Consider the following 113,452-nt stretch of genomic DNA (forward strand, 5'->3'; position numbering starts at 1 on the left):
CCAGAAGAACGCGGTCCACACCATTGGCCGCGTCACCAACCTGCCGGTCGATCGCCTGCGCAAGGCGCTGGACCGCGCAGCGAGGCCGCGCGTCGATATCGTCGAACCGGTCGCGCCGGACAACGCCGATGGCGGCCCGCCGCTGCTGCGCGTCAAGGGGCGCAACCTCGTGCGCAAGGAAGGCTTCCCGCAGGTCCGCATCCGCAATCGCCCGGTCTCGATCCTAAAATCATCGGCCGGCGAATTGCTGCTCGCACCCTCGGACGATCAATGGTCGGGCGAGATCACGATCGAGCCAGCCCCGCAAGTGGCGACCAGCATGGCGTTCGATCTATCCGAATGCGCGCCGGGTCCGGATTTGCAGCTGGCTCGGGAAGGGGGGGCATCGTGACCGGTATCAGCCTCGCCGCCGCCTGGAATTCCCCGGAAGACAAGCAGTATTCGCTGCCCGGCGCAGTCATGCTCAAGATGGCGCTGGGCGAGGCGCCGCAGGATATACCCGCCCTGCGCGAAGTCTCGCGCAAGAAACTCTCGGCGGCGACCTCGATCGATGGCGGCCCGATCGACCGGATTACCAGCGAACTCGCCGGAGGGTTCCGCGCCTGCCGCTTGCATTCGGCAGCGGCCAGCCTCGGTGCGGGAAACGGGGATCGCGAACAGTTCGATCCGATCGAGGAAGCCACCGGTCTTGCCCGGACCTTCGTGATGCGAGTCCCTTCGGATGCGCATGTCGGCAGGCTATGCGAGACGCTGCGCCAGATCCCGACCGTCGAATCCGCCAGCCCTAATTACGTCACCGCGCTGCCATTCGATATGCAGGCCCCCCTGACCCCGGAAGATAATGACGATATCCGAGCGCTTCACGCGATGGTGCATGCGGGCGAGGCGCTTAAATACGAGCCCGGCGATCGCAGCGTACGGATCGGCCTGATCGACAGCGGGATCAGCGAAAACCATGCCGAATTGCAGGACGTCTTCAGCGCCGGCTACGACACCGTCCAGCTCGACGATCGCGACGTAGCCGCCGGCGTACACTTACTGGGCGACCATCGGCGCAAGGACAGCAATCCGACCGACGATTATGTCGGCCACGGTATGGGATGCGCGGGCATCATCGCTGCGCACGGCCTGCGGATACCCCCCGGCATCGGCGGCCAATGCAGTATCCTTCCGCTGCGCGCGCTCGCGGCGGCCCGGCTCCCCGGCAAGGACAAGGCCGTCGGCCTCGGCGCGATCAGCGATCTCGACATGGCGCTCAAGCTCGCGGTCGACCTTGGCGCGAAGGTCATCAATATGAGCTTCGGCACGGACGATTCCGCGATCTCGCCTTCCAGCCCGCGCCCGCACGCCGACACGATAGAATACGCGGTGACGCGCGGCTGTATCCTCGTCGCGGCGAGCGGGAACAACGGCCAGGAAACACGCTACTGGCCCGCCGCTTACCCCGAAGTGATCGCGGTCGGCGCGGTGGACCGCAACGGCCGCCCGGCGGGTTTTTCGACCCGCGGCGAACATGTCGCGCTCTGTGCTCCCGGCGAGAAAGTCCTGACCACGTCGCTGCGCGGATACCAGCATGCGACGGGCACGAGCTTTGCCGCGCCTTTCGTCTCGGGCGCAGCTGCATTGCTCGTCGCGCATGCGCATCGCCGCGCGTTCCCGGTCGACCACCGGATCATCAAGCGGGTCCTGATGACGTCTGCGCGTCCGTTCGGGCTCGATTCACCGACCGGCTGCGGCACCGGCATCCTCGACGCCAAGGCCGCGCTCCAGGCTCTCGACCGCGAGATCGACGCGGTCCTCGACGAAAGACCCGAAGACGACGGAGGCGCCGATGATGGATGATCGATCGGTCCCCTGACCCAACCACGAAGTCTCATGTTCACACAATTTTCCAAGGAGTAAGACAATGGCCCGTATCGACAGAAAAACGCGGTTCCGCGATCTCGAATGGCGCGAACGCAAGGCCCACCAGAGGCTCACTTACGAGAAGAACTCGCTCGAAAAGCTCCGTGATGACGGCAAGGCACTGAGCAAGACGCAGCTCGATGAACTCGCCCGCCTCACTGAAATCTATGACGAGTGGACCAAGAGCCAGAACAACCCGTCGAAAGCTAAAGAGCGTGTCGATCCGCTGTTCGTTACGGCCCGGACTCTGCTTAACGAGAATTCGCTGATCGATCCGGAGATCCGGTCCCACGATGAGGGGCGGTTTGTCCTCGACGGGGACGATCTCGATGATGACACAGGCGAGATCACGAACTCCAAGCCCACCGACGATGTGATGACCAAAATCTCCCTGGTCATGGGCATTCTCGCTCTGGACGAAGTGGAGCCGCCGCAGCTGACGGTCGTTCCTCAGGCGCGCGGTGTAACCGGCAAGAAGGCTACGGGAACGGGCCACGGGAGAACCATCTATCCGGACGAAAGCGACCGGCGCTACGGGTCGTTCAACGCCGCTGTGTTCCGTGCGATCGGCGAAGCGGCGAGCTATGGCGATCTCGCCAAAAACGTCCTCGCCTTGCTCGCTCAGGAAGGTGACCAGGACGGTAGCGCTGGCGCCGAGTTCGACCCGAGCGTCGACGTGGTCGAATTCGCCCGCGTCGTGCGCGGCCTCGATGAACGCGGTGTCCATGCCCAGGAACCCCAACTGCGTCGGCGCATCAACGAGGTTCTCGACAAGGTCCAGAACGTGCGCGGTTTCGATGAAGTCGCGACCGGCGGGATCGACCTGCCCGATCTCGAAAGCATCGCCGACACCAACATCGTCAGGGAGAACATCCGGGTGATGGGCCCTATGATCGTCTCGGCCATGTTCGAGGAGCTCAAGGTCTACCAGGTGGTCGACCGGATCGTCGAACAGTTCCAGCGCGGAATGCTGCCGATCGGTTCGGGCAGGGCGGGCGAACTGCTCTACAAGTACTGGCGCGAGGCCCCCAACCGGATGTCCGAACAGGAACGCCGCGATTTTCAGACGATCACGCTCGGCGTGCCGGGCGGCAATCCCAATGCGCTGGTCAATCGCGACTTCAACGACCTGTGGATCCGGTTCGTCTCTTCGGTGTCGTCCTTCGTTCGCCAGAACGAGGTCGATACGCTGCTACGCTCGGCCACGCCGGGTGCGATCAGCCAGCAACAGGTCCGTAAGGCCGCGCGCGATCTCGCCGCGAACCTCACGCTGCACGGCTATGGCATGGCCCATTACGCCGCGCGGGAACTGCAGTCGCAGATCAAGTTCATGATCGACCTGCTCGAGGATCGCGAGATCAAGGCGTCCTATGGCGCGCGTGACATGTGGCAGGTGATCGACCAGGTCGCGACCTATGACCTGGGCGGTGCCAAGACGAGCTCGCGTTACCGCACGCTGGCGACCTGCGGCACTATCATCGCCGAATGGCTTGCCAAGAAGGCCGAGCTCATCAGCCGTCCTACGGGTCCGCTGATCGACCTTGCCGAAGTGCGCAATCCTGGCCTGTTCCACGGGCCTTCGCACAGAGCCACCCGCGACCCCAGCGACTACGATCTCGTCAATGCCTGCGAACTCTGGCTCGCCGATACCGCGACCAGCGACCGCCAGGTCGAGGAGCTCTCGCAGCCGAAGGAATCGCCGCTGATGACCTCGAAACCGATCCCGATCCCGGCGATGGCGCGCGATATGCTCGACGACATCGGCATCGGGTTGGGACAGCACAACACGCGGCACTGAACTGCCCCGTTTGATAGAAAAGGAGAACGGCGATGAGTTACTTCTCAACTCCATCCCAGCCGTTGATGCACAAGGTCGAGCGCCGTTTGCGAAGCGCGGCGCAGCGGCTCGGCACAACCGATCCTGTGCCATCGGTGCACGACCTGCTCAGGCGTACCTTCTTCTACCCGGAAGGTGACGAGCGCTATGGGCACAACGCTCTGACGCCGATGGCGGCCCCGTTCGAACCGAGCTTCTCGGAAATGCAGCCGAGTATCCTGCGCTTCACGATCGAACCGTTGCCGCCCCAGGCATCGAGCATCGACCGGCGCAATGAATCGACCCGCGAGATGCGGCGGCTGCTGGACCAGAATATCGGTACCGACGCGGTCTACTGGTTCGACCGCGCGAGCGAGCCCTATCGCGGAATCGGCAATGGCAGCCTGCTCGATTACGGGGCCTTCTTCGGATCGTCCTACGATCGCAACGGCCTCTATTCGTCCAAGGTCTATTACGAGACCAATGGCAATGGCGGGGTGATCGAGGGTCTGCCTGTCGCGCTGTTCCGCACTGTGCAGGTCGCGACGCAAATGATCCCCGGGCTCAAGCCATTGTTCACTACCATTGCCGCCGAACGGGAGAGCGGCTCGCAGCGTCTGACCTTCGCCTGCACCCAGCCGATCCGGCTGGCGGATCTCCAGCCGGCGCTCGACCAACTGGGGCTTGGGCACCGCCTGCCCGGGCTGATGCAGACCATTGGGCTCGTGCTGGGCGGTCGGTTTGACATCCCGGCGCATGCGGCGCTGATGGCTTTCGGAGAAGGTCCCAACGGTCCCGATTTCGAGATCTATCTGCTGCTCGCTCACATCCCAGACGTGCCCCCGAGCTTCCTCAGCTTGCTGACGATGGGGCTGGCCGAACGACCGCGCAGCCTTGCCGCGCTGGAACGCTGGATCGGCGCCTTCACCCCGGAAGACGAGCACTGGCCGGGCCGGTTCTCGATCGTGAGCCTGCGGACCGACCGCACCTCGCCGCCGCGCGTCAGCCTGTACCTGCGACCGGTCGAATTCGAACTGCAACAAGAAGCCGTATCGCAGGCCGCCTAGGGGCAACTGCCAAACAAGAAAGGCCTGTCATGACCAGCATGTCAGCTCAAACAGCCAGCAGCCACCAAGCGGGCCAGGATCACGATCCGCAGCCCGCGCCGGAGGTCCGTTCAGAAGTTGCGCGGGTCCTGCAGAAGTCGCCTGCCTTCCGGCAAATGAGTCCGGAGGACCAGAAGGCCATCGCGAAAGCGACCGCGCAGGTCGCCGGCTACCTTGCTCAGCCGGAAGGGATGGATGGCCGCGCCGTCGGTGGGGTCGTGCCCGAAGGCATGGCGACCAGTCCTGCAGCGCCAGCGGAAGGAATGTTCTTCTCCAGGAACGACAATGTCCCGCAAGAGGCAAGCTGGGCCGATCGCCGGGCTGCGGTCGATGCAATCGGTGAGGGCGAATTCAGAGCCGATGCGGCCCGCGAGGGGGCGGCGGTTGCAGGCGAGCTGCTGCGCGAAGTCAAATTTCCGGCATTCGTCTCGGGCCTGATCGAGGGTGTCTTCTCGTCGATCACCCAAAGCTCGATCGAACAGATGGAGGCGTATCAGAACATGATCGCCAATGTAGCGAAATCGCTTTCGCAATACATGGACGATCACGTCACCGAGAACCAGGGGCGCGACAACCTGGTCGATCAGTTCCCCGACCTGTTCGAGATCGGCTCCGGAGACGCGGGCGGGTTCGGCGATTTCGGCGATTTCGGCGATGGCGGTGATGATGTCTTCGGCCAGACTCAGTCTTCCGGTCCGAGGCTGAAACTGCGCGATGGCGTCGGCGAGAGCGAGGCTTTGCGCAAGGTCAACAACAAGCTCACTTTCGAAGAGGGCAATCTCAAGAGCCTCGACCTAAGCGACGAGAACGTCGAACGCGCTCTGGTGGAGAACAGCCGGATGCAGCTTGCTCGCCAGCGCCAACAGCTGATGGCGAGCATAGTGTTGATGGGCATCAACCGCATCGTTGTCACCGACGGGCGGATATCGGCCAAGGTCAAGTATGATGTCCGCACGTCGGACCGGCTTTCGAAACGCCGTTCAGCCGCTGCGATGGACTATGCCCGCAACCGCTGGGGCGGTGTCGAGAAAACCCGCGATTCCGAACGCGAATGGGATTCAGGCGGTAGTCGCGAAGGCGAATACAACACCGAAGAATACAGCGCCGACTGGTTCTCCAAAGGCAACTACAAGTACGAAGAAAAGCCGATCATCACCGCCAGCACAATGGCGGCGGAATCGCAGGATGCAGCGATGATGGCCAAGATCGAGCTGCAGGGTGCGGTCGATGTGAACTTCAAGTCCGATTACCTGCCGCTCAATCAGATGGCGACGCCGGGCATGATCGCCGCAATCCAGGGCAATGCGCGCCCGGTCGATCCCAATGTCGTGCCTTCGCCTCGCGGGGCACCGCCGCCCCCCACGACCGGGAACACCGGAGGCAACCAGTCTACGGGCGGCACCATCGCCCCGCCGCCGGCCTAGGAAGGAGAACCCTATGGCCACGCCCGTCACACTACCCGGCACATCCACCGGAACGCCGCCTCGGTCGAGGCATGTGCAAATGGCCCCCACGAGCCAGGAAGCCATCGCCGAAGTCCGTCCGCAAATCCGCGATGGGCTCATGTCCGCCCCGTCCTTCAAGGCGCTTGGCGATGACGAGCGGGCGCAGATCGCGAAGGATACCGTGCGGGTCTTCAGCTACATGCGCGATCCGGACGGAATCCTGTCCGAGCTGGGGGAAACTACCGGCCCTGAACCTTCGAGGGCTGCGCAAGCGGCGGCTGCCGCGGCGCGTTCACCCGAGGAACCGGTTTCAAAGGCGCAATCCAGCCCGCCAACCGCAGAGGCGATGAAGGAAAGCGCCGTCGATGCCACCAAGCGACGCCTGTCGGGCAAACAGGGCTTTGCCGGGGAGGATTTCAAGGCGGGTGCGGTCGAGCAGGGGGTCGAGCAATTCGGTCAGCTGGTCCAAAAAGTCGACTTTCCCGCCTTCGTCGGCGGGCTGATCAAGAACGTATTCCAGGCCATCGTCGAAAGCTCGATCGAACAGATGCGCGCCTATGGCGACCTTATCGCCAATGTCGCGAAAACGACCGATCAGTTCATGGCCGACAACATCACCGAGGCGAGCGGGCGCGATTACCTTGCGGACAAATATCCGGATGTGATGTCGGTCGGTTTCGAGGACGACGGCTGGGGTTCCGGGTTCGCCGACGAGGATATTTCCGGCGAGCAGGTCTCGCCGCCGCGCTTGCAGGCGCAGGGCGATGACGCTTCAGTGCGGCTGGCCGAGATCAGCAAGGAAATGAACGTCAATCCGCCGGTCACCGATCTTTCCGATGCCAATGCGGAATTGCGGCTCGTAACCGCCGCTCGGCTGGAGATGGCCAAGAGCCGCCAGCAGCTGTTGTCCTCGATGGTGATGCTCGGCATCAACCGGATCGTGGTCACCGACGGTTCGATCAACGCCAAGGTGGTGTTCGATATGCGCGCCTCCGACGTCGCGCGGCGTACCGCCACCGCGAGCATGCATGACCGCGAGGCGCAGAAGTACACCCAGTCCGTCAAAGCCCGCTACGGAGGCTGGTACTCGCCTTACAGTGCCAAGGCTTCCTTCACGGGGCAGCAGGAACACGTCGCAACGGTCGGTTCTGCCGTGGATGAGACCAGCGAGTCCAAAGCGGAAGTGAAGGCGCGGCTCTCGGGCGACGTCAGGGTCAATTTCAAGAGCGACTTCCTGCCGATGGAAAAGATGGCGACGCCGGGAATGATGTCGGTGATCCAGGGCAACTCGATGCCGTTCAACCCCAATGAGGAGAAGGAGCCGGCCACGCAATGACGGCGCTGCTCCCTCCCGTTGCCGATGCCGAGATCGACTTCGCTCTGCAGAAGAGCGAAGCGCTTGTGGCGCAGGCAACGGCGAAGGGACTTGCCTTCGCATTCGACGAGCTCGGCTATCTCGACATTCCCGAGCAAAGCACGCCGCCGATCGACAAAGCACAGCTGCGCGCGCTCGCCTCGCTATACCTCGCCGCAGAACTCGAACCGGCAGGCGTCATCCCGGCAGCGGAAAAGCTGGCCGGGCTATCGAGCTCGGTGCTGCAAGTCGATCTCGGCCCCGCGAGGCCGCTCGTCGGCAAGTTCTGGCAGGGTCGTGGCGACCGTCCCGACGCCTCCGAGCGCAATGCCTTTTACGCGCGCTTGTTCGGCACCTCGTCTGGGCCGATCACTGCGGGTGTGGAACGCAACGCGCTGTTCGAAGATCGCATGCTGACCCTGTGCGAAGCGCTGCTCAAGGTCGCTCCGGGCCAGGGCTCGGACAATTTCGCGGTCCAGCACCAGGTGCGGCTTGCCGGTCGCAAGCTGATGGAGAACCTGTTGCAGGCGAGCACCGGCATCACCGCATTCTTCGCGGGCGAGATCATCGCTACCCTGAAGCAAGCCGTCGCGATCCTCGGTCACCCGCATCTGCGGGCGCGCTTCGGCGCGCGCAACATCTGGGATGTCATTGCGGCGATCGGACGCCTGTCTGCGCAAGAGGTCCGCCCCCCTTCGCCCTACATTCGCCGCGGCAAGTCCGGCATGACCATCCTCGCCTGGCTCGCGGATCGATCCGACGACATGGTCGGCAATTCCGCGATCATCCGCCCTGGCGACGCAGTGATCGGCGCAGCGGTGGAATGGATTGAGGCGGTCCTCGAAATCGGTGAAAGCAGCGCAGGCTATCAACCCGGCCAGGGTCGAGGCTCCGGCTCGGCCTGGGCCCAGCTCGGGTCCTGAACCATGGAGATGGCCGCGCCACCGGGTCAGCGGGCACGCGATGACGTTCGCAACGGCTTGCGATCGGTCCTGTCGTCAGCAGATGCATTCAACCGGCTCGATCGCGACACCCGCAAGGACATTGCCAAGTCGCTTGTCAAAATCGGGTCGACTGCACTCGATCTCGCCGAAGAGGAAGAACGCAGCCTCGCGCTATCCTCTCCCGAAATTGCGCCTTCGAGTTCCCGTCCGATTGCGCAGGCCCAGTCGCAACCGGCCTTCGGCGAGGCGGCGCGGCGGCTGGCGAGCACCACCCGCGACACGCTCGAGGCTGTATCCTTTCCGCGCTTCGTGAGCGAGCTGATCACCGGCGTGTTCAAGGCGATGAACGACTCCAACCAGCAGCAGCTCACCGCCTTTGTCGAACTGATCCGCAATGTCGCCGCATCGACCGACGGGTTCGCCGATGCGAATGTGGGGCTGGCCGGGGCCCGCGCATGGCTCGCGGAGCGCTTCCCGGGGTCTTTCCGTGTTACGGGGGCGGAGGATGATGGTTTCGACGATCCGGCCGAAATGTCGCCCGAGGAACGCGCGGAGTGGCAGCGCGAGCGCGACGCTGAGCAGCGGTTGGAACTCTTGCCGGGAGGCTCGTTTCCGGAGGAAAACGCCCTGCGGATCGCGCTCGGGGTCCCTCAGGGGCAGACGATACCGACCGGCAACCCGGAGAGCCTCGTCCCGCTCGCTCGCGCAGCGCTGGCCCGTAACAAGCAGCAGATGCTCGCAACCATGGTGCAGATGGGGCTCCAGCGGATCGTGATCGAAAGCGGGCGGCTGAATGCTTCGATGAAGTTTCACGTCGACACGTCGAGCGCGACCGCCGAGGATCGCGGCTCGCAATTCGACATGCGCAACACTGTGGAGGCTCGCGGTGGAGCGCGTTTCGGCCCTTGGGGTGCGGAAGCGAAAGTCCAGAACACGATCGGCTATGTCACCACCGAGCGCTCGCAGACCAGCGAGGAGATCAACACCGAACTCGATCTCGACAGCGGCGTCGAGCTGATCTTCCGCACCGACTATGTCCCGCTGGACCGGCTGGCCGGTTCGAGCGACCGCGAGCGCATTCGCGTCAACGCGCTGAACCCTGAGGCCGAAGCGCAGCGGATACAGGCCGCGCGGACAGCCCGCGAAGGGCGGCGCCAGGCCGAAAGGACCGCACGGCGCAGCGGTCTCGACAGCTCGCTGCGCACTCCGACGGCGCCGCCGCCGCCCAGTCCCTTGAGTCCGCCTTCACCGACCGGTGCAGCGCGCACCCAGCAGCCTGCGGCTCGCAGCGGCGGCGGCAGCAACGCCGGCGGTGGGAGCGGAGGATCCGCCAGCAGTGGAGGCGGCGCCGCGAGCGGGGGAGCTCGGCCTTCGGATGGAGGGAGCAGCGCCGGTGGAGGAGGGGGAAGCAGCGCCTCGCAGCCGGCAAGCGGAAGCGGAGGCCCTAGTGGAGGAGCCCGGCCCTCTGGCGGCGGCGCCAGTGGAGGTGGAAGCAGCACAAGCGGTGGCTCGCGTCCGGCAGGTGTCGGCGGCAGCGCTGGTGCAGGAGGAGGAGGAGGAGGAGGCAGCTCGGCCAGGGGCGGTTCGGCCAGCGGAGGTGGCGGAAGCCCAAGCGGCGGGGCACAGTCTTCTGCTGGAGGCGGTGCGAGCGGAGGATCGAGTCCCGCGAGCGGCGGAGGTGCAGCCAGCGGTGGAGGAGGCTAGGTCTTGGGCGAAGCTACCCGCGCTGCTCGATCGGTTGGCAGCGATCGAGACGCCGGTGGATCGCCAGCTCAGCTAGCCTCAGTCTGACGCGATGAGCGTGAGCTCGGTCTGGCGACCATCGAGAAAGCGCACACTCTCGCCGTCGAACCATGCGTCCTCTTCCGAACGGAAATCGACCCGCTGACCGCCCCATTCGGGGACTTCGAGATAGGAGGTGAGCTCGATCGACCACATGGTTCCGGCATGCACCGGATAGGCCCCGCGCGGGTCGTCTTTCTGGTTGTCCCAGAAACCGATTGCCGTGCCTGCACCGTGGCCGTGCAGGCCGATCGGATGCGAATAGATCGAGGGATCGAGCCCTTCGGCCAGTGCAGCCGCGCGTGCCCGGGCGAGGACCGCATTGCCGGGAAGGCCGGCTTCGAAGCTTTCGATCAGGATATCCTGTACGCGGTTGGTGTTCTTCAATCCCTGGACAAGCCCTGCGGGGGCATCTGTTTCGCCGGGCTTCAGGACATAAGCGAGATGCTGCGTATCGGTGTTGAGCCGCAGATAGGTGATGCCGAAATCGGTCCAGATCAGATCGCCTGGCTCGATCACCGTATCGCCGCGCAACATGCCCTCCGCACCCTGTCGCTGCACGCCGACCCCTGGGTGGAACCACGGCTTCAGTCCAAGCCGGGCCAGCTCTTCGCGGTACCACCATTGCACGTCGGCAACGGTGGTTTCGCCCGGCGTAATGACTTCGCGCGAGAATGCACGTGCGATCAGCGAATGCGCAACCCGCACAATACCGGGGTAGATCTCGAGTTCGGCCGGAACACGTTCCTCGAGCCAGCGCACCGATAGCCTTTCTCCGCTGACAATCCGTTCGCGATAGCTTTCGGGCAGGGCGTCGACCATGCCGCGATACTGGCTCAATGTCATCCCGTCGCCGAACGCTGTGATGTCTGAAGTGTTGACTGCGATCGTAGACGGATCGCGCTCGGCGATAATGTCCGCGAGCGCAGCCCACTGATCGGGCTCCTCCTCCGGGTCCCACGCGGGTTCGAACAGGCCTGCCAACCCATATCGGCTCACTGTCAGCCGCTCGACCGGCTGGCCGTCGCCGGGGTCGAAGAACACCAGCAGGGTGCGACGGCGGGCGTGAAAGTTCCGGGCGTCGAGCATCGAGGCGACGACCGGTTCTTCGAAATATTCGCGCGCGACCAGCACCCACATCTGCACGTTCTGCTCGCGCATGATCCGGGGGATGATCTGGTCGAGACGTTCTTGGAGAATGCGATCGATCACTGCCGCCCGCTCTCGCATCGAAAGGAGCTGGGGCCTGGCCGGATCGGCCTGCTCGGTCTCGCTCATCGGGATGACCGGTGGCATCGGCTCGCTTGCATCAGCCTGCGCTGCGCATGCCATCGATCCTGCTGCGAGCAGGCAATTGAACCTAGTTATCATCGAGCGCCCCTTCATGTGTGCCGCCAATCTATGCGGGTCAGGCCAAACGTGAGTCAATCGGATCCAGCGGGCGATCCTCCGGAGCCGAAAGATCGGTATTTCTCATACTCGTCCTCGCCGGTCACTACCCGATCGCCGACCTTGAGCCAGGCGTGCAGAGCGATGTTTCCGGCAGGGTCTGCACGCCTCGATCCGAGTATGATTTGCGAAGGAATGCCGCGCCGCTTGAGCACCCAGCGTCCGGCTATCGCTTGCGGGAAACACACCGCCTCGAACTTCTGCTTTCGCGCGAGCCGTTTGATGATCCGGCCGATGTCTCCCGCTTGCTTCAGTTGCTGCGGCGAGAGGGGCATGGGCGCTTGCTCGCTACCGTCGATCGGGCCGAGCGAGCGGCGCCACCAGCGGAACGGGACGAGCTTGATGAGCAACCTTGCATAAGCAAGGCCGAGCACGATTTCCGCGTGCAACACCGCTTTCTTGAAAGATCGAACGAGGCCCATGACGTTTCGCGCGCCTCTTGCACATGTCACGCGAGGAAATCCAAGCCCTTTTTCAAGTGATCGTGCGGAGTCCGGCAGGGCTAGGCGGCTGCATAGGTTGCGTCGTGGTCATTCACGAACGCCGCCAACTCTGCCCAGGACATCGGCTTGCCTATCTGCCACCCCTGCGCATAGTCGCAGCCGAGCTCGCGCAGGATATCGAGTGTGGACCGGTCCTCCACACCCTCGGCCACGACGGCGAAACCGAGCGCATGGGCGAGCTCGATCGTCGATTGCACCATGATCTGGTCCTTGCGGTTCTGGCGAAGCCCCCGGACGAAGCTCTGGTCGAGCTTGAGTTCCTGAACCGGAAAATCCTGCAGGTAGTGGAGCGTCGCCTGCCCGGTGCCGTAATCGTCGATCGAAATGCGGGCGCCCGACGCCCTCAGGCGCATGATGGCCGAGCGGGCCCTGACCGAATCTGCAAGCGGGGCGCTTTCGGTTATCTCAAGTGTGATCCCACCGTCGCCAGAGCGTTCGACAGCACCGATTGCTTCCATAGCATATGTGACGAAGGCTTCGTCGCCGAGCAATTGCGCCGATATGTTGACGGCGATGTTGAGTTCCCTCCCCGCTTCTACTGCCAAGCGATAGTCGTCGATTGCCTGCCGCAAAACGAACCGGGTGAGTTCGTCGATCCGGTCCTTGCTCTCGAGAATGGGAATGAATTCGGACGGGGAGATATGCCCGAATTCCCGGCTGTTCCAGCGGACGAGGCATTCCGCCCCCGCAATGGCACCGTCTGCAAACCGCAGTTTTGGCTGGTAAACAACCGAAATCGCTCCGTTCGAGAGGGCCTCGTCAAGCTCGCTGAGAAGATGCTGTCGGAAGTGCGCGCCTTCGTGGATATTTTCGGCGTTCGAGGACCAGACGAGGCCGCGTTTGCGAGCGTCGGCGGATGCGTAGGTCGCGCCTTCGATCGAACCAGCCACGAATCCGAAATTCAGAGAGAGACGGAAGCGCTCGCCGTCCACGTCGAACGGCGCGTTGAACAATGCGCGAGCGCTTGCAAACAATTCGTCCGGGTTGTCTTCACCGTTTTCGGAAACGAGCCAGCCAAAAAGCCCGGAATCGATCCGATAAACGTCCTCGATCCCGGAAAGTAGCGCGAGGCGTCGCACGATCTCACCGTCGAGCATTGCGAGGCGGCTTGAGCCTAGTACCGTTGCGACGTCGCCAAAATCGGCAACTCGGGCGACCGCGACGCGCATTTGCGGTCGATGTGTCAGAACCCGTGCCATTGCGGCCCCGTTGGCGATGCCCGACGCGGTGTCGGTCATCCGTTCGGCTTCGAGGCTCGCTGCCGCACCTATGGCGCGATGCAGGCCAACAAAGAGCACGACGAAAAGCAGCGGGCCGGCAAGCGGGATATAGGGCAATGCCAGCTGATCGAGCGCGAGCGCGAGGACCACGAAGAAAGCGCCGGTTCCTATCGCCAAGGCGCTTGGTCCCAATCGCCTGTCGGCGGATCGCCGTTGCACTACCAGCGCGAGCGCGATCGAAGCCATGAGAAGTCCCAGCGTGAACCAGGCGGGCAAATCGCTGCGAGCACGGTCCTGCAACAGTGTCTCGGCGGCTTGAGCCTGGATGACGACGCCGGGCTGGACGCCGTACAGCGCCGTCGAATAACGGTCCCCGAGCTCGATCGCGGTCGCACCGATAACCACCCGCTTTCCGGCAACATCTTCTCGAGCGACCTTGCCTTCCACAAGGTCGATGAAAGACAGCCTTGGGATTGTGTTGGGGGCGATCGCCTGATCGACCCTGAAAAACAAGTCCACTTCTCCGCCCTTCTTGGCGAGCATGTTCGCGAGCGAGGGGCGAGCGGTGCCGTTGGTGGTCGTTCCGTTGGGATAGTGCGTAATCCTACCATCAGCTCCCGGAAACACGTTGACTGAGGCGAGGAACGAGTTTTCGCGCAGGCCGGGGATCGGGATCGCTTCAGAAATCGTCTGGCCCGTGCCAGCGCGGCTGAGCTGGCGAAACGTCGGCAGGATGACGGGCTGGCCGATCGTGTCGATCGCTTTTGCCAAACGCGCGTCTTCAGCGATCTCGGAACGCGAAGAGAAATCGATATCGAACGCGATCTGCTCGGCGCCGAGCCGATCGAGCTCCTCGATCGCAGTGGCATAATGTCGTCGCGGCCAGGGCCATTCATCGATTTCGGAGAGCGAGCGCCCGTCGATCTCAACGATCACGATCTCGCCGCTCGCCGGAGTGATGCGCAATGTGTCGCGGCTGTCGCGGAGCGCGTTTTCCGCGCCCGATCCGATGCCGGAGGAAACGAACAGCACCGCCACCAGCGCTGCGACTATGAACGCAGCACCGTGGATCTGCGCATTTCTGGCCGTGCGCAAGGCACGCATTACCCACACTTCGTGTCTCCCCTAGAGCGCAGAGCGCCAGACGAAGTGCCTCCTATGCCGGAAAAGGGTTACTGCCGCGTTTGCACCAATACCGGATTGGGCGTGCAAACCTGGAAAAAAGCTGGAAAATGATCGTCAAATTTGGCCGGACGACCGGTTGGTCACCTGCGAACCAACTTCAGGGCTTGAAACCCTTGTTACCGCCGCCGCCACGAATTCCGTTTCCGTTGCCGGTTGGGTCCTGTTCGTCCCGATTGCCGTTCTCGTCGTCGCCGAACGGAACTCCGCCCTGACCGTTCAGGCCGAGTTCGTCACCGAGATCGAAGCCCCCTTGGTCATCGCCGTTGTCGCTACCATTGCCCTGATCGGAATTGCCCTGGCCCTGGTTCTTGCCGTTGCCTCGGCTGTTGCCATCACCGTCGTTCTGGCCCTTGTTGCCCTCGCCGGAGCCGACGCCAGTGCCGAGGCCCAGATCGAGGCCGAGATCGATCTCCGCCCCGCCTTTGTCCTGGTCTTTACCGCCACCTTTGCCCTTGCCGTTTCCACCAGCGTTACCTTTGCCGTTGCCACCAGCGTTGCCATTGCCATTGCCGATGCCGATTTCGGCCGCAAGATCGACAGTTCCGATGCCATTCTCGCCACCGTTGCCGTTTGCTTTGGGCTTTCCTGCACTCTTGTCGTTTGTGTTCGAAGGACCGGTGGTCGGATCGACGGAACTTTCATCTTCGACTTCACCGTTGCGGCCGCTGTTGCTACGCGGCGCCTCGCTGCGTGCCAGTGCCACTTCGACTTCGATCTCGTCGCCGCGTTGCCCAATCGCAGCGTCCAAACCGGTGTCGCCACCTGCAACCTGGTCGTCCAGCGAACTCAGCAGAGCGAGCCGGGAATTGGGCGATGCGACGTTGCGTGCGGTGTCGTTGGCTGGCTCTTTTGGCGGCTCAGCCAGGATTTCTGGTGCTCCGCGCACCACAATGCCTGCGGTGTCTCCGGATGCCCGGTTGCCCGCTATAACCACCAGATTCTCTAGATTGCCCGCATCGACTAGTCCGACCATGCCCGGCGTCAGTAAAGCCGCTTCCAGATCGTTGCCGGTGGCGACTTCGACCGCACCCTCGGTCACCTGGACACTCGATTTCGAAGTGGTGACCGATACGTTGAACGTCGTGCCCTTTACGACCGCTGCAAGATAGGGTGTCTTCACGCCGAAATGCTGGGTCGTTTTCTTCTCGATCCGGAACAGCGCATTTCCGATGTTTTGGAAGAACTGGATGATCGGACCGCTCTTTTCCGGTTCTGCAAGCTGGAGTTCGGCACGGGGCGAGACGACGACGAATTCCTTGCCCCGCACGAGGACCGCGCGGCCCTTCGCACCGGTCCGGATAACGTCCCCGGGTTCGAGCGAACTGTTCGCTCGCGCGCTGCGCACTTCACCGTCGCGCACGATCGACACGCTGCCGCTCGCTTCCGACACCTTCCATTCGGGTGCGGAGGCTAGCGCGCTCGTGCTGGCCATCAGTGCGGCCAATGCGATCGTGCGTCTGGCGAAAGAGATCATTTCCTCAACTCAAATCTTCTTCTTGCTGGCCTCCGCTTTTGGACCCTACGTTTCAATGAGTGGTGAAAAGCGCTCCTTTCCAGAAAGTTAACAACAACAAAGGTGTAAGGATTCCTTAGGTGTAAATGCCTATCGCGCGGAGGGTAATGGAGACCACCGATGCCGCCGGCTAAAGCGCTGATCTTGGGGACGATGCTGTGCACACCGTGTGCATCCGCATACGCACAATCAGCTGAAAACACGCCAAAAATCGGTTATGCGGACGTTCTGGCGATTGCCGAACAGGGGCGCGATGCGGGTTCCGCCGGATCGAATCAAATCGGCGCGGTCGTCATTACCGGCAACGAGGCGGTCGACGACGTTAAGTACCAGGCGGTGGTCGAAGCCTATTTCGGCGAACCCTTAACCGACGAAATGCTCGAGCGACTTAACGACGAGCTTGTTACGCTCGCAAAGGAAGAGGGTTATCCCTATGCGCGCGCATCGATCGACGAAGATGCCGCAGCGCTCGGTATCGTCCAGATCGAAATGGACGAGGGCCGGATCGAAGATGTCGCGATATCCGGATACCAGAATGCCATGGCGCGGCAGACACTGGGTGCTCTCATCGGACGGCCGGCAAATCGCGACGAGTTGGAACGGACTCTTTTGCTGGTTTCCGATATTCCCTCAGTGCAACTGGCCGGAGCAAAGCTGCGCCGGATCAATGGACGAAACGTACTCGAGGTCGCGCTTAAAGAGCGGACGTCCGAGTGGCGCATCGATGTCGACAATTACGGCACCGAGAGCTTCGGCCCGATACGCACGAGTGCGACCGCGCGAGTTGCCGAAGTCCTGTCATCGGCCGATGAGGTTCGCGGTACGCTGAGGCTTAATCCGCTCGAACCCGATGAACTGTTGTTCGCATCGGCTTCCTATCAAACGCAGCTAACGCAAAGCGGTGTGACGCTCAGGGTCGCTGGCGGGATCGGCAGCACCGATCCCGGCGGCGCGCTCGACGGGTCCGACATCAACGGCGACACGCTGAGTGCCAACGTGCAGGTCTCGGCCCCGATCCGGCGAACGAAGGACGCGAGCGCATGGATCGAGGGCGAGATGGCCTACATCTCGATCGAACAGGACGATCTCGGTGCGATGCTTCGCGATGATACGCTTGTGACGGCCGCAGTTGGGCTCAGGACACGGTTTGCCTTTGCCGGAGGTTTCGCTCGCACCAGCGTCCGGATCGAACGCGGGCTCGGCATACTCGGTGCGACGCGACTGGGCGATCCTTTCGCCTCTCGCTTCGATGGCGACGGGGTCTACACCAAGGTAAGGTTCAATGCTGACGCAAGGGTACCGCTGGTCAAGCGGCTCGACCTGTATTTCGCCGCGGGCGGGCAGGTTGCCGATCGTCCGCTGCTCGCGAGCGAGGAAATCGGGTTGGGCGGAGCCTATCGCACGCGCGGCTACGATTTTGCCGAGGTGTTGGGCGATGAGGGCATCTATGGCCTGCTGGAGCTGCGCTACAATTTCGACGCGCGCGACCTGCCGTTCGACTTTCTTCAACTCTACGCTTTCGTCGATGGCGGAACGGTGTCGGATATCGACCAGACCGGTAGCGAGGGATCGCTGTTCTCGGCCGGACCGGGCGTGCGGGCACGGCTCGGCATTCTCGATTTCGAAGTCGAGAGCGCATTTCCGCTTGGCGGGAGCGGAGAACGCCAGCCGAGCGACGATCCCGAGTTCAATATTCGCGCCGGGGTCAACTTCTAAACGCGGTCGAGCGATTGCCCGTCCATGACGTCGATGCTAGTCGCCAGAGCATGGTATCGGATCAGCACTATCGCGTCGGCGACGAAAGCGAGGACACCTGGTTTCGCTCGAAACCGGGGTGGATCCTTCTCGCCGCGGCATTTCTGATGGCGACCGCGTCCTACATCGTCGGGACCATGGATCGCGGTGAGAGCGAGGCACCTCAGGCTCTTGGGCAACAGGCTCCCGCCGATCAGCGCGCAATGGTCGAAGGTATGGTCACCCGGCTCGAAACACGCTTGCAGTCCGAGCCGCAGGATATCGAGGGATGGGTGATGCTGATGCGCAGCCGCATGACGCTGGGTCAGCCGGACAGGGCGACCGCTGCGCTCAATGCCGCCATCGCCGCCAATCCAGACCAGGCCGACCAGCTAAGGCAACAGGCGCAGCAGCTGGGGGTTCGTTAGGGAATCAAACCACGCCGAAGGCCAGCATGGCGTCGGCGACCTTCTTGAACCCCGCGATATTCGCGCCTTTGACGTAGTCGATGTAGCCGTCGCCATCGTCGCCATAGGTGACGCATTTCTCGTGAATGTCTTTCATCAGCTCGGTCAGCATGTCTCCAAGGCGCTCCTGGTTCCAGCTGATCCTCTCGGCATTCTGGCTCATTTCCAGCCCCGAGACTGCAACCCCACCTGCATTGGCCGCCTTGCCGGGCGCATACATGATCCGGGCGTCCTTGAAGACCTTCACCCCTTTCAGGGTTGTCGGCATATTCGCGCCTTCGGCGACTGCGATGCAGCCGTTGTCGACGAGCGCCTTGGCGTCGTCCTCTTCGAGCTCGTTCTGGGTCGCGCACGGCAGAGCGAGGTCGGCTGCGACGTGCCAGGGGCGCTTGCCCTCATGGTATTCTGCCCCACTGAACTCCTCGACATATTCGCTGATCCGGCCGCGGCGTTCGTTCTTGAGGCGTTTGACCCATTCGATCTTGTCCCGGCCGATGCCATCGGGATCGTGCACGAAGCCGTCTGAATCGGACAAAGTCAGCACTTTACCGCCGAGGTCGCACAGTTTTTCTGCCGCGTGGAGGGCGACGTTGCCTGCGCCGGAAATGATCGCGGTCTTTCCGTCAATCTCGCTGCCCGAATGACGAAGCATATTGCACAAGAACTGCACCGCGCCATAGCCGGTCGCTTCCGGCCGCATTTTCGAGCCGCCATACTCGGTCGCCTTGCCGGTGAGAACGCCTTCCCAGCGATTGGTGATGCGTTTGTACTGTCCGAACATATAGCCGATCTCGCGCGAGCCCACGCCGATATCGCCGGCGGGGACATCGGTGTCGGGCCCGACATGCCGATAGAGTTCGGTCATGAAGCTCTGGCAGAATCGCATGATTTCGCTGTCGGACTTGTCGTGCGGGTCGAAATTCGATCCGCCTTTGGCACCTCCCATCGGCAGACCGGTGAGAGAGTTCTTGAAGGTCTGCTCGAACGCGAGAAATTTGAGCACGCTTTCGTTGACGCTCGGATGGAAGCGGATGCCGCCCTTGTAAGGGCCGATGGCATTGTTGTTCTGCACACGCCAGCCACGCTGGACCCTGATCCGGTGGCTGTCGTCTTCCCAGCACACCCGGAACGAAACCACCCGGTCCGGCTCCACCATCCGGCGCAGAATCTGGGCTTCGTGATATTCCTGCTTGTCCTCGATGAAATCGAAAATGTCCTGAGCGACCTCCTGGACCGCCTGGATGAATTCGGTCTGCCCCGGATTGCGCTGCTTCACGCCTTCCATGAATTGCTCGAGGTTGGCGTGATCCGATGCTGGCATATTCTGTTCTCCTTTATGAATGAACACCATAGCGGTCGGTCGCGTTCCAAGATGGCGCTACGGGGATCGGAGGAACGCCTAATTGCCGCCACGCCCTTCCCTTGCGACAGCCTCTTCGATAGATTGCGAACTGCAACCGAGAGCAGCGCGGGGAATTTTTCGATATGGCGAGTTTCACCCTCAATGGTCAGCCGGTAACGGTCGACGCAGATCCGGCAATGCCGATCCTGTGGGTCGTGCGCGAGAAGCTGGGAATGAACGGGACCAAGTTTGGTTGCGGGATCGCGCAATGCGGTGCCTGCACCGTGCATCTCGATGGCGAACCGGTGCGTTCCTGCTCGACCCCCGTGGCACAGGCCGAAGGCCGCGAAGTCACAACGATCGAAGGCGTTGTCGGCCCTGACGGCGAGCTCAGCAAGATCCAGCAGGCATGGATTTCGGAGCAGGTGCCGCAATGCGGATACTGCCAGTCCGGCCAGATCATGGCCGCTACGGCGTTGCTGCGTGACAATCCCAACCCGAGCGATGCCGATATCGATGCCGCGATGTCGGGCAATATCTGCCGTTGCGGGACCTACACCCGAATCCGCCGCGCGATCAAAGTCGCTGCCGGGCAGATCGAACCCCGGCCAGAAGATGAAAGCGTGGAGGCCTGATCGATGAACGACATGACCCCCGACAAGAAGGAACGTTCCGGCCTCGCCAAGTGGAGCCGCCGCGGATTTATCGGCGCAGGCGTGCTCGCAGGCGGCGGATTGTTGATCGGCATCGGTGTGCGACCAGGCAATCCGGTCGGCAAGCTTGCGCCAAAGGTTGCTCCGGGCGCGGGTGAGCAGCTGGTCAATTCCTGGGTCAAGATCGACGCTAACAATATCGTCACCGCGATCGTGCCGCATTGCGAGATGGGGCAGGGTGCCCACTCGGTGCTCGGCCAGATGCTCGCCGACGAACTCGATGCCAAATGGGAAGACGTCCGCGTGATGCAGGCGCCTGCCGACGGCAGCTATGTTGTGACCGACACCGCGCGCATGTTCGTCGCGCCGTTCACCTTGAACGCCGCCGACTGGATCGAGCCGACCTGGAACGGCCTGTTCACGCAGGTCGCGCGCTTTGCCGATGCGATGATCACCGGCGGCTCGTCCTCGATCCGGACCACCGGGCAGCATTCGATGCGCGTTGCGGGCGCAGCCGCACGCAAGATGCTGATCGGTGCCGCAGCGGACGCATGGGGCGTCCCGGCGAACGAGATATCGACGAAGGACAGCACGCTGTTTCATGAAAAGTCCGGCAATTCGGCTCCCTATTCGGAGTTTGCCAGCGCTGCCGCCGAGCAGCCGATGGACCAGACCCCCGAACTCAAGAAACCCGCCGAATACCGGTTGATGGGCAAGAGCAAGCCTCGCACCGACATTCCGTCGAAGGTGAACGGCACAGCCGAGTTCGGGATCGACGCCACTCCGGAAGGACTGGATCTCAGCTATGCAGCGGTCGTGCGTCCGCCGGTTCCGGGAACCAGCGTCGAGACCATGGATGCCTCCCGCGCGAAAGACATGGCGGGCGTGCTGCAGATACTCAACATGGGCAGTTTCGTTGCCGTGGTGGCGGACAGCTACTGGCAAGCGCAGCAGGCGGTGAATACGATCGATATCGGCTGGAGCAAATCGCCGAGCCCGGTCAAGACGATGGACGATCAGTACGCGGTCTTTGCCAAGGCGCTCGATGCGGCGGGTGAAACCGGCGGCGAGACTGCGGCGGCAAAGGGCGACGCGAATGACGCACTCGGCAGCGCTCAGAGCAGGATCGAGGCCGAATACAAGGTTCCCTACCTAGCCCACGCCCCGATGGAGCCGATGAACTGCACGGCCTCCTTCAAGGATGGCAAATGCGACATCTGGACGAGCACGCAGGTGCCGCTGATGGCGCGCAGCGAAGTCGCCAAGACCATCGGCGTCTCGGCGGACGACATCACGATCCATCACCCTTACCTTGGCGGCGCGTTCGGGCGGCGTCTTGGAGCGGAATATGTCTCGATGGCGGCCCGCGTGGCCAAGGCGACCGGCTATCCGGTCAAGATGATCTGGAGCCGCGAGGAAGACACCCAGAAGGCGCTTTACCGCAACGCGGACACTTGCCGGATGCGCGGCGGGCTCAACGGTGACGGCAAACTCGTCGCCTATGACAGCCTCTTTACCCAGCGCCACGATCCGGCGGAAGCCTGTGTCCCCGCGATGTACGATATACCCAACACTGCCGTGCGCGTGGCGGAGGCCGAACTGCACCTGCCGTTCCAGGCATGGCGGTCTGTCGATCACTCGGTGCAGGGCTTCTTCATCGAAAGCTTCATCGACGAAGCCGCGCATGAAGCTGGCAAGGATCCGGTCGAATTCCGGCTCGCCATGCTCGGCAACGCGCCGCGCCACAAGGCGGTGCTCGAAAAGGTCGCCGAAATCAGCGGCTGGGGTGAGCCGGGCAAGGAAGGCACAGCCAAGGGTGTCGCGATTGTCGAGAGTTTCGGCAGCATCGTAAGCGAAGTGGTCGAGGTCGATATGTCAACGGGCAGGCCGAGGCTCAACAAGGTCTGGGCGGTGTGCGATGCCGGTTACGTGATGAACCCGGACGGCTTCCGCAACCAGATCGAAGGCGGCATCGTGTTCGGCTTGACGGCTGCGCTGTATGGCGAGCTCGAGCTCGAAGACGGCGCGATCAAGCAGAGCAATTTCCACGATTACAAGATGTTGCGGATGGACGAGACGCCCGAGATCGAGATTGAGATCATCAATTCGGGCGATGTTCCGGTTGGCGGCGCGGGCGAGCCGGGACTGCCCCCGGTGGCACCGGCGCTGACCAATGCGATCTTCGCTGCGACCGGCGAGCGCCTGCGCGAGCTGCCGATCGCCAAGCGGTTTGCCTGAGCGGGGTCATCAGGGGGAATGAGAATGCGCAATCGGGCGATATGGGCCACGAGCCTTTTTTCCTTGGCGCTCGCGGCCTGCGGCAGCGACCCGGCACCCGAGCCGGTCGAGCAGATCGTAGTTCGCGAACCAGGTGCAGCGCCCGCGCCGGTCGAGGCTGCGGGCGATATCGTCGCCGCGGGCCGGAAGGCTTTCGCCATGTGCACGGGATGTCATGTCGCAAAAGCGGGCGAACCGTCTGCGGCGGGCCCCAACCTGTACGGCGTGGTCGGCCGCGCGGCGGGCTCGCTCGACGATTTCGCCTATTCCGAGGAATTGGCCGGCTCGGGCATCACCTGGGATGCGGCCTCGCTCGATCGCTACCTCGCCGATCCCCAAGCGGCTGTGCCCGGAACCAGCATGTCGGCGGGGGCGGTTCCTGACGATGACCGGCGCGCGGCGATCATCGCCTATCTCGAAACGCTGCGCGAGTAAGCGCACGGGCGAGTGGCGCGGTGAATTTCCACGACGTATTCCTGTTCCTGGACGAGCACCGGCTCAAAGGCCTGGCAACGGTGCTCGTCACCGTCTGTGCGGTCGAGGGATCGTCGATGCGCAATCCGGGATCGGTGATGGGCGTGGCTGCGGATGGCAGCTTCGCCGGATCGCTTTCGGGCGGCTGCATCGAAAATGCGGTCGTTTCCGAGGCGCTCGACGTTTTAAAATCGGGCGATGCGCGGGTCGTGCGGTTTGGCGCGGGCTCGCCCTATCTCGATATCAAGCTGCCTTGCGGCGGCGGGCTGGACCTGCATTTCCAGCCACTCGGCGAAAGCGATCTTGCCGCCCAATGCCTCGCCTCGATCGAGCGGCGTTCGGCCTATTCCATCGCTCTTTCGGAAACCGGTGCCGAGCACCGGAGCGATTGGCACCCTCCGAGCTTCGATCCCGAAAGCGCGACCGGTGTCTTCGGTCACTGGCCGGCGCCGAAGTTTGAAATCGTCGGCCATGGCGCAGGGGTGGAGGCCTTGTGCGATCTCGCGCAGACGCTTGGCTGCGAGACGAGGGTGCTGACCCCCGACGAACGCCTCGCCGCCTCGCTCGACAGGCGCATGATGGATGTTGCGCGGCTCAAGCGCACTTCGCAGACCGATCTCATCCAAAGCGATCCGTGGACCGCCTTCGTCTTCCTGTTCCACGATCACGACTGGGAAATCGAATTGATGACGCGGGCGTTCGAACTGCCGCATTTCTATATCGGGGCGATGGGCGGGCGGAAAGCGCATGCCAACCGCCGCAGGGCGCTGCGCATGCGAGGCATCACCGAGGAACAACTGTTCACGATGAAGGCTCCGATCGGCGTGTTCCATTCCTCGCGCGATCCGCAAACGCTGGCGCTGTCCACGCTGGCCGAAGTAATTCGCACCTATCAGGAAACCGATTTCGAGGCGGTGCTTGGCGCGTAGTGCGCGCCTCGCAGTAGCTGTCCTCGCCGCCGGGTCGTCGCGGCGGTTCGGGGTCGAAGACAAGCTGGCTGCCCAGTTTCGTGGCAAGATGCTTGGCCTGCACGCCACCGACGCTATCCCGTGCGATCTCTTTAGGCATCGCTGGGTGATTGTGGCCACGGAAGATCATCCGTGCGCAAAGGGCTGGCGCGCAGCAGGCTTCGAAATCGAACCGAACTCGCGCGCTGAAGAGGGCATGGGCACCTCGGTCGCGCTCGCGGCATCGCTGGCGATAGGGGCCGGTGCCGATGCGCTGTTGATCGCGCTCGCGGACATGCCGCTCGTTCCGCAGAGCCATTTCACTGCGCTTGCAAACAGATCCACCCCGGGCGGCGTAGCGGTTTCGTCGGACGGTTCCGCGCGAATGCCGCCCGCGATCTTCGGTGCGAAGCATTTGCCGCACCTCGCACGGCTCGGAGGGGATATCGGCGCGCGGGCGATCCTTTCCGAAGGCGAGGCCATCGAGTGCCCGCCCGAATGGCTCGTCGATATCGACACGCCTGAAGCGCTCGCGGCGCTCGCCTAGCGCTCAAGGGCAGGGCTGCTTGGTCCACTGGCCCGCGTTTTCACCGCGCGCGCACATTTGCTGGCGCCAGAACCCGTCGAGCATCCATTGCCCTTTCTCGTCGATCCTCACTTCGGCGAAGTAGCGTGCGGCGGAGACGCTGTCGTCGAGATATCCGTCCTGGGTAAACGAGACCGCGTAGAACGGCTCGCGCCAGTTGGGCTTATCGAGCATCTTGAACTCGCGCCGCCATTTGACCTTGCGCACCTTGACCCAGGCTTCGCCCTTGCCTTCCATGCTTTCCGGATGGCTGTTCAGCACCGGGCCAAGCAGGTCGAACACGCCGGTCCCGCGCCATTCGCGCCAGCCGTCCTTCGGATTGCTGTCCCAGTCGCGGAACTGGCTGTGGCGGACAAGCTCGAAATCGCCCTGGACGCTCTTGGCCATCTTCGTGCCAAGGCACTGATCCGGTTTGACATTCTCAAGGAAATTCGCCTCGCCGATTGCCTGACCCTCATAGAACACCGTGTATCTCCGGATATCGATGTCCTGCGCGGTCAGGGTGAAGGACTCCGCGCCCATGCAATCGGCCGTGACGATCCGACCACCTCCGCCATACTCGATATCTCCGGTTATGTAGATCGCGGCCATGGATTGGTCGACTTCCAGCGCAAGGTCGTTGCCCTGGTACTTCATCGAAGTGCTGACGCAGCCGCTGGCGACGCGGACCTTCAAATCGCTGCCCTGCAGTTCGGGGCAGACATAGGTGACCCGGGCCTGTGCCTGCGATGCGAGCCCCAGCGCGAGCGCGCCGATCAGGAAGTGTTTGCCGTTCATGGATGCCTCCGTGGTTTCGATGACCACAATCTGTCCGCGATTGGGCGGAGCCGCCATGGGGCCGATCCCCCATCCGGTTGCGCGCTTCGGCCTTGATGGAATGGGCATTTATGGGCAGGGTTTGCGCCGTGCGGGCATTTCTCGGGGGGAGCATGGCCGAAAACAGCGAACGGTTCACGGCGGTCATCGCCGACGATCACGCGATCGTGCGGCGTTCGCTTGCTGCCATCCTTGCCGAAATCGGAACGGTCGATCTGGTCGCGGAGGCAGAAAACGGTCTCGAAACCATTGCCCTCGTGAAGGAACACCGGCCCGACCTCTTGCTGCTCGATGCCGCGATGCCTCTGGCACGCGGAGTCCAAGTCTATGGCGAAGCGCGTCGATGGTCGCCCGATACCAAGGTCGCGGTCGTGACCGGCTTCACGTCCACAGGCGTGCTGGCCGACTGGCTTGCCGCCGATGTCGACGGGTTGTTCCTCAAAAGTGCCGACCCTGCCGAAATGAAGCAGGGCTTCACCGAAATCCTCGCGGGGGGAAAATTCGTAGCGCAAGAAGTCGCTGACAAGCTCGCTGCCGAACCCGAACGCGAGGAACTGACAGCGCGCGAACGCGAGGTTCTGGCGCTTATCGCTGCGGGACACCAAAACGTCGCGATCGGCGACAAGCTGTTCATCAGCCCCAAAACGGTCGAGAAGCACCGCGCCAGTCTGATGGCGAAGCTGGGGGTCAATTCGGTCTCGGCGCTGCTGGTCCATGCCCTCAAGGAAGGGCTGCTCGATGAACACACACAGCTCTGAGACCCAGACCGGAAAGCTTTCTCGCCGATGAATGGGGGATTGGCCCCATATGGCGGTGCAGAGCCGGAACCTATTGGTTCGACATGACCAGAGAACTCTACCTTTCGAGACGCCTGATCGCCTGTCTGTGCGGCCTTGCGGCGCTCCTGCTTGCGTGCCTTCCGGCGACCGCGCGGGTGGGACCAACGTCTGCCCTTGAAGCGGTCGAACTGCCGGTCGGAAATGCGCATGTGCAGCCTTTCGACCGGATGCGCTTCTGGATTGGCGAGAGCGACACGTTCGATCCCGAAAAGGCGCTGTCGCATCGCGCTGCCTTCGAGCCGGTAACGACGCCATGGATCGATTTCGGCGACCAAGGGCGACCGGTGTGGTTGCTGGTGCAGGTCCACAATCCGAGCGAGCGCGCGGGCGAGTGGGTCATCGACATCCAGCGGCCCTTTGCGGAGGAATTGCTGGTCGCCAAGGTGGAAAGCAACTCGGTGCGCGACGCGCTGCTCGATGTCGACAGCAGGACCCCCTTTTCTGCGCGTCCGATAGAAAGCCAGTACCTGGTTGCACCGCTGGCGATGGACGCTGAGGAGACGAGCGATATCCTTATCGGCATGCGCTCTTCGACCGGCAGCTGGATGCCGGTGACCTTTGCGACGCTCGAGAGAATGCGAACTGCGCATATGCAAGAGGCGCGGTTCAACTGGACTATCAACGGCGCCATTCTCGCGCTTGTCATCGCGGCACTTTTCATGGGGCGATTGGTCGGCTGGCCGCTCGCGCTTGGCTTCGCCGGATATGCCGGGCTGAGCGCGCTGTTTGTCGCCAACAACGAAGGATATCTCCACCGTTTCGTCTTCACCGAGGCAATGTGGGTCTATGAGCCGCTCAACCTGATCCTGCTGTCGGGGATGATGCTGGCCCTGCTGCAATTCGCGCGGAGCTTTGCCAGTCTCGAACAGGGCGCGCCCCGCTTCGCGCAGTGGGTGAAGGGCATGCAGATCGGACTTGCCGGCCTTCTCGCGCTGAGCGCTCTCGCATGGCAGGTCGATGCGGTGCGCTTGCTCGTTTTTGCGCTCGTGCCGGTGGTGGCGCTGACCTATCTTGCCATCGCCGCGCACGCGTGGCGGGCAAAGGTGCTCGGTGCAGTGCCCTTCCTTGCGGGTTCTGCGGCCATCGCCCTCACCGTCACGGTGATGATCGGTGTGCTGCTTGCGCCGGGGCAGGTCCCGATGACGATCGCGCTCGACTATTTCCACGCGACGCTGCTGTTCGAGAGCATCGCCTTCTTCATCGCTATCGTCGTGCGGATGCTCGCCATGCAGCAGGACCTCAATCGCTCGCTCCAGGCCGAGGTAGCGGTAACCCGCGAAAAGCTCGAATTGGCTCAAGCGCTTCAGGAAAGCCGCGACCGCTACGATAAGGCCCGAGGTGCGGCAGCGGCGATGCGTGCGCGGCTGCAATCGACCTCGCACGATCTCCAGCAGCCGTTGATCGCGCTGCGGCAGAACCTGCAGCGGCTCGCCGATCGCGACAAGGAAGCCGCGGGCAAGCTCGAAAGCGCGCTGGATTATCTCGAGGCGGTAACCGTGAGCGGGCTTGCGGACGAGCCACTAGGCGAGGATCAGCAAGCGGGAGAGAAGCCCGACGAAGGCGCCGAGAGCTTCCCTGTTTCAGTGGTTCTGCTCAATTGCGCGAGGATGTTCCATGGCGAGGCCGAACGCGCCGAAGTCGAAATCCGTCTGCGTACCAGCGATGCTGCGGTCCACACCGATCCGGTCGCGTTGATGCGCGCGGTGAGCAATCTCGTATCCAATGCACTCAAGCATGCTGGCGCCACGACAATCCTCCTTGCCGCGCAGGAGCGAGGGGACCACATCGCGATCCACGTCATCGACAACGGCAGGGGCATGAGCGAGACCGAGATCGCGCAATTCGGCGAGATTGCTGCGAAGGGCGAGGACAGCGACGGGCACGGTCTTGGCCTCGCCCTTGTGCGCGAATTCGTCAATACCCCTGGTCATGACCTCTCGATCCGGTCTCGGCCGGGCAGAGGCAGCTGCTTCACGCTTCGTGTACCGAGAGGCCGCTGAGCGGATGGGGTGTCGACCCCATGGCGGCCCGCCGGATGGCTGCGCTAGTCCGGATGACACACAAGGAGACACGCCATGACGAAGCCGTTCAAATCCGCCGCAATCGCCGCCATCGCCTTTCTCGCTTCGGCATGTTCGGCGACCTCCGAACAGACCCTTGCCATCGCACTTTCACCACCCGAACCCAAAGCTTCGATTGCCCTGTGCCAGAGTGAAGAGCGGCAGCTTTTCCTCGGCCAGTCTACCACCGACGAGTTCGGCTATGCCATCGCCGTGTGTGTCCTGAAAGGGGAGGGTCAAAACGACGATCGTGTCAGCGTTGTGCTTGCGGGCGAGGGCGGCAACCTGCGCACATCGTGCCTTGCCAGCGCGTGCGAGGGGGTGATCGAATACAGTCGTTACACACGCTACCGCTTCACCGAGCTAAGGCTCAAATGGTCCACCGATTCCGGTGAGCACCAGCTTGTCGAAGGTTTCGATGCACAGGATATGGGCGCCGAAACCGATACAGCGGTGCTTCACTACTGGCCCGGTTCCGACGATGCCGAGCAACTGGCTTCCGGCTATGCCCCGCTTGCGTTGATGGAACTTGGCAAGAGCCTGCCGGACAATTGAGCCGGACTATTCCAGCCCGAGTGCATCGAGATCCATGGTGGCGGCGGAATAGCTCGCCGCCGCGAGCCTGCCGTTGAGATCGGCACGGATCGCGCGGATCTGTGCGTCGGCTGCGCTTTCCTCGCGCAAATTGACGAGGAAGAAGTCCCCAGCGCCGAGATCGAACCGCTTGCGCTCGGCAGCGACCATCGCATTGGCCTGGTCGACCTCCTGCTCCGAAAGTTCGGCCAGTTCGAGCGCGGTCCCCAGCGTGGTCACGATATTGCCGAGTTCGACTTCGATCCGGTCGGCCACCCGCCGCTCGCGCAGTTCGATTTCGCGTAGTTCGGCCTCGGCCCGTTGCAGGCGACCGCGAGCCTCGCGGCGCTGGATCGGAACGGTGAACTTCACTCCGACCACCGTGTCGGTAGAGTCGAAACTGGAGCCGCCATCGCCCACCGCGCCGAAATCGCGCGACAGCTCGACGTTGAAATCGAGCTTGGGCTGGAGGTCGTTGCGGCGCAATTCGATCGTGTTGGTCGCCCGCTCGACTGCAAGGCGGAAATTCTGCAATTCGGGGCGGTTGTCGAGAACCTCATTCGATTGCGATGCCAAGAGACGATCCAACTCGGGCAAGCCGGCGAGCAGATCGGTATCAGGCAACTGCTCGCGCGTCGGGGTGATCAGCCGTCCCGATGCATCGCGAATGTAGTAGGACAGGCCGTTCGACGCGGTGCGGAAATTGCGTTGCGCTTCGGCAAGCAGGGTCTTGCGACGGATCACGTTCTGCTCGTTTTCGGTAAGTGCGATCTGCGGGATCGCCCCCGCGCGAACCTGCCGACTGAGGCCGATGGTGCGTGCCTGCGCGATCTCCAGCAATTCCTCGTATACCTCGATCTCGCGCCCCGCCGCGACCCAGCGCCAGTAGGCCTTCAGCGCCTCGTGCTGGACGTTGAGCTGGACCAGCATGACATCGAGGCTGGCCTGGCTCGCAGCGAGGCGGGCATCCTCGATGGCAAAGCGGCGCTTATCGATCCGCCGGTCGCGCAGCAGCGAGAACAGCGCACCGATCTTGAACTCGCCGGCCTGGTTGGTGTTGTAGTAATTCTCGTAGATCGGGAAGGTCCCGTCCGACAGGCGATAGCTGCCGTAGACCTCGGCACCAAACGGTCGCAGCGGCTGGATCGCGCCGACCTCGGCGAATCCGCCCGAGTAAAAACCCGTCACCCGGTCATAGGCCTCCGCCTCGAGCATCAGGTCGAACGCGCCGTCGGCGGAAAGCTGGTCGCTGCGCGCGGCGGCCTCGCGCTCGAAGCTCTCGAGGATGCTGGGGAAGGTCAGCACCGAGCTGCGCAACACTTCTTCAGGGAGGAGCGGCCCTTCTGTCAGCGCCTGTTCGAGCGGATCGTCGAGCGGTTCGATGTTCTGCGCTGCCAGCGGTTCGCCAAACGCATCGAGCGCGACCGCCAGCCCAAGGGCAACCACCGACCGCATAATCAGACGCCCTGCCCGCCCGTGTTGGTGGCAGGCGGAAGCTCGGGCGGGAAATTGTTGAGCTGGCGCCAGATCTCATAGCCGACCGGAACGGTTTCCAGCAGGATCCACGCACGTACCGAGGCGCCGTATCGGGCGTAGCGCTCTTCGGGCCAGGGAAGGTCGGCGCGCGCATCCTCGGCGATCAGCACACGGAACCGGCCATCCGCCTGCGCCGACTGGTCGACCGAGATCACGACGCCGCCGAAAGTGCCGACCGCGACCGATGGCCAGCCGCTGAACTGGACGGCGGGCCACCCTTCGAACTGGATGCGCGCCTTCTCGCCGACCTGCAGCAGGCCGACATCGCGGCCATCGACAAAGATCTCGATCACCCGTTCCGAGGTCTCTGGCACGAAGCTGGCCAATACATCGCCCGCGCTCACGAGTGTTGCGGAGTCGCCCGAATTTACCGACTGGATGAAACCGTCGCGCGGGGCGACGACGAGCTGTTCGGATTGCCGCGACAGAGCGGTTTCGGACCGGGTGAGGTTGGCCTGCGCCCCGGCGACCCGCCCGCGCATCTCCTCCACCCGGATTTGCGCCTGTTCGTAGTCGCGACGCGCGGTAAGGCCCGCAGCGAACAACTCCGCCATGCGCCGTTCGTCGATCTGGGCGGTCGCGAGCGCGTTTTGCGCCGACTGCAGTTGGATCTGGGCCTGCTGGCGCTCGATCTGCAGCCGCTCGATCAACCGCGGATCGATGTCCGAGATCCGCGCAATGGGATCGCCCTTCAGCACTGCGCTGCCGTCGCGCACGAACCATTCTTCGATCCGTCCGGATACGAGCGCGGTGATTTCCTGCTGCCTTTCCTCCGGATCGAGCGTGGTCACCTTGCCCGGTCCGCCGGTGGTCTGGACCCACGGCACAAAGATGAGGAAGCAGACCAGCGCGACGATCCCCGCCAGCACGATGACATAGACAGTGCGCATCACGCGCGGCGTCTTGATCTCGTCCAGCGCGGTGAAATGCGCCATGTCTTCCTTGTTGCGTACGGCGGCGCTCATTTCCCCGCCACCTCGCGTTTGCCAGGCTTGGGAGCGATTTCATCCGTCGCCAGGGGGCGAGGGCCCGAAGGTTGGCGCGGCGGCTTCTGGTTCACCGCCAGGCAGAAATCGTCAAAATCCTTGAAGTATCGTTGCTGCGAAGCCTCCATGAACAGGAAACGATCGAAGCCAAGGTCGATCCGGCGGTTCGAAAAGCAGATCACGGTAGAATATGCCTGTTCGCGCAGCGTCTTTACGGCGCGCGCAAGATTTTCCTCGTCGATCAGGTCGAACAGCTGACTGAGCACTAGGACTCGCGGCTGTTCGAGCAGCGCGTTGGCAAGCTTCAGCTGCTGCAATTCCACCGAGGATAACGGCCAGCCGGTCGAGGCGACCACGGTGTCGAGACCCTTCTCGAAGGTGGCGATCGTGTCGGTCAGGCCGACCGTTTCGAGCGCGCCCACCATGCGGTGGCTCGCGGTCGTGGGGCAGGACAAGCCGAGATATTCGCGGATCGTCATGCCGACGAAGCTCGGCCGTTCGAGGACATGCACGTCCTTGCGCAGATTGCCTGTCTCGATCTCGCGCAGGTCGACACCGCCCATCGTGGCGAAGCCGCTTTGCGGCAATTCGTGCATCTTCAGGATGTTGGTGAACAGCCGCTGGACCCCGGGCTGGCTCGCCGACGCCATCACGATCGCGCCACTCGGAATCTCGAAGTCAAGCACCGCATCTTCGTGTCGTGCGCGCCCGCGAACGTTGGTGAATACGAGCGTGTGATCCTCCCCGCACACGGGATTGTCGCCCGCCGGCTTTTCCTGTTCGACATCGTAGAACAGCGTCAGTTCTTCGATCGCGGCACACAGGTCGTAGAAATAGGTGAGGTAGGTGCCGAGCTGCGCAACGCCGAAAAAGGCCACCGAGAGAACCAGCTCGGCGGCGACCAGCTGGCCGAGCGTCAATTGCCCCTGGATCACCAGCCAGCCGCCCAGGCCGAGGAGGACAGCGCTGGCAGCCGCATACATCAGCAGGAAAGCGAGCGTTTGCGAGAAATGCTGGCGGAAGTGCCGCTTGCGCTGGTCGATATAGCCGTGGGTATATTCGTCGGTGCGGTCGAGCGCGTAGTCGATCCGGCGCTGCGATTTGAAGAACCCGTTGGATTCTCCGATCGTCTCGAGCCAGGCGGCGGTCTGGTGCTTGGCATGGGACAGGTCGATCCCGGTCCGGATCGCGCGCCCGCCCCATGTCAGCCAGACGACCCAGATGAGCGCGCTCATCACCAGCGTGAAGACAAGAAAAAGCGGGTGGTAGAGCGAGACCAGAACAAAGCCGACCGCGACTTGCAGCACCACCGAAAATCCGCCGATGAACAACACAGGCAGAGCGATCTGGACGTTGATCACATCGAAGTAGCGGTTGAACAGCGCGCTTTTCTTGCGGTCGCCGAAGAAGGGGTCCTGCGCATAAACCGATATCAGCGCGATCTCGGCGACCATGCGGGCGTAGAACCGCCGCGCGAAGATCTCCATGAGGTGGATCCGCAGCGCATTGAGTAGGCCGAACAGGACCAGCAGCCCGAACAGCGTGAGCGAGAGCATCACCAACGGCGCGGCGAGTGCGGTGTTGGCGACGTTGTTGATCAGAAACTGGACCGAAATCGGAGTCGCGAGCGAAAGCAGGCTTACGCCGAGCCCGTAGACCAGGCTAAGCCAGTAGAAATTCGCTTCCGGCTTCAATATCTCGAAAAACCGGCGGAAGAAGGTCCCCAGCGAAAGCCGGGTGCCGTAGGTCGCATTGTCAGTGGCCATAGCGGCGTCTCAGTCCATCGAGCGTCGAAAAAAGCGTTTCGTCTTTGTGCGCACGCCGGTATCCCCACCCGGACGTCCGACGGGATTTTGGCCCGTCGCAGCGCGGATGAAACGCTTACCTGCAAGGGCGGTTCCGCGATTACGGTGGGCAAAAGTACAAGGGGATTGAAAATGAGCGACTTGAACCAGCGGCTTGAGGCGGCTCCCGTCGTACCCCTGATCGACGAGAGCGATGCCAATCGCGCGGTCGCGACGGCGAAGGCGCTGGGTGAGGGCGGGCTCGGCGTGATCGAGGTCGTGCTGCGCAGCGAAGGCGCGCTCGAAGGCATGAAGGCGATTATCGAGCTGGGCGGAGACCTTGTGGTCGGTGCGGGAACGGTGCTGACGCTCGGTCAGGCGAAGGAAGTGCATCAGGCGGGCGCGCAGTTCATCGTCTGCCCCGGCCTCGTCGACGAGATCGCCGAATACTGCCTTGCTGAAGGGATCCCGTTCTTCCCGGGCACAATGACCGCGGGCGAGGTGCAGCGCGCCTATGCGCTGGGCCTGCGCGAAGTGAAGTTTTTCCCGGCAAGCCTCGCCGGCGGCGTGCCGATGCTCAAGGCTTTCGGATCGGTGTTCCGCGAAATGCGCTTCATGCCGACGGGCGGCGTGTCGCCCGGCAACCTTGGCGAATTCCTCGCGCTACCCCACGTGCTCGCGTGCGGGGGCAGCTGGCTTACTCCGAAGGACGCAATCGAGGCGGGTGACTATGCTGCTGTGACGCAGCTGGCTCGCGAGGCGGTCGCAATCGCCCGGACCGCGCGCGGGTAAGCGGAGCGCGGTGTCGCTGGACCACCACCATATTCTGCTGGTTGGCGGCGGGCACGCGCATGTAGCGGTGCTGGCCGACTGGATCAGGAGCGGTGTTCCGGCAGACCGCGCCACCCTTCTCACACCGCATCCGAACTTGCGCTATTCCGGCACGGTGCCGGGCTGGATCAGCGGACAATATGACCGCGACGAGGGTTTGGTCGATCTCGCGGCGCTGGCGGAGCGCGCCGGTATCCGGCTGGTGCCCGATCGCTGTATCGCGATCGATCCGGAAAACCAGGTCGTCCAGACGGGGAACGGAGAAGAGATCCCATACGATATCGCCTCGATCGATACCGGGGGTGTGGGCCGTGCCGGAACGGTGCTCGGCGAGGATCCGCGATTGATCGACGTCCGACCGATCGACAGCTTCGTGGAACGCATCGACGCCTTGGTAGACGCAGCGCGAATTGCCGTGATTGGCGGCGGTGCGGGCGGGGTCGAGCTCGCTGTCGGCCTGCGCAACCGCAAAGGGGCGGTACAGCGGCCCGAAGTCGTGCTGGTCGCCGGAATCGAAGGCCTCCTGCCGGGCTTCGGCGCTTCGGTTCGAAGCAAGGTGAGCGATGAGCTGGAACGGCAGGAGATCGAGCTGATCGGTCAGGACGCCATGATCGACGCCGGTGCTTTCCAGGCGGGTACCTCCCGCCTCGAACCGGTCGATTGCATTGTCGCTGCGCTCGGCAGCGCTGCACCTGAATGGCCTCGCGCCAGCGGTCTCGCCTGTGACGAGGACGGCTTCATCGCGGTGGACGAGCACCAGCGATCGACGTCGCATCCGGATATCTTTGCGGCGGGGGATGTCGCCGCGCGGCAGGACCGCGATGTGCCGCATTCGGGTGTCCACGCAGTGCACACCGGGCCGATCCTCGCCGACAACATTCGCGCCGCCGCCGCCGGGCTGCCGCCGTCGAAGAGCTATCGCCCGCGTCGCTTCAGCCTGTACCTGCTCTCGACAGGAAACGGTTCTGCCATCGCCAGCTACGGACCTTTCTCGGCAAAGGGCCGTTGGGTAGCGAAGCTCAAGCACTGGATCGATACCGGCTGGATCGAGAAATATGCGCGACTGGGCGGAAAGCTGTAACCACCTGCTACTGCGCCGCGAACAGGGGACATCGGGCACATCATGAAAAAGATTCTCATCATCCTGGCACTGGCCGCTCTGATTGCGGCCTATTTCCTGTTCGATCTGGGGCAGTACCTCACGCTCGACGGGATCAAGCAGGTCGCTGGCGAGGTCGACGGGTTCTACCATGACAATCCCGTGCTGGTGCTCGGCGCGTTCTTCCTGATCTACGTTGCCGTGACAGCGGCCTCGCTTCCGGGTGCGGCGATCCTCACGCTCGCGGCGGGTGCGCTGTTCGGGCTGTTGACAGGGACGATCCTCGTCTCCTTCGCCTCAACCATTGGCGCGACGCTGGCGTTTCTCTCGTCTCGCTACGTGCTGCGCGACACGATCGAAGCGCGCTTCGGCGAGCGGTTGAAGGCGATCAACCAGGGGCTGGAGCGCGATGGCGCGTTCTACCTGTTCACGATTCGCATGATCCCGCTGTTTCCGTTCTTCGTGGTAAACCTCGTGATGGGGCTGACGCGGATCGGGACCTGGACATTCGCATGGGTGAGCCAGGTGGGGATGCTGCTCGGCACGATCGCCTATGTGAACGCCGGTACGCAGCTGGCGCAGATCGAAAGCACCTCCGGACTGCTCTCGCCCATGCTGATCGGCTCATTCGTGTTCTTGGGCATCGTGCCGTGGATCGCGAAGGGCATCATTGGCATCATCAAGCGGCGCAAGGTCTACAAGGGATACACACAGCCGAAGAGCTTCGACCGCAATCTGGTGGTGATCGGTGCCGGATCGGCCGGTCTGGTCTCGGCCTACATCGCCGCGACCGTGAAGGCGAAGGTGACGCTGGTCGAAGCCAACGAAATGGGCGGCGATTGCCTCAACACCGGCTGCGTGCCGTCGAAGGCGCTTATCAAGAGCGCGAAGGTCGCCGCGCAGATGCGCAATGCCGATCGATACGGATTGAAGCCGGTCGAACCCGAGGTGCCGTTCCGTGAGACCATCGCGCGGGTGATGGACATCATCAAGGCGATCGAACCGCACGACAGCGTCGAACGCTACGAAGGGCTCGGAGTCGACGTGGTGAAAGGCTATGCGACCATCGTCGATCCATGGACGGTCGAGATCGCCTTGAACGACGGCGGAACGCAGCGGCTCACGACGCGAAGCATCGTGATCGCCAGCGGTGCGGAGCCGGTGGTGCCGCCGATCGAGGGCATCGAAGGCAGCGGGTACCTCACCAGCGAGACGATGTGGGACGCGTTCGCGCAGATGGAGCGCGCGCCCGAACGGGTTGCAGTGCTCGGCGGTGGACCGATCGGATGCGAACTGAGTCAGGCACTTGCGCGGCTAGGCTCGAAAGTGACTCAGGTCGAGATGGAAGGCCGTGTGCTCGGACGCGAAGACTCGGAAGTTTCGGCGATGGCCCAGTCTGTGCTGGAGGAGGCTGGCGTCGACGTTCTCACCGGGCACAAAGCCGTTAGGGTCCTCAACGGAGTGCTCGTCGCCGAACACGGTGAAGGGGACGTCGAAATCCCGTTCGATACGCTGATCGTCGCGGTCGGTCGAAAGGCGCGGCTGACCGGCTTCGGGCTGGAAAAGCTCGGCATCGACACCGACAAGACCGTGAACACGGACGAATTCCTCGCCACCAGGTTCCCGAACATCTTCGCCGCGGGAGATGTCGCGGGGCCATACCAGTTCACGCATGTCGCGAGCCACCAAGCCTGGTATGCCAGTGTCAACGCCCTGTTCGGAACATTCAAGAAGTTCAAGGCCGATTATCGGGTGATCCCGGCGGTGACCTTTCTCGATCCCGAATTCGCCCGCGTCGGGCTCAACGAGACCGAGGCGAAAGAGCAGGGCACCGAATACGAGATCACGACCTACGGTATCGATGATCTCGACCGCGCGATCGCCGAGAGCGAGGCTGAGGGTTTCGTCAAGGTTCTTACGGCCCCGGGCAAGGACACCATCCTCGGGGTATCCATCGTCGGCAGCCATGCGGGGGAATTGCTTGCCGAATACGTGCTGGCGATGAAGCACAAGATTGGCCTCAACAAGATCCTCGGCACGATCCACTCCTATCCGACCATGGCCGAAGCCAACAAGTTTGCTGCGGGCGAATGGAAGCGCGCGAACAAGCCCGAAAGGCTGCTCGGCTGGGTCGAGAAGTATCACGATTGGCGGCGCGCCTAGCGCCCACCCGAACACCCTGGAGAACCCCCAATGCTCACAAAAATATCCCTGCTCATCATGCGCATCGGCACCGGCGGCTTGCTGGTGGTGTGGGGCTTGGTCCGCGTGGTCGGCGAAAAGGGCGTTGGCCTTGCCGACAAGTACTACAGCGGCGTCGGATCGAACGAGATGCTGCAGCTCGCCTATGGCTATGCCGAGATAGCGCTCGGCATACTGGTGATCCTGGGGGTGATGCGGAAGTACACCTTGATCGGATCGGCGGTGATCCTCGTAGGCGGCGCCATCCCGATCTGGCGGCACTTCCTCGACCCGTTCGGCGAATATCTCCACGAAGATGCCAATATCCTGTTCTTCCCTTCGCTGACCGTGGCCGGGGCCGCACTTGCGCTGATCGCGCTGCGCAAACACGACACGCTGGCGCTCGATCGTCTTTTCGGCAAGAAAGGCTGATCGCAGCGCCGCTCCGGGCGCAGTCGGGGGATCGCATTGGAACTGTTCGACCAGTTGCGCGGGATAGCAGGAATTGCCGTGCTGCTCGTCATTGCATGGGGATTGAGCGAGGATCGCGGCGCGCGGCCCAGTTGGCGCTGGATCGCCGGTGCGATCGCGTTGCAGGGGCTGCTCGCCTTGCTGATCGTGCGCGTGCCCTTCGTGTGGGACATAGTGACGCTTGCCAATGAGGGCGTTGCGGCGATCGAGCGCGCGACGCTTGACGGATCGTCCTACATGTTCGGCTATCTCGGGGGCGCGCCGTTGCCGTTCGAGCTCAAAGACGGCGTCGATCCACCGCTTATCATCGCGTTCCAGATCCTGCCGCTGGTGATCGTGTTTTCCGCACTTGCCGCGCTGCTGTGGCACTGGGGCGTGCTGCGATGGCTCGTGAACGGCTTGTCGTTCCTCTTGCGCAAATCGCTTGGCGTGAGCGGCGTCGTCGGCCTGTCCGGGGGCGCGAACATGTTTCTTGGCGTGGTCGAGAGCCCGCTGGTGGTACGCGCCTATTTCCTGCGCATGAGCCGCGCCGAGCTGTTCCAGGTCATGGTGCTCGCGATGGCGACGATCTCCGGCGCGATCCTTATCCTCTACGCGACTACGCTGCGCGAAACCGTGCCCGATGCGGTGGGACACATGATCTCCGCCTCTCTGGTGTCGCTACCGGCTGCGTTGCTGATCGCGAAGCTGATGGTGCCGGGAAAGGCCGAGGATGCCGCGACCGAAACCGATGGAAAAGACGACGAGCCGGGGCTCAAATACGAGAGCAGTATCGACGCGATCGTGAAGGGCACGATGGACGGGATGCAGCTGTTCCTCGCGGTGATCGCGGTGATCATCGTGGTCTTTGCGCTGGTTTCTCTGACCGACCAGGTGCTGGCGCTGTTGCCACTGGTCGGAGACGAGCCGCTGACGCTGAAACGCATATTCGGCTGGCTGTTTGCGCCGGTGATGTGGCTGATCGGCGTTCCGTGGGCCGAGGCGCAGGCCGCAGGGGGCCTGATGGGGACCAAGGCGATCCTCAACGAATATGTCGCCTATCTCGAGCTCGCCGCGCTTCCCGACGGCACGCTTGGTCCGCGCAGCCTGCTGATCGTAACCTATGCGCTGTGCGGCGTGGCCAACCTCGCCAGCGTCGGCCTGCTGGTCTCGACAATCGGCACGCTCTGTCCTGAACGCCGCGCCGAGGCCGCTGGGCTTGGCATCCGCAGCTGGATCGCAGGCAATCTGGCCACTGCAATGACCGGCGCGTGGATCGGGCTGGTGACGTTCGGGGTGGCCTGATGCTCGACGCAAAGCTTCGACCTCTCATCGATCCGCCGCTTGGCCTTCTGGGCCGCGCGCTGGCGGGGATCGGGATCAGCGCGAACATACTGACGCTCGGGGGGCTTGCGCTCGGTCTGGGCGGGGCAGTGGCCGTCGCTTTCGGGGAACTGTGGCTGGGACTCGCGCTCATTCTCGCCAATCGGCTCCTTGATGGCCTGGATGGGGCCGTCGCCCGGGTGCGCGGGCCGACACAATTGGGCGGATATTTCGACATTGTCGCCGATTTCGCCTTTTACGTTTCGGTTCCGCTGGGCTTTGGCATCCTCGCGAGCGAAAACACGCTTCCCGCTCTCGTCCTGGTCGCGAGCTTTGTGCTTACCGGAGTGAGCTTCCTCGCCTTCGCGGTCATTGCCGCCGAGCGTGGCGAGAGCACCGAGGCGCATGGCACAAAAAGCTTCTTCTATTCGACCGGCCTCGCCGAAGGCACCGAGACCATCGCGGTGTTCGTGGCGATGTGCGTGTTTCCGGCGTGGTTCGGCGCCATCGCCTATGGCTACGCCGCTCTGTGCGTGCTCACCGTGTTCCAGCGCAGCGCGCTGGCTGTCATGCAATTCAGGGCGTGATCAACGCTGGCCGATCTGCTTGGCGACCTGATCGCGCAATTCGGCAATCCGTTTGGCGTTGGCGCCGAGATCGCTGCGACCGACACGGCTGACCGAGCGGAAGTCGATCTCGTTCTCGCCGATCCGGGCGACGACATCGTCCTTGAACCCGAACCAAAACGTCTCCGCTACGCCTTCGACGCGGCCCGCTTCGTTATCCGCGCGAATGTCGGTGAAGCCCATTTCGCCCATCGCCGCCGCGACCGCCGCGACCGCGTCTTCCTTGCTCGCTCCGCCCAGTGGCAGTGGTGAGAGCTTCGCATAGGTATCGTTGATGATCTGCGCGTGAGACTTGATCGCGAGCTCCGGCGGGCTGTTCTTGTATGCTTCGAGTTCGCCCAGCGGAGTCTGATAATCGTTCAGCGGGTTGGCGCCGAAATCCTCGCGCGCCGCCACTGTCGCAGCTGAGAATTCGGGCGGGTTGGCGGTGTCCGTTGCGACGTCGTGAATCGGGTTCTCCGCGGCGGTGGTGCCGACCGAAGACAGCATGCCGAGAATGCCCAGCGGAACGGCGAGACCGATGGCGGGCAGAATCCAGCCCTGACGAGGTTTCTTCCAAAGGGCCATGACCAGCAGGATCAGAGACACAAGGGCGACGAGGCCCAGCACGATCGGCCCGCCCCCGATGACCAGCGTTCCCAGACCGGTCTGCCAGCTCCAGATACCGAACTTCGTACCGAGCGCTGCGGTGGCAAAATAGAGCGGCAGGAACAGCAGCAGCCCGCCGACGAGCTTGGTTTTCCAGGACATGTTTTTCATGGGCGCTTGTTAAGCCTGGCTTTGCGGCTTGGCAATGAAGACCTTGCCCGAGACCTGCGGTGAGGCTGCCCGCACAAACGCAAAAATTGTTGGGAAACCCTTTCCGGCTCGTGCGTTGAGGGGGCGTGGAAAGCGCGGGAAGGGCGGGAGGAGAACCGTGCCGAACCAGAGCTTTCAACGCTGAATGAAGTGGTTTAGGTCCCGTCGTGGGATCTTCGAGCAAGACAGAGGATTACTGATATGAAGCGTACTTATCTGATGGGCGCAACTGTGCTCGCAAGTGCATTGACCCTCGCCGCATGCGGCGGCCGGACCGACGGCGACACCGCCCCGGCGCCGGCAGAAGAGGAAACCGCCACTGCGCCGGCTGAAACCGAAGAAGCGCCGGCCGAAGCCGCAGCGCCGGAAGTCGAGCCGAACGGCACCGTCATCGAAATCCAGATGCTCACCCGCGATCCGGACGATCCCAGCGGCCTGCAGGTTTTCAAGCCGCGCCTCGTCACCGCCAAGGTTGGCGACACGGTCAAGTTCGTCCCGACCGATCCGACCCACCAGTCGTCGTCGATCGACGGCATGGTCCCCGAAGGCGTCCAGGGCTGGCGCGGTGAGATCAACAAGGAAGTTTCTTACGTCCTGCCGAAACCGGGCGTCTACGGCTACCAGTGCGTGCCGCACTATGCAGCGGGCATGATCGGCCTGATCATCGTTGAAGGCGAAGGCATGGAAGACAATGTCGAAGCCGCCAAGGCAGTGACCCACCCGGGTCTCGCCGGTCGCGAATTCACCGAGATCTTCGAAGAAGCCGGCCTCTAAGAGCCGATTTCAAGCTGACACGAAAAAGGGCGGTGTGGGAAACCACGCCGCCCTTTCTCTTGGTCGATTCGAGCCTGCGCTTAAGCCACGCAAGACGGATGGGATCAGGCCGCTGCCGACATCCGCGCCAGTTCGCATTGCGACCAGATTTCGCTCAAGGCGTTGATCAGCCGTGTGATATCGCCGTCGTCGTGGACCGGCGAAGGGGTCAGGCGCAGCCGCTCGGTCCCGACCGGAACGGTGGGGTAGTTGATCGGCTGCACATAGATGCCGTGATTGTCCATCAGCCAGTCGCTGATCATTTTGCACTTCTTCGCATCACCGACCATCACCGGGATGATGTGGCTCGGATTGTCGAGGTGCGGGATGCCCATGATGTCGAGACTGCGCCGGACCTGCTTGACGCGTTCCTTCTGCAGGTCGCGTTCGGCGTTGCTTTCCTTGAGATGCCGGATGCTCGCGGCTGCGCCCGCGGCGACAGCCGGAGGCAGCGCGGTCGAGAAAATGAAGCCGCTGGCAAAGCTGCGGACGAAATCGACCAGGTTGGCCGAAGCGGCGATATAGCCGCCCATCACGCCGAACGCCTTGCCCAGCGTCCCCTCTATCACGGTGATCCGGTCCATCAGACCTTCCTGTTCGGCAATGCCGCCGCCGCGCGGGCCATAGAGGCCGACGGCGTGGACCTCGTCGATATAGCTCATCGCGCCGTGCTTCTCGCAAACGTCGAGGATCTCTGCGATCGGGGCGATGTCGCCGTCCATCGAATAGACGCTCTCGAAAGCGACCAGCTTGGGCACATCTGGTCCGAATTCGGACAGCATCCGGTCGAGGTCTTCCGGATCGTTATGCTTCCAGATCTTGTAGGGGGCGCGGCTGTGGCGGATCCCTTCGATCATCGAGGCATGGTTGAGCGCGTCTGAGAACACCACGCAGCCCGGGATCTTGGCTGCGAGCGTCCCCAGACCCGCCCAGTTCGATACGTATCCGCTGGTGAACAGCAGCGCGGCTTCCTTGCCGTGCAGGTCGGCGAGCTCGCGCTCCAGCAATACGTGATGGTGATTGGTGCCCGAAATGTTGCGCGTGCCGCCTGCACCCGCGCCGCATTCATCGAGGCATTCGTGCATCGCTTCGAGCACCTTGGGATGCTGGCCCATGCCGAGATAGTCGTTCGAGCACCACACGGTGACCGCCTGCGTCTCTTCGTCGATGAAGCGCGTGGCGTGCGGGAACTTGCCCCGGTGCCGTTTGATATCGGTGAACACCCGATACCGACCATCTTCGCGAACGGTGTCCAGCTCGCTTGCGAAATAGGCTTCGAAGTCCATGACGTTTCCCTCTGTTGTCATCTCTTATGTTCTCGAATTCGTGTCGTTGCGCACCGCCACGGCGCGTTTCGGAAGGGCCCAGCCCCACAGCATTCCGTCGCGGAACGGCAGAGCCAGGAAAAGGTGCTCGAGCACGCCGAGCAGGCATAATGTCGTCAGCAGGCTCGCCCCGACCATCTCGGCGCTTCCGACCGGTGCGGCGAGTGCGAGCGATCCGAACCATCCCGCCACCGATGCGATGGCAGCGATCGACACCGCCAGCAGCAAAGTCATCCTGTTCGCCCCGAAATAGGTCTTGAGATAGGCGAGGTGCGCGGGGAGCATTTCGGCGGTCGAATTGGGCACGCCGACATACATGTTGATCTTGGCGGTCAGGCGCAGGCCGAATAGCAGCACGAACACCGTCGCGCCGATCTGGTTAGGCGCGTTCCAGGACAGCGAGATCAGCAGAAGCGCAGTAAGCGCCAGCGCGACCTCGTGATGGATCACGGTCGCGCTCGCCTGGGCGAAACGGCGCGCTCCCGTTAGCCCTTCCTCGGCGGGAATGCGGCGCGGTCCTGCTGCGGCTCCGGTGAGGAAGCCGATCTCGTGCCAGCCCCACACCATCAAGGCACCGCCGAAGGCAAGATAGACCCCCCAGAGCGAAGCCGATTGCGAGGCGATCAGAATCGCGATGAGCCCTGCGATGCCGAAGGCTCCGCCGATCAGGATACTGCGCGAAAAGGTCGCGCGGTCGCGATTGTCGGCCCAGGCAATCAGCCCGGTCGCGACAAACCAGATCGCAACCGTCACGATGAACGGCACAATATGGCCGCTCCAGCTTACCATGCGGGCTGGAGCCTGATCGATTGCGGCAGCGTGTTGGGCTTGGTGCGATGGAAGTACATCTTGGCGAAGTTCCAGCCCGCACCGGCCATGCCGCTGACGCGCTTGGCAAAGCCACCGATGCCGCCCTGTGCCTTTCCGTCTTCGATACGGAGTGCGGCCTGGCGCAGCGCTTCCATATTGGCGCGGAATTTCGGACTGTCGATGTCGAGCTCGACCGGGAAGACCTGGCGGCTGATCTGGTTGCAGACCTCGAACACCTTGTAATCGTATTCGGTCGGATCGAGGCCGAGTGCCTTGTGGAACACCGGACGGGCGTGATCGCGCACATACATCGTGGCGTAGACCGAAAGCAGGAAGAACCGGATCCACAGCTTGTTGTGGCCCTTCAGCAGTTTGGGATCGGCGTGCATCAGCATCGCGAAGGCTTCGCCGTGGCGGAACTCGTCGTTGCACCATTCTTCGAACCAGTCGAAGATCGGGTGGAACTTGTTCTGCGGGTTTGCCGCGAGGTGCCTGTAGATCGTGATGTAGCGCGCGTAGCCGATCTTCTCCGACAGGTAGACCGCGTACCAGATGAATTTCGGTTTGAAGTAGGTGTACTTCTTTGTCTTGGTCAGGAAGCCGAGATCGACCCCGATGCCGGCGTCTTTCAGGCTTTCATTGATGAAGCCCGCATGACGGCTTTCGTCGCGAGCGAGCAGCTTGAACAGCTGCTTCACGTCCGGGTTCTTCGTGCGCCGGGCGATTTCTGCATAGAGCACGCAGCCGGAAAATTCCGACGTCATCGAGCTGACCATGAAGTCGGTGAATTCGGCCCGCAGTTCGGGCTCGAGGTTTTCGATGATCCCTTCAAACGTGCCCTTGTTGCGGAAGTGCTTCTTGTTCGGATCTCCGACCATGTCCGCGATCAACTGGTCCCACTCCTCGCGCACCAGCGAGACGTCGATTGCGTCAAGCGCGTCGAAATCGGTGGTGTAGAAGCGCGGGGTCAGGATGGTGTCTTGGGTGGCGAGGGCCATCGCCTCGTCGCTGGTCATGATCTTGCCGCCGTGGGCGGCATTTATTTTCGCCGGTGCGTTCATTTGATCCTCCCGGGATTGAAGCTGACCTCGTAGAGTTCCTTGAGGTCGAAATATGCGGCCAGACGGGTCGCGGCGCGGGTCAGGGGACCGGCGCGCGTTACCGTGGCATCGCGTTCGAACGTGGCGCTGTGGCCGAACGGCACCGATATCGGTGCGCCGTGAACGCGGACCTTGTCCCCCGGCTGCAATTCGATATCGCCCTCAAGCTCGACGTGAGCGTGGAAATGATCCGGACTCTGTTCGACCAGAATTCTGCAGGCCGTATCGAACTGCCTTGCATTCGTCTGGATGCCCGGTGGCATGGTTTGTGCGCTGGATCCCATCAACGCTTCTCCTCTTATTTCAACATGGCGGCGAAAACCGCGCGGTTATCGGCACCGAAAGATGCCAGTTCGATCGACTTGTCCGTGGTGGTGTCGCGCAGCGAGAGCGCGCCGTTGTCCCACGCGATCAGTTCGAAGGGAGTGGCGCGACCGATGCCTCTGATCCGCCGTTCATGGACCAGGCTGCGGACGCTCGAGCGGACGAAGCCGCCGGTTGCCGGTGCGAAGCTCGCAATGACCTCGCCGCTTGCCGCATCCTCGACCCGGACGGTGCCGTCCGCCTCGTCGTAGAATTGGATGCTGCGCGTTGCGGTGGACATCACGCCTTCCTGCGCGCGAACCTCGCTCGGCACTGCCGCGCGGTCGACATAGCCAAACGCAACCACCGATGTCAGCGCGAGCGAAATCGCAACCACGCCGCCCATCATCATGATCGGCACCTTGTGGATTGCAAATTCGTCCTCTTCGTATTCACGTACGATCATGCCGGCGCTCCCCTGAGACCACGATCGGCCAACTCGCCCGCCTTGGCCGGACGGGGGGCAGGGCCGTTCTCCTGCTTGCCCGTTTCGGCTGTGCGATCCTTGATCTCGGTCAAATTCTGCTCGATCCGGTTGAATGCGCTGCAGGCATCGGCGAGTTGCTTCGCAACGCCTTCGGCATCGGGGATCGCGCGCAGCATCGGTTGCGGCATCGCGAACTTCCAGGGGCGCACATGCGGCCACAGCAGCACGTAACCGAGCAGTCGATCGCCATTAAGTTCGAGCGCGATGTCGCCATGTCCCTTGCCGCGCGGTTTCAGATGCGCCGCCTGGACATGTTTGAGCGGCACGTTGATCCGCGTTTCGATCGCCATGCCGATCCGCATGATCAGCCGCTCGTTGGTCAGGATGTAGAGCGTGCTGCGCGCGCTGAGCCAGGCAAGGCCTTGCAGCACCGCGAGGCCGAGGACGCCGAGTACAGCACAGACGATCGCGCCGGCGGCGTTACCGAAGGCGAGCGCCAGCCCGATGAGGACGACGAAATAGATCGCCACGCTCCAGCTGTGGAAGGCGGTGCGCGCCAGCAGCGACCGGTCCGGGCGCCCTTTCCACAATACCTTCTCGTCCGGGGCAGGTGTACCCATCGGATCACCGTCGGCTGCCGGTCCATGTCCGGCAACGTCCGGGTGATCCAGCTCTGGCAGCTCGTGGAGGTCGTTACTCACAGGAACGGCTCACCGCGGTCGGCCGTGGCGTACATGTAGCCACCGCCGAAATAGGCCATGATCTGGTCTTCCTCGAGACGGGTAATCTGGCCTGCGGTCTTGACCTGCGGCACATCCTCGAACTGCTCCGAGGTGATCGCGTCGATTTCGACCTCGTCGGGGCCATCCGGAAGGATACCGGTCAGGAGCCCTTTGCCGTGCACGACGGCGACCGTCATCGGTGCGAGCACCTTGGTTCCGGTGTTGGTCGTCACTTCGAGATAGCGGATCAGGTGTTCGGCCTGGTCGACCCAGATATCGCTCACCTTGCCGACGACCTTCTTGTCGGCTGCGACCACCGGCCAGCCAACGATGTTCGGATCATTGGGCGCGATCTCGATCTCGTGGCTGTCTGCGATTGGGACGATGCGCGGTTTGCCGTCGAAAGTCAGGTCCGGATAATCCTTCCGGTTGGCCCAGGCTGCCGGGCCGAGGCCGTCTTTCATCGCATTGCCGGTCGGCACATAGGGTGCCCCGCCGGCTCCGAACGAACGGACCGCCGGAATTTCGACTGGATCGCGCGGCACGTCTTCGGGGACATAGGTGCCCCGACCGTTCGGCAGCTGGAATTCCTTCTTCTCGAAGTCGAACAGCTTCGGTGTCTCGACCTTTCCGGTCCACTCATCCTCGAGCGGATAGCCTTCGCGGCGGCTCTCTCGATTGAGGTAGATCACCAGCCCGATGAAGAAGACGAAGAAGCTCAGGAAAGCGAGTTCGGCGACGTCGAACGTCCCGACAATGTATGTGTTGTTCATGTCACATTCCTCTCAGTACTTGTGCGGCTAAGAACGGCGGCCGCATTCATGTCGGGAACTCGCGCAGGCCGAACGGCTGGCCGGCGCCTTCCCCCAATTCGTTGGCAGATCTGCGAGCGCGGCCGACAAGCGGTCCGATCGCGGCGAGGCCTGCAAGAAGCAGCAGGATTTCGATGACGTAGACGGTGGTGTAGCCGGTCGCGCGGGTGGCGGTGACGGCGCTTGCATCACCGCTCATGGCAATCGCGGCGACGGTATCGCGCAGCGCTCCGCCGAGCGCGATGCCGGCCCCGGCGCAGGTCGCCTGAACCGCGCCCCACGCGCCTAGCGCGAGGCCCGCCGTCGCATTCTCGGCGAGGTTCATGGCTTCGATCAGCGTGCCGACCGAAAACAGGCCGAGCCCGACGCCGATCAGCGTAGCGCCGATGAACAGCATCGACGGCGAAGCGAAGGGCGCAGCGAAAACGATGACCAGGAATGCGGTGACGCCGAGGACGAGGCCGATCCCGGCAATGCGCAGCGGATCGCCGCCGCGCCCGAGCATCCGGCCCGACCACATGAAGCCAAGCAAGGCGCCGAAAGCCCACGCTCCGGTGAGACCGGTCGTGGCACCCACCGAAAGGCCCAGCACTTCGCCGCCATACGGTTCGAGCAGCGCATCCTGCATCGCAAAGCCAGCGGCGCCGATGCCGATCGCGATCAGCAACCGCGCGTTGCGCCCGTCGCGCACGAAGGCATTCCAAAGCTCGCGGAAATCGGGTGTTTCGCGGTCGGGCGCGGTCGCCGCGACATTGCGCGCTTCCTGCTTCCACAGCGCGGTGAGGTTAAGCACCATTGTGAGCACGGCAGCGCCCTGGATGACCTGCACCAGCCGGGTCGGGCTGAAGTCGATCAGCAAACCGCCGATCACGAAGGCGGCGAACATCATGCCGACCAGCAGCATCACGTAGAGCAGCGCGACCGCGCGCGGGCGCTTATCTTCGGGTGCAAGATCGGTGGCGAGCGCGAGGCCCGCCGTCTGCGTCACATGGAAACCCGCCCCGGTGAGCAGGAAGGATGCGGCCGCCGCGATCACGGCAAGATTGAAGGTCTCGGCCTCGTCGAACAACAGCAGCGCGAAAGGCATGATCGCGAGGCCGCCGAACTGCATAATCGTACCGAACCATATGTAGGGCACGCGTTTCCAGCCGAGGAAGGAGCGGTGCGTGTCGGACTTGTGTCCGATCAACGCCCGGAAGGGAGCGACGAGAAGGGGTACGGCAATGAGCAGCGCGACAATCCAGGCGGGCGTGCCGAGCTCGACGATCATCACGCGGTTGAGTGTGCCGTTCAGCAGCACCATCGCCATCCCGACACTCACCTGGAACAACGAGAGACGCAGCAGCCGCCCGAGCGGCAAGTCGGTGCTTGCCGCGTCCGCGAATGGCATCAGGGCCATTGCGAACTCCGCGAAGGAGGAAGGAGGGCGGGGCGCAGTGCTCATCCGCGCCTTACCAGTTCGAGTGCCTGCGAGGTGTAGAAACCGCTCGAAACGCGCTTCGTGCGGCCGATCGACCAATCGCGCAGCTCGCCGAGACGGGCGCGCAGTTCATCCTCGGCGACGGGCACGATCGCGGGAGAGCGGTTGCCCTTCGGAAAGGCCTTCCCGATCGTGTGCATCGCGCCCAGCAGACGTGTCAGCGGGGCAAAGGTGAACAGGATGGTTTCCGAGGTCCGCTCGCCGATCTGCTCGATCGCGTCGACAAGATCTTCGGGCGAGTAGTGGATCAGCGAATCCATCGCGACGGTGTGGGCAAAGCTCCCGAGCGCAGGATCGAGCATGTCGCCTGCCAGCCAGTCGATCCGGCCATGGCCGATGAAGCCCGGCGTGCGTTCGCGCGCCACTTCGATCAGGCCGCCTGCGACATCCACTCCGGTGACTTCGGCACCGCGATAGGCCGCGCCGATCGCCAGCGCCCCGGTACCGCATCCGGCATCGAGGATACGGGTGCGCCGAAGGTCTGTGGGCAGCCAGTCGAGCAGCGTCGAGCGCATTTCGTCACGGCCCGCGCGCACGGTGGCGCGGATGCCGCTGACCTTGGCGTCCGAGGTCAGGTCGATCCACGCCTGTCTGGCGGTGGAGTCGAAATAGGTCGCGAGCGCCTCGCGGCGGGAATCGAAACCGGTTTGCGCCAATCTGCTGTCTGGATGTGTAGCCATCACTCGAACCCCAGGAAGTCGAAGATGTCGCGGTCCTTCATCGGCTGTGCGGTCGACGGCTCGACCCCGGCCCAGAGCATCGCGGCGAGGCGGAGATATTCGTCCTGTGCGGCGACGACTTCGGGATCGTCACCCATTTCGAACAAGGTGCATTTCTTGAGACGGCTGCGACGGATCGCATCGACGTCCTTGAAGTGCGCGAGGCGTTCCATCCCGATGCGGTCGCAGAAGCGATCGATCTCGTCGGTTTCGCGGCTGCGATTGGCGACCACGCCGGCGAGGCGGACGTCGTAGTTCTTCGACTTCGCACCGATTGCGGCGACGATCCGGTTCATCGCGAAGATGCTGTCGAAATCGTTGGCGGCGACCACCAGTGCGCGCTCTGCGTGTTGCAGCGGGGCGGCGAACCCGCCGCACACCACGTCTCCCAGGACATCGAAAATCACGACGTCGGTATCTTCGAGCAGGTGGTGCTGTTTCAGGAGCTTGACCGTCTGGCCGACGACATAGCCGCCGCAGCCGGTGCCCGCCGGCGGGCCGCCGGCCTCGACGCACATCACGCCGTTGTAGCCTTCGAACATATAGTCTTCGGGCCGCAGCTCTTCGCTATGGAATTCAACCGTTTCGAGCACGTCGATGACAGTCGGCATCAGCTTCTTGGTAAGCGTAAAGGTGCTGTCGTGCTTGGGATCGCAGCCGATCTGGAGCACCCGGTGGCCGAGCTTCGAGAACGCAGCGGACAGGTTCGACGAGGTGGTCGATTTGCCGATCCCGCCCTTGCCGTAGACCGCGAAGACCTTTGCGCCCTTGATCGCGTCGCGCGGGTCGAGCTGGACCTGCACCGAGCCTTCGCCGTCTGGCGGGCTGAAGCTGGATTTGGGGCTGTGGAGGTTCATAGACTAATCCCTTGTCTCATTCGGCGGCAAAGACGCCTTCGAGGCGGTCTTCGAGTTCGTCGTTTGCTTCGCGCAGCGCAGCCAGCGTGGCCTCGTCGGGCTCCCACAGCTGGCGATCGCAGGCTTCAAGCAGGCGGTTTGCGACGCGTGCGGAGCTCTTCGGATTGAGCTCGGCAAGACGGCGGCGCATCTCTTCGTCGAGGACGAAGGTTTCGGAAATTTTCTGGTAGACCCATGGCTGGACCTGACCGGTGGTGGCCGACCAGCCGAGTGTGTTGGTCACGTGCATTTCGATGTGCCGCACGCCTTCGAAACCGTGGTCGAGCATGCCTTCGAACCATTTCGGATTGAGCGTGCGGGTGCGGGTTTCGAGGTCGATTTGCTCGGCGAGGGTGCGGACCTTGGCGTTCCCGCGGGTCGCATCGAGGATATAGACTGGCGCCTCGGCTCCCTTGGCCCTCGCGACCGAGCGGCTGACCCCGCCGAGTCCGTCGACATACTGGTCGAGATCGGTGATCCCGACTTCGACGCTCTCGAGGTTTTGATAGGTAAATTCGACGTCTCGAAGCGCGCTCTGGAGCAGCTCGCGTTGCTGCACGGGAGTGCCGCTGACGCCGTAGGCGAAGCCTTTGTTGATCTCGAACGCGTTGGCGAGTTCGTCCGGATCGGCCCAGACGCCGCCATCGATCATCTGGTTGACGTTCGCGCCGTAGGCACCTTCCTGGTTGGAGAACACTCGCAGCGCGGCGGTTTCGAGTTCGCAGCCATGCGCCTGTTGGTGGGCGAGGCTGTGCTTGCGGACGAAATTGGTTTCGAGCGGTTCGTCGGCCTGGCTTGCCAGCAGCGCGGCTTCGGCGAGCATGCGGGTTTGCAGCGGCAGGAGGTCGCGGAAGATGCCCGAAAGCGTCATCACCACGTCGATACGCGGGCGGCCCAGTTCTTCGAGCGGGATCAGTTCGGCCCCGCACAGGCGGCCGTAGCTGTCGCGCCGTGGCTTGGCGCCCATCAGCGTCATCGCCTGCGCGATCTGGACGCCTTCGGTCTTCATGTTGTCGGTGCCCCACAGCACCATCGCGATGCTTTCGGGGAAGGGCTGTCCGCTCTCAACGTGGCGCGAGATCAACCGCTCGGCTTGGTCGCGGCCCTGCATGCAGGCATAGGCGCTCGGGATGCGGAACGGGTCGAACCCGTGGATGTTTCGGCCCGTGGGCAGCACATCGTGATTGGCGACGATGTCTCCGCCCGGGGCAGGCTGGACGTAGCCGCCATCGAGCGCGTGGATCAGCGAGCCGAGTTCGTCGCTGGCATCGAGTTTGGCAGCGAGCTCGTCTCGCTCGGTATCTTCCGAGGCTTCCACCATGGCATCGAGCATGTCCTCGCGCTCGGCACCCGCCGGATTGCGCCCGAGCACGTGAAGGCCATGCGGGATCAGGGTCGCTTCGAGTTCGTAGAGGCGGCCGGTCAGATCTTCGATGTCGCCGCATTCGATATCGAGTGCCTCGCACTCATCGCGGATGATCGCTTCGAGGTCGGCGCGCTCGCTCGTTTCGCTCGTCATCCGCCAGCGCTCGACGCTCGCCTTGAGCTCCGAAAGGCCCTTATAAAGCCCGGCCTGTGCCAGCGGCGGAGTCATGTAGCTGACCAGCGTCGCGGCCGACCGGCGCTTGGCCAGCATGCCCTCGGTCGGATTGTTGGCAGCGTAGAGGTAATAGTTGGGCAGGTTGCCAATCAGCCGGTCGGGCCAGCAATCGCCGGTCATGCCAGTCTGCTTGCCGGGCATGAACTCGAGCGCGCCGTGGGTGCCGAAATGCAGCACCGAATGCGCGCCGAAGTTCTCGCGAATCCAGCGATAGAAAGCACTGAAGGCATGGGTCGGAGCAAAGTTGCCTTCGAACAGCAGCCGCATCGGATCGCCTTCGTACCCGAAGGCGGGCTGGATGCCGACGAAGACATTGCCGAAATGCGCGCCGAGGACCTGGATGTGGCCGCCATCGCTTTGCTGCTTGCCCGGGGCAGGACCCCACTGCGCTTCGATCTCGGCGAGATGCGGTTCGCGGCGCACATGCTCGTCGGCAGGAATGCGCGCGGCGACATTGGCGTCGGCACCGAATTGCTCGGCGTTACCGGTCAGGATCGCCTCGCGGAGGGAATCAACGCTGTTGGGAAGGTCGACATCGTATCCTTCGGCTGCGAGCCGCTGGAGCGTTGCGAAAAGAGATTCATACACCGCCAGGAACGCCGCCGTGCCGGTCGCGCCGGCATTGGGCGGGAAGTTGAACAGCACCACCGCGAGCTTGCGGGCCGCGCGTTCGCTGCGGCGCAGTTCGATCAGTTTGCCGACGCGTGCGGCGAGCGCCTCGGCGCGTTCGGGGCAGCCCTGCATCGGGCGGAGGTGATCGGATTTCGGCTTTTCGCAGCGACGCTCGCAACCTTCGCACACCGCGCCTTCACCCGCACGGCCTCCGAATACGCTGGGCACAGTAGAGCCGTCGAGTTCGGGCAGCGCGACCATCATCGTCGCTTCGAGCGGCAATAGCCCCTGCGGGCGGGCGCGCCATTCCTCGATCGTCTGGAATTCGATCGCGTGGGCGGCGAGATAGGGCACGTCGAGATCGGCCAGCACTTCGCGCGCCGCCTCGGCATCGTTGTAGGCCGGGCCGCCGACCAGCGAGAAGCCCGTGAGATTGACGATCGCATCCACGGTGGGATTGCCGTCGCGGTCCTTGAAGAATGCATCGATCGCGGGGCGCGCATCGAGTCCGCTTGCGAAAACGGGAACGACCTTCATCCCGGCGGCTTCGAAGGCTGCGATTGCGCCGTCATAGTGCCCGCTGTCGTGGCCGAGCAGGTAGGAGCGCAGCAGGATCAAACCGACCGTGCCGTTTTCGCCCTTGGAGCGTGGAAGCACGCGCAGGCTTTCCGAAATGCGCTGCTTGCTGCGGGGATGGTAGACGCCGGTTTCGGGATATTCGAGCGGGGCGTCGGCCCTGGTGATGCCGCGGCGCCCCGCGCGCTCGCCAGAGGCATAGCGATCGATCAGCGAGCGGACCATCGCGATCACGTTCTCGTCCGATCCGGCGAGCCAGTATTGCAAGGTGAGGAAATACGCCCGCACATCCTGCGCGGTGCCGGGGATGAAACGCAGGATCTTCGGAAGACGGCGCAGCATCTTCATCTGCCCGGCGCCCGAGCTTGCGCCCTGTTTCTTCGACCCGCGAAGCTTCTTGAGCAGCGCCAGCGGACCTTTCGCGGGCGCATCCATGCGGTAGCCGCCCATCCGGGTAAGTTTCACGACCTCGCCGGCCGACATCAGGCACACCATCGCGTCGCAATTTTCGCGGCGTTCCTCGAGCGTTGGCAGGATCGCGCGGCAATGATCGTCGAGGAACAGCATCGTCGCGATCACGATGTCGGCGTTGGCGATGGCCTCCTTGGTCCGATCGAGCGCTTCGGCATCGCGGTCCCAATCGGCTGCCGCGTGAAGGCTGAGCTCGATGTTTTCGCTTCGCAGGACATCGCCTGCCCGTTCGACCGCGCCCTTCAGATGGTTGTCGAGCGTGACGATCACGGCCCGGACGGGAGCGCGGCGGTGCGCCACGATCGAGGCGTTGCCCTTACCGGGCATAGTGGGCTTTCGCGTCGTAGAGCGTGTCGAGATCGATTTCCGCGCGGCCCTGATCGAGCGCAAAGGCTTCGGTGTTCCGACGCGCCTTGCCGCGGACGAAGAACGGGATCTTCTTGAGCTCTTTCTCGGCCTCGGCGGTCCAGATGCTCTCCGGATTGACTGGGAGCACCGGTTCTTCGGGCACCTCGGCATCGATCGCGGGCGCGCGTCGTTGATTGTTCTTGGGTGCGTGCGCCGCGTGATGCGACGGGCCGTTCTCGTCGGAGAATTCGAAATCCTCGCGGAACATGGTGAGCAGGTGCTCTTCGAGCCCCATCACCAACGGGTGGACCCAGGTGTCGAAGATCACGTTCGCGCCTTCGAAACCCATTTGCGGCGAATGCCTTGCCGGGAAGTCCTGGACATGCACCGGAGCGGAAATCACTGCGCAGGGCATGCCCAGCCGCTTCGCGATGTGGCGCTCCATCTGGGTGCCGAGCACCATTTCCGGCGCGGCTTCGATGATCGCTTCCTCGACCGCGAGGTGATCGTCGGTGATCAGCGGTTCGACGCCGTAGAGCTTCGCCGCCTCGCGCACGTCTCGGGCGAATTCGCGATTGTAGCAGCCGAGTCCGCACACTTCGAAGCCGAGCTCTTCATGCGCGATCCGCGCGGCGGCCACGGCATGCGTTGCATCGCCGAAGATGAAGACCCGTTTGCCGGTGAGATAGGTCGAATCGACGCTGCGGCTCCACCATGGGAGCCGGGAATGGGTGTCGCCGAGGGCAGGCGTGGGATCTGCACCTGCCAACTCGGCGACGTCGGTAATGAAAGCACGTGTGGCCCCCACACCGATTGGGATTGAGCGGACCGTCGGCTGCTTGAACGTGCGTTCGAGCCAGCGGGCCGCTTCATCTGCAATTTCGGGATAAAGAACGATGTTGAAATCGGCCGCGCCGATCCGGGTGATGTCCCGCGGGGTCGCGTCCAGCGGCGCGACGAGGTTCACTTCGACGCCCAGCGTGTCGAGGATCTTGCGAATCTCGACGAGGTCGTCGCGGTGGCGAAAGCCGAGCGCGGTCGGGCCGAGGATGTTGGCGCGCGCTTTGCGGCCTTCCCGTGGTCCCGGTGCCAAATCCTTGTCGGCCAGCGTGCGGACGATCTGGTAAAACGTCTCCGCCGCACCCCAGTTTTCCTTGCGCTGGTAGCTCGGCAGTTCGAGCGGGATCGCGGGGCAGGGCAGGTCCATCGCTTCGGAAAGCCCGCCCGGATCGTCCTGGATCAGCTCCGCCGTGCACGATGCACCGACGATGATTGCCTGCGGTTTGAACCGCTCGACCGCTTCGCGCGCAGCGGTCTGGAACAGTTCGGCGGTGTCCTTGCCGAGGTCGCGCGCTTCGAAAGTGGTGTAGGTTACAGGCGGACGCTTCCCGCGCCGTTCGATCATCGTGAACAGCAGGTCGGCATAGGTGTCGCCCTGCGGCGCGTGCAGGACATAGTGGAGCTTGTCCATCGCGGTCGCGATGCGCATTGCCCCGACATGCGGTGGGCCTTCATATGTCCAGACCGACAACTGCATTGCGCCTACACCTCCAGCACGTCGCGACGCCGCAGCGGCCGCGCAAAGAGTTCGGCAAGATCACCGGCCTGGTCGAAACCGTGAATCGGCGAGAAGACGAGCTCGATCGCCCACTTGGTGGAAAACCCCTCGGATTCGAGCGGATTGGCGAGACCGAGGCCGCAGACGGTAAGGTCGGGCTTGTCTTCGCGCACGCGGTCGAGCTGCTTGTCGACATGCTGGCCCTCGCTGATCCGCGCGGAGGGCGGGATCAGGTCGAGTTCCTGCGCGCAGTGCGAGCGGTGCAGGTAGGGCGTCCCCACTTCGACGGGGATCATGTCGAGCTCGGTCGCAAGGAAGCGCGCAAGCGGCACTTCGAGCTGCGAGTCCGGCAGGAAAGTGATGCGCTTGCCCTCGAGCTTGGCGCGCGAATGTTCGATCGCGCGTTTGGCGCGTTCGCGGCCCGGCGCGATCACGCGGTTGAAGTGCATTTCATCGACGCCGAATGCATCGGCGGCAGCCTTGAGCCAATTGGTCGTCCCTTCGGCTCCGAAGGGGAACAGGGCGTCGAGCCGTTTTGCTCCCCGGCGCTCGAGAGCCATCGCCGTGTCGGCGAGGAAAGGCTGGGCGAGCAGATAGCGCGTGTTCGGTCCTACCGATGGAAGATCGCGGGCATTGCGCGCGGGCAGGCAGCCGACCCGCTCGATGCCGAGCTGGTCGAACAGGCGCAGGAACTGGTCCTCGACGATGTCGGGAAGCGACCCGACGACCAGCAGCTCTTGCGGCGCGTCCTCCGCCAAAGCAGGCATTTCCGGCACCAGCGCGGCAAGGCAAGCGTCTTCGCCCTGGGTAAAGGTCGTCTCGATCCCGCTGCCCGAATAATTCAGGATGCGAACCTGCGGCATGTGCCGCGCGCCCAAACGCTCGGCGGCCTTGGCAAGGTCGAGCTTGATGACTTCGGAAGGGCACGAGCCGACCAGGAACAGCGTCTTGATGTCGGGGCGGCGCGCAAGCAGGCGGTCGACCACGCGGTCGAGCTCGTCCTGGCAATCGACCATGCCCGCAAGATCGCGCTCTTCCATGATTGCGGTGGCGAAGCGCGGCTCGGCGAAGATCATCACCCCCGCCGCGCTTTGCAGCAGGTGCGCGCATGTGCGCGAGCCGACGACGAGGAAGAAAGCGTCCTGCATCTTGCGGTGCAGCCAGACGATGCCGGTGAGCCCGCAGAAGACCTCGCGCTGGCCCCGCTCGCGCAGGACCGGGCGCTGCGCCTTGGCCTCCGGAGCGTCGCAGCCGGGGAGGGGCGTGGCCGTCAGGGTGTCGGGCGGGCTCATGCGGGCACCGCAGCGGGTGCAGCGCCCTGCAGGCGCGCCATGCGCAGCTTCCACAGGAACTGAGCGGCGTTGATGACATAGGCGGTGTAGGCGGCGAGTGCGACCAGCATGCGCTGTTCCACCGATCCGACCGCGCCCAGCAGCATCACGAGATAGAGCGTGTGCAATGCCAGCACGAGCATCGAGAAAACGTCTTCCCAGAAGAATGCCGGGGCGAACAGCCAGCGCCCGAACACGACCTTCTCCCAGATCGAGCCGGTGATCATGATCGTGTAGAGCACCAGAGTCTTGAGGACGATCGACATGTCCGCAGCAAAGGCGCCTTCGCCGGTTGTCATGTAACGGATTACGAGTGCGAGACTGACGAGGAAGACGAGGAACTGGAGCGGAGCGAGAACGCCTTGAACCAGGGTCCAGACCGACTCGTCTCTCCGCCGCCGCTCTTCTTGCGAATAGAGCGCCCCCTTGTTCCCTTGCCTATCACTTGCCCGCGCCTTTGAGGCGGTGGGTGCGACCGGGGATGCTTGATCCTTCCGAGTCATCTCTGTGGCGATTGCCTTTCCCTCTAGACTCGATGATTACGCCATTTACACACAGAGTGTCAATCCAAGTGGACGTCTTGTTGACTTGACAACTTTTCACGAAAAATCGAGCGCGTTTGCTCATCGAACCAAAACCGCGTACACGGGATTCGCTGGCGGGATAGGAGTCGGAATCCATTCGACCTCACCAGCAGCGACGCGATCCGCGCCGTTCCCGGCATTGTGGACCGGGAGACTGGGAGGATCAGATGGCAGGAACCAAGGGAACAGGCGTAATTGGCGCCGGTTCTGCCGCTCTGCGAAATATCATGATAAATCCGCTGGGGCGCTGGAAGGCATCGGCCGAGGCCGGTCCGAACAGTCCCGGAGCGACCGAAAGCGATTCGATCAACTCGATCATCGAGGGGGAAATCATTCCGCGACTGCTGATGGCACATTCGACCGGACGCGCTTCGGTCGCATCGATCCGCGGCAGCGAAATCGACCCCTCCGACGCAAGCCGCTTCGCTTCGCTTCCGCTGAAGCTCGAAGCCGCAAACCTGCTGGAGGAAGTGGATAACTTTCTCGATGCCGGAGTGAGCGTCGAGGCGATCTATCTCGACCTGCTGGCCCCCGCCGCACGCCGCCTCGGCGAAATGTGGGAATCCGATGAATGCGATTTCATCGACGTGACCATGGGCCTGTGGCGCCTGCAGGAAGTGATGCGGGAAATCGCCGCGCGCGTGCCGACTTCGCTGAGCGAGGAATCGCGATCGCGCGGAAGCGTCCTGTTCGCCGCCATGCCTGGCGACCAGCACACATTCGGAGCCCTGATGCTCGATGAAGTCTTCGCCCGGGCAGGTTGGGACAGCGAGGCGATCGCCCGGCCGGAACGCCGTGAATTGCTGGACCGGCTGGCTTACAAGTTCTTCGATGTCGCAGGATTGACCATCTCTCGCGACTGCCCTAGCGCCGCCATCTCGAACCTGATCAAGGCGATGCGTAGCGTTTCGGCCAATCCGAATATTTCGATTATCATTGGCGGGAGGGTGGTCAACGAAGACCCCTCGCTCGTCGCAACAGTAGGAGCCGATGGGACCGGCGCCGACGCACGTGCTGCACTTGAGGAGGCCGAAAGTCTGGTCGCCTCTGCGCCGGTGCGGGCGCAAATTATGCGTTAAACCGGGACCCTAAATGCTCACACGTAAGCACAGTATCGAAGGCAAGAATCCGTTCGATAAAGCGGCGGAACTCTTCGACACTCTCGATGCCGATTCCGCGATGAAACTGGCCATGGTTGCCGGAGACGTCACGCTTGTGCTCGACGATACCGGAACCATCCTCGATGCGGCCTTCGACCCCAACGATTTCCCCGAGTTCGATGACTGGGTAGGGACCAACTGGATCGAGACGGTAACCGAGGAAAGTCGCCCTAAAATCATGGAGATGCTCGCCGCCGCGCGCCGCGGCGAGGTGCAGCATTGGCGGCAGGTCAACCACCCTGCGCGCGATGGCATCGTGCCGATCCGCTACGCTGTTCTGAGCGTCAATGGCGGCGAACACCGTATCGCTTTCGGCCGCGACTTGCGCGAAGCCGGCAAGCTGCAACAACGGCTGCTGCAGGTCCAGCAATCGCTCGAACGCGATTATCTGCGCATGCGCCAGCTCGAGGCGCGTTACCGCATGCTGTTCGAGCTTTCGTCGGAAGCGGTCATGGTCGTGGAAGCGCAGACCCTCCGGATCCGCGAGGCCAATCCGGCCGCGCACTCGCTCACCGGAACGCGGCTCGGCGGTCTGCAGGGCAAGAAACTGCCGGCGGTTGTGGAAAAAAGCTCGCGCGATGCGCTGCAGGTGCTGGCGGGCTCCGCCATGGCATCGGCTTCGGTTACGCCGATCGAAATCACCCTGTCCAAGGGCTCACGACAGGTCACCGTTGCGATCAGCGGGTTCACCCAGGATCGCGGGCAATTCCTGCTGCTGCGCCTGTCGCCGCTGGACGACGAGGCGAAGGAAGTGTCCTCGCCGCTGCTCGATCTCATCGACCGGATGCCCGATGCCTTCGTCATGGCCGACGCCAATCTGGAAATTGTCGGCGCGAACCAGTCCTTCGTCGAACTGGCCCAGGCGGCGAGTGCGGACCAGGTGCGCGGGCGTCACCTTTCCGAATATGTCGGGCGGCCCGGTATCGATCTCGACCTGATCGAGGGGCAGATCGACCAGCACGGCGCGGCGCGCAACGTCAGCACCGTTATCCGCGCCGGGCATGAACTCGAAGGCGAGCCGGTGGAGCTTTCGGCGGTGCGCAGCGGGGGTGATGATTCACTCTATGCCTTCGTTATCCGCCCGATCGGCCGCCGCCTGCGCGACCTGCCGCCGGGTTCGGAAGACCTGCCGCGTTCGGTCGAGCAACTCACCGATCTCGTCGGGCGCATGTCGCTCAAGGATATCGTGCGCGAATCGACCGATCTGATCGAACGCCTCTGCATCGAGGCGGCGCTATCCTACACCTCCGATAACCGTGCATCGGCGGCGGAAATCCTCGGACTCTCGCGGCAGAGCCTGTATTCGAAGCTGCATCGCTACGGCCTCGGCAATCTGACCGATTCCGACTGAGCGCAGCCGCGATCGGCGCTGGAAACAGTGCGGACCCCGAACGACACATAAACGCAGTTGAAAGCGTCAGAAACGCGCTTGGCGCATGCTGAGCGGTTTCGAACCGTCCGGCGAGTTGACACTTGTGTCAAACCCGCGGCTGTCACCCGGATTTACCGGCCAAGTCCCGACACACAGCCCGAATCGGCCCGGATTCGAACATTCGCGGAGAATAAGTGTCAAAACAAATTGACGCCTAGAGTTGTCAAGCATAGCCTCTCCCCATGGAGAGGTCCGCAATTTCGACTCGCCCCGCGCCGGTTCCGGCAGCAAGGGACGTCGTCCGGCTTCTCAAACCCATCACCTGGTTCCCGCCGATGTGGGCCTTCATGTGCGGTGCCGTGTCGTCCGGCGTGGGGATGGATGGCCGCTGGTGGTATGTGCTCGGTGGAATTCTGCTCGCCGGACCGCTGGTTTGCGGCACGAGCCAGGCGGTCAATGACTGGTTCGACCGGCATGTCGATGCGATCAACGAACCCGACCGGCCGATCCCGTCGGGGCGCATCGCGGGACGCTGGGGACTGTATATCGCGCTGATCGGCACGGCGATTTCTGCCGCTGTTGCATGGGCGCTGGGCATCTGGGTATTCATCGCAGCGCTGGTCGGACTCGCGCTGGCATGGGGATATTCCGCCCCGCCTTTCCGCTTCAAGACCAGCGGCTGGACCGGACCCGCCGTGGTCGGCCTCACCTATGAAGGGCTGAGCTGGTTCACTGGCGCGGCCGTGATGCTCGGCTCCCTGCCGCGCACCGAAGTGCTGGTGGTGCTGGTGCTATACAGCCTCGGCGCGCACGGCATCATGACCCTGAACGATTTCAAGGCGGTCGAGGGAGACCGCGAGACCGGCCTCAAATCGCTGCCCGTGACGATGGGAGTGACGGGCGCGGCGCGGTTCGCCTGCGCAGTGATGGCACTCGCGCAGGTCGCGGTGATCGCACTCCTTATCCTGTGGGGCCACATCATCTCGGCTGGCATCGTCGGCGCGGTGCTCGCCGCGCAATTCGCCGCCATGCCCAAGCTGCTGCGCGATCCCAAGCAATACGCCCCGTGGTACAACGCCGTCGGCGTGACGCTCTACGTGCTCGGCATGCTTGGCTCGGCTTTTGGGCTGGGAGGCTACATCTAATGGCGAGCCGGGGATCGGACATCGCGGGGCTCGGCTGGGTTTCGATCATCCGGATCGGGCTGGTCCAGGCGTCGATTGGCGCGATGGTGGTCTTGCCGACGACCGTACTCAACCGCCTGATGGTGGTCGAATACGCGCTCCTCGCTGCCATCCCCGCAGGCCTTGTCGCGTGGCATTATGCAGTGCAGCTGACCCGGCCGCTGTGGGGCCAGATTTCGGACAAGGGGCGCAAGCGGACGCCGTGGATCCTGTGCGGCATTGCGGTGCTGGCTGCCGGGGTGCTGCTCGCCGCCCGCGCTACGCCGGTCATGGCGAATGATTTTGCAACCGGTTTCGGCCTGGCCGTGCTCGCATACACGTTAATCGGTGTGGGCGTGGGGATGGGCGGCACGTCGGCGCTTGCCTTGCTGGCGTCGGGCGTCGCGCCGCAAAGGCGTGCGGCGGCGGCGGCGACCACGTGGATCATGATGGTTGCCGGGATCGTCGCCTCGGCAATCGTCGTAGGCAAGCTGCTGGACCCCTATTCGCCGGAGCGGCTGCTTGCAATCGCGTCCGGGCTTGCCGCCGCGACCATTACCCTGTGCGCGCTCGCCACCTTCCGGCTGGAGCGCGGACATGTCCAGTTCGAGGAAACCCGCAAGGACGAACCTGCACCCGATTTCCGCGCGGCCATCGCCGAGATATGGAGCGAGACGGCGGCGCGGCGCTTCACCGTTTTCATCTTCGTCTCGATGATGGCGTTCAGCATGCAGGACCTGATCCTCGAGCCGTTTGCGGGTCTCGTCTACGGCATGACACCGGGGGAATCGACCCAGCTTGGCGGCCAGCATCAGGGCGGGATCCTGCTCGGCATGATCGTTGCGGGTGTCGGCGGCAGCGCGTTCAAGGGGCGGCTGACGTCGAACCTGAGGGCGTGGATTGCGGGCGGATGCCTGCTGTCGGCGCTGGCGCTGTCGGTGCTGGCGATCTCGGCGATGGTCGGACCGGGTTGGCCGATCGGACCGAATGTCTTCGTGCTCGGATTCGGCAACGGTGTCTTCGCGGTCGCTGCGATCGGCGCCATGATGGGTCTGGCCGGAGCGGGTGCAAAAACGCGCGAAGGCGTGCGTATGGGTGTGTGGGGCGCGGCGCAGGCAATTGCATTCGGGCTAGGTGGATTGCTGGGCGCGGTCGGAGTGGATGCCGCACGCCGCGTACTCGGCCACGATGGCAGCGCATTCCAGCTGATTTTCGCAGTCGAGGCTTCGTTGTTCGTGCTCGCGGCGGTTCTCGCCGTGCGCGCGACGCGGGCCGCGCCGACCCTCGGCGATGAAATGGGGGCAGGGGAGAAAGAGGTGTTCGCATGAACGAGACAATCTATGACGCCGTAGTCGTTGGCGGGGGCCCGTGCGGCGCCACCGCGGCGACCGATCTTGCGCTGGCAGGCCACTCGGTGCTGCTGATGGAGCGCGGCGGGCGGATCAAGCCCTGCGGCGGGGCGGTGCCCCCGCGGATGCTGGAGGATTTCGACATTCCGCAAAGCCTTCTGGTCGCGCGTGCCCGGTGTGCCCGGATGATCGCGCCGTCGGGCCGGGCGGTGGACATGCCGGTCGGCGAGATCGGCTATGTCGGCATGGTCGACCGCGACGAGTTCGACGAATGGCTGCGCGAGCGCGCCCGCATGTCCGGGGCCGAGCGCCTGACCGGCGTGTTCGAAAAGGTCGAGCGTGACGAGCACCGGCACCCGATCGTCACCTTCCGGCGCGAGCGCGGCGGCGAGATCGAGCGGGTCCGCGCGCGCTGCATCATCGGTGCCGACGGGGCACGGTCGGCGGTCGCCAAGCAATGCCTGCCGGGTGCCGAGCGCGTGCCCTGTGTCTTTGCCTATCACGAGATCATCAAATCCCCGGACAACGACACCGACGCGTTCGACGGTTCGCGCTGCGATGTCTTCTACCAGGGCAAGCTCTCGCCCGATTTCTACGCCTGGGTGTTTCCGCACGGCGAAACCGCGAGCATCGGCGTGGGCAGCGCGAACAAGGGTTTCTCGCTGCGCGGTGCGGTGTCGCAGATGCGCAGCGACCTCGATCTTACCCGCTGCGAGACCGTCCGCCGCGAAGGCGCGCCAATCCCGCTCAAACCGCTCAAGCGCTGGGACAACGGCGCGGATGTGATCGTCGCCGGCGACGCTGCCGGAATCGTCGCCCCGGCCTCGGGTGAAGGCATTTATTACGCGATGACCGGCGGGCGCTATGTCGCCGATGCCGCCAGCGCGTTTCTCAAGACCGGCGAGGCCAAGGCGCTTCGAACGGCGCGCAAACGCTTCATGAAGGACCACGGACGGGTGTTCTGGATCCTCGGGATGATGCAGTATTTCTGGTACTCGTCGGACAAGCGCCGCGAGCGGTTCGTGACGATGTGCGACGACAAGGACGTGCAGCAGCTCACGTGGCAGGCCTATATGAACAAGAAGCTGGTGCGCAAAAAGCCGATGGCGCATGTCAAAATCTTCTTGAAAGATTGCGCGCACCTCTTGGGAATGCGTCCTGCAACGCGCTAAGACCTACGCCATGAGGGGTAGCCTGATCCTGCCGGTGACGATCGCGACTTTCGCGGCGATCATCGTTGCCTCGCTCGGCGCGACGATCACCGACCTCGGCCCGTGGTATCAGAACCTGCAAAAGCCCGGCTGGAATCCGCCCGACGTGGCGTTTCCAATGGTGTGGACGCTCGTCTACGCACTCATCACAGTCTCGGGAATCACCGCGTGGCGCGCTGCAAAGACGTCGGTGCAGGCGCAGTGGGTGATCAGCCTGTTCGCCTTGAACGCCTTCCTTAATATCACCTGGAGCCTGCTGTTTTTTCGCCTTCAGCGCCCCGACTGGGCGATGTTCGAGCTGGTCGCGCTATGGCTCTCGATCGTGCTGCTGATCGTCTATTGCGGCCGCTTCTCGCGGCTCGCGAGCGTGCTGCTGGTCCCGTACCTCATCTGGGTGACGATCGCCGGCGCGCTCAACTGGGAAGTGATCCAGCTGAACGGCCCGTTCGGCTGACATGGACGCCGCGGCCTGGTTCTTCCAATCGGGTCACGCCGCCGACCTCATTCTCCTCGTCCTCCTCGTAGAAGCTGTGTGGCTCACGTCGCGCGGCTGGCGCGGCGGCGAGATCGCGGGACTGCTGGGCCCGGCGGTTTTCATCGTCCTCGGCCTGAGAGCGGCACTGGTGGGCGCCGAGTGGTACTGGATCGCGATCCCGCTCGCGCTCTCGCTGCCGCTGCACCTGATGGATTTGCGTTGGCGGCTGGCGCAGGAACGCTGATTTCCAACCTTCTCGATCAACGCAGGCTGGCGAAGGCTAGCGCGACCCACTTCTGCGCGAGCCTGATTGCAGGCAGGCCCCGCAAATCGCGGTGGACGATCAGCCAAGGCTGCCGGCTCGGCAAAGCCGAGGGCGGCGGGATCTCGATCAACCCGCCAGCGCGAAGAGCGAAGGGCACGGGCAGAAGGGCAATGCCCGCACCTGCCAGCGCTGCGGCCAAGAGCCCGCGCGTGCTGCCGGTGCGCATCGCAACCGCGTCCGCAAGCCCGTCGCGCGTGACCCAGGCCAGCTCGGGAAGACGGCCGTAACTGTCGTCGTAAATCAGCAGCCGCTCTGCCTTCAGGTCGATCGCAGCGGGGTCCCTGCCCGCGAGGTAATCGGCCGAAGCGAACAGCCCGAGCCGGATGTCGGCGAGCTTGCGCGCATAAAGGCTCGCACCTTCGGGGCGCACCATGCGGATCGCCAGATCGGCATCGCGTGCGGCCAGGCTCACCACATCGGCCTGCGACTGGAGTTGGACCGGAAAATCCGCACCCATCATCCACAGCCGGTCGAGCGCCGGGGCGAGGATATCCGAGATCACGAACTCGACCGCCGAGATACGCACCGGAACCGTCTTGCTCCCTTGTCTGAGGCTCTCCGCCACCCGCTCCACACGGCGCATCTGCTCGGCGATCGGTGAGGCCGCCTCGGCGATCGCGAGGCCTGCGCCGGTCAGCCGCACACCGTCGGTGCGTCTGTCAACCAGTGGCAGACCGAGCGCCGTCTCCAGCGTCTCGATCCGTCGCGACACGGTCGACACCGCGACCCCGCGCGCCTTGGCTGCCGCGCTCAGCGTGCCCGCGTCACGGATCGCGATAAGATCGCCGAGGTCCTGCGGATCGAGAGGCATGGCCATATCCTTTTGCGCAAACGGAAGATTAATTTGCGATATCGCAAGATGTTGGACGGCTGGCAATCGCCTAACGCTCGGCCATCGGGACGGGAGAGAGAGGCAAGGATGGCCACACCGACGCAAGGGTTTCGCAGTATGCGAACTGCTGGATTCCGGCTGGCGCATGCCATCGCCGCGATTCCGCTTGTCGCCGCGCTTTTCCTATCGCGGGCCGCGCGGGCAGAGGTGTCGGCATGACGGGGCTCCTTGCTCGGCTCGGAGCGCGGATCGAGACCTGGGGCGGCTCATCCAGGATGGCCCGCTTCCGCAGCGGCTGGCCCGCGACGGCCACGCCGCAGGTCAAATTCCATCGCACCGTCAAGGTGCAATATCGCTATCTCGAAGCTGGCAGCGGGCGCACGATCGTATTTACCTGCGATCCGCCGATGACGATCGAAGTCTATGGTCCGCTGGTCGAGGCCTTCTCCGCGCACTTCCGCGTGATTGTGGTCGAGCTGCCGGCGATGGGCTTCTCCGCCACCACGGCCGATTATGCTTTCGGGTTCCGCGAGACCAATGACGATCTGGCCGCCTTCCTGCGCGATGTGGCCGGCACGGGGAGCATTCTCGCCTTCTCCTGCGCCGCGAGCCTCGCCGCGCTCGATATCGCAGGCCGAATGCCCGAACTCGCCTCGCACCTCGCCCTCGTGCAGGCTGGCGGAACGGAGGCTTTCGCGATCTGGAAGGCGGGGCGCGATCCCAAGGGCATTCTCGCGCGGCCGATCGTGGGCCAGCTCGCCATGGCTCGGATGGCCCCCAAGCGCATGCCGCAGTGGTATGGCCTCTCGGTCGGGCGCAAGCAGCAGATCCCGCATTTCTGCGCCTGCGCCGAGCGCTCTTTTCGGCATGGTGCTCTGTGGTCGCTGGCGAGCGCCTTTCAGATCTACATGAAGCAGCAGGGCGAACTGCCCCGGCCCGCGCAGCCGATCCTTTCGATCTGGGGCGCGGCCGATGGCTCGCACCCGGCGAGTAACGCACATTCGCTCGCGCGGCTTTATGAAGGCGTGCAGACCGTGACCTTCGACGACCTCGGCCACACGCCCGAACTTGAAGCGCCCGATCAGGTTCTGGCAGCGATCCTCGACTTCGTCGGGAAACGATGATGCCGGACAGCGATCCCGTCCCGCCCGGCTTCGAGCCGCACTTCCGCAAGAGCCCGGTTACCGATCCGTGGGAGCCGCTATTCATCAAGCGGGATGGGACTGCGCTCAGCCTTGGATTGAGGATCTCCGCTACGCATTGCAATGCGCGCGGGCTGCTGCACGGCGGGGTGATCTCGACGCTTGCCGACAATGCGATGGGGCTTGCCTGTGTGATGCAGATGGAGCGCTGTTCGGCACTGACTGTCGGCCTGTCGGTGGACTTCCTCTCGGTGGGCCGGATCGGTCAGTGGCTCGAGGTGCGTGCAATGTCGGCAAAGCTTGGACGCACGCTCGCTTTTGCCGATGCAAGGATCGAGGCTGATGGCCAAACGATTGCCAAGGGCGCTGCGACTTTCCGCATCGTCGATCGTGCTTCGAGCACAGCCTGACACGGACGATCCGGCTCTCGAGCTGTCATCCTGATTGACAGTTTCCCACCCACTCTCAGACAAGAGCCGAGCTTACGCGAGTTCGCCTGCCCCCAAATGGAAAAGCCCGGCGCCGCAATTCGCGAGGCCGGGCTTTTCATCAATGCCGACGGGTAGAGCGTGTTCGATGATCCCGCTCTACCCTGTTCCCGGACGCTTAGCTGGGAGCGTAGTGATGCTCCTGCGCCCACACATACCAGTTATCGACCACGGTTCCCGAAAGCAGGATGCCGATACCCCCGGTGAGGGTGGTCAGCACCGCGAACCACCACGCCCAGCGGTGGATCGATTCCATCGTGGCGTTGAAGCCCATGGTCCAGCGCCAGAACAGGCCTGCACGTTCGGACGCCGTGCCGCGATCGGTAATCTGCTCGATCTCGCGCTCGCCGCCATAGCGGCCCACCGCAAGGATCGTCGCCCCGTGCATCGCGAACAGCACCGCCGACCCGTAAAGGAAGACGATCGAGAGCGCGTGGAACGGATTGTAGAACAGGTTGCCGTGGATCAGCGAGAAGTTGTTGGTCCAGTCAAGGTGCGAGAAGATGCCGTAGGGCACCGCCTCCGACCAGCTGCCCAGCAGCAGCGGGCGGATGAAGCCCAGCACTAGGAACAGCCAGATCGCGCTCGCAAACGCCCAGAAGATGTGCAGCCCCATGCCGAGCGCCTTGGCCCGGTAATAGGTCCGCGCCAGCCAGCACAGCACCGATATGGTCAGGAACGCGCCGGTCAGGATGAACCAGCCGCCTTCCCACAAGGGCACGAACGGACTGAACCCGTATTCAGGGCCCGGCGGGTCGAGCGAAAGCCAGAACAGTTCGCGGATGAATCCCTGCGGGCTCCAGTTGACCTGTTCCCAAAAGTTGAATCCGATGATCAGGATCGCCAGCCCGCCGAAGGCGAGCGAGATGGTCCCCAGCCAGCCGAGATAGAGCGGGCCGAGCTGGGCCTGCCCGATCTTGCCCATCCAGTAGCTGTAGCCGGTGGCGTTGATCCGAGGCTCGCTTCCGTCGAGATGCGGGACGCCCATTTCGGGCGGCCCCTTTACCTGGATCTGGGTGAAGATGTTTTGATATGTCGCCATGATTCAGGTTCTCCTCAGGACCAGATCGGGATCTTCTTCCAGAAGTCCCAGAATTCCGGCCAGCTGCCGACATAAAGGGTTCCTGAAATCACGATGCAGATGGCGCTCCAGAACCCGGCGCTGAGCGCCAGGAAGAGGCCCACGCGGTGGATGCCGAGCGTGCCGACCGAATAGCCGATGAAGTCGCGGAAATAGGTGTCTTCGTATTCCGGCGATTTGACGTCGGTCCCCTTGGTCGGGTTGACCGCCGAGAGCACCAGGCCGCCGTGCAGGGCGAGCGCGAGGCAGTTCGTGAAGAAGAACGCGATCGCGAGCATGTGCACCGGGTTGTAGTGGAAGTTCGCATACATATAGCCCGTGTTCGACACCCAATCGAGGTGCGACCAGATGCCGTATGGGAAGCCGTGCCCCCATGCGCCCATCCACAGCGGCCGGATCACGACCAGAGTGACGTAGGCGAAGACGGCGAAGCTGAATGCGATCGGGACGTGATAGCTCATCCCAAGCTTGCGCGAGATTTCCGCCTGCCTGAAAACCCAGGAGACGAACGCCACGACAGCGCAGCAGGTTATGATTTGCCAGTATCCGCCTTCGGAAAGCGGGGCCAGCGAGAGGCCATATTCGATAGGTGGTGGTTGGATATCGATCAGCCAGGGGTTCAAGGTCGGCCCTTCAATGGCCGCAGCGAAGATCAGCATCGTTCCTAGAAGCGCGCTGATTGCTGCTGTGACCCCAAAGAATCCGACATAAAACGGCCCGACCCAGAAATCGAATAGGTCGCCGCCGATCAATGTGCCACCGCGCACGCGGTATTTCCGCTCGAAACTAAGGAGCGCCATAGGTCCATCCTTCCCGCCTCAAAGGCGGGTCAATTGAGTTACCGGAAAGAAGTAGGAGGCAGGCAGGCGAACCTGCCCCCTCGCATCTTTGGTTGCCGTCAGGTGGCCGCCGGAGCTTCCGACGATTCAATCACGGCAGCAGCGGCCGGAGCGCCAGTGGTCGAACCATCGAGCCAGTTGTAGCGATCCGTGCTGAGCAGGATGAAGTGAATCGTGAAGGCCAGGACAGCCAGGCCGACATGCAGGGCCACGAGAACGCGGCGCACGTCAAAATGAAGCCAAATACTCCACATGGTGAAATTCCTTTGTGGTTTTCGGTTGCAGTTTTCAGCCGGATGGCGCGGACAAGTCTGCGATCACCGGCGGATTGTGCAGTGGACTAGATTGGGAACCAGGGCTTGTCGGCCCAGACCAGCGCATGCGCTACAAGCGCGATCACCACATAGAAGGTGAACGTGCTCATGAACCCTTTGTGGATCTCCTTCGCCTCTTCAGGCGTAAGGTGAGTCCCAATACGTTCCGGATCATTCATTGGTATGTCTCCGTATTCGTTGGTTGGAGTGGAGGCCGAAGCCTCCGTCGGCATCCCCGCGTGATCCCCCACGTGGATTTGTTGAGCCTGTGATGCAGGCTGTTCGGATGCCGGGCGCTGCCGGAAGGAGGATCGTCATGCGGTCTCCTCCTCGAGCTGCGCCCCAGAAAAGTGTGAATCGAGACAGTCGGGCGTGACTGCTTCGAGGCCGCGCTGGCGCGCGGTGGTCTCGGCCGCGTCGCGCAGGCGCTTGGCGGCGGAAATGCGGATAAGCACGGGCTGCGCTTCGACCAGCCGGTCGAGCTTGGCCTTGGCGGCTTCGTCCCACGAAATTTCGGTCTTTTCGCGCGCCGGTGTGGCTTCGGCCCGGTCCATGTCGGTGCCCAGCGGCAGGATGTGGAACAGCGCATCGAACAGCGCGTTGCACACTTCCTGGACGAGGTAGGTCGCGCCCGAATAGCCCATGAAGGGCGTGCCGGTGTGGCGGCGGATCGCAGCGCCCGGGAAGCTGGCCGGGATGAACTGCGCCGACGGGCCGTGGCCGGCACCGCCGGTCTCGGCCATGTACATCCGTTCGTTGTAGCTGCCGAACACCACCAGCGGCGAAGTCGTGTGGATCGCTGCGCGCACCTCGTCGTTCTTCGGCTTCACGCCGGCTTCGCGGCTGAAGGCAAAGACGCAGGGGAGGCCCATGTCTTCTTCAAGGAAGTGGCGGATGCCGCGCGCATAGGTTGCGTTGGCGACGATCCCGAAATTGGCGGTGCCGAAAAAGTCCTGCGTGACCGAGCGCCACAGGTCCCACAGCGGCTTGATCGTGGTGTGCTTCTCGCGCTCGATGAAGGGTTCGGGGTCGAGCCCCAGTTCTTCGCCGAGCGCGCGCAGGAACTTGGTGGTGCTGGTGAGCCCGACCGGTGCCTGGAAGTATGGCCGCTCGAGCGTCTCGCACAGGTTGCGCCCGAACTCGCGATACATGCAGACATTGGCGTCGGCAGTGCCGAGCTGGCGGATGTCCGCGAGATGGCAGCCCAAGGGGAACACCACGCCGATTTCCGCGCCGATCCCTTCGACCAGGCGGCGGATCTCGGCGAGATCGCTGGGCATGTTGAACATGCCGTAGGACGGGCCGATGATGTTGACGACCGGCTTGTCGCCTTCCTTGCGGGCTTTGGGCTTGGGAGCCTTTTTCGGGCCGAATTCGGTCCACAGCCAGGTCAACGCACGGTCGGCGCTCTGCCACTGGTCCTCGTCGATCGTGCGCGGCAGGAAGCGCTTGATGTTGGTGCCTTCAGGCGTGACGCCGCCGCCGATCATTTCGGCGATCGATCCGGTGACCACCACCGCGGGCAGTTCGGGGTCGAGCGTTTCCCAGGCGCGCTTCATCGCGCCTTCGGTACCGGTCTTGCCGAGTTCTTCTTCGCCAAGGCCGGTGACCACGATCGGCAATTCGTGCGGGGGCAGGGCATCGGTGTAGTGCAGGACACTGGTTACCGGCAGGTTCTCGCACCCGACCGGACCATCGATGATGACCTGCAGGCCCTTCACCGCGGTGAAGACGTAGGTCGCACCCCAATATCCGCCGGCGCGGTCGTGATCGAGGACAAGCGTCATGTGCCCACCGCCTCGGCCGCCTTGCGCGCCGCTTCGTTGAGGGCCGCATATTTCTTGCGGAATTTCGGCCGGTCGACCGGCGTGTCTTCCCACACCCCCGCAGCATGCTCGGTGCCGACCCCTTCGAAGAAGTCGCGCATATTGTCGAACCGCGCCTTGTTGCCGATCGCGGCGTTGATCACGGTCGCGAGGCTGCCGGCGCCGGCGGGCCCCATCAGCGGACGCGCCGAGATGAGGTTGGTGAAATAGAGCGCGGGGATTGCCTTGGCCTTGGCGTGCTGGACCACCGGAGTGGTTCCGACGGCGAGGTCGGGGCGGAATTCCTCGACCGCGGCGATATCGTCTTCGAGGCTGGCGCGGAAATTGACCCGCACGCCCTTGGCTTCGAGCCATTCGCGGTCGGCGTCCGACCATTTGGTGCGCGGGCAGGCGGAGCCGACATAGGGCACGTCCGCGCCGCTTTCGACCAGCAGGCGGGCAACCAGCAGTTCGGAGCCTTCATAGCCCGACACGGTTATCCGGCCCTTGATCGGCATTTTCGCGAGCGCGCCGGTGATGGCGCCAGTCATGGCATTCTTGACGCCGTCGACCTTGTCTTGCGGCAGGCCGAGCGTATCGCCGATGCTCTGCAACCAGGCGACCGTGCCATCGACGCCGACGGGAGCCGAGCCGATCACAGGGCGACCGGCGGCTTCGAATTCGCGGACGCTGGCGGTGTAGAACGGATGGATCGCGGCAACGAGCGAACAATCGAGTGCCGAATAGAGCTCGCGCCATTCGCGGGTCGGGACGACAGGTCCTGCTGCGAGGCCGAGCGGTTCGAGCAGCTGCCCGATCACCACCGGATCGGCGGGGAACATCTCGCCAAGCAGCGTAACGGTCGGCTTGTCGGTACGCTCTTTCGGAGCGGCGACCGGTCCGGCGGCAACTTCCTCGCGCGCATATTTGAGCATGGCACCCGCGAGCACGTCTTTCGCTTCGGCATGGGTCGGAATGCCGAAGCCCGGCACATCGATGCCGATGATCCGAACGCCGTTGATCTGTTTCTTGAGCAGCCTCAGCGGCACGCCGCTCGCGGTGGGAACGCACAGGTTGGTGACGACGATCGCGTCGTAATCCTTCGGATCGGCGAGATCCTCGACCGCTTCCTTGATATCCTCGAACAGCTTGCCGGTGACCAGCGTTTCGGAAGAGAACGGCACATAGCCCACCGTCCGCCGGGCGCCGTAGAAATGCGAAGTGAAGGTGAGGCCGTAGACGCAGCAGGCCGAGCCCGAGAGCACGGTTGCGGTGCGTTTCATGCGAAGTCCGACGCGCAAGCTGCCGAAGGCCGGGCACATGCTTTGCGGCTGGTCGTGTGGCCCGACCGGGTAGTCCGCAGCGTATTGGTCGAGCACGTCCGACTTTCCGGCCTTGCGTGCGGCATCACGCATGGTGTCGCCGCTCGCACAGCCGCCTTCGCCCACGTCTCTTGGGGCACTGAGGTCCAGCGTGTCGGGGGTGCGTTCCGCGTCCGAGGCAGTCAGATCAGTCAATCAAACCTCGTCGTAAATCACTTCGAGCGACGGTTTTTCTTCGAACACTCCGCCGCGCATGTCGGCCTGGGTGGCGGGGATGAGTTCGATGTCGCGCCCGGTGTCTTCCGGTGAGAACAGATTCAGCAGGCCGTCCTGATCGAGCGGGGCCGGCTGCAGCGGCGGTGCGCCTGCGACATTGGTCGCCAGCGTTTCGAACAGGCTGGCCCATTCGCCGCCGGGCTTGCCGATGATCTGGTAGTTGGCGCTCTTGCGGCGGATATCCTCGTCCGCAGGGATCGCGGTGAGAACCGGGATGCCGACAGCCTCCGCGAAAGCATGCGCTTCGCCGGTGCCATCGTCCTTGTTCACGATCATGCCGGCAACGCCGACATTGCCGCCCATCTTGCGGAAATATTCGACCGCATGGCAGACATTGTTGGCCACGTAGAGCGATTGAAGGTCGTTCGATCCGACCACGATCACCTTCTGGCACATGTCGCGCGCGATCGGCAGGCCGAACCCGCCACACACCACATCGCCGAGGAAGTCGAGCAGGACGTAGTCGAAGCCCCATTCGTGGAAGCCGAGCTTCTCGAGCAGTTCGAAGCCGTGGATAATGCCGCGTCCACCGCAGCCGCGACCGACCTCGGGGCCGCCGAGCTCCATTGCGAACACGCCGTCGCGCTGGAAGCACACGTCTTCGATCGTAACGTCTTCGCCCGCGAGTTTCTTCTTCGAGGAAGTCTCGATGATCGTCGGGCAGGACTTGCCACCGAACAGCAGGCTGGTGGTGTCGCTTTTCGGATCGCAACCGATCAGCAACACGCGCTTGCCCTGCTGCGCCATCATGTAGCTGAGATTGGAGAGCGCGAAGCTCTTGCCGCTACCGCCCTTGCCATAGATCGCGATGACCTGCGTTTCCTTGGTCACCTCGCCGGTATGCACCGGATCGGGCTCGATCGAGGCCTCTTCGCGCAGGGCGGTGTCGGCGTCTAACATCGTCATTCGGCGTTGCTCCAATCGAGAACCATCTTGAGACAATCGGGATTGCTGAAGGCCTGCGGATAGGCCTCGCATGCGCGCTCCGCCGGGCTCCGGTCGGTGACCAGTCCGGACAGGTCGAGCTTGCCAGCTTCGATCAGCTCCAGTGTTTGCGTGAGATCCTGCGGCTGCCACTCGGCAGCGACGCGCAGGCGCGCCTCCTTCATGAAGGCTGGCGGAAAGGTGAAACCGACCCGCTCGGAATAGAACCCGGCGAGCGTGATTTCCCCGCCTTTGGCAAGATGCGGCACGGCAGCATCGATAATGCCCGCATCGCCGCTTGCATCGTAGATCGAGGTGTAGTCGCGGCGGTCGTCCAGCTCGGGCGAAAGCACCCTGTATCCCTCAGCGCCATCGCTGCGGGCGGCGCTGGTTTCCCAGACCGTGGGTGCCGGTGCGCCGGTGGCGATCGCAAGGCGGGCGAGCAAGCGGCCGAGGACCCCGTGCCCGATGACAAGGTCGGGAGCCGTTCCGCCATTGATTGCGTGGAGCGCGGTTGCAGCCAATGCGCAGAGCACACCGGCTTCTCCGATTCTCTCGGGCACGGGAATCGCCCGCGCCGAAGGCACGATCAGGCGGCTCGACGTTCCGCCGAACAGGCCGCGCGCATCGGTGTAGCAATTGGCACCGGGAACGAAGACCCAATCGCCGATCCGCTCCCGCGCTTCCGCGCCGGCATCGACGATGCGTCCGATGGATTCGTAACCGGGCACCAGCGGATAGCCCATGCCCGGGAAATCGGGCATCCGCCCGGTCCACAACAGTTTTTCGGTTCCGGAAGAAACGCCGCTCCACGCGACGTCGATCACGACATCGCTTGCGCCCGCAGGCGTCAACTCAAGCTCCCGAAGCGCCAGGCGCTCCGGTCCCTCGAGTAAGACAGCCAGTGATTGCATCCTCTGCGGCTTCCCCCTTTGCGGCGATCCCATACCGCGTTGTTCTCGCGACTCGTGCCGTGGCAGGAGGCGCTCTCTCTTTGTGTGTGCTACGCCTTACAACACCAAGTGTCAAACAAAGCGGACAGGGTAATCGTCAGGCTGAGGCGACAATGCAGCTGGCGATGACCGGTTGCGCAGTCGGGACAATCCGCGTCCGCGAAAATCCGGCTCTGTGGAGCATGTCCTGAATCTCGTCTGGCGTGCGCGGCCGGCCCGATCCCATCGCCCAGAGGTAGAGCCCGAAGAAGGCGTCTCCCATCGGCTCCGCCCCGGGGATTCCGGCCATCGGCTCGGCGATCAGCAGACGCGCTCCGGGTGCGAGGCTGGCGCGGATATTGCGGAGCAGCGCCATCGCCGGATCGTCGTCGTGATCGTGCAGGATTCGCACCAGCGAGACGAGATCGTACCCTTGCGGGATCGGATCCTCGAAGAAGTTGCCGGGATGACATTGCAGACGTTCGCCGCCGACCGCCTTCCCGAGTGCACCGCGCGCGCTATCCACAACTTCGGGCAGGTCGAACAGGCCAAGCCCGATCTCGGGATAGGCCGCGCCCACGCGCCGCAGGAACGCGCCATGCCCGCCGCCGACATCGAGCAGCCTGCCGTGCTTCGGAAAGCGGAACGCGCCGAGCACCTCGTCGGCTACGAAACGCTGCGAGGCGGCCATCAGCTCGGAATACTCCTGCGTCTCGGTTCCGCGTTCGGCCGCGCCGTGGAGCGCTCCGGCATAGGACCAATAGCGCGAGAGCGCGGTCGGCTCCTTCCGGTCGCGGCGCAGCAGGCCCATCGTGTCCTCGAGATCGGAATAGAGCAGCCGGTGGTGCCGGATCATCGCCTGCGTGCCGGGATCGGCCTGCAGCACCGCTCCCTGCTGGCCGAGCATCCAGCCATCGGGTTGCGCTTCCTCGGCGAGATCGAGCGCGCGGGCGGCCCGCAGAAGCCGCAGGGCTGCCTCTTCGCTAAGGTCGGTTGTGGCGGCGACATGCGACACGCCAACCGGACCGTCGGCAAGGATATCGAGCAGCCCGCTTTCCACCGCCGCGCGCAGCACCTGCGAATAGGAAAAGCCCACGAGATGATCGAACATCTGCGTCGCGCGCGTGCGTGCGACCGATTTGATGAAAGGGATTCGCGCCGCCCAATATTGGAACCGCGGGCTTGCAAAGATCGCGTTGCGACGCGCGATCCAGCGCACCTTGAGGGGCGGCTTGCCGGTCATATTTGTTCGAATTGACATCCCATATGTCCAAACGATTGGACAGATGATAGGGATAGGTCAATCATAATGTCCGTTTGCGCGACCGGAGTCGCGTTGGTGGCGGGGGAGAGCTTTGGGCGAGAGGATCGCGATTATCGGAGCAGGGATGGGCGGGCTTGCCAGCGCCGTCATGCTCGCCGCGCGCGGTCACGACGTCACCGTTATCGAGAAGGAAGCTGACGTCGGCGGCAAGGCGCGCCATGTCGAGGTCGATGGCCAGCCGGTCGAGGCGGGGCCGACCGTCTTCACCATGCGCGATGTGTTCGACCAGATCTTCAATGCCTGCGGTGAACGGCTCGACGACCACATCAAAGTCCGGCAGGCCGAAGTCATCGCGCGCCACGCCTGGGATGACAGCGGTCATCTGGACCTGTTCGCCGATCCGCTGCGCAGCGAGGAAGCGATCGGCGATTTCGCCGGGGCCAAGGCCGCTGCGGGATTCCGCGCCTTCCGGGCCGAAGCGCGGCGCATCTACGAAGTGCTCGACGAGCCCTTCCTGCGCGGCGACAAGAGCTACACGCCGTTCCCGATGATGTGGCGCATCGGCCTGCACCGCATCGGCGACGCGCTGGCGATGCGCCCGTTCGACAACCTCTGGAAAGCGCTGGGCGAGCATTTCGCCGATCCGCGCCTGCAGCAACTCTTCGGACGATACGCGACCTATTGCGGCTCCGATCCGTTCCAGGCTCCCGCGACGCTGATGCTGATCGCGCATACCGAAGCGCGCGGGGTATGGCTGATCGATGGCGGAATCAGCGCGCTCGCGCGTGCGCTCCGCAAGCTGGCGGAGACCAAGAGCGTCAAGTTCCGCACCGGCACCGCCGCCGCTCAGATTCTCACCGAAAACCGCCGTGCGAGCGGAGTGCGCCTCACCAACGGCGACACCATCGGTGCCGACATCGTTATTTCCAACGCCGATCCGGCGGCGCTGACCGAAGGGAAGTTCGGCGAGCAGGCCGCGCGCTCGGTCGCTCGCATGCCCAGGGAGAAGCGCTCGCTGTCTGCTTTCGTGTGGTTCGCCCACGCCGAAACAAATCCCGGCGGTACCGGCGGGTTCGACCTTACCCATCACAACGTCTTCTTCTCGCCCGATTACGCTCGCGAGTTCGAAGACATCCGCGCGGGAAAACCACCCGCCGACCCAACGGTTTACCTGTGCGCACAGGATCGCAGCGCAGACTACAATGCCACCACGGCGATCGGTCCGGGCCGGCGCGAGCGCATCCAGATGATCGTCAACGCCCCCGCCAATGGCGACACCCACCACTACACCACCGAGGAGATCGAGACATGCAATCGCGCCATGAGGAGAACGCTCGATCGATGCGGCCTGACGCTCGAGGACCCGATGCCGCACCAGCTGGCGACGCCCGAGGATTGGGAACAGCTGTTCCCGGCGACCGGCGGCGCCCTTTATGGCAGAGCATCGCACGGCTGGGCGGCCTCCTTCCTGCGACAGGGGCCGAAGACGCGGATACCGGGGCTGTATTGCGCGGGGGGAGCGACGCACCCAGCGGCCGGAGTCCCGATGGCAGCCTTGTCCGGACTTCTGGCAGCGCGAACGATCGAACGGGACCTCGCTTCGATGCGGCGATTCCTCCCGGCGGCTATACCTGGTGGTACATCGATGCGATCAGCGAAGACGGGCAGCACGGGCTGACGATCATCGTCTTTCTGGGCAGCGTGTTCTCGCCCTATTACAAGAAGAGCGGTCGCGGCGATCCGCTCAATCACGCCTGCCTCAACGTCGCGCTCTACGGTCCGAAGGCGCGCTGGGCGATGACCGAGCGGCCGCGCGGCAGTGTCGAGCGCGAGGTTTCCAACCTGCGCATCGGCCCGAGCCAGGTCGAATGGAAGGGCGACGCGCTCGAAATCACGATCGAGGAGCGCGACAAGCGGCTGTTCAATCCCTTTCGCCGCCCGGTGCGCGGCAAAGTGCGGGTCATCCCCGAGGCGCTCAATCCCGCGAGCTTCGCGCTCGACCCGGCGGAGAACCACATCTGGCATTGCATGGCCCCGCGCGCGCGGATCGAAGTCGCCATGGACGAACCGGGCATCTCATGGAGCGGCAAGGGGTATTTCGATCACAATCGCGGTTCCGAACCGCTCGAAGAAGGCTTCCGAACCTGGCACTGGTCGCGCGCGCACATGAAGCGCGGCGCTGTGGTCTGCTACGAAGGTGAGCGCGGCGACGGATCGGTCTTCGCAAGCGCAATCCGTTTCGGCGCCGATGGCATTCCCGAAGAGGCCGATCTCCCCGATGTCGCCCACCTCCCGCGCAGCAATTGGCGGATCGAGCGGCGCACCCGGTCGGATATCGGGGTCGCGGAAGTCGCCCGGGAGTGGGAGGATACGCCGTTCTATTCGCGCGCCGAGCTATCGAGCCGCCTCTATGGAGAGGATGTGGTGTCGGTACAGGAAAGCCTCGACATGCGCCGGTTCGCCTCGCCGCTGGTGCAGTTCATGCTGCCTTACCGGATGCCGCGACAGAAGAGCTAGGTCAGCGCCGCTAGTCTTCGGTTTTCTCGTCCTTCGCGTCGGCCTTGTCCTTGCGGATCTGCTTGAGGTCGCGGTCCATCTTCCACCACTGCCACACGCCGAAGCCGATCGCGACGCCATAGAAGATCACGATTTCGATCCAGCCGAAATTTCCGTCCATCGCGCGCCCCCTTATGCGGTCTTTGCCATTGCGTGCGCTGCGAGAAATTCGGCGACGAATGCGTGGACTGCCTCGGGTGCCTCTTCATGCGCCAGGTGACCGAGCTTTTCGATCACCTCAAGCTCCGCACCCGGAATCCATCCTTGCGCCTCGCGCGCCCATTCAAGCGGGATCGCCGCGTCCTTGTCCGAGTGGACCAACAGCACCGGATTGGAGACGTTGCGCATGCGCGTTTGCAGCCTCGGCAGATCCCAGTTGGCCATCATCGCGAGCGCGCCCTTGGTGTGGCGCGAATTGCTCAGCAACGCTTCGTAACAGGCCATGCCCTCGGCATCGATGTGCGAGCCGGTCGCCTTGCGCAGGAAGCGGTCGGTATCGCCCGAGATCGCCGCCATTCCCGAAAACAGGCGCGGGACAAACGGATTGACGAACAGCAGCTTCGCGACCGCCGGGAAGAGCTGCGCGGCAAGCCCGGGGAAGGGCCGTAGCGCCGAATTGAGGCCGATGATCGGCCCGGTGAACCCGTGATCGAGCGCCAGTTGCAGCGCCAATGCCGCGCCCGCCGAATGGCCGACGATCGCCTCGGGCTCGAAATCCAGCGTTGCAAGCAGCCGCGCGATCGCGGTCGCCATGCGCGGCAGGCTGGTGTCCTCGGGCGGGTGTCCGGTGGTGAAGGCGTGGCGCGGAAGGTCGGGCGCGAGCACGTGGTGCGTCTCGGCAAGCAGCGGCATCAGGTGACGCCACGAATGCACCGATGCACCGGTTCCGTGCAGCAACAGCAGCGGCGGTTTGGCGGGATCGCCCATCCGCTGGACATGCCAGCGGGCCCCGCCAGCGCGGATAAACGCGCTCGCCTCGCGGTGCGGCCAGATCAGCCCCTCGCGCTCCCAGGCGAGCGCGCGGCTCATGCCGCGACCTTCGACGGATCGGCGGCGGAGATCGCCTTGTGCAGCGTCTTTGCATCGGCGCGGGGCAGGGCGAGAAAGCGCGCCTGCATCGTTTCGGCAAGCGCGGCGGCTTCGGGTGTGGCACGGGCGGAGATGTCGATCACCAGCGCATCGATGCCCCTCCCGCCATCGGCGCGGGCGATAGCCTTGGCCGACGCTTCGGCGTCTTCGCCCGCCTGCTTGCGGCCCGGTTTGCCCGCGGCGTCAATATTGGCCCTGCCATCGGTGAGGATCACGAGGCTTGCGGTGCGTCCGCGCGCGATCACCGCTTCGGCGGTTTCCCGCGCCGCGTTGAGGCCGAGTGCCAACGGGGTCCCGCCTCCTCCGGGCAATTCCGACAGCGCGCGGCGGGCGCGGGTGAGCGAGCGGGTCGGCGGAAGCAACAGTTCGGCGCTCTCGCCGCGAAACGCGATCAGCGCGACTTCGGAGCGGGTGACATAGGCCTGCGCGAGCATCAGTTCGACCGCGCCCTTGGCTTCGGCGAGGCGCGCGGCGGCGGCGGACCCGCTGGCATCGACCGCGAAGATCGTGACCCGCGCGGCCTTTTCCTCGAACCGGCGGACCCGCAGGTCGTCCTTGCGGGTGAGGATGGCTGTTTCGCTGGCACCGGGCTGCTCTCTGCGACGCACTGCCTGCCACGGCACGGCGGCGCGGAGCGTGTCGATCAGCGCAAGCCGGGCACCTCCGCGCGGCATGCCGGGACGTGCGCCGAGCGGCTTTCCGCGCAGGCCCGATTTCCGCTTCTGCCCCGAACCGGACCCGCCCGAGCGGCGCGGAGCCTTCCCTTGCGCAAGATGCGCCAGCAGGTCGGCAGGGATGGAAGCGGCGGCGGCTTCGACCAGCATTTCCTCGAGCGGCTGGTCCGGCCGCTGCTGCTCGGCATCCGAGGGGTCGCTCTCGCCATCCTGCGGCTGCTCTGGCGGAGGCTCCTGCGCTTCGTCCTGTTCGACCGGCGGCAATTGCGTGGCCCTGGGCGCGAGCACCAGTCGCGCGGCGGCGGCCAGGTCGACATCCTCGATTTCCCGCCGAGCGTTCAAAGCCGCATGCGCTCGCGCCGCCTCTCCTGCGAACAGCAGCGCGCGGAGCGACCGGACGCCGAGCGCGGCGGCGGTCGCGGCGAGGGCATGCATCGCCTCGTCGCCGAGCGGTGAAACCGGGGCCGATTTGCCTTTCGGCCAATCCACCTCCCATTGTCGTGAGCCCGACAGGTCGCAGTGAAAGGCGCAGCGCTCCATCAGGCTGGCTGGCGGCGTATCCTCGGTCTCGGTGCTGTCGTCGAGCAGCACCAGCGTGGCATCGCCAGCATCCATTGCCTGCGCCAGTCGCCCTGAAATCGCATCTCCCAGCCGTTCGGCCATCGGCACCTGCAGCGCGCCGCCCTTGGCCTCCTCGATCAGGCCCGATTGCTGCACCGGGCGCCCCGCGGTCAGGCTCGCGGCAAGATCGATCCCGCCGAGCAGGCGTTCATCGTCGATATGGCCGGGCAGGCGCCGCGTGGGCATCGCGTCGGCGATCGCCGCCACGACTGCATCGCGCGAAGGACCGCTGCCGCGCAGCACGATCCCGCCGAAGGTCTGCGGCGAGAGGGTGAAGAGCTTGGCCGCGAGAACGGCGTCGTGGATGGGGTCGGGCAGATCGCCCGGCATTATCCGAACAATTCGTCGATGGCGCGGGTGATGCGCACGGTCGATCCGGTCTCGTCGAGCACGTCGCGGCGCAGGCGGTGGCGCAGCGCCGAAGGCGCGACCGCGATCAGGTGCTCGCGCTTGACCGAGCGCGCGCCCTTGAGCGCCGCGAGCGCCCGCGCGGCGCGCATCAGCGTGAGTTCGCCGCGCAGGCCGTCTGCACCGACAGCGAGGCACAGTTCGGCGGCATCGGTGAGCACGTCGTCGCCGGGTTCGAGCTTGGCGAGCTTCGCCTTGCCGCGCGCGACCTGCTTGAGGATTTTCTCGTCCTCCTTCGCCCATTTCGTCGCGAAGCCTTCCGGGTCGCGCTCGTTCTCTGCGACGAGCCGCATGATCTCGACCCGCGTCTCGATCGCCTCGGGCGTTTTGACTTCGACCGACAGGCCGAAGCGGTCGAGCAATTGCGGGCGCAGTTCGCCTTCCTCCGGGTTGCCGCTGCCGATCAGCACGAATTTCGCGCGGTGTCGGACCGACAGTCCCTCGCGCTCGACCACATTCTCGCCCGACGCCGCGACATCGAGCAGCAGGTCGACGAGGTGATCCTCGAGCAGGTTGATCTCGTCGATATAGAGGAACCCGCGATGCGCCTTGGCAAGCAGGCCCGGCTCGAACGCCTTCTCTCCCGCCCGCAGCGCGCGTTCGAGGTCGAGCGAGCCGATCACGCGGTCCTCGGTCGCGCCCAGCGGCATGTCGACGAACGGGACGGTGCGCTTGCGGACGCGGCCCGAAGTGCACGGATCGGGGCAGGTGCCCTTCTGGTCGCCCTCGCAGCCATAGCGGCAATCCTCGACCGCGCTGATCGGCGGTAGCAGCCCTGCGAGCGCGCGCGCGGCGGTCGATTTGCCGGTGCCGCGATCGCCGAACACCATCACGCCGCCAATGCTAGGGTCGATCGCTGCAATCAGCAGCGCTTGCTTCATCTCGTCCTGACCGACGATTGCGGAAAAGGGAAACCGTGCCATTACGCGTCCTTGTGAACGCTAGGCTGCGTTTGGACAAGCGCTAGTGACAATTCATCCTGACACTTTTTGCCGGTCGAGGCGATTGAGCAGCAGGACCGGGAGCAGACCCGCAGCAAGCAGGATCAGCGCGGGGATCGAGGCTTCGACCAGCCGCTCGTCGCTGGCGAGGCGATAGGTGCGCGTGGCGAGCGTTTCGAGGTTGAACGGGCGCAGGATCAGCGTCGCGGGCAATTCGCGGACCGTGTCGATGAACACCAGCGCGGCGGCGGCCAGCAGGCTGGGGCGGAGCAGGGGAATATAGATGCGGGTGAGCACGCGTCTGGGCTCCGCGCCGAGCGAACGGGCGGCGGCATCGAGGTTGCGCGGGATCTTCGACATGCCGCCATCGACCGAATTGTAGGCCACGGTGAGGAACCGCACCGAAAGCGCATAGATGAGGATCAAGCTTGTGCCCGTGAGTAGCAGCCCGCCGCCATAGCCTAGACTGTCGCGGGCGAAGCGGGTGAGCGCGACGTCGAAAGCGCCGAGCGGTGCGAGCAGGCCGACTGCCAGCAGCGCTCCGGGCAATGCGTAGCCGAGCGTCGCAACCCGGATCGCTCCGCCGACGATGCGGGTGTCGGTACGCGCCTTGGCGAAGACGAGCAGGAGGGCGGTGACGAGACAGGTCAGCGAGGTCGCGAGGCCCAGCCACAGGCTCCCGCTGGCATAGGTCCACAGATCTCCGATCGCAGCGATCGCCGCATCCCCGGATGCGAGCCAGCCCAGATAGGCTGCGGGCAGGACGAAGCCGAGCAACACCGGCAGGAGGCACGCGAGGAAAGCGAGCAGCTTGCCCGCCGGCGTCAAGCGGACCAGCGGTTCTCCCGCGCCCGCCGCCAGCCCGTCGCGGCTGTCGCTGCGGCCCTTGCGGGTGCGCATCTCGAGCGCGATCAGCGCGATGACGAAGACCAGCATCATCGCTGCGAGCTTCATGGCGGCGAGCTTGTCACCCATCAGCAGCCAGCTGCGGAAAATGCCGGTGCTGAAAGTCGGAATCGCGAAATAGTCGGCCACCCCGAAATCGGCGAGCACCTCCATCAGCACCAGCGCGAGCCCGCCTGCAATCGCAGGCCGTGCGGCGGGAAGCGCAACGCGGGTGAAGGCTCTGCCCGGAGCGGCGCCGAGGCTGCGCGCGGCCTTGAACTGGGCGCGCGACTGCGCCGCAAAGGCGGCGCGGGCAAGCAGGTAGACATAGGGATAGAGCACGATGCCGAGGACGAAGGCCCCGCCATAGAGCGAGCGTATCTGCGGGAACCAGTACTCCCCTGCCTCCCACCCGGTCACCATGCGCAGGCCCGATTGCACCGGACCACCGAAGTCGAGCAGATCGGCGTAGATGTAGGCGGCGATATAGGCTGGAACCGCGAGCGGGAGGACCAGCGCCCAGCTTAGCACCCGCCGCCCGGGAAACTCGGCGGCGGTGACGAGCCACGCGCAGCCCGTCCCGACCAGCCCTGCCAGGCCGCCCGCGAGCAGCATCAGCAGGGCGGTGTTGGCGGTGTATCGCGGCAGCACCGTGCTCGCGAGATGCAGGATCGCGTCCAACCCGCCGCTCGGAGCGGAAGCGAGGACTGCGAGGATCGGCAGGCCGGCCAGCGCGGCGATAGCCAGAGCAGCGACCAGCCAGCCGTCGATACGCCCGCCGCGCGAGGCCGCGCCGAGTTCGCTTGCCACTTGCGACTCAATCTTAGTAAGGCGGCTCACCACACCCCGTTTCCTTTAAAGCCCGGACCTGCGCGTTGAGCCTCGAATTTCGTCATATTGCCCATGATTACGGCCAAGGGAGCAATCGCCTGCGCGCATTGGAGGACGTGAGTCTTGCCGCTGCCGAGGGGGAGATCACCTGCCTGCTTGGCGCGTCGGGCTGCGGAAAGTCAACCTTGCTCAATCTGGCAGCGGGATTGCTCGAAGTGCAGCAGGGCAGCATCCATCTCGGCGGCGATATCCTCGCCGACCCGTCACGCAATCCGCCGCCCGAGAAGCGACCGGTCGGCCTCGTCTTCCAGGACGGCGCGCTGTTCCCGCACATGACGCTGGCGCAGAATGTCGGTTTCGGCCTGCCGCGCGGCGAGCGGGACAGGGCCGAAAGCTGGCTCGAACAGGTCGGGCTCGCAGGGCTGGGCGGGCGATATCCGCATGAGCTTTCGGGCGGACAACAGCAGCGCGCCGCGCTTGCCCGCGCGATGGCACCCGGTCCGCAGGTGCTGCTGATGGACGAACCCTTCGCGAGCGTCGATATCGTTCTGCGGCGGCGGCTGCGGCGCGATTGCCGCATCCTGCTGCGCGAGCGCGGCGCGACCGCGCTGCTCGTCACCCACGATCCGTCCGAAGCGCTCGACATCGCCGATCGGATCGCGGTGATGGAAGCAGGACGCATCGTCCAGTTCGGCACGCCGGCGGAATTGCACGATGCGCCCGCAACCGCATCGGTGGGCGCTATCTTCCGCGGCTCGCAAATCGTCCCGGCCGAGCGGGCAGGCGACGACTTGCAAACCGCGTTCGGCACCTGGCCCCGCGCTTGCATCGCGGGGGACCTGCCCGAGTCGCCGAAGCTCGAACTGCTCGTTTCCGCCGATCGCATCGATCTCCACCCCGATCCCGACGGATTGCCCGTGCGTGATATCCAGCCTCTCGGCGAGGGACACCGCGTCCTGCTCAATGCCGGGCAAGGTCTGGAAATCACTATCGAAACCTCCGCGCCGGTTGCGCCCGGCGAGCGATACCGGGCCATGCCGCACGCAGCGAGCGTGCGCGCCTTTGCCCCGACTTAGTCCTTGCACCCCTAAATTATAATGATAATCAGTCGCAAGAACTGATTGGAAGGACATTCATGTACAAGCGACTTATCGGCGGCCTGCTGGCGATTGCCGTGGCGGCGTGTTCGCCCGGAGCCGATACCGAAGATGGCGCAAAGGCCGATGCAGGCGAGGTCAATCTCTATTCCTCGCGCCATTACGATACCGACCTCGCGCTTTACGAAGACTTCACCGAGCAGACCGGTATCGCAGTCAACCTGATCGAAGCCGATGCCGACGCTCTGATCGAGCGCATCCGCAGCGAAGGCGAATTCTCTCCCGCGGACCTGCTGATCACGGTCGATGCCGGGCGGCTGTGGCGCGCCGAAGAGGCGGGCATCCTCTCGCCGGTCCAAAGCAATGTCCTGGCCGAGCGGCTTCCGATCTACCTGCGCCATCCCGACGGCTTGTGGTTCGGGCTTTCGACCCGCGCGCGGGTCATCATCTACAACAAGGATGCTGGCGAACCCGAGGGGCTGGAATCCTACGCCGATCTCGCAGATCCCGCCTTCCGGGGTGACATCTGCATCCGTTCGTCTTCGAACATTTACAACATCTCGCTGCTTTCCAGCATCATCGCCAATCGCGGCGAAGAAGCGGCGCAGGCATGGGCCGAAGGCGTGGTCGCCAACTTCGCGCGGCGGCCGCAAGGAAACGACACCGCCCAGATCGAAGCCGTCGCCGCAGGCCAGTGCCGGATCGCGGTGGTGAACACGTACTATCTCGCCCGCTATGCCGGAGGCGACGAGGACGAGCGCGCGATGTTCGACAAGATCGGGGTGATCTTCCCCAATCAGGACGGCAGCGGAGCGCATGTCAACATCAGCGGGGCGGGGGTCGTGAAGACTGCACCCAACCGCGCCAATGCGATCCAATTTCTTGAATATCTCACCTCGGAAAGCGCGCAGCGCTATTTCGCGGACGGCAACAACGAATATCCGGCAGTGGGCAGTCTCGAAGCCAATTCGGCGGTCGAGCAACTGGGCAGCTTCAAGCCCGACACGCTCAACGCCGCGGAAATCGGAAGGAACCAGGCGAAAGCGGTCGAGATCTTCGACCGCGCGGGCTGGAACTAGAGGTTAGGGATGGGCCCACATCCGCAGGAGGTTGGCGATGCTCTTGTCGAGCGTGAGCAACTCCTGCGGACCGGTGGTTTCCTTCTGCCGCAGCGAGGCACGCAGGTTTTCGAGATCGAACAGCAGTTCGCGCCGGGCCGGATCGGCGATCAGGCTTTCGATCCAGCCGACGCACACGATCCGTTGGCCGCGCGTAACCGGTCGCACTTCGTGCACGCTGGTCGAAGGGTAGAGCACCAGTTCGCCCGCCGCGCCGCGCACCTCTTGGGTCACGCCCGCGTGATGGATCGAAAGCTCCCCGCCGTCGTAATCGGCCAGGTCGCCGAGGAACAGCGTGAAGGACAGGTCGGTGCGCATCCGTGCGCTGCCGCTGCCCATCAGCGCGTTGTCGACATGCGCGCCGTAGTGCCCGGCATCCGCCGTGCGGCTGATCGTCAGCGCCGAAAATCGCCTCGGCCTCGCGGCAGCATTCACGACCGGGTTGTCCGCGATCAGCGGGAGCAGGATGTTGCCGAGCGCCCGGCCTTCCTCGCTCGTCATCACTGCCTGTTCGTTGCGCTTGACCTTTGCCGCCTGCGCTCCGGCGGTCGCGCGTCCATCGCGCCAGTTCAGCGTTTCGAGCCGCCGGCCGATGTCGGCGAGCGTATCGGGATCGGAAATGGCGGCTATCGACAGGATCATGATGGCAGCGAGGTCTGGCTCAATTGAATCACGCCTGCAAGCGCCTAAACTGTAAGATCGAACTCTGAAACGGGATGACGACGCGATGAAATCGACACTGAAGACATGGACCGGCCTTGGCCTCGCAACCGCGCTGGCCGGCGCCGGACTTGCCGGATGCGCCGGAGAAGGTGGCGAGGGCGGCGAAGGCGGAGAAAGCGCGATCGCTGGCGAAGCGGGTGAAGCGGGTGAAGCAGGCGAGGGCGAGGGCGGCGAAGGCGGCGCGCTTCCCGTCGAGCAGCGACTGGCCTTCATGTCGGGACACACAGAGGCGGGCATCGCGCTTTACCGTGCAGGCGAAAGCGAGGCTGCCGCGCCGCACCTTTCGCATCCGGTCGACGAAACCCACGCCGACGAGCGCGCGGGTCTCGAAGCGCTCGGGTTCGAGCCTGCGGTGTTCGAAGCGGTTGCGAAGGCGCTCGAAGAGGGCAAGCCCGCGAGCGAAATCGAGCCGCAACTGGAGGCCGCGCAGGCCAATCTCGCGGCGATGCGTGAGCAGGCCGGAGGCGATCCGGCGACGCTTATCACCTACCTCATGGGCGTCGCGCGCGAAGAATACGGCGCGGCGGTGACGGATGGGACCGTCACCGACCCGGCCGAGTACCAGGACGCGTGGGGCTTCGCCACGGTCGCGCGCCAGATCGCCGAGGGGATTGAGGGTTCGAAGGGCGAAACCGTGCGCGCCGAACTCGACACGCTGATCGCGCTATGGCCCGCCGACGCGCCCGTTCCGCCCGCCGACCCGGCCCCTGCCGGACAGGTTTCCGCACAAGCCTCCAAGGTTGAACTGGCGCTGGGCAGCAAGGGCGAGTGATCGGGGCGGGGCCAAGCGCCCCTTTCACCCCTTATCACTAAACTACCTTGATGCGCGGGCGCGAAACGTCCATTTGCGCCTTCGTTCACGCCGCGCGATTGCGGCCCCAGCAGCATTTCAGAGGCCCGTTTTGAACCAGCCTATCATCGATCGTGACCAGTTCCAGGAAAGCGGCGCACTTTCGGTCGAAACCGTCACCTATGTCCACCACTGGACCGACAGCCTGTTCACCCTGAAGATCACCCGCCCGCCGAGCTTCCGCTTCCGCTCGGGCGAATTCGTCATGATCGGGCTGCCGGGCGATAACGGCAAGCCGTTGCTGCGCGCCTATTCGATGGCGAGCCCAAGCTATGCCGAGGAGCTCGAATTCCTGTCGATCAAGGTGCAGGACGGCCCGCTGACCTCGCGGCTGCAGTATATCCAGCCCGGCGATCCCATCTATCTCGGCAAGAAGCCGACCGGTACGCTTGTCACCGATGCATTGCTGCCGGGCAAACGGCTCTTCATGCTTTCGACCGGCACCGGCCTCGCGCCGTTCATGAGCCTCGTCCGCGATCCCGAAGTCTACGGCATGTTCGACGAAGTGATCGTCGTCCACTCGGTGCGGCATGTCGAGGAGCTCGCCTATCGCGACCTCCTTGAAAGCAAGCTCGAAGGCGATCCGCTGCTCGAGGACGAGGACCGCGCGCGGTTCATCTATGTGCCCACCGTCACCCGCGAGGCGTTCCGCACCACCGGCCGCATCCAGACGCTGATCGACAGCGGCGACCTGTTCAAGGACAGCAAGGGGCCGCAGAAATTCGTGCCCGAAGACGATCGCGTGATGCTGTGCGGATCGATGGCGATGATCAAGGATCACGCCGCCGACCTCGAAACGCGCGGCTTCGAAGAGGGCGCGAACAACAAGCCCGGCCAGTTCGTGATCGAACGGGCATTCGTGGGTTGAGAAAGTCAGGCTGAGTCCGCTATTTCGAGCTCTGGTTTCCCATGCAGACGGTCGGGAATTGTCGCTTAGCCGGCCCGGAATTCTGCTTCAGAATTGAACAGTTTCACCGGAACCCCTGTCGTCTCTTGAACAGTTGAGACCACCAAACCAGAGAACTCATCGAGTTCGCGATTGTAGTGCCGGCCCTTCAGTCGATCCATCAAGCTGCGGTTGCTGCTTATGAGGATTAGCCAGGCGTCCGATCTCTGCATCATGCAGGTCAAGTTCGCCGAACCAACCTGATAGTCTGCATACCATCCATAGGAGTCCCACTCCGCAGGAGGCTCGATGAATTCGACACCCTTCGCCTCAAGGGCGCCGACGATTCGCGCAAATAAAGGCTTTACCGTCAACTGCTCCACATCCGGATCGATTGGTTCTGATACAGTCTCGAACGTGATGAAGCGACTATTCATGGGAGAATTTCTACGCTTGAATAGTTAAGAATGTCTACTCTCACTAGCTAGGTTGAAGCCGGTCGCTAGCTCGGATCTCTAGTTTCCAACTTGTAGCTTTCGCGCTTGACCCGTGCATCGTGGCGCGGTTGTATCGTCGCAAAGTGAACCATTCTCCGAAAGTCACCACCAATGCTCAACACCGCCCACCGCACCGCCTACAACGAAGACCACGAGGCATTCCGCGATACCGTCCGCAAGGTGCTCGCCGAGCACATGGTGCCCTATCTCGACCAGCACGAGGAGGAGGGCATCGTTCCGCGCAGCGCGTGGAAGGCGCTGGGCGAGGCGGGGATGCTGTGCCCCACGGTCAGCGAGGAGAACGGCGGGCTCGGGCTCGATTTCGGCTTCAACTGCGTACTGAATGAAGAGATCGCATACATCGGATCGTCCGCTGGCTTCACGCTGCAGAACGATATCACGGTCAATTACTTCGAGCGGCTCGGCAGCCCCGAGCAGAAGGAAAAATACCTGCCCGGCATGATTTCGGGCGACATCATCACCGCCATCGCCATGACCGAGCCGGGCGCGGGCAGCGACCTGCAGGGCGTGCGCACCACCGCGATCGAGGATGGCAACCACCTCGTGATCAACGGATCGAAGACCTACATCACCAACGGCCAGAACGCCGATGTGGTGATCGTCGTCGCCAAGACCGATCCTTCGCAAGGCGCCAAGGGCACCTCGCTGGTGCTGGTCGAGGCGGGGACCGAAGGTTTCGAAAAGGGCCGCAACCTCGACAAGATTGGCCAGCATTCTGCGGACACTTCCGAGCTGTTCTTCCAGGACTGCCGGGTGCCCAAGACCAACATCCTCGGCGGCGAGGGGCGCGGCTTCGTGCATCTGATGGAGGAGCTTCCGCAGGAGCGGCTCAGCATCGCCGTCACCGCGCAAGGCGGGGCGCAGCGCGCGTTCGACGAGGCGGTGAAGTTCACCAAGGACCGCAAGGCGTTCGGCAAGACCGTGTTCGAATTCCAGAACACCAAGTTCACGCTCGCCGATCTGAAGGCCAAGCTGCAGGTCGGCTGGGCGCATCTCGACTGGGCCATCGCCCGCCACCTGCGCGGCGAGCTGACCACCGACGAGGCCAGCGCGGCGAAGCTGTGGCACACCGACATGCAGTGGGAGATGGTCGACGCCGCGCTCCAGCTGCACGGCGGCGCGGGCTACATGAATGAATACCCCATCGCCCGCCTGTGGCGCGACGCACGCGTCCAGCGCATCTATGGCGGGACGAACGAGATCATGAAGGAAGTCGTGAGCCGGTCGATTTGAGGGGCTTCGGGGGCTTTAGTTGAAAGCGACGGGGTGTCGCAAATGGCGACCCTAGTGCTAACTTTCCGCTCTCGACCCAGCTGCAGACGCTCGTCGCTTGGTATCAATGAGGGCCGCAGCGCAGAACGCGCTACGGCCCCTCATTTATTCCCGATTTGATCATCTGCGGCTGTAGGACCGCAAGGCGTGATCAAGGTGCTCTTGGTCGTTTATGGGCTGACAGGGATGTCGTCGTCATCGTTAGTGAAAGCAAGAACGCCGATAGCGACGATGCCGGCTATAAGGGCTGCTGCAACGATGCCGGCCCCGCCTTCCAATTCACTTTCACCTTCAACAGGCGCACTTGCTGGCAAGGACTGGGCAACGACAGGCGCTGAGACCAGACTTGCAGCTGCAAGAGAAAAAATGATCTTCTTCATATAATAATGACTCCGCTTTGGTTTACCTCTCCCTTTTGCGAGTTACACAAAAAGTGTCAATAAATCATTCTATAAATCAAACTCGGGGCTATTGTGGGCTGGAGCGTTGCTCGCGTGAGATGAGCTGCGCAATGACAGTGCTACGCTACTTTTCTCACTTTCTGATCGATGGTTGCGCAAGGTGAAGTAGCGATGCTCCGCCCTTTGGAGGAGGGTCTACCTTGTGCCCAGTTTCCACCCATCAGCTTCCGCGCGGATGGTTTAGGGGCTAAAACTAGAGCGGACGGTCGAGCAATGCACCAGTCGTCGTTCTTCACCGTTCGAATTCGCGGCGTGTCAGATCGGGAATTGCCGATCGTTTGTCTCGTATTGGACATCTTGATTAGCAAAGACAGTCAACGCGACCCGAAGGGTTCGGATTTCGATTCGGCTCTCTATTTTCAAGCCCCGCCTTCGAGCGGGGCTTTTTTTGCTTTGTCTGCTTTCCACCCAAGAGTCGCCATCGGTCAGACCCACTCGCCCCTCCGATAGCGGACGTAAGACTGGAAGGGACAGCTTTACAATTCGCCTCCCGCGCTTCTTTAGTGTCCCCAAGGGAGAGCAGCCATGACAGACCCACTCGATTTCACCGGCAAGCGCGTGCTCGTCATCGGCGGGTCGTCCGGGATCGGCAGCGGGATCGCGCAGGGCTTTCGTGGGCGCGGTGCAGAAGTCACCGTCACCGGCACGCGGCCCGATGCGGGCGATTACCTCGAAGCCGAGGACAGCGATTTTCGCGGGCTAGCTTACCGCCAGCTCGACGTGACCGATCGCGACGCGGCGGGCGCGCTGGCGGAGGCGATCGGGCCGGTCGATGTGCTCGTGCTCAGCCAGGGCATCGTCCATTATGGGCGCAAGGAATTCGGCCGCGAGGGTTGGGACGAGGTCATCGACGTGAACCTCAATTCGGTGATGGATGTCGCCCGCGCCTTCCACGACGATCTTGCGGCCCGGGGTGGCACGATGATCGTCGTCTCCTCGGTCGCCGCGTTCAAATCTACCCTCGGCAACCCCGCCTACGGGGCCTCGAAAGCGGGAGCGGCGAGCCTCGTCAAATCGCTCGGAGAAGCGTGGGCGCGCGACGGCGTGCGGGTCAACGGCATCGCTCCCGGCCTCGTCCCGACCAAGCTGACCACCGTCACCACCGAACATCCCGAACGCCGGGAGGGCGCGCTGCGCTCGATCCCGCTGGGCCGCATGGGCACGCCCGAGGACATGGCGGGCGCGGCGCTGTTCCTCGCTTCACCGCTGAGCGCCTACATGACCGGGCAGACGCTGGTGGTCGATGGCGGGCTTACGCTTTCGTAGAACTCCCCTTCGTCATTGCGAGCGACCGAAGGGAGCGCGGCAATCCATCTTCCGACGTTGGACCAAGGATCAAAGACAGGTGATGGATTGCTTCGCCTTCGGCTCGCAATGACGAGGGAGGGTGAGCGCCCTTTCCTACCCGGTGCCATCCGTGGCATGAAAAGGGATATATGGAAGAGCCGGAGACGCGAAATCGATTTTGCAAAGTGTCAACTTCGTACCGGCACTGTTTTCGACCGTAATTACAAGACGATAAACCGCGAAAACCCGGTTGACACGGTGTCAACTCTGTCAACTTCGTAGGAAATAATCCGCCATTCCGGCGCAGGAGCACGACATGAAATTCACCCGCCTCGGCAATTCCGGCCTCATGGTATCGCAGCTGTGCCTCGGCTGTATGTCCTATGGCGATACCACCAAGGGCTGGCACGGCGACTGGCTGCTCGGCGAGGAAGAGAGCCGCCCGTTCTTCCGCAAGGCGCTCGAAAGCGGGATCAATTTCTTCGACACGGCGAACGTCTATTCGGGCGGCACGTCGGAGGAGATCACCGGCAAGCTGCTCAACGAAATGGCGCACCGTGACGAGATCGTGGTCGCGACCAAAGCCTATTTCCCGTGGCGGCAGGCGCCGAATGCGGGGGGCAATTCGCGCAAGGCGCTGATGCAGGCGGTCGACGACAGCCTGATGCGGCTGGGGATGGATTACATCGATCTCTACCAGATCCATCGCTGGGACGATGCCACGCCGATCGAGGAAACGATGGAGGCGCTGCACGATATCGTGAAGGCGGGCAAGGCGCTGCATATCGGTGCGTCGTCGATTTACGCATGGCAGTTCGCCAAGGCGCAGGAGACCGCGCGGGCGAACGGGTGGACGCCGTTCATTTCGATGCAGAACCAATTGAACCTGCTCTACCGCGAGGAGGAGCGCGAAATGCTGCCGCTGTGCGAGGACGAGGGCGTCGGCGTGATCCCGTGGAGCCCGCTCGCGCGCGGGCGGCTGGCGCGCCCTTGGGGGGAGGAGACCGTGCGCAGCGAAACCGATGGCGTGGGCAAGGCGCTTTACCGCGAAGACGAGGCCGACAAGGCGATCGTCTCGGCGCTTGCCGAGCTGGCGCAGAAGCGCGGCGATGCGATGGCGAGCCTTGCGCTGGCGTGGCATTTCACCCGGCCTGCGGTCGCCGCCCCGATCGTCGGCGCGACCAAGCCGCATCACATCGATGCCGCGCTGGCCGCGCTCGACATCGAGCTGTCGGTGGATGAGCTGGCCGCTCTGGAAGCGCCCTATCATCCCAAGAACCCCACCGGAATGGGCATGCCGCTGCCGCCGATGGACACGGTTTCGATAAAATCGGAGTAATGTGACAAACTGACATCTCCGGTCGAAAATCGGTCACGACACCGTCACAGAGCGGCGTCAGTTCTGGTCCCGCAACGATGCGGGGCGATTTGTGGACCTAATCAATATCTTCCTGACCGGAGAGCTGGGCGAAACGCTCGAAGAGTTCGTCCATGACGATCAGCGCTTCATCTTCGACCGGATTGGACCCGAAGGTCCGCGGCGGCTGGTCGAAGGCCCGGCGTGGATCTTCGTCGACTGGGTGATGGACGATCTGGCGGGGCTCGAGATGTGCCGCCGCCTGCGCGCCGATCCGCGCACGAGCGAGGCGCATATCACGCTTGTGCTCGAAGAAGACGATGTCGAGGATCGGCGCCGCGCGCTGCGCGCCGGGGCGGACGACTACATGGTCGGTCCGCTCGACCGCACCGCGATCCTCGACCGGGTGCTCGCGCTGCAATCGCGCTATTCGGAGAGGCACGCGACCCAGCGGATGGAGGTCGGGCGGCTGACGATCGACCTCGCCGCTTTGCAGGCGCGCTGGGATGGGGAGCCGATCGAGATGCGGCCCAACGAATTCCGCCTGCTGCGGTTCTTTGCCGAGAATCCCAACACGGTACTTTCGCGCGAGGAACTGATCGCCGGCCTGGGCAAGCGCGAACCGCCGATCGACGAGCGCACAGTCGATGTGTGGATCGGCCGCCTGCGCCGCGCGATCAAGGCCGCAGGCGGCGGCAACCCGCTGCGCACCGTCCGCTCGATGGGCTACGTCTTCGATCTGCCCTGACAAGCCGAGCCTCGCCAACATTCGAAGAAAAAGGGCCGCTCCCTTGCAGGAACGGCCCCGAGGGTATTGGAGAGGGTTACTTGGTTAGAACTCGGCCTTGATCCCGAACGAGAACGAGGTCCCGACTTCGTAGGTGTTGATCTCGATCCGGTTGTCGCCGAGCTGCTGGAACTCGAAATTGTCTCGGTCGAAGATGTTGCGCGCCTCGAACGACAGCTCGAGCGGGACACCGGCGAGCGCGAGGTCGGTGCGCGCGACGATATCGACGGTCACGCCCGGATCCTCGACCACATCCGGCAGCGCGCCGCCGCGCAGGGTCACGCGCTCGCTGGCATAGTTGACGAGCACGGTCAGCTGCTGGGTCTTCTCGGTGTCTTCGATCCCGATCGAGACGTTCGCAACGTGGTCCGATTGGCCAACCAGCGGGGCGCCATCGTCGAAGATGAGGCTCGAAAGCTGGTTCGGGTTCGAGGTCGTCGGCGAGATGTCGTCCGGGCCGACCGAAATTTCCGATTGAGCGTAGGTGTAGTTGGCGAGGAACAGCAGCTGCTTGGTCTCGAAGAAGCTGCCGCCGAGATTGTACAGGTCGATGCCGTAAACGAAATCGACCTCGGCACCGTAGAGATTGGCGCCCGGCGCGTTGGCGAAGCTGGTGAGGACCTGTCCCGAAGCCGAGATCAGCGTGTTTTCGATCGGGCTGTCGATTTCCTTGAAGAACCCGGCGACGCTCACGCGGTTCGGCCCGCCGAGGTAGTATTCGGCGCGCGCTTCGAGGTTGATCAGCTCGCTGTCATTGAGCAGCGGGTTGCCGCGGAAACGGCGGTTCGAATCCGGATCGAAATAGGTCTGTTCGACCAGCTCGCGAAACTGCGGGCGGGCGATCGTCTGCGAAGCCGAGAGGCGCAGTTGCAGGTCGTCGATCGGTTCCCAGGTGATCGTCCCGCCGGGCAGGAAGTAATCGTTATTGAGATTGGTCGGCGTCGCCCCGGCGATCGGCGAGTTGAAGATCGTCTGGTCGAGCGCGACGAACTGGCTCGCATCCTCGTATCGGACACCCGCTTCGATCGTCAGCCGATCGGTCGGAAGCCAGCGGAACAGGCCGTAACCCGCGTAAATCTCGAGCCCGGCATCGAACACCGGAAAGGGCGAAGCTTCGGTGAGCGTGACGTTGAAGCCGGCCAGGGTCGCCCCGTTGATGATATCGCCCGGACGGCGCAGGCCGAGGGCGGGGACGATCGAGTCGGGCAGGACGTCGCCCGAGATGAACGGTCGGAATTCGCGGCTCGAAGAGCGGCGGGTGGTGTCCGAATAGGCCCCCCCGATCGTTACCGAGAAGCTGTCGAACAATTCGTAGCTGAGATCGGCGCTGCCGAACCACAGCTCCTCTTGGAGATCGTCGAAGGCGATCGTGGTGATCCCGGCGTCCGAAAGCTGGTTGAAGTAAGCGACGAACTGGTCGCCATAGGGATCGCCCGGAATGTTGGTGCGGGTGTAGCTGACCGTGGTGTTGAACGGTGCCTCGCGATCGGTCCGGGCGTAGCCGCCGCGCAAATCGATATCGAGCCGGTCGAAGTCGAGCTCGGCGACCATCTGCGTGTCGATCAGCTGGCGTTCGAACCACGCGGTCTGCTGGTTCTGGAAATCGAACCCGTTGAACCCGGGCAGGATGTCGGTGCCTTCTTCGAGACGCGCGGTCTTCAGCGTGTCGCGGATGTAGAGGTTGGTCCAGCGGAGCGTGTGCGGACCGAAATCGAGTCCGAGGCCGAGCAACGCGTTCACGAGGATATTCTCGTCGGTGATGAACGTGCGGAAGTCCTGGAACAGCTCCGACAGGTCCGAACTGCCGCCCTGGCTGATCACGGTGCGATTGCGCAGCGAATTCTTGATCGAGGCTGTGGCGATCACGCCGAGATAGGTATCGCTGCCAAGCTCGAACGACGCACCGCCAGTGATCGAGCCGGAAAGGTTGGCGCGCTGCTGCGGGACTTTCTGGAGCGTCACGAGATTGAGCGGCATCAGCTGCCCGGCGATCCCCTCGCTGACCTCGATCGGCACGGTGCCGATACGCTCGCCGCTATCGAGGAAAGCCTGCAGGTTCGATGGAATGTCGCGATTGCCATTGTCGAAGCCGAAAGAGTCCCAATCCGAACCGAAATAGGTGAGACCGTTCTGGAACGTCGTTTCGGTATCTCCTCCGACCGACAGGCTGACATTGAGAAAATCCTCGACCGGCACAGCCTTGGTGGTGAGATTGATCACGCCGCCGCCAAACTCGCCGGGATAGTTGGCCGAATAGGTTTTCTGGACCAGCGAGGAAGCAACCACGTTGGTCGGGAAGATATCGAGCGGAACGACGCGGCTCAGCGGCTCGGGACTCGGCAGCGGCAGGCCATTGAGGAGCGCGAGCGAGTAGCGATCGCCAAGCCCGCGGACGAAGACGCGGCCGTCGCCCACCACCGAAAGGCCGGTGACGCGGCCGAGCGCGCCGGCGATGTCGCCTTCGCCGGTACGGGCGATGTCGGCTTCGGTCAGGACGTTGAGAACCTGCGTCGAGGAGCGTTCGGGATTGCGGTTGCGACGACCGGTAACGATGATCCCGCCACCCGGGACGGACACCTCCGGCTGCTCGAACTCTTCCTCTTCCTGGGCGGTCTCTGCCTCGTCGGTCGTTTCTTCTGCAGCTTCATCTGCCGGAGGCTGGTCCGCGGACTGCGCGTGCAGAACTGTCGGAAACGACAGCGACGTGGTGAGGAGCAGCAAGCCTGCGAGGCGTTTGCCGGTCGACATAATGCGAAAACCCCTGTGTCTAGGTTCTTGAATGTCGGGGCTGAAGAGCCCCCATTGCATCTATGAGTGGGGGAGGCGCGACAGCCTGCCACGCCTCCCCATCAATCGGTCGGGCGCGATCAGTAGACCGGCAGCGAGGTGCAGGCGCCGGTGGCGCTGCCGAAGTCCATGATCGACGAGTTGCAGGTCCAGTCGCCGAAGTTGTCGGTGATGTCGTCGTTCTCGGCTCCGATGAAACCGAAGTCGGTGAAGAACGAGGAACGGGCGGTCGGATCGAACGAGGTAATGCCGTTCTCGAAAGTGCCGTTCACCAGCGTGTTGGTGAGCGTCAGCGTCGCGAGCAGGTTGTTGTTGGTCCCTGCGTCGACGACCGCCTGGACATCGGCATCGGCAACTCCCGACGAACCGCGAACCGGGCGGTTGGCGCCATCGCAGACGATCGAGTCGAAACCGATAATGGCATTGAGAGTGATGGTTTCGTCGATCCGGATGCAGACGTCATCGGCAGTATCGACGTCGATCACGCCGTTGGTCAGGCCGAGCGCCGGGCCGCCGCGTGCGCGGATGGCCTGCGACGAGGAAGACGAACGCTGCACGAAAGTGAAGTTGTTCACCTGCAAGCGGCTTTGCGGCAGGGCATTGCCCGGCGTGCCGTCGGCAAGGTCGTCCGGCGAGTCGAACTCGATGAGGCTGTCGCCCGTGCCACTGCGCTGCACGACCACCACCGTTTCGACATTCGCCTGCGCGCCGCTGTCGACATCGAGCGAGTCGTCCGACGCGCCGATTACCGCGAGGTTCTTGATGTTGACCGAACCGCCGAAGAATTCGACGCCGTCGTCCGAGCTGTTGAACGACAGGATGTTTTCGAGCGTGGTTCCCGAGCCCGTGCCGCCGGTGGTCAGCGACTGCAGTTCGTTCGACTGCTGCAGTTCGAAGCCCGAGAAGCGGATCTGGTTGTAGGTCATCGAACCCGAGCTGTCGGCGCTGTCGGTGCCGCCGAACGGCGTGGCGACCACGGTGCCTTCGAGCTGTTGTTCGCACTGCGGATTGGCGTTCGGCGCCGCAGCGGTGTTGAACACGAGGTTCGAACAGTCGGAAACGGGCGCGCGGCCCAGCAGCACCACGCCGCCCCACTGGGCCTGGCTGTTGTCGCTGGCCACGCCGAGCACGTTGTCGCGGCTGGTCCAGATGATCGGCATCGTTTCGGTGCCGTTGGCTTCGATCGTGTTGCCGCGATTGACCACGAGGAACGATTCGGCCTGCGCGAAGAAGATCACGCCCGGATCGACATTGAGCGTCACATCGGTGCCGGTGCTGCTGAAGCCCTGGTCGGTGCCGACATTCACACGGCCCGAGATCTCATAAAGCAGGCCGTCGATGCGCGGGAGGCTGTCGTCGACGTTGAAAGTCGCCGGAAGACGGCAAACGCGATAGTCGCCGGTCGGCGTGTTGCTGAGGACGCCGCGATCTTCGAGACCGCCGGTCGAGCTGATTGTCGGACACCCTGCAGCCGCGGTGACGGTCGCGCCGCCGGTCGGGGTCGGCGTTGGTGTCGGCGAGGGCGACGGGTTGTTGATGATGATGTCGCCGCTGGTGCCGGGCGAGACGATTTCGTCCGCGCCACAGCCTGCAAGAGCTACAATGCTGGCGCCGAGAACGAGAGTGCGTTGAAGATTTTTCACAGCGAGCGGTCCCCTAAAAACCGAGTGTCAGTACATGCGACTTGGTTCGCAGGGGTGGCGCTAGGCGGGGCGCGTGACAGATTTCTTGCAGGATTACCGTTTGAATTCAGTATCTACACAATTTCCGAAGTGCGACCGAAGTATGACAAATGCGACATTCGACAGGAGAGCTCGCACTCGCCGGTCGGACGAATGAGACTCATTTATTACACCTAATAATCAGAGGGTTGGTCAGTTAAATGGCCTAAAAATGACAATGTTACAGTTTTGTTGCATTTGCGTGAAAGGTGTTTCACATTTGCTCCGATTGAGAAGGAGTAGCGGAAATGATCCTCACGACCGTCGCATTTGCCATTGCTGTCGCCAATCCGGCTGCAGCCGATTCGGTATCGGCGCAGATGGCGAGCGAACCCGACGTCAGGCTCGCTTCCGCATCGCTGGCGCAGGGCAGGGAAGGCGAGGCCATCCGGGTCCTCGAATCCGAGCTCGCTGCAAATCCCGACGACCCTGCGATCCTCATCAACCTTGGAATTGCGCACGCGCAACGCGGAGATGACACACGGGCTCGCGCGCTGTTCCGCGCTGCCATGGCGAGTGAAGAGGCGATCGATCTCGAAACTGCCTCGGGCCACACCAGCGATTCACGACGTCTCGCCCGCCGGGCACTCGGGATGCTGGATCGCGGGGAATTCCGTCCCGCAGTCGGGGCCACGGAAACGCTGACGCTACGCGACTGACGGGCTTATTCCGCGCGCACCGATGGGGGCGTGTCTGAGAAGACGCGCCTCTTTTGCTTTCGTCGTCTCCCACCCGATCAACGGGTTTCTCGAAGACTTCGGCGCAAAATTGTCACCTGCGTGTCATTTGCGGTAAGCATGGGAGAGCTTCGGAGGGTCCACCTGATGATTCTCGCGCGCGCGAGCATGTACATTCTTAGCGTCACGATCGCTGCCTTCGCTTCGCAGGCGCAGGCCGACGTGATGGAAATCGACGCCACCGGCGCCCGTTGGGTCGCGGGCGGCGCTGGCGCACCGCTGCCCGGCGACTCCGCCCAAGAAGCGAGCGTGGTCGAATTGAACGCCGCGCTGGTGCCCGACGAAATCGTCGCCGACACGTCGCGTCACGCAGCGGCTATCCCTGCGCAATACACGGCCAAGATCCACGAACTCGCCCGCCGGTTCGACCTCAGCCCTAGCTTGCTCGAAGCGGTGGTGTGGCAAGAGAGCCGCTGGCGGGAAAACGCCGTCTCGCCCGCGGGTGCGCGCGGTCTGGCGCAACTCATGCCGGGAACCGCGCGTTACCTCGGTGTCGATCCGGACGATCCCTACGCCAATCTGGAGGGCGGGGCGCGCTACCTGCGCGAACAGCTCGACCGTTTCGATGGCGATCTTGAAAAGGCGCTGGCGGCCTATAATGCCGGTCCCGGACGGGTGATCAGAGCCGGGGGAATCCCGAACATCCGCGAGACGAAGCATTATGTTGCTGCCATTATGGGGCGTCTCGCGAGTCATTCCCGCGTCGATGGCCAATAGGGGACATGATCGACACGCACCGAGCTTTCTGAATTTGAAGAAGATGGACACATTGATGAATTCCTTGATTACTCTTTTTGCCCGCGCTGCCGCGTTGTTGACGGTACTGGCCATGCCGAGCGCGGCGTTTGCGCAAGGGGTGGACCCGCAAGGGTCTGGCCCCATCACAAATGCGCTGCTCTGGCTCCAGAACACGCTGCTCGGCACCGTTGCGACCACCGTCGCGGTGATGGCCGTCGCGGCGATCGGCTTCATGATGCTTACCGGCAGGATGAACTGGCGCTTTGGAGCGACCGTTATCATCGGCGTGTTCATCCTGTTTGGCGCGACCACGATCGTCGCCGGGATTCAGGCGGCGGCAGGCTAGGAGAATGCAAAGAGTCGGAAAATGAGCGATCTTACCCGTCATCCGGTGCACCGCGCACTCACCCGTCCGCAGATGTTCGCGGGCGTGACTATGAATTTCTTCATCATCAACATGATGGTGACGACGATCGCCTTTCTGATCCTGAAGGACTTGCTGATCGCGAATGTCGTGATGCTGCTGGTCTTCCTGCTGGTGCCGGTCGTGATGCACGCGGTCGGCTATTTCGCTTCGCTGCGCGAACCGCGCATTTTCGACCTCTGGATCGCCAAGGTCTCCAAATGCCCGCGCGTGCCCAATTACAAACGTTGGGGCTGTAACAGCTACGCCCCGTAACGTGATGCAACTGGCCACCTGAAAGGAGGGCCGACACAGAATGCCAAAGTGGATCGGACCCGCTGCATGGAGCGCGAAAGAAGCGCGCGCTGGCGACCGGCTGCCCTATGCGCGGCTGGTCGATGAAAGCACGGTGCTGCTGCGCGACGGATCGGTGATGACAGCGATCCAGGTGCCGGGCCTGTTGTTCGAAACCGAGGATTCCGACGCACTGAACGCGCACGCTGCCACCCGCGAGGTGATGCTGCGATCGACTCTGGATGCGCGCTTCGTGCTCTATCACCACGTGATCCGCCGCCGGGTCGAGGTCGAAATCGACGGCACATTCGATGATCCTCTCTCGCGCCATATCGATGCGCGCTGGAAGGAACGGCTCGCGGGCGGCTCGCTGTTCATCAACGACCAGTTCGTCACGCTCATTCGGCGCCCGGCGCGGGGCAAGGCTGGATTGCCCGAACGCATCGGCAAATTCTGGCAGCGGCGCGGGCAGGAAGAGGTCGAGGCCGATTACAAGGACCTGCGCAGTCTCAAGGCTGCGGCGACCGGTCTCGTCGCCTCGCTGTCGGCCTACGGTGCAACGGTCCTCGGCGACTATACCGGGCACGGCGAGGGCACCAATTCGGAGATGCTCGAGTTGCTCTCGGCCATTTACAATGGTGAGATGCGTCCGGTGCGTCGCCCGCACGAGGACACCGATATCGGCCAAATGCTGCCCTATCGTCGGGTGAGTTTCGGTCTCGACGCGATGGAATCGCGCGGATCGGGCGATCCCGATTTCTCTGCGATCCTGGGGCTCAAGGATTATCCCGAAGCGACCTCTCCAGGGCTGCTCGATGGCCTGCTGCGGCTGCCGCACGAGATGATCGTCACCGAAAGCTACGCGCCCAACGAGCGGACAACCGCGCGCGAACGGATCGATCTTGCGCTGCGCCGCTCACGCTCGGTCGACGAGGAGGCCGCCGCCGAACGCGCCGACATGATGGCCGCGCGCGACGCGCTGGGGAACGGCGCGGTCGGCTTCGGCGACCACCACCTTACGGTGCTCGTGCGCGAACGCTCGCTCGATCGTCTCGACGATGCCACTGCGGCCTGTGCCGCCGCGCTCGCCGATACCGGCGCGATCGCGGTGCGCGAGGACACCAATCTGGAGCCGGCGTTCTGGGCGCAGTTCCCGGGCAACGAGGAATACATCGTGCGCCGTGCGCTGATTTCCTCGGCCAATATGGCAGGCTTCGGCAGCTTCCACGGCTTCGCTTTGGGGCAGGCCACGAACAACCACTGGGGCGACGCGGTCACGCTGCTGGAAACCACCAGCGCAACCCCGTTCTTCTTCAACTTCCACCACGGCGACCTTGGCAATTTCTCGGTCATCGGGCCGAGCGGATCGGGCAAGACCGTGGTGATGAACTTCCTCGCCGCGCAGGCACAGAAGTTCAAACCGCGCACCATCCTGTTCGACAAGGATCGCGGCGCCGAGCTGTTCATTCGCGGGATCGGCGGGCGTTACGACCGCATCAACGCGGGCGAGCCGACCGGCTTCAACCCGCTGGCCTTGCCCGATACCCCTGCGAACAAGGCATTCCTGCGCGACTGGCTCGGTGTGCTCCTCAAGGCGGAAGGCCCCGAGGAACACGCCATAATCGCTTCGGCGGTCGATGCCGCGTATCAGAACGATGCCAGCCTCAGGCGCCTCAGACACTTCAAGGAATTACTTGCGGGCGCGCGCCGTCCCGAACCGGGCGACCTTGCCGACCGGCTCGGCGCATGGATCGGCGATACCAGGGGCGAAGGCGGCGAACATGCGTGGCTGTTCGACAATGAGCGCGACCTGCTCGATCTCGACCGCCGCGTGCTCGGCTTCGACATGACGCAGCTGCTCGAAAACCCGCGCCTGCGCACTCCGGTTATGATGTACCTGTTCCACCGGATCGAAGAACGGCTCGACGGGCAACCGACGATGATCCTGATCGACGAGGGCTGGAAGGCTCTCGACGACGAGGTTTTCGCTGCGCGTATCCGCGATTGGCTGAAGACGCTGCGGAAACGCAATGCTCTCGTCGGATTTGCGACACAGTCCGCCCGCGATGCGCTCGAAAGCCGCATTTCGGCTGCGCTGGTCGAGCAGACCGCAACAATGATCTTCATGCCCAACAGCCGCGCGCGGCCCGAGGATTACATCGACGGCTTCGGTCTGACCGATCACGAATTCGCGCTGATCCGTTCGCTGCCCGCGCACAGCCGCTGTTTTCTCGTGCGCCAGCCCGATGCGAGCGTCGTTGTACGGCTCGACCTCTCGGGCGCCCCCGAAGTGCTCACCGTGCTCTCGGGCCGCGAGGTCGCCGTGCGCCGGCTTGACCGGTTACGTGAAGCGGTGGGTGACGAGCCTTCGGAGTGGTACCCCGCGCTCACCGGCCATGCGTGGCCCGACGGGGCGAGCGGTCTCGACGAGAATGGCATTCCCTTGCCGGTCTGGCAGGCCGCCGAATGACGACGAGCTGTGATCTCGTCGCCCAGGATATGGGCACCGGCGTCGCTGCGGCGCTGACCGCGGTCGATTGCATCGCCTCGCAGATCAGCGAGCAGGCGTTCGGGCGGTTGTTCGGTACCGACGGGCAGCTGGCGTTCGCGCTGACGCTGTTATTGGTGCTCTATGTTGCGTTCTTCGGCATCAGCCTGATGCTCGGGAGGTCGAACCTCTCGGTCCGCAACCTCGTCCCTCGCATCATGACCATCGGACTGGTGTTGACGTTCGCAACCAGCTTCGCGGCTTTCTCGGCGATCTTTTACAACGTCTTCGTCGGCGGGCCGGACGAGATTGCTGGCGTCATCACAGGCACCCAGGGTTCGGCCACGGCGACCTTCGCTCAAAAGCTCGACGTGGTTTTCCTCGCAGTCCAGCAGGCGAGCGGCGATGCGACCGATATCAGCCTGTTTTCTCCCGAGGGGATGATGTGGGCGGGCGCAATGATGCTTCTGCTCGGCACCGTCGGCTTGCTCGTCACCGCACGGATCGGGCTTGCACTGTTGCTCGCGGTGGGGCCGATCTTCGTCGTGCTCGCTCTGTTCAATGGCACACGCGGCCTCTTCACCGGCTGGCTCAAGGGTGTGACGATGCTCGCCATCGCACCCCTGTTTGCGGTGCTGGGCGGATCGATCATGCTCGAAATCGCCGTGCCCATCCTTGCGTCGCTCGTCGCCATCCCCGGCCAGATCGACCAGCAAGCAGCGATGGCGTTCTTCATGGTCGGCTTCGTTCACTGTGCGTTGATGGTGATGGCGCTGATCGTGTCGGTGGTGATGGTCGGCAAGTGGCAGGTGTTCGGGCTGGTCCCCTCGAAGGAGGAGAAGAGCGCTAACGACACACTCCGCGCGGCCCCGCAAGCTGCGCCGCTGCAAACGGGCTTTTCGCGCGCCTCGCAAGTCGCTCCCGCTGCAGCATCGACCGGCCGACGCCGCATGGATGTCGTCCCGCAGGCCGCCGTGGTTGCGGCCAACGACACCGGCGGCTCGGGCCGCACGACCGTCCGCGAGACCAAGGTGTTCGCCACCTCTTCAGGCAGCGGTCAGGCTGCGCCGCTTAACCCTTCATCTTCCCGCACCCGCGGGATCGGCAACCGGTTCCGCAACGCGGGATCAGCCAAGATTTCGCGAAAATCGGAGAACACGCAATGATCCGCGCCGACTTCATTCGGCTTTCGCTCGCTTCGGCGGCGCTTCTGCTCGCGGTACCCGCGCTCGCACAGGACCAGCGGCTGCAAACCCGCGTCTATGACGAAGCGACCGTTTTCCAGATCAACGGCAAGGTGAAGGTCCAGACGACCATCAAGTTCCGCGAGGACGAAGCAATCGAAAACGTCGCCATCGGCGACAGCCAAGCGTGGCAGGTGCAGCCCAACAAGGCGCAATCGTTGCTGTTCGTCAAACCGCTTGAACCGAACGCCAAGACCAACATGACGGTGGTGACCAACAAACGCACCTATTTGTTCGATCTCGTCTCAAGCCCGCGCAACAACCCGCTCTATGTGCTGCAGTTCAGCTATCCCAAGGCCGAGAAGGCCGAAGAAGAGGCGCGGCTTGCGCGTGCGGCGGAGCGCGCGCGCGAGCAGGCGAATGCGGTCGAGATGGCAGCCGCCACCGATCCTCTCGCGGTTGCCGACCCCGAGCGCCTCAACTTCGCGTGGGCGAGCACAGGCGATGCCGAGCTCATTCCGGAGCAGGCTTATGACGATGGCGAATCGGTATACCTGACCTGGCCTGAGGGGACGCCGATCCCGGCCATCCTCGTGCGGAATTACGAGGGTGAAGAGGGGCCTGTGAACTTCACCGTGCGTGGCAACACCGTGGTGCTCGACGTGGTGCCGGGGATGATCGTGCTCAGGTCGGGCGACGATTCCGCGACGCTTACAAATAATGGCCCCGCGCTCGCGGCAAGGGAGATCAAGTGATGCGACTGGCAATGCGGCTTCCGAAAAAGGACGGTTCCGGCGGCGATCCGCGCGAGCAGGAATCGGCGGAGATCATCGACCTCGCAAGCCGCAACGGCTTTCCCGCGGTGGTCGATCGCAAGGCGAAGTCTGACGGACTCGGCCTCGCAGTCGGCGTCGCTATCGTCGGCCTGCTCGGAGCAACGACATTCTGGGCGATGCAATCTGCGCAGGTGCAAGAGCAGCAGCCGGTCGGAAACGCCAATGTTCAACCCCCGGTGCAGGCCGCAGCGCCCGTTCCGGTGACCGAACCCGCACTGCCGCCGCAGGAAGTCGAGCCCTCGCCCGATCCGGCTCCCGCACCGATCCTCGCCAATCAGCCGAGTACCTCTCCGGCAACCAATCCCTATGCGAGCCCGACCATGGTCTACGATGCGAGCACGGCAGCGCAATCGAGCCGCGTGCTCGAAGCGCCGAACTCGACGACCGCTTCGGGCGCGCCGGGCACCGGCGACACCGGTGCGGAAGGTGCTGCAGCCGCGTTCGCGAGCCGGATCGGCGGGGTCGGCGGCGCGCCCGCACAGGCGCGGGCGATGGCCAATCCCACCACCACCGTCACCCAGGGCACGCTTATCCCCGCGATCCTCGAAACCGCGATCAACACCGACGTACCGGGCTATGTCCGCGCGGTAGTGAGTCAGGATGTACGCAGTTTCGATGGCAAGCGTGTGCTGATCCCGCGCTCCTCGCGTCTGATCGGCCAGTACCAGTCGGGCGTCCAGAACGGTCAGAAGCGCGCCTATGTCATCTGGACCCGGCTGATCCGGCCCGATGGGGCTTCGGTCAACATCGCGTCGCCCGCCGTGGGATTCGATGGCACGACCGGCCTTGCGGGCGATGTCGATAACCACTTCTTCAAGCGCTTCGGTTCTGCGTTGCTGCTGTCGGTCGTCGGCGGACTCGGGGCGGTCGCTTCGGGAGGTGCATCGGTCGTGATCGGCGGGGCGGGGCAGAGCGCCGCCAGCACCGCCTTGCAGCAGGACGGGCAGATCGGTCCGACCATCCGGGTACGAATGGGCGAACCGATCCGCGTCTTCACCGCGCGCGATCTCGATTTCAGCACGGTCCAATAAGCAACGATGAGCGCCGACATTCATCCACTCGCGACAGCCGACGGGGACGATACTCCCACCGACAGCCTCACTGCGCTGGGTGAACGCAGCGTCTATCTCGACGCCTACCTCGCGCCGTTCAAGCGCTGGCTCGATCGCGACACCATCACCGAAATCATGGTCAACCGACCCGGCGAGGTGTGGATCGAGGACGCTTCCGACCCGGGAATGAGGCGGGTGGATACGCCCGAAATCGACGACCGTCTGGTGCAGCGCCTCGCCGAACAGGTTGCGCGGGTTTCGCATCAGGGCATCAACCGAGAGCATCCGCTGCTCGGAGCGACCCTTCCAGACGGCGCGCGCATCCAGTTCTGCGGGCCGCCTGCGAGCCGCAAGCATTGGACCATGGCGATCCGCCGTCACCGCCGGCTCGACCTGCCGCTCGATGCCTATGACAGTGGGCCGCTCTCCGGTGAAACCGAAGTGGCGATGCCCGATGCGCAGCAGGAACCGATCGCCTACCTGCGCGAAGCGATCCGCCATCGCCGCACGATCCTCATTTCCGGTGGCACCAGCACCGGCAAGACCACGTTCCTCAACGCCATGCTTGGCGAAATCCCGCGTGAGGAGCGCGTCGTGCTGGTCGAGGACACCCCCGAGCTCAAATTCCCGGGCGAGAATTCGGTCGGCCTTGTGGCGGTGAAGGGCGAGTTGGGTGAAGCAAAGGTTACTCCGAACGAGCTGCTTCAGGCCGCCCTGCGCCTGCGCCCCGACCGCATCGTGCTGGGCGAATTGCGCGGGGCGGAGAGCGTGTCTTTCCTGCGCGCGATCAACACCGGCCATCCGGGCAGCTTTTCGACCATCCACGCCAACTCGCTGCGCGGCGCGCTCGAACAGCTCGCGCTGATGGTGATGCAGACCGGGATCGGCCTCTCCCGCTCGGACACGATCGCCTATTCGGCCAGCGTGATCGATGTGATCGTGCAACTCGGCCGCGATGCCAATGGCAAGCGCGGCATCACCCAGATCGCCGACAGCCGCTCTCTGGTCTGAACGACCGCCCGCGGAACGGTGTGACAAGCGCCCCTGCGTCAATTACACGACTCGCTGGTTTTGGCACGAATTGCGGTCGCCCGCGTTCATGTATGGGGCACCAAACGCTGACGAGGGGCAGAACGGGCAGGAAATGAGCGAGACGGCGATCAGCGAGAAGGTCACGACGGCCGCGCCCAGTGCTGCCTCGTCGCCTGCGGATGCGCCCGCCGCGCCTGAAGAGCTGTATTTCAACCGTGAGCTTTCGTGGCTTTCTTTCAACGAGCGGGTGCTGGCGGAGGCCTGCAACGAGCAATATCCGCTGCTCGAACGGCTGCGCTTCCTTTCGATTTCGGGCAGCAATCTCGATGAATTCATGATGATTCGCGTCGCCGGTCTGGTCGGGCAAGTGCAACGCGGCATCGCCAAGCCCTCGATCGACGGGCGAACGCCGACGCAGCAATTGTCCGCGATCCGCGAGAGGCTCGCCATGCTGACCGACTGGCAGCAGGATATCTGGCGCAACCTGCACGACCGCCTCGCCGAGAGCGGCATCCACATCGCCGATGAGCACCGCATCGACAAGGCGGCGCACAAGTGGCTCAAGTCGTTCTTCCTCGAAGAGATCGTGCCTGTCATCACCCCCCAGGCACTCGACCCGGCGCACCCGTTCCCCTTCGTCCAGAACGAAGGCATGGGCTTGCTCTTCACGCTCACGCGCGATGCGGACCAGGAACAGATCATGGAGATGATCCTGATCCCGAGCGCGCTCCCGCGCTTCGTCCGCGTGCCGAGCGACCGGGTGGCCGATGGCGAGACGATCTACATCTCGATTGCCAGCCTGATCCAGCGTTATGCGAAAAAGCTCTTTCCCGGCTTCACGATCGAGGGCGACGGCTTGTTCCGCGTGCTGCGCGACAGCGATATCGAGATCGAGGAAGAGGCCGAGGATCTTGTCCGCACCTTCCGCAGCGCGATCCAGCGGCGCAGGCGCGGGCAGGTGATCCAGCTCGAGCTCGAGGAGGATTTCGATCCCCAGGCGGAAGCGATCCTGCTCGAGCAATTGGGTGTCCACGAGGCCGCCGTGATCAAGACCGACGGAATGATCGGGATCGACGGGCTTGCCGAAATCGTCGAAGAAGACCGGCCCGACCTCAAATTCGATGCCTATTCGCCGCGCTACCCCGAGCGCATTCGCGAACACGATGGCGATGCTTTTGCCGCGATCCGCGAAAAGGACATCATCATCCACCACCCCTACGAAAGCTTTGAGGTGGTGGTCGATTTCATTCGTCAGGCGGCCGAGGATCCGGACGTCGTGGCGATCAAACAGACGCTGTATCGCGCAGGCTCGCAATCGGCGGTCATCAACGCGCTGATCGACGCCGCCGAGCGCGGCAAGTCGGTGACGGCGGTGGTCGAGCTCAAGGCCCGTTTCGACGAGGAGCAGAATCTCACCTGGGCAACCAAGCTGGAACGCGCCGGTGTGCAGGTGATCTACGGCTTCACCGACTGGAAGACCCACGCCAAGGTGGCGATGGTCGTGCGCCGCGAGGATGACGGCTTTCGCACCTATTGCCACTTCGGAACGGGCAATTACCACCCGGTCACCGCCAAGATCTACACCGATCTCAGTTTCTTCACCGCCGATCCCAAACTGTGCCGCGATGCGGCCAAGATGTTCAATTTCGTGACCGGCTATGTCGAGCCGGACTCGCTGGAACGGATATCGATCGCTCCGCTCAACCTGCGCGAGGAACTGTGTCGGCGGATCGACACGGAAATCGTCAATGCCGCGAAGGGCAAGCCCGCTGCGATCTGGATCAAGTGCAACCAGATCACCGACCAGGGCATGATCGACCGGCTTTACGCCGCAAGCGATGCAGGGGTGCAGGTAGAACTGGTGGTGCGCGGCATCTGCTGCCTGCGTCCCGGCGTAGCGGGGATGAGCGAGAACATCCGGGTCAAATCGATTATCGGACGTTTCCTCGAACACAGCCGCATCTACGCTTTCGCCAATGGCCGCGCTATGCCGGGCCCCGCCGCAGCGGTGTTCATCTCCTCCGCCGACCTGATGGGCCGCAACCTCGATCGCCGGGTTGAATCGCTGATCCCGATCCTCAATCGCACGGTGCACGATCAGGTGCTCCAGCAAGTTCTGCTCGCGAATATGCTCGACACCGAGCAAAGCTGGTGGCTGCACGCAGATGGCAGCTATTCGCGAGTCGAAGCTGTCGAAGAAGGTGGCTCGAAGCCTTTCAATTGTCACCGCTATTTCATGACCAACCCATCGCTTTCGGGGCGTGGCGGCGCGCTTGAGGCGGGCGGTGTGCCCAAGCTTTCGCTGCGCAAGGGGCGCGGCGGATGAGCTATCGCACGCGGCGATCCGAACGCGACGGAGCGTTCTCCGGCAACCAGCCGGGGCGCGCCATCATCGATATCGGTTCGAACACCGTGCGGCTCGTCGTCTACGGCGGCTCGATGCGGGCGCCGACGACATTGCTCAACGAAAAGGTAACCGCCCAACTGGGACGCGCCATCGCCAGCGAAGGCGTGCTCGCCGAAGAGGCAATCCAACTGGCCATGCGCGGCCTTAAACGGTTCGCGCTGCTGCTCGACGATCTCGGCGTGGTCGATATCGATTGTGTCGCCACCGCCGCCGTGCGCGAGGCGAGCAATGGCAAGGCGTTCGTGAAGCAATTACGTGCGCTCGGTTTCCAACCGAGGGTGCTTTCCGGCGAAGAGGAAGCCTGCGTAAGCGCGAACGGCGTCGCCGGCGCTTTCCCCGGCGCGACGGGGACCGTGGCCGACCTTGGCGGCGGCAGCCTCGAACTGGTGGGCATCGCAAAGGGTGAGCCGGGTGAAGCTATCTCGCTCCCGCTCGGCACGCTGCGCCTGCCCGAGTATCGCGACGACGACAAAGCCGATTCCGATATGCGCAAGGCGCTGACGAAGGCGCTCAAGAAAGGTGCCCCCGCGTTCGGAAAGTCGATCGGCAAGGGCGAACCGCTCTTCCTCGTCGGCGGAACCTGGCGGACCATGGCGGTCTTCGCCATGCAGGAGGAAGGGCATCCGCTGTCGGATCCTCACGGCTACCGGATCGATACGGACGGGGCGGAAAAGCTTGCCAAGACGCTCGCGTCGCAATCGGTCGAAGACCTACAGGCGCGCGATCGCATCTCCTCGATGCGCGCCGAAAAGCTGCCCGATGCAGCGGTTCTGTTGCAGGCTATGCTTGCGCGGATTGAGCCAAGCGAGCTCGTCTTTTCATCATGGGGTCTGCGCGAAGGGCTGCTTTACGATCGCTTGCCGCTGCATGGGAAATCGCAGGATCCGCTGCTTGCGGGCATCGGAGTCTTCGCGGCCCAGCGCGGCGCTCCGCCCACGCTTGCCGCTCGCATAGCGGGCTGGACGGTCGATGCTGCGCCTTCGCGCAAACACGGTTCGGAACGTATCCGGCTGGCAGCCACGATGCTCGCGCTCGCATCGATGCAGATCGAGCCCAACATCCGCCACCCGCAGGCAATCGAGTGGGCGCTGCACAAGCGCTGGATCGATGTCACCGACACTGAGCGTGCGATGATGGGCGCGGCGATCGCGGCCAACGGCAACAATCTCGATATGCCCGCGAACGTCACTGAACTGGCCAGCGAGGAAGCGCTCGAAGAAGCGATCTGCTGGGGCCTGGCGGTACGCCTCGCGCGCAGGATCGGGGCCAGATCGCGGCGTTCGCTCCAGGTCAGCCGCCTGACCGTGCGCGACGAAACGCTCGTCCTGCGGCTGGAAAAGAGCCACGAAGCGCTGTTCGGCATCCCCACTGAAAAGGACATCAGGCTGTTGTCGGGGCGGCTGGGGCTGGACTGGACGGTCGAGACCGTGCCCGATGGCGAGCTGCACAGCGATCCGGAATACGACGAGGAAGTCCCCGCGAAATAGGCGTCAGGCCAGCCCGCGCCTTTCTTTCGATGAGAAGGGCGAGAAATCGGTCTCCATGTCGTACAGGTCGACGCCCTCCGCCTTCTTGAGCCGCCCCACGACGAAGTATGTCACCGGCGTCAGCGCCGCTTCCCACAGCACTTTGAGCAGCCAGTTGGTGACCATAACCGTCACCACCGCTTCGGTGGTCCAGATGCCGTAGAAGGCTACGGGATAGAAGATCAGGCTGTCGACGCCTTGCCCGACGACGGTCGAGCCGATGGTGCGGGTCCATAGGGCCTTGCCCTTGGTCCAGACCTTCATCTTGGCCATCACATAGGAATTGACGAACTCGCCCGCCCAGAACGCCGTGATCGACGCCACCACGATCCGCCAGGTGCTGCCGAAAACCGACTCATACGTCTGCTGGCAGATCGAGCCGGGCACGGCGGCGGCATCACCCTTCATTTCCAGCGTTCCGCTGCCCGCGCATTCCCACCCGTCGAAGGCGGGCAGGCTGACCACCACATAGCTCATGAAAGCGAGGAAGATCATCGCCGCAAAGCCGGTCCAGATCACCCGCCGCGCGCGGGCGAAGCCGTATATCTCGGTCAAGACGTCGCCGATGACGTAGCCGAGCGGGAAGAACAATATGCCCGCGCCGTAGATGAACACGCCGTCCGCGGCGGGCCACCAGCCCTGCGGCCACCAGCTGACCTCGACGAATGTCAGCTTGGCCGCGCCGATGATGTTCGACAGCAGCAGGATCGCGACAAACGCCGCCATGACGAAATCGTAATACCGGAAGGTCACCGGAGCATGGCTGGTCGCCTGGATGCCGTCATCGGGGTCCTCGTCGAACGCGGCGGCTGGATCGGTGTTTTCCATAAGACGCGCCTCTAGCGCGATTCCCATTGCGCACAAAGCACGCTATTGCACCGGCAGTTCCACACGGAGCGCGCGCCCGTAGCTCATCTGGATAGAGCGCGAGACTTCTAATCTTGAGGCAGCAGGTTCGAGTCCTGCCGGGCGCGCCAATCGATTTATCGCGGCTGATGCACGCCTCGGTCGCATACCGGCTTCCGGAGTCTGCCAACGTTCAGGTTCCAACCAGCACCTTGCTTGTCCCCGACCAATCGAAGGAGACAGCACATGAAGCTCAGCACCTCGATCACCCTTGCCATTGCAGCGCTCGCGGCGCCGGTTGCGGCAAGCGCGCATCCGATCATCGTCGAGCGCGACCGCGGGATGCCGATCGCACCCAATAACGACAGCAATTCGTGGTGGCTCGATTACAAGACCGACATCAGCGAGGCCGAACGCGAACTCGAAAGCGACCTGCGACGTGCGACCGACCGCGAGGATGTGCGCGATGCATGGGAGGAATACCATCGCGAGATCGCCGATGCGAAGCACGATTACCGCAAGGAAATGCGCGAGCGCGGCTATCGCGTGGCCAGTTTCCGCGAGAACCGGCGCTGGATGGCCAGGCGCTGAAATGTGCGCAGAAGGGCAGGAACGCCGTTTGCCCCTCCAATCGCATCATGTTAGCCCGGCGGTGCAACATGACGCAGCCTGGAAAGGGGACGGGCAATTCGCAAATCACTGTTTCTGCTTGCCGCGGTGGCATTGCCTTCCGCGGCGTATGCCGCACCGAAGATCGAAACCAAGTGGGACGATCGCTGCAACGACAATCGCTATACTTTGGCGATCAAGGCTCGCAATGACGAGAATTTCGCGGTCGACATGCGGCTATGTTTGTTGAGCAAGAACGGCCGATGGACCTGCTGGGTTTCATCGAACGTCGGGCCGGGGCAGTGGGCACCCAACAGCTGGCGCTATTATATCTGCGGTGCCGATGGCGAGTATTTCTGGTCTACGCGTCGCGCAGGACAGACTTCGACGAGATTCGATGATCCGCCGGGATATCAGCGCGGCTACTAGGCCGATTCAGCCTCTCGCAACCGTTTCGAGCAATTCGGACGTTACCGGATAGCCGGCGTCCTCTAGGATCGTCAGCATCGGCTTGCCGCCGCTGGTATCGACCTGCGGCACGATCGTGCGCACAGGGATCGCCTCGGCCTGCGCGCGTGCCTCGGCGAAAGAACCGAACAGCGCGAGGCGTTCGAGGTTCCGGCGGGTGGGGAAGATCAGTTTGATCTCGCCGCGTTCCGCCATGTCGAGCGCGCCCTGCGCGGTGGTCCAGAACAGCCGTGTGTTCTCGGTCGCGTCGACTTCGATCTCGACCGCGCCGGTGCCGAGGTTGGCGAGATAGAACCGCGTGTCGTAGACGCGGGGGATCCGCTCGTTCTTGGGAAACCAGCGGGCGAAGGGCACGATCTGATCGAGGTCGAGGCTCCAGCCGAACGCTTCGAGCACCGGTGCCAGTGCGCCTTCCCTTTCGAGCAGTGCGCGCGCTTCCGCTGCGCTTTCGGCGGTGATGTCACCCGACAGGCCAAGAGCCAGCCCGGTTTCCTCAAGCGTCTCGCGCACGGCGGCGACCTGATGCGCGGCCTCGTCC

At 63.7% G+C, this 113,452-nt stretch carries 103 protein-coding genes and 1 tRNA gene (2 of these 104 running past the window's edge); 58 read left to right on the top strand and 46 right to left on the bottom strand.

Going from position 1 to position 113,452, the window contains the following annotated elements; translation table 11 throughout:
* From ACI5KX_RS04960 to ACI5KX_RS04995, 8 genes are all read left to right on the top strand, one after another.
* Positions 1–391, top strand: partial view of a hypothetical protein gene (locus tag ACI5KX_RS04960; protein ID WP_406809565.1) — the 3' end only. 398 nt of this gene lie to the left of the window's left edge; 391 of the gene's 789 nt are visible here — the last part of the coding sequence; its start codon lies off the left edge, out of view; it ends in the stop codon at positions 389–391.
* Positions 388–1,842 (top strand): S8 family peptidase, encoded by a 1,455-nt coding sequence (locus tag ACI5KX_RS04965; RefSeq protein WP_406809566.1) that lies wholly within the window; start codon positions 388–390, stop codon positions 1,840–1,842. The genes ACI5KX_RS04960 and ACI5KX_RS04965 overlap by 4 nt, the downstream gene beginning before the upstream one ends.
* Positions 1,843–1,906: 64 nt before the next feature.
* Positions 1,907–3,703 (top strand): hypothetical protein, encoded by a 1,797-nt coding sequence (locus ACI5KX_RS04970; RefSeq protein WP_406809567.1) that lies wholly within the window; start codon positions 1,907–1,909, stop codon positions 3,701–3,703.
* 32 nt (positions 3,704–3,735) lie between these two features.
* Positions 3,736–4,788 (top strand): hypothetical protein, encoded by a 1,053-nt coding sequence (locus tag ACI5KX_RS04975; protein ID WP_406809568.1) that lies wholly within the window; start codon positions 3,736–3,738, stop codon positions 4,786–4,788.
* A gap of 155 nt (positions 4,789–4,943) precedes the next feature.
* Positions 4,944–6,251 carry a hypothetical protein gene (locus ACI5KX_RS04980; protein ID WP_406809569.1) on the top strand — a complete coding sequence of 436 codons (1,308 nt, stop codon included), beginning with the start codon at positions 4,944–4,946 and terminating at the stop codon, positions 6,249–6,251.
* A 79-nt stretch (positions 6,252–6,330) separates the two neighbouring features.
* The gene (locus tag ACI5KX_RS04985; protein WP_406809570.1) at positions 6,331–7,608 is read left to right on the top strand and encodes a hypothetical protein; all 1,278 of its coding nucleotides are present in this window, start codon (positions 6,331–6,333) and stop codon (positions 7,606–7,608) included.
* Positions 7,605–8,549 (top strand): hypothetical protein, encoded by a 945-nt coding sequence (locus tag ACI5KX_RS04990; protein ID WP_406809571.1) that lies wholly within the window; start codon positions 7,605–7,607, stop codon positions 8,547–8,549. The genes ACI5KX_RS04985 and ACI5KX_RS04990 overlap by 4 nt, the downstream gene beginning before the upstream one ends.
* 9 nt (positions 8,550–8,558) lie before the next feature.
* Positions 8,559–10,274 (top strand): hypothetical protein, encoded by a 1,716-nt coding sequence (locus ACI5KX_RS04995; protein ID WP_406809572.1) that lies wholly within the window; start codon positions 8,559–8,561, stop codon positions 10,272–10,274.
* A gap of 78 nt (positions 10,275–10,352) precedes the next feature.
* On the opposite strand, the gene ACI5KX_RS05000 is transcribed toward ACI5KX_RS04995, so the two are convergent.
* The 4 genes from ACI5KX_RS05000 to ACI5KX_RS05015 all read right to left on the bottom strand — a co-directional run bounded on the left by ACI5KX_RS05000 (position 10,353) and on the right by ACI5KX_RS05015 (position 16,141).
* Positions 10,353–11,723, bottom strand: a complete 1,371-nt coding sequence (locus tag ACI5KX_RS05000; protein ID WP_406809573.1) for a M24 family metallopeptidase — start codon at positions 11,721–11,723, stop codon at positions 10,353–10,355.
* A gap of 53 nt (positions 11,724–11,776) precedes the next feature.
* Positions 11,777–12,223, bottom strand: a complete 447-nt coding sequence (locus ACI5KX_RS05005; RefSeq protein ID WP_406809574.1) for a lasso peptide biosynthesis B2 protein — start codon at positions 12,221–12,223, stop codon at positions 11,777–11,779.
* Between the two features lie 80 nt (positions 12,224–12,303).
* The gene (locus ACI5KX_RS05010; RefSeq protein WP_406811320.1) at positions 12,304–14,628 is read right to left on the bottom strand and encodes an EAL domain-containing protein; all 2,325 of its coding nucleotides are present in this window, start codon (positions 14,626–14,628) and stop codon (positions 12,304–12,306) included.
* Between the two features lie 178 nt (positions 14,629–14,806).
* The gene (locus tag ACI5KX_RS05015) at positions 14,807–16,141 is read right to left on the bottom strand and encodes a FecR domain-containing protein (protein ID WP_406809575.1); all 1,335 of its coding nucleotides are present in this window, start codon (positions 16,139–16,141) and stop codon (positions 14,807–14,809) included.
* Positions 16,142–16,342: 201 nt separating this feature from the next.
* Here ACI5KX_RS05015 and ACI5KX_RS05020 point away from each other — a divergent pair, with 201 nt between their 5' ends.
* Positions 16,343–17,938 carry a ShlB/FhaC/HecB family hemolysin secretion/activation protein gene (locus tag ACI5KX_RS05020; RefSeq protein ID WP_406809576.1) on the top strand — a complete coding sequence of 532 codons (1,596 nt, stop codon included), beginning with the start codon at positions 16,343–16,345 and terminating at the stop codon, positions 17,936–17,938.
* 50 nt (positions 17,939–17,988) lie between these two features.
* Positions 17,989–18,384 (top strand): hypothetical protein, encoded by a 396-nt coding sequence (locus ACI5KX_RS05025; protein ID WP_406809577.1) that lies wholly within the window; start codon positions 17,989–17,991, stop codon positions 18,382–18,384.
* 4 nt (positions 18,385–18,388) lie between these two features.
* On the opposite strand, the gene gdhA is transcribed toward ACI5KX_RS05025, so the two are convergent.
* The gene (gene gdhA / locus ACI5KX_RS05030; protein ID WP_406809578.1) at positions 18,389–19,744 is read right to left on the bottom strand and encodes an NADP-specific glutamate dehydrogenase; all 1,356 of its coding nucleotides are present in this window, start codon (positions 19,742–19,744) and stop codon (positions 18,389–18,391) included.
* Between the two features lie 164 nt (positions 19,745–19,908).
* Between gdhA and ACI5KX_RS05035 the strand changes: the two genes are divergently transcribed.
* The 5 genes from ACI5KX_RS05035 to ACI5KX_RS05055 all read left to right on the top strand — a co-directional run bounded on the left by ACI5KX_RS05035 (position 19,909) and on the right by ACI5KX_RS05055 (position 24,663).
* The gene (locus ACI5KX_RS05035) at positions 19,909–20,400 is read left to right on the top strand and encodes a (2Fe-2S)-binding protein (RefSeq protein ID WP_406809579.1); all 492 of its coding nucleotides are present in this window, start codon (positions 19,909–19,911) and stop codon (positions 20,398–20,400) included.
* 3 nt (positions 20,401–20,403) lie between these two features.
* Positions 20,404–22,656, top strand: coding sequence for a molybdopterin cofactor-binding domain-containing protein (locus tag ACI5KX_RS05040; protein WP_406809580.1), 2,253 nt, complete (start codon positions 20,404–20,406; stop codon positions 22,654–22,656).
* A gap of 63 nt (positions 22,657–22,719) precedes the next feature.
* A complete protein-coding gene (locus ACI5KX_RS05045; protein ID WP_406809581.1) occupies positions 22,720–23,130 on the top strand; it encodes a c-type cytochrome in 411 nt (136 codons plus the stop codon).
* 20 nt (positions 23,131–23,150) lie between these two features.
* Complete coding sequence (locus tag ACI5KX_RS05050; RefSeq protein ID WP_406809582.1) at positions 23,151–24,098, top strand: XdhC family protein; 948 nt, start codon at positions 23,151–23,153, stop codon at positions 24,096–24,098.
* Entirely contained in the window at positions 24,088–24,663 is a 576-nt protein-coding gene (locus ACI5KX_RS05055) for a nucleotidyltransferase family protein (RefSeq protein ID WP_406809583.1), read from the top strand. The genes ACI5KX_RS05050 and ACI5KX_RS05055 overlap by 11 nt, the downstream gene beginning before the upstream one ends.
* Before the next feature lie 3 nt (positions 24,664–24,666).
* On the opposite strand, the gene ACI5KX_RS05060 is transcribed toward ACI5KX_RS05055, so the two are convergent.
* On the bottom strand, positions 24,667–25,536 hold the full coding sequence (locus tag ACI5KX_RS05060; RefSeq protein ID WP_406809584.1) for a hypothetical protein: 870 nt from the start codon (positions 25,534–25,536) through the stop codon (positions 24,667–24,669).
* Positions 25,537–25,631: 95 nt separating this feature from the next.
* Here ACI5KX_RS05060 and ACI5KX_RS05065 point away from each other — a divergent pair, with 95 nt between their 5' ends.
* From ACI5KX_RS05065 to ACI5KX_RS05075, 3 genes are all read left to right on the top strand, one after another.
* Positions 25,632–26,276 carry a response regulator transcription factor gene (locus ACI5KX_RS05065; protein ID WP_406809585.1) on the top strand — a complete coding sequence of 215 codons (645 nt, stop codon included), beginning with the start codon at positions 25,632–25,634 and terminating at the stop codon, positions 26,274–26,276.
* Between the two features lie 83 nt (positions 26,277–26,359).
* Positions 26,360–28,357 carry a sensor histidine kinase gene (locus ACI5KX_RS05070; RefSeq protein ID WP_406809586.1) on the top strand — a complete coding sequence of 666 codons (1,998 nt, stop codon included), beginning with the start codon at positions 26,360–26,362 and terminating at the stop codon, positions 28,355–28,357.
* Between the two features lie 75 nt (positions 28,358–28,432).
* Positions 28,433–28,972 carry a hypothetical protein gene (locus ACI5KX_RS05075; RefSeq protein ID WP_406809587.1) on the top strand — a complete coding sequence of 180 codons (540 nt, stop codon included), beginning with the start codon at positions 28,433–28,435 and terminating at the stop codon, positions 28,970–28,972.
* Between the two features lie 6 nt (positions 28,973–28,978).
* Here the strand turns inward: ACI5KX_RS05075 and ACI5KX_RS05080 are convergent, their stop codons facing one another.
* Genes ACI5KX_RS05080 through ACI5KX_RS05090 form a run of 3 tightly spaced genes read right to left on the bottom strand, consistent with a single transcriptional unit; the run spans position 28,979 to position 33,278 of the window.
* Positions 28,979–30,445 (bottom strand): TolC family protein, encoded by a 1,467-nt coding sequence (locus tag ACI5KX_RS05080; protein WP_406809589.1) that lies wholly within the window; start codon positions 30,443–30,445, stop codon positions 28,979–28,981.
* A 2-nt stretch (positions 30,446–30,447) separates the two neighbouring features.
* Positions 30,448–31,491: an HlyD family secretion protein gene (locus tag ACI5KX_RS05085; protein ID WP_406809591.1), complete on the bottom strand. Its 1,044-nt coding sequence runs from the start codon at positions 31,489–31,491 to the stop codon at positions 30,448–30,450.
* A complete protein-coding gene (locus ACI5KX_RS05090) occupies positions 31,488–33,278 on the bottom strand; it encodes an ABC transporter transmembrane domain-containing protein (protein WP_406809592.1) in 1,791 nt (596 codons plus the stop codon). Before ACI5KX_RS05090 ends, ACI5KX_RS05085 begins: the two co-directional genes overlap by 4 nt.
* 171 nt (positions 33,279–33,449) lie before the next feature.
* On the opposite strand from ACI5KX_RS05090, the gene eda reads away from it, so the two are divergent.
* From eda to ACI5KX_RS05120, 6 genes are read left to right on the top strand one after another with little or no spacing between them, the layout of a single operon-like run.
* On the top strand, positions 33,450–34,088 hold the full coding sequence (gene eda, locus ACI5KX_RS05095; RefSeq protein ID WP_406809593.1) for a bifunctional 4-hydroxy-2-oxoglutarate aldolase/2-dehydro-3-deoxy-phosphogluconate aldolase: 639 nt from the start codon (positions 33,450–33,452) through the stop codon (positions 34,086–34,088).
* Positions 34,089–34,098: 10 nt separating this feature from the next.
* Positions 34,099–35,208: an FAD-dependent oxidoreductase gene (locus tag ACI5KX_RS05100; RefSeq protein WP_406809594.1), complete on the top strand. Its 1,110-nt coding sequence runs from the start codon at positions 34,099–34,101 to the stop codon at positions 35,206–35,208.
* 42 nt (positions 35,209–35,250) lie between these two features.
* Positions 35,251–37,389 (top strand): FAD-dependent oxidoreductase, encoded by a 2,139-nt coding sequence (locus tag ACI5KX_RS05105; RefSeq protein WP_406809595.1) that lies wholly within the window; start codon positions 35,251–35,253, stop codon positions 37,387–37,389.
* Positions 37,390–37,419: 30 nt separating this feature from the next.
* Positions 37,420–37,839 (top strand): hypothetical protein, encoded by a 420-nt coding sequence (locus ACI5KX_RS05110; RefSeq protein ID WP_406809596.1) that lies wholly within the window; start codon positions 37,420–37,422, stop codon positions 37,837–37,839.
* Between the two features lie 36 nt (positions 37,840–37,875).
* Positions 37,876–39,162, top strand: coding sequence for a NupC/NupG family nucleoside CNT transporter (locus ACI5KX_RS05115; protein ID WP_406809597.1), 1,287 nt, complete (start codon positions 37,876–37,878; stop codon positions 39,160–39,162).
* Positions 39,162–39,767, top strand: coding sequence for a CDP-alcohol phosphatidyltransferase family protein (locus ACI5KX_RS05120; RefSeq protein ID WP_406809598.1), 606 nt, complete (start codon positions 39,162–39,164; stop codon positions 39,765–39,767). Before ACI5KX_RS05115 ends, ACI5KX_RS05120 begins: the two co-directional genes overlap by 1 nt.
* Here ACI5KX_RS05120 and ACI5KX_RS05125 read toward each other — a convergent pair whose 3' ends face one another.
* The gene (locus tag ACI5KX_RS05125; protein ID WP_406809599.1) at positions 39,768–40,565 is read right to left on the bottom strand and encodes a DUF1499 domain-containing protein; all 798 of its coding nucleotides are present in this window, start codon (positions 40,563–40,565) and stop codon (positions 39,768–39,770) included.
* A 240-nt stretch (positions 40,566–40,805) separates the two neighbouring features.
* Between ACI5KX_RS05125 and ACI5KX_RS05130 the strand changes: the two genes are divergently transcribed.
* Positions 40,806–41,378: a plastocyanin/azurin family copper-binding protein gene (locus ACI5KX_RS05130; protein ID WP_406809600.1), complete on the top strand. Its 573-nt coding sequence runs from the start codon at positions 40,806–40,808 to the stop codon at positions 41,376–41,378.
* A gap of 104 nt (positions 41,379–41,482) precedes the next feature.
* On the opposite strand, the gene hemA is transcribed toward ACI5KX_RS05130, so the two are convergent.
* Genes hemA through bchF form a run of 14 tightly spaced genes read right to left on the bottom strand, consistent with a single transcriptional unit; the run spans position 41,483 to position 57,070 of the window.
* The gene (gene hemA / locus ACI5KX_RS05135) at positions 41,483–42,703 is read right to left on the bottom strand and encodes a 5-aminolevulinate synthase (protein WP_406809602.1); all 1,221 of its coding nucleotides are present in this window, start codon (positions 42,701–42,703) and stop codon (positions 41,483–41,485) included.
* 24 nt (positions 42,704–42,727) lie between these two features.
* Entirely contained in the window at positions 42,728–43,531 is an 804-nt protein-coding gene (gene puhE / locus ACI5KX_RS05140) for a putative photosynthetic complex assembly protein PuhE (RefSeq protein ID WP_406809603.1), read from the bottom strand.
* Positions 43,525–44,613: a magnesium-protoporphyrin IX monomethyl ester (oxidative) cyclase gene (gene acsF / locus ACI5KX_RS05145; protein ID WP_406809604.1), complete on the bottom strand. Its 1,089-nt coding sequence runs from the start codon at positions 44,611–44,613 to the stop codon at positions 43,525–43,527. The genes puhE and acsF overlap by 7 nt, the downstream gene beginning before the upstream one ends.
* Complete coding sequence (locus ACI5KX_RS05150; protein WP_406809606.1) at positions 44,610–44,936, bottom strand: hypothetical protein; 327 nt, start codon at positions 44,934–44,936, stop codon at positions 44,610–44,612. The genes acsF and ACI5KX_RS05150 overlap by 4 nt, the downstream gene beginning before the upstream one ends.
* Positions 44,937–44,950: 14 nt before the next feature.
* Positions 44,951–45,421 carry a photosynthetic complex assembly protein PuhC gene (gene puhC / locus ACI5KX_RS05155; RefSeq protein WP_406809607.1) on the bottom strand — a complete coding sequence of 157 codons (471 nt, stop codon included), beginning with the start codon at positions 45,419–45,421 and terminating at the stop codon, positions 44,951–44,953.
* Positions 45,418–46,143, bottom strand: coding sequence for a photosynthetic complex putative assembly protein PuhB (gene puhB, locus ACI5KX_RS05160; protein WP_406809608.1), 726 nt, complete (start codon positions 46,141–46,143; stop codon positions 45,418–45,420). The genes puhC and puhB overlap by 4 nt, the downstream gene beginning before the upstream one ends.
* Positions 46,140–46,937, bottom strand: a complete 798-nt coding sequence (gene puhA / locus ACI5KX_RS05165; RefSeq protein WP_406809609.1) for a photosynthetic reaction center subunit H — start codon at positions 46,935–46,937, stop codon at positions 46,140–46,142. Before puhA ends, puhB begins: the two co-directional genes overlap by 4 nt.
* Before the next feature lie 46 nt (positions 46,938–46,983).
* Positions 46,984–48,375, bottom strand: a complete 1,392-nt coding sequence (locus tag ACI5KX_RS05170) for a BCD family MFS transporter (RefSeq protein ID WP_406809610.1) — start codon at positions 48,373–48,375, stop codon at positions 46,984–46,986.
* Positions 48,376–48,416: 41 nt separating this feature from the next.
* Complete coding sequence (bchM, locus tag ACI5KX_RS05175; RefSeq protein WP_406809611.1) at positions 48,417–49,136, bottom strand: magnesium protoporphyrin IX methyltransferase; 720 nt, start codon at positions 49,134–49,136, stop codon at positions 48,417–48,419.
* A complete protein-coding gene (gene bchL / locus ACI5KX_RS05180) occupies positions 49,136–50,032 on the bottom strand; it encodes a ferredoxin:protochlorophyllide reductase (ATP-dependent) iron-sulfur ATP-binding protein (protein WP_406809612.1) in 897 nt (298 codons plus the stop codon). Before bchL ends, bchM begins: the two co-directional genes overlap by 1 nt.
* 16 nt (positions 50,033–50,048) lie before the next feature.
* Complete coding sequence (locus ACI5KX_RS05185; RefSeq protein WP_406809613.1) at positions 50,049–53,657, bottom strand: magnesium chelatase subunit H; 3,609 nt, start codon at positions 53,655–53,657, stop codon at positions 50,049–50,051.
* Positions 53,647–55,215: a ferredoxin:protochlorophyllide reductase (ATP-dependent) subunit B gene (gene bchB, locus ACI5KX_RS05190; RefSeq protein ID WP_406809615.1), complete on the bottom strand. Its 1,569-nt coding sequence runs from the start codon at positions 55,213–55,215 to the stop codon at positions 53,647–53,649. The genes ACI5KX_RS05185 and bchB overlap by 11 nt, the downstream gene beginning before the upstream one ends.
* Positions 55,216–55,220: 5 nt before the next feature.
* Positions 55,221–56,528 carry a ferredoxin:protochlorophyllide reductase (ATP-dependent) subunit N gene (locus tag ACI5KX_RS05195; RefSeq protein ID WP_406809616.1) on the bottom strand — a complete coding sequence of 436 codons (1,308 nt, stop codon included), beginning with the start codon at positions 56,526–56,528 and terminating at the stop codon, positions 55,221–55,223.
* Positions 56,525–57,070, bottom strand: a complete 546-nt coding sequence (bchF, locus tag ACI5KX_RS05200) for a 2-vinyl bacteriochlorophyllide hydratase (RefSeq protein WP_406809617.1) — start codon at positions 57,068–57,070, stop codon at positions 56,525–56,527. Before bchF ends, ACI5KX_RS05195 begins: the two co-directional genes overlap by 4 nt.
* Before the next feature lie 248 nt (positions 57,071–57,318).
* Here bchF and ACI5KX_RS05205 point away from each other — a divergent pair, with 248 nt between their 5' ends.
* The 7 genes from ACI5KX_RS05205 (at position 57,319) to ACI5KX_RS05235 (ending at position 64,125) form a co-directional block, all read left to right on the top strand.
* Positions 57,319–58,230 (top strand): B12-binding domain-containing protein, encoded by a 912-nt coding sequence (locus ACI5KX_RS05205; RefSeq protein WP_406809618.1) that lies wholly within the window; start codon positions 57,319–57,321, stop codon positions 58,228–58,230.
* Between the two features lie 13 nt (positions 58,231–58,243).
* A complete protein-coding gene (ppsR, locus tag ACI5KX_RS05210; RefSeq protein ID WP_406809619.1) occupies positions 58,244–59,662 on the top strand; it encodes a transcriptional regulator PpsR in 1,419 nt (472 codons plus the stop codon).
* 263 nt (positions 59,663–59,925) lie between these two features.
* Positions 59,926–60,828 (top strand): chlorophyll synthase ChlG, encoded by a 903-nt coding sequence (chlG, locus tag ACI5KX_RS05215; protein ID WP_406809620.1) that lies wholly within the window; start codon positions 59,926–59,928, stop codon positions 60,826–60,828.
* Entirely contained in the window at positions 60,828–62,174 is a 1,347-nt protein-coding gene (locus ACI5KX_RS05220; protein ID WP_406809621.1) for a BCD family MFS transporter, read from the top strand. Before chlG ends, ACI5KX_RS05220 begins: the two co-directional genes overlap by 1 nt.
* On the top strand, positions 62,171–63,367 hold the full coding sequence (locus tag ACI5KX_RS05225; RefSeq protein ID WP_406809622.1) for a geranylgeranyl diphosphate reductase: 1,197 nt from the start codon (positions 62,171–62,173) through the stop codon (positions 63,365–63,367). Before ACI5KX_RS05220 ends, ACI5KX_RS05225 begins: the two co-directional genes overlap by 4 nt.
* 10 nt (positions 63,368–63,377) lie before the next feature.
* Complete coding sequence (locus ACI5KX_RS05230; protein WP_406809623.1) at positions 63,378–63,860, top strand: TspO/MBR family protein; 483 nt, start codon at positions 63,378–63,380, stop codon at positions 63,858–63,860.
* A gap of 1 nt (position 63,861) precedes the next feature.
* Positions 63,862–64,125, top strand: coding sequence for a hypothetical protein (locus tag ACI5KX_RS05235; RefSeq protein WP_406809624.1), 264 nt, complete (start codon positions 63,862–63,864; stop codon positions 64,123–64,125).
* Positions 64,126–64,141: 16 nt separating this feature from the next.
* Here ACI5KX_RS05235 and ACI5KX_RS05240 read toward each other — a convergent pair whose 3' ends face one another.
* The gene (locus ACI5KX_RS05240; protein ID WP_406809625.1) at positions 64,142–65,017 is read right to left on the bottom strand and encodes a LysR family transcriptional regulator; all 876 of its coding nucleotides are present in this window, start codon (positions 65,015–65,017) and stop codon (positions 64,142–64,144) included.
* 236 nt (positions 65,018–65,253) lie between these two features.
* Between ACI5KX_RS05240 and ACI5KX_RS05245 the strand changes: the two genes are divergently transcribed.
* Positions 65,254–66,162: an alpha/beta fold hydrolase gene (locus ACI5KX_RS05245; RefSeq protein ID WP_406809626.1), complete on the top strand. Its 909-nt coding sequence runs from the start codon at positions 65,254–65,256 to the stop codon at positions 66,160–66,162.
* The gene (locus tag ACI5KX_RS05250) at positions 66,162–66,590 is read left to right on the top strand and encodes a PaaI family thioesterase (protein WP_406809627.1); all 429 of its coding nucleotides are present in this window, start codon (positions 66,162–66,164) and stop codon (positions 66,588–66,590) included. Before ACI5KX_RS05245 ends, ACI5KX_RS05250 begins: the two co-directional genes overlap by 1 nt.
* A 196-nt stretch (positions 66,591–66,786) precedes the next feature.
* On the opposite strand, the gene pufM is transcribed toward ACI5KX_RS05250, so the two are convergent.
* The 9 genes from pufM to ACI5KX_RS05295 form a co-directional block, all read right to left on the bottom strand.
* Positions 66,787–67,710: a photosynthetic reaction center subunit M gene (gene pufM, locus ACI5KX_RS05255; RefSeq protein ID WP_406809628.1), complete on the bottom strand. Its 924-nt coding sequence runs from the start codon at positions 67,708–67,710 to the stop codon at positions 66,787–66,789.
* A gap of 14 nt (positions 67,711–67,724) precedes the next feature.
* The gene (pufL, locus tag ACI5KX_RS05260; protein WP_406809629.1) at positions 67,725–68,549 is read right to left on the bottom strand and encodes a photosynthetic reaction center subunit L; all 825 of its coding nucleotides are present in this window, start codon (positions 68,547–68,549) and stop codon (positions 67,725–67,727) included.
* 98 nt (positions 68,550–68,647) lie between these two features.
* Entirely contained in the window at positions 68,648–68,842 is a 195-nt protein-coding gene (gene pufA / locus ACI5KX_RS05265; RefSeq protein WP_406809630.1) for a light-harvesting antenna LH1, alpha subunit, read from the bottom strand.
* Positions 68,843–68,928: 86 nt separating this feature from the next.
* Positions 68,929–69,081, bottom strand: coding sequence for a light-harvesting antenna LH1, beta subunit (gene pufB, locus ACI5KX_RS05270; RefSeq protein WP_406809631.1), 153 nt, complete (start codon positions 69,079–69,081; stop codon positions 68,929–68,931).
* Positions 69,082–69,216: 135 nt separating this feature from the next.
* The gene (gene bchZ, locus ACI5KX_RS05275) at positions 69,217–70,689 is read right to left on the bottom strand and encodes a chlorophyllide a reductase subunit Z (protein WP_406809632.1); all 1,473 of its coding nucleotides are present in this window, start codon (positions 70,687–70,689) and stop codon (positions 69,217–69,219) included.
* The gene (bchY, locus tag ACI5KX_RS05280) at positions 70,686–72,122 is read right to left on the bottom strand and encodes a chlorophyllide a reductase subunit Y (RefSeq protein ID WP_406811321.1); all 1,437 of its coding nucleotides are present in this window, start codon (positions 72,120–72,122) and stop codon (positions 70,686–70,688) included. Before bchY ends, bchZ begins: the two co-directional genes overlap by 4 nt.
* Before the next feature lie 102 nt (positions 72,123–72,224).
* Positions 72,225–73,211 carry a chlorophyllide a reductase iron protein subunit X gene (locus ACI5KX_RS05285; protein ID WP_406809633.1) on the bottom strand — a complete coding sequence of 329 codons (987 nt, stop codon included), beginning with the start codon at positions 73,209–73,211 and terminating at the stop codon, positions 72,225–72,227.
* Complete coding sequence (gene bchC / locus ACI5KX_RS05290) at positions 73,208–74,143, bottom strand: chlorophyll synthesis pathway protein BchC (RefSeq protein WP_406809634.1); 936 nt, start codon at positions 74,141–74,143, stop codon at positions 73,208–73,210. Before bchC ends, ACI5KX_RS05285 begins: the two co-directional genes overlap by 4 nt.
* Positions 74,144–74,279: 136 nt before the next feature.
* Entirely contained in the window at positions 74,280–75,404 is a 1,125-nt protein-coding gene (locus ACI5KX_RS05295; protein WP_406809635.1) for a methyltransferase, read from the bottom strand.
* A 112-nt stretch (positions 75,405–75,516) separates the two neighbouring features.
* Here ACI5KX_RS05295 and crtD point away from each other — a divergent pair, with 112 nt between their 5' ends.
* Together crtD and ACI5KX_RS05305 are read left to right on the top strand one after the other, a co-directional pair.
* A complete protein-coding gene (crtD, locus tag ACI5KX_RS05300) occupies positions 75,517–77,103 on the top strand; it encodes a 1-hydroxycarotenoid 3,4-desaturase CrtD (RefSeq protein ID WP_406809636.1) in 1,587 nt (528 codons plus the stop codon).
* A gap of 23 nt (positions 77,104–77,126) precedes the next feature.
* A complete protein-coding gene (locus ACI5KX_RS05305; protein ID WP_406809637.1) occupies positions 77,127–77,942 on the top strand; it encodes a hydroxyneurosporene dehydrogenase in 816 nt (271 codons plus the stop codon).
* Positions 77,943–77,952: 10 nt separating this feature from the next.
* Here the strand turns inward: ACI5KX_RS05305 and ACI5KX_RS05310 are convergent, their stop codons facing one another.
* Genes ACI5KX_RS05310 through ACI5KX_RS05330 form a run of 5 tightly spaced genes read right to left on the bottom strand, consistent with a single transcriptional unit; the run spans position 77,953 to position 83,439 of the window.
* Entirely contained in the window at positions 77,953–78,102 is a 150-nt protein-coding gene (locus tag ACI5KX_RS05310; protein WP_406809638.1) for a hypothetical protein, read from the bottom strand.
* Between the two features lie 11 nt (positions 78,103–78,113).
* Positions 78,114–79,010: an alpha/beta fold hydrolase BchO gene (gene bchO, locus ACI5KX_RS05315; protein WP_406809639.1), complete on the bottom strand. Its 897-nt coding sequence runs from the start codon at positions 79,008–79,010 to the stop codon at positions 78,114–78,116.
* Positions 79,007–80,695 carry a magnesium chelatase subunit D gene (locus ACI5KX_RS05320; RefSeq protein ID WP_406809640.1) on the bottom strand — a complete coding sequence of 563 codons (1,689 nt, stop codon included), beginning with the start codon at positions 80,693–80,695 and terminating at the stop codon, positions 79,007–79,009. The genes bchO and ACI5KX_RS05320 overlap by 4 nt, the downstream gene beginning before the upstream one ends.
* Positions 80,695–81,696, bottom strand: coding sequence for an ATP-binding protein (locus ACI5KX_RS05325; protein WP_406809641.1), 1,002 nt, complete (start codon positions 81,694–81,696; stop codon positions 80,695–80,697). Before ACI5KX_RS05325 ends, ACI5KX_RS05320 begins: the two co-directional genes overlap by 1 nt.
* 51 nt (positions 81,697–81,747) lie before the next feature.
* The gene (locus ACI5KX_RS05330) at positions 81,748–83,439 is read right to left on the bottom strand and encodes an ABC transporter permease (protein WP_406809642.1); all 1,692 of its coding nucleotides are present in this window, start codon (positions 83,437–83,439) and stop codon (positions 81,748–81,750) included.
* Between the two features lie 107 nt (positions 83,440–83,546).
* Here ACI5KX_RS05330 and ACI5KX_RS05335 point away from each other — a divergent pair, with 107 nt between their 5' ends.
* A complete protein-coding gene (locus tag ACI5KX_RS05335) occupies positions 83,547–84,506 on the top strand; it encodes an ABC transporter ATP-binding protein (RefSeq protein WP_406809643.1) in 960 nt (319 codons plus the stop codon).
* 59 nt (positions 84,507–84,565) lie between these two features.
* Positions 84,566–85,606 carry a Fe(3+) ABC transporter substrate-binding protein gene (locus ACI5KX_RS05340; RefSeq protein ID WP_406809644.1) on the top strand — a complete coding sequence of 347 codons (1,041 nt, stop codon included), beginning with the start codon at positions 84,566–84,568 and terminating at the stop codon, positions 85,604–85,606.
* A 3-nt stretch (positions 85,607–85,609) separates the two neighbouring features.
* Here the strand turns inward: ACI5KX_RS05340 and ACI5KX_RS05345 are convergent, their stop codons facing one another.
* The gene (locus ACI5KX_RS05345; protein ID WP_406809645.1) at positions 85,610–86,287 is read right to left on the bottom strand and encodes a Fe2+-dependent dioxygenase; all 678 of its coding nucleotides are present in this window, start codon (positions 86,285–86,287) and stop codon (positions 85,610–85,612) included.
* 85 nt (positions 86,288–86,372) lie between these two features.
* On the opposite strand from ACI5KX_RS05345, the gene ACI5KX_RS05350 reads away from it, so the two are divergent.
* On the top strand, positions 86,373–87,140 hold the full coding sequence (locus ACI5KX_RS05350) for a hypothetical protein (protein ID WP_406809646.1): 768 nt from the start codon (positions 86,373–86,375) through the stop codon (positions 87,138–87,140).
* A 130-nt stretch (positions 87,141–87,270) separates the two neighbouring features.
* Complete coding sequence (locus ACI5KX_RS05355) at positions 87,271–88,086, top strand: ferredoxin--NADP reductase (RefSeq protein WP_406809647.1); 816 nt, start codon at positions 87,271–87,273, stop codon at positions 88,084–88,086.
* Between the two features lie 65 nt (positions 88,087–88,151).
* Here the strand turns inward: ACI5KX_RS05355 and ACI5KX_RS05360 are convergent, their stop codons facing one another.
* On the bottom strand, positions 88,152–88,541 hold the full coding sequence (locus ACI5KX_RS05360) for a hypothetical protein (RefSeq protein ID WP_406809648.1): 390 nt from the start codon (positions 88,539–88,541) through the stop codon (positions 88,152–88,154).
* A 171-nt stretch (positions 88,542–88,712) separates the two neighbouring features.
* On the opposite strand from ACI5KX_RS05360, the gene ACI5KX_RS05365 reads away from it, so the two are divergent.
* Positions 88,713–89,855, top strand: coding sequence for an acyl-CoA dehydrogenase family protein (locus ACI5KX_RS05365; protein ID WP_406809649.1), 1,143 nt, complete (start codon positions 88,713–88,715; stop codon positions 89,853–89,855).
* A gap of 209 nt (positions 89,856–90,064) precedes the next feature.
* Here the strand turns inward: ACI5KX_RS05365 and ACI5KX_RS05370 are convergent, their stop codons facing one another.
* Positions 90,065–90,274 carry a hypothetical protein gene (locus tag ACI5KX_RS05370; protein WP_406809650.1) on the bottom strand — a complete coding sequence of 70 codons (210 nt, stop codon included), beginning with the start codon at positions 90,272–90,274 and terminating at the stop codon, positions 90,065–90,067.
* A 606-nt stretch (positions 90,275–90,880) separates the two neighbouring features.
* On the opposite strand from ACI5KX_RS05370, the gene ACI5KX_RS05375 reads away from it, so the two are divergent.
* The 3 genes from ACI5KX_RS05375 (at position 90,881) to ACI5KX_RS05385 (ending at position 93,747) form a co-directional block, all read left to right on the top strand.
* Entirely contained in the window at positions 90,881–91,621 is a 741-nt protein-coding gene (locus ACI5KX_RS05375; protein WP_406809651.1) for an SDR family NAD(P)-dependent oxidoreductase, read from the top strand.
* A 337-nt stretch (positions 91,622–91,958) separates the two neighbouring features.
* The gene (locus ACI5KX_RS05380) at positions 91,959–92,981 is read left to right on the top strand and encodes an aldo/keto reductase (protein ID WP_406809652.1); all 1,023 of its coding nucleotides are present in this window, start codon (positions 91,959–91,961) and stop codon (positions 92,979–92,981) included.
* A gap of 91 nt (positions 92,982–93,072) precedes the next feature.
* The gene (locus ACI5KX_RS05385; protein WP_406809653.1) at positions 93,073–93,747 is read left to right on the top strand and encodes a response regulator transcription factor; all 675 of its coding nucleotides are present in this window, start codon (positions 93,073–93,075) and stop codon (positions 93,745–93,747) included.
* An 84-nt stretch (positions 93,748–93,831) separates the two neighbouring features.
* On the opposite strand, the gene ACI5KX_RS05390 is transcribed toward ACI5KX_RS05385, so the two are convergent.
* Positions 93,832–96,534, bottom strand: coding sequence for a TonB-dependent receptor domain-containing protein (locus tag ACI5KX_RS05390; RefSeq protein ID WP_406809654.1), 2,703 nt, complete (start codon positions 96,532–96,534; stop codon positions 93,832–93,834).
* Between the two features lie 119 nt (positions 96,535–96,653).
* Positions 96,654–98,216 (bottom strand): hypothetical protein, encoded by a 1,563-nt coding sequence (locus ACI5KX_RS05395; RefSeq protein ID WP_406809655.1) that lies wholly within the window; start codon positions 98,214–98,216, stop codon positions 96,654–96,656.
* A 326-nt stretch (positions 98,217–98,542) separates the two neighbouring features.
* Between ACI5KX_RS05395 and ACI5KX_RS05400 the strand changes: the two genes are divergently transcribed.
* The 11 genes from ACI5KX_RS05400 to ACI5KX_RS05450 all read left to right on the top strand — a co-directional run bounded on the left by ACI5KX_RS05400 (position 98,543) and on the right by ACI5KX_RS05450 (position 110,952).
* A complete protein-coding gene (locus tag ACI5KX_RS05400; RefSeq protein WP_406809656.1) occupies positions 98,543–98,953 on the top strand; it encodes a tetratricopeptide repeat protein in 411 nt (136 codons plus the stop codon).
* Between the two features lie 165 nt (positions 98,954–99,118).
* Complete coding sequence (locus tag ACI5KX_RS05405; protein WP_406809657.1) at positions 99,119–99,748, top strand: lytic transglycosylase domain-containing protein; 630 nt, start codon at positions 99,119–99,121, stop codon at positions 99,746–99,748.
* A 55-nt stretch (positions 99,749–99,803) separates the two neighbouring features.
* Positions 99,804–100,115 carry a TrbC/VirB2 family protein gene (locus ACI5KX_RS05410; RefSeq protein ID WP_406811322.1) on the top strand — a complete coding sequence of 104 codons (312 nt, stop codon included), beginning with the start codon at positions 99,804–99,806 and terminating at the stop codon, positions 100,113–100,115.
* Between the two features lie 21 nt (positions 100,116–100,136).
* On the top strand, positions 100,137–100,448 hold the full coding sequence (locus ACI5KX_RS05415; RefSeq protein ID WP_406809658.1) for a type IV secretion system protein VirB3: 312 nt from the start codon (positions 100,137–100,139) through the stop codon (positions 100,446–100,448).
* A 40-nt stretch (positions 100,449–100,488) separates the two neighbouring features.
* Entirely contained in the window at positions 100,489–102,936 is a 2,448-nt protein-coding gene (locus ACI5KX_RS05420) for a VirB4 family type IV secretion/conjugal transfer ATPase (RefSeq protein ID WP_406809659.1), read from the top strand.
* On the top strand, positions 102,933–104,120 hold the full coding sequence (locus ACI5KX_RS05425; RefSeq protein WP_406809660.1) for a type IV secretion system protein: 1,188 nt from the start codon (positions 102,933–102,935) through the stop codon (positions 104,118–104,120). Before ACI5KX_RS05420 ends, ACI5KX_RS05425 begins: the two co-directional genes overlap by 4 nt.
* Positions 104,117–104,893 (top strand): TrbG/VirB9 family P-type conjugative transfer protein, encoded by a 777-nt coding sequence (locus ACI5KX_RS05430; protein ID WP_406809661.1) that lies wholly within the window; start codon positions 104,117–104,119, stop codon positions 104,891–104,893. Before ACI5KX_RS05425 ends, ACI5KX_RS05430 begins: the two co-directional genes overlap by 4 nt.
* Positions 104,893–106,005, top strand: a complete 1,113-nt coding sequence (locus tag ACI5KX_RS05435) for a TrbI/VirB10 family protein (RefSeq protein WP_406809662.1) — start codon at positions 104,893–104,895, stop codon at positions 106,003–106,005. The genes ACI5KX_RS05430 and ACI5KX_RS05435 overlap by 1 nt, the downstream gene beginning before the upstream one ends.
* Positions 106,006–106,011: 6 nt before the next feature.
* Positions 106,012–107,037 carry a P-type DNA transfer ATPase VirB11 gene (gene virB11 / locus ACI5KX_RS05440; protein ID WP_406809663.1) on the top strand — a complete coding sequence of 342 codons (1,026 nt, stop codon included), beginning with the start codon at positions 106,012–106,014 and terminating at the stop codon, positions 107,035–107,037.
* Positions 107,038–107,170: 133 nt separating this feature from the next.
* Positions 107,171–109,384 carry an RNA degradosome polyphosphate kinase gene (locus tag ACI5KX_RS05445; protein ID WP_406811323.1) on the top strand — a complete coding sequence of 738 codons (2,214 nt, stop codon included), beginning with the start codon at positions 107,171–107,173 and terminating at the stop codon, positions 109,382–109,384.
* Positions 109,381–110,952: a Ppx/GppA family phosphatase gene (locus tag ACI5KX_RS05450; RefSeq protein WP_406809664.1), complete on the top strand. Its 1,572-nt coding sequence runs from the start codon at positions 109,381–109,383 to the stop codon at positions 110,950–110,952. The genes ACI5KX_RS05445 and ACI5KX_RS05450 overlap by 4 nt, the downstream gene beginning before the upstream one ends.
* Before the next feature lie 3 nt (positions 110,953–110,955).
* On the opposite strand, the gene ACI5KX_RS05455 is transcribed toward ACI5KX_RS05450, so the two are convergent.
* On the bottom strand, positions 110,956–111,819 hold the full coding sequence (locus tag ACI5KX_RS05455) for a queuosine precursor transporter (RefSeq protein WP_406811324.1): 864 nt from the start codon (positions 111,817–111,819) through the stop codon (positions 110,956–110,958).
* Between the two features lie 72 nt (positions 111,820–111,891).
* Here ACI5KX_RS05455 and ACI5KX_RS05460 point away from each other — a divergent pair.
* From ACI5KX_RS05460 to ACI5KX_RS05470, 3 genes are all read left to right on the top strand, one after another.
* Positions 111,892–111,968 (top strand) — tRNA-Arg (locus ACI5KX_RS05460).
* A 115-nt stretch (positions 111,969–112,083) separates the two neighbouring features.
* Positions 112,084–112,428: a hypothetical protein gene (locus ACI5KX_RS05465; RefSeq protein WP_406809665.1), complete on the top strand. Its 345-nt coding sequence runs from the start codon at positions 112,084–112,086 to the stop codon at positions 112,426–112,428.
* Between the two features lie 126 nt (positions 112,429–112,554).
* Positions 112,555–112,875 (top strand): hypothetical protein, encoded by a 321-nt coding sequence (locus ACI5KX_RS05470; RefSeq protein WP_406809666.1) that lies wholly within the window; start codon positions 112,555–112,557, stop codon positions 112,873–112,875.
* 6 nt (positions 112,876–112,881) lie between these two features.
* Here ACI5KX_RS05470 and ACI5KX_RS05475 read toward each other — a convergent pair whose 3' ends face one another.
* Positions 112,882–113,452: the 3' portion of an NUDIX hydrolase gene (locus ACI5KX_RS05475; RefSeq protein WP_406809667.1), read on the bottom strand. It continues 218 nt past the right edge of the window; 571 of the gene's 789 nt are visible here — the last part of the coding sequence; its start codon lies off the right edge, out of view; its stop codon occupies positions 112,882–112,884.

The organism is Erythrobacter sp. GH1-10, from assembly GCF_045363165.1.
In the GTDB taxonomy this organism is placed as follows: Bacteria; Pseudomonadota; Alphaproteobacteria; order Sphingomonadales; family Sphingomonadaceae; genus Erythrobacter.

Excerpts from the sequence above, each read along its gene's own strand:
- ACI5KX_RS04970 (WP_406809567.1), top strand. The coding sequence starts at position 1,907 with ATGGCCCGTATCGACAGAAAAACGCGGTTCCGCGATCTCGAATGGCGC.
- ACI5KX_RS04975 (WP_406809568.1), top strand. The coding sequence starts at position 3,736 with ATGAGTTACTTCTCAACTCCATCCCAGCCGTTGATGCACAAGGTCGAG.
- ACI5KX_RS04980 (WP_406809569.1), top strand. The coding sequence starts at position 4,944 with ATGAGTCCGGAGGACCAGAAGGCCATCGCGAAAGCGACCGCGCAGGTC.
- ACI5KX_RS04985 (WP_406809570.1), top strand. The coding sequence starts at position 6,331 with ATGGCCCCCACGAGCCAGGAAGCCATCGCCGAAGTCCGTCCGCAAATC.
- ACI5KX_RS04990 (WP_406809571.1), top strand. The coding sequence starts at position 7,605 with ATGACGGCGCTGCTCCCTCCCGTTGCCGATGCCGAGATCGACTTCGCT.
- ACI5KX_RS04995 (WP_406809572.1), top strand. The coding sequence starts at position 8,559 with ATGGCCGCGCCACCGGGTCAGCGGGCACGCGATGACGTTCGCAACGGC.
- ACI5KX_RS05000 (WP_406809573.1), bottom strand. The coding sequence starts at position 11,723 with ATGATAACTAGGTTCAATTGCCTGCTCGCAGCAGGATCGATGGCATGC.
- ACI5KX_RS05005 (WP_406809574.1), bottom strand. The coding sequence starts at position 12,223 with ATGGGCCTCGTTCGATCTTTCAAGAAAGCGGTGTTGCACGCGGAAATC.
- ACI5KX_RS05010 (WP_406811320.1), bottom strand. The coding sequence starts at position 14,628 with ATGCGTGCCTTGCGCACGGCCAGAAATGCGCAGATCCACGGTGCTGCG.
- ACI5KX_RS05015 (WP_406809575.1), bottom strand. The coding sequence starts at position 16,141 with ATGGCCAGCACGAGCGCGCTAGCCTCCGCACCCGAATGGAAGGTGTCG.
- ACI5KX_RS05020 (WP_406809576.1), top strand. The coding sequence starts at position 16,343 with ATGCCGCCGGCTAAAGCGCTGATCTTGGGGACGATGCTGTGCACACCG.
- ACI5KX_RS05025 (WP_406809577.1), top strand. The coding sequence starts at position 17,989 with ATGGTATCGGATCAGCACTATCGCGTCGGCGACGAAAGCGAGGACACC.
- gdhA (WP_406809578.1), bottom strand. The coding sequence starts at position 19,744 with ATGCCAGCATCGGATCACGCCAACCTCGAGCAATTCATGGAAGGCGTG.
- ACI5KX_RS05035 (WP_406809579.1), top strand. The coding sequence starts at position 19,909 with ATGGCGAGTTTCACCCTCAATGGTCAGCCGGTAACGGTCGACGCAGAT.
- ACI5KX_RS05040 (WP_406809580.1), top strand. The coding sequence starts at position 20,404 with ATGAACGACATGACCCCCGACAAGAAGGAACGTTCCGGCCTCGCCAAG.
- ACI5KX_RS05060 (WP_406809584.1), bottom strand. The coding sequence starts at position 25,536 with ATGGCGGCTCCGCCCAATCGCGGACAGATTGTGGTCATCGAAACCACG.
- ACI5KX_RS05065 (WP_406809585.1), top strand. The coding sequence starts at position 25,632 with ATGGCCGAAAACAGCGAACGGTTCACGGCGGTCATCGCCGACGATCAC.
- ACI5KX_RS05070 (WP_406809586.1), top strand. The coding sequence starts at position 26,360 with ATGACCAGAGAACTCTACCTTTCGAGACGCCTGATCGCCTGTCTGTGC.
- ACI5KX_RS05075 (WP_406809587.1), top strand. The coding sequence starts at position 28,433 with ATGACGAAGCCGTTCAAATCCGCCGCAATCGCCGCCATCGCCTTTCTC.
- ACI5KX_RS05080 (WP_406809589.1), bottom strand. The coding sequence starts at position 30,445 with ATGCGGTCGGTGGTTGCCCTTGGGCTGGCGGTCGCGCTCGATGCGTTT.
- ACI5KX_RS05085 (WP_406809591.1), bottom strand. The coding sequence starts at position 31,491 with ATGAGCGCCGCCGTACGCAACAAGGAAGACATGGCGCATTTCACCGCG.
- ACI5KX_RS05090 (WP_406809592.1), bottom strand. The coding sequence starts at position 33,278 with ATGGCCACTGACAATGCGACCTACGGCACCCGGCTTTCGCTGGGGACC.
- eda (WP_406809593.1), top strand. The coding sequence starts at position 33,450 with ATGAGCGACTTGAACCAGCGGCTTGAGGCGGCTCCCGTCGTACCCCTG.
- ACI5KX_RS05105 (WP_406809595.1), top strand. The coding sequence starts at position 35,251 with ATGAAAAAGATTCTCATCATCCTGGCACTGGCCGCTCTGATTGCGGCC.
- ACI5KX_RS05110 (WP_406809596.1), top strand. The coding sequence starts at position 37,420 with ATGCTCACAAAAATATCCCTGCTCATCATGCGCATCGGCACCGGCGGC.
- ACI5KX_RS05120 (WP_406809598.1), top strand. The coding sequence starts at position 39,162 with ATGCTCGACGCAAAGCTTCGACCTCTCATCGATCCGCCGCTTGGCCTT.
- ACI5KX_RS05125 (WP_406809599.1), bottom strand. The coding sequence starts at position 40,565 with ATGAAAAACATGTCCTGGAAAACCAAGCTCGTCGGCGGGCTGCTGCTG.
- ACI5KX_RS05130 (WP_406809600.1), top strand. The coding sequence starts at position 40,806 with ATGAAGCGTACTTATCTGATGGGCGCAACTGTGCTCGCAAGTGCATTG.
- hemA (WP_406809602.1), bottom strand. The coding sequence starts at position 42,703 with ATGGACTTCGAAGCCTATTTCGCAAGCGAGCTGGACACCGTTCGCGAA.
- puhE (WP_406809603.1), bottom strand. The coding sequence starts at position 43,531 with ATGGTAAGCTGGAGCGGCCATATTGTGCCGTTCATCGTGACGGTTGCG.
- acsF (WP_406809604.1), bottom strand. The coding sequence starts at position 44,613 with ATGAACGCACCGGCGAAAATAAATGCCGCCCACGGCGGCAAGATCATG.
- ACI5KX_RS05150 (WP_406809606.1), bottom strand. The coding sequence starts at position 44,936 with ATGGGATCCAGCGCACAAACCATGCCACCGGGCATCCAGACGAATGCA.
- puhC (WP_406809607.1), bottom strand. The coding sequence starts at position 45,421 with ATGATCGTACGTGAATACGAAGAGGACGAATTTGCAATCCACAAGGTG.
- puhA (WP_406809609.1), bottom strand. The coding sequence starts at position 46,937 with ATGAACAACACATACATTGTCGGGACGTTCGACGTCGCCGAACTCGCT.
- ACI5KX_RS05170 (WP_406809610.1), bottom strand. The coding sequence starts at position 48,375 with ATGGCCCTGATGCCATTCGCGGACGCGGCAAGCACCGACTTGCCGCTC.
- bchM (WP_406809611.1), bottom strand. The coding sequence starts at position 49,136 with ATGGCTACACATCCAGACAGCAGATTGGCGCAAACCGGTTTCGATTCC.
- bchL (WP_406809612.1), bottom strand. The coding sequence starts at position 50,032 with ATGAACCTCCACAGCCCCAAATCCAGCTTCAGCCCGCCAGACGGCGAA.
- ACI5KX_RS05185 (WP_406809613.1), bottom strand. The coding sequence starts at position 53,657 with ATGCCCGGTAAGGGCAACGCCTCGATCGTGGCGCACCGCCGCGCTCCC.
- bchB (WP_406809615.1), bottom strand. The coding sequence starts at position 55,215 with ATGCAGTTGTCGGTCTGGACATATGAAGGCCCACCGCATGTCGGGGCA.
- ACI5KX_RS05195 (WP_406809616.1), bottom strand. The coding sequence starts at position 56,528 with ATGAGCCCGCCCGACACCCTGACGGCCACGCCCCTCCCCGGCTGCGAC.
- bchF (WP_406809617.1), bottom strand. The coding sequence starts at position 57,070 with ATGACTCGGAAGGATCAAGCATCCCCGGTCGCACCCACCGCCTCAAAG.
- ACI5KX_RS05205 (WP_406809618.1), top strand. The coding sequence starts at position 57,319 with ATGGCAGGAACCAAGGGAACAGGCGTAATTGGCGCCGGTTCTGCCGCT.
- ppsR (WP_406809619.1), top strand. The coding sequence starts at position 58,244 with ATGCTCACACGTAAGCACAGTATCGAAGGCAAGAATCCGTTCGATAAA.
- chlG (WP_406809620.1), top strand. The coding sequence starts at position 59,926 with ATGGAGAGGTCCGCAATTTCGACTCGCCCCGCGCCGGTTCCGGCAGCA.
- ACI5KX_RS05220 (WP_406809621.1), top strand. The coding sequence starts at position 60,828 with ATGGCGAGCCGGGGATCGGACATCGCGGGGCTCGGCTGGGTTTCGATC.
- ACI5KX_RS05225 (WP_406809622.1), top strand. The coding sequence starts at position 62,171 with ATGAACGAGACAATCTATGACGCCGTAGTCGTTGGCGGGGGCCCGTGC.
- ACI5KX_RS05230 (WP_406809623.1), top strand. The coding sequence starts at position 63,378 with ATGAGGGGTAGCCTGATCCTGCCGGTGACGATCGCGACTTTCGCGGCG.
- ACI5KX_RS05235 (WP_406809624.1), top strand. The coding sequence starts at position 63,862 with ATGGACGCCGCGGCCTGGTTCTTCCAATCGGGTCACGCCGCCGACCTC.
- ACI5KX_RS05240 (WP_406809625.1), bottom strand. The coding sequence starts at position 65,017 with ATGCCTCTCGATCCGCAGGACCTCGGCGATCTTATCGCGATCCGTGAC.
- ACI5KX_RS05245 (WP_406809626.1), top strand. The coding sequence starts at position 65,254 with ATGACGGGGCTCCTTGCTCGGCTCGGAGCGCGGATCGAGACCTGGGGC.
- ACI5KX_RS05250 (WP_406809627.1), top strand. The coding sequence starts at position 66,162 with ATGCCGGACAGCGATCCCGTCCCGCCCGGCTTCGAGCCGCACTTCCGC.
- pufM (WP_406809628.1), bottom strand. The coding sequence starts at position 67,710 with ATGGCGACATATCAAAACATCTTCACCCAGATCCAGGTAAAGGGGCCG.
- pufL (WP_406809629.1), bottom strand. The coding sequence starts at position 68,549 with ATGGCGCTCCTTAGTTTCGAGCGGAAATACCGCGTGCGCGGTGGCACA.
- pufA (WP_406809630.1), bottom strand. The coding sequence starts at position 68,842 with ATGTGGAGTATTTGGCTTCATTTTGACGTGCGCCGCGTTCTCGTGGCC.
- pufB (WP_406809631.1), bottom strand. The coding sequence starts at position 69,081 with ATGAATGATCCGGAACGTATTGGGACTCACCTTACGCCTGAAGAGGCG.
- bchZ (WP_406809632.1), bottom strand. The coding sequence starts at position 70,689 with ATGACGCTTGTCCTCGATCACGACCGCGCCGGCGGATATTGGGGTGCG.
- bchY (WP_406811321.1), bottom strand. The coding sequence starts at position 72,122 with ATGCGTGATGCCGCACGCAAGGCCGGAAAGTCGGACGTGCTCGACCAA.
- ACI5KX_RS05285 (WP_406809633.1), bottom strand. The coding sequence starts at position 73,211 with ATGACGATGTTAGACGCCGACACCGCCCTGCGCGAAGAGGCCTCGATC.
- bchC (WP_406809634.1), bottom strand. The coding sequence starts at position 74,143 with ATGCAATCACTGGCTGTCTTACTCGAGGGACCGGAGCGCCTGGCGCTT.
- ACI5KX_RS05295 (WP_406809635.1), bottom strand. The coding sequence starts at position 75,404 with ATGACCGGCAAGCCGCCCCTCAAGGTGCGCTGGATCGCGCGTCGCAAC.
- ACI5KX_RS05310 (WP_406809638.1), bottom strand. The coding sequence starts at position 78,102 with ATGGACGGAAATTTCGGCTGGATCGAAATCGTGATCTTCTATGGCGTC.
- bchO (WP_406809639.1), bottom strand. The coding sequence starts at position 79,010 with ATGAGCCGCGCGCTCGCCTGGGAGCGCGAGGGGCTGATCTGGCCGCAC.
- ACI5KX_RS05320 (WP_406809640.1), bottom strand. The coding sequence starts at position 80,695 with ATGCCGGGCGATCTGCCCGACCCCATCCACGACGCCGTTCTCGCGGCC.
- ACI5KX_RS05325 (WP_406809641.1), bottom strand. The coding sequence starts at position 81,696 with ATGGCACGGTTTCCCTTTTCCGCAATCGTCGGTCAGGACGAGATGAAG.
- ACI5KX_RS05340 (WP_406809644.1), top strand. The coding sequence starts at position 84,566 with ATGTACAAGCGACTTATCGGCGGCCTGCTGGCGATTGCCGTGGCGGCG.
- ACI5KX_RS05345 (WP_406809645.1), bottom strand. The coding sequence starts at position 86,287 with ATGATCCTGTCGATAGCCGCCATTTCCGATCCCGATACGCTCGCCGAC.
- ACI5KX_RS05350 (WP_406809646.1), top strand. The coding sequence starts at position 86,373 with ATGAAATCGACACTGAAGACATGGACCGGCCTTGGCCTCGCAACCGCG.
- ACI5KX_RS05360 (WP_406809648.1), bottom strand. The coding sequence starts at position 88,541 with ATGAATAGTCGCTTCATCACGTTCGAGACTGTATCAGAACCAATCGAT.
- ACI5KX_RS05365 (WP_406809649.1), top strand. The coding sequence starts at position 88,713 with ATGCTCAACACCGCCCACCGCACCGCCTACAACGAAGACCACGAGGCA.
- ACI5KX_RS05370 (WP_406809650.1), bottom strand. The coding sequence starts at position 90,274 with ATGAAGAAGATCATTTTTTCTCTTGCAGCTGCAAGTCTGGTCTCAGCG.
- ACI5KX_RS05375 (WP_406809651.1), top strand. The coding sequence starts at position 90,881 with ATGACAGACCCACTCGATTTCACCGGCAAGCGCGTGCTCGTCATCGGC.
- ACI5KX_RS05380 (WP_406809652.1), top strand. The coding sequence starts at position 91,959 with ATGAAATTCACCCGCCTCGGCAATTCCGGCCTCATGGTATCGCAGCTG.
- ACI5KX_RS05390 (WP_406809654.1), bottom strand. The coding sequence starts at position 96,534 with ATGTCGACCGGCAAACGCCTCGCAGGCTTGCTGCTCCTCACCACGTCG.
- ACI5KX_RS05400 (WP_406809656.1), top strand. The coding sequence starts at position 98,543 with ATGATCCTCACGACCGTCGCATTTGCCATTGCTGTCGCCAATCCGGCT.
- ACI5KX_RS05405 (WP_406809657.1), top strand. The coding sequence starts at position 99,119 with ATGATTCTCGCGCGCGCGAGCATGTACATTCTTAGCGTCACGATCGCT.
- ACI5KX_RS05410 (WP_406811322.1), top strand. The coding sequence starts at position 99,804 with ATGAATTCCTTGATTACTCTTTTTGCCCGCGCTGCCGCGTTGTTGACG.
- ACI5KX_RS05415 (WP_406809658.1), top strand. The coding sequence starts at position 100,137 with ATGAGCGATCTTACCCGTCATCCGGTGCACCGCGCACTCACCCGTCCG.
- ACI5KX_RS05420 (WP_406809659.1), top strand. The coding sequence starts at position 100,489 with ATGCCAAAGTGGATCGGACCCGCTGCATGGAGCGCGAAAGAAGCGCGC.
- ACI5KX_RS05425 (WP_406809660.1), top strand. The coding sequence starts at position 102,933 with ATGACGACGAGCTGTGATCTCGTCGCCCAGGATATGGGCACCGGCGTC.
- ACI5KX_RS05430 (WP_406809661.1), top strand. The coding sequence starts at position 104,117 with ATGATCCGCGCCGACTTCATTCGGCTTTCGCTCGCTTCGGCGGCGCTT.
- ACI5KX_RS05435 (WP_406809662.1), top strand. The coding sequence starts at position 104,893 with ATGCGACTGGCAATGCGGCTTCCGAAAAAGGACGGTTCCGGCGGCGAT.
- virB11 (WP_406809663.1), top strand. The coding sequence starts at position 106,012 with ATGAGCGCCGACATTCATCCACTCGCGACAGCCGACGGGGACGATACT.
- ACI5KX_RS05445 (WP_406811323.1), top strand. The coding sequence starts at position 107,171 with ATGAGCGAGACGGCGATCAGCGAGAAGGTCACGACGGCCGCGCCCAGT.
- ACI5KX_RS05450 (WP_406809664.1), top strand. The coding sequence starts at position 109,381 with ATGAGCTATCGCACGCGGCGATCCGAACGCGACGGAGCGTTCTCCGGC.
- ACI5KX_RS05455 (WP_406811324.1), bottom strand. The coding sequence starts at position 111,819 with ATGGAAAACACCGATCCAGCCGCCGCGTTCGACGAGGACCCCGATGAC.
- ACI5KX_RS05465 (WP_406809665.1), top strand. The coding sequence starts at position 112,084 with ATGAAGCTCAGCACCTCGATCACCCTTGCCATTGCAGCGCTCGCGGCG.